The organism is Mycobacterium sp. NGS33 (assembly GCF_059812885.1).
Window position 1 is genome coordinate 56,006 of sequence record NZ_JCALDN010000003.1, and the last position, 112,208, is coordinate 168,213.

At 69.2% G+C, this 112,208-nt stretch carries 115 protein-coding genes, 3 tRNA genes, 1 other RNA gene and 1 pseudogene (2 of these 120 running past the window's edge); 54 read left to right on the plus strand and 66 right to left on the minus strand.

The window, feature by feature from the left end; all coding sequences use genetic code 11:
* Window positions 1–676, plus strand: the 3' portion of a protein-coding gene (locus tag AC5Y5B_RS07665; RefSeq protein WP_112635515.1) for a PAS domain-containing protein. Its footprint begins 362 nt before the window's first position; the window shows 676 of its 1,038 coding nt (coding positions 363–1,038); its start codon lies beyond the left edge, outside the window; the stop codon is at window positions 674–676.
* On the opposite strand, the gene AC5Y5B_RS07670 is transcribed toward AC5Y5B_RS07665, so the two are convergent.
* The 7 genes and pseudogenes from AC5Y5B_RS07670 to ssd all read right to left on the minus strand — a co-directional run bounded on the left by AC5Y5B_RS07670 (window position 673) and on the right by ssd (window position 5,216).
* A complete protein-coding gene (locus AC5Y5B_RS07670; protein ID WP_500004832.1) occupies window positions 673–987 on the minus strand; it encodes an Rv3654c family TadE-like protein in 315 nt (104 codons plus the stop codon). The genes AC5Y5B_RS07665 and AC5Y5B_RS07670 overlap by 4 nt on opposite strands.
* A 25-nt stretch (window positions 988–1,012) precedes the next feature.
* Window positions 1,013–1,333: pseudogene (locus AC5Y5B_RS07675) on the minus strand (TadE family type IV pilus minor pilin); the annotation flags it as partial.
* Window positions 1,330–1,533, minus strand: coding sequence for a DUF4244 domain-containing protein (locus AC5Y5B_RS07680; RefSeq protein ID WP_289176405.1), 204 nt, complete (start codon window positions 1,531–1,533; stop codon window positions 1,330–1,332). The pseudogene AC5Y5B_RS07675 and the gene AC5Y5B_RS07680, both read right to left, overlap by 4 nt.
* 15 nt (window positions 1,534–1,548) lie before the next feature.
* Window positions 1,549–2,142, minus strand: coding sequence for a type II secretion system F family protein (locus AC5Y5B_RS07685; RefSeq protein WP_500004835.1), 594 nt, complete (start codon window positions 2,140–2,142; stop codon window positions 1,549–1,551).
* A gap of 19 nt (window positions 2,143–2,161) precedes the next feature.
* Window positions 2,162–2,959: a type II secretion system F family protein gene (locus AC5Y5B_RS07690; RefSeq protein WP_500004837.1), complete on the minus strand. Its 798-nt coding sequence runs from the start codon at window positions 2,957–2,959 to the stop codon at window positions 2,162–2,164.
* Window positions 2,956–4,119 carry a TadA family conjugal transfer-associated ATPase gene (locus tag AC5Y5B_RS07695; RefSeq protein ID WP_500004840.1) on the minus strand — a complete coding sequence of 388 codons (1,164 nt, stop codon included), beginning with the start codon at window positions 4,117–4,119 and terminating at the stop codon, window positions 2,956–2,958. The genes AC5Y5B_RS07690 and AC5Y5B_RS07695 overlap by 4 nt, the downstream gene beginning before the upstream one ends.
* Window positions 4,116–5,216 carry a septum site-determining protein Ssd gene (gene ssd / locus AC5Y5B_RS07700; protein WP_500004842.1) on the minus strand — a complete coding sequence of 367 codons (1,101 nt, stop codon included), beginning with the start codon at window positions 5,214–5,216 and terminating at the stop codon, window positions 4,116–4,118. The genes AC5Y5B_RS07695 and ssd overlap by 4 nt, the downstream gene beginning before the upstream one ends.
* A 440-nt stretch (window positions 5,217–5,656) precedes the next feature.
* On the opposite strand from ssd, the gene AC5Y5B_RS07705 reads away from it, so the two are divergent.
* The gene (locus AC5Y5B_RS07705) at window positions 5,657–6,514 is read left to right on the plus strand and encodes an HAD-IB family hydrolase (protein WP_500004844.1); all 858 of its coding nucleotides are present in this window, start codon (window positions 5,657–5,659) and stop codon (window positions 6,512–6,514) included.
* A gap of 426 nt (window positions 6,515–6,940) precedes the next feature.
* On the opposite strand, the gene AC5Y5B_RS07710 is transcribed toward AC5Y5B_RS07705, so the two are convergent.
* The 5 genes from AC5Y5B_RS07710 to AC5Y5B_RS07730 are packed head-to-tail and all read right to left on the minus strand — an operon-like array spanning window position 6,941 to window position 12,731.
* The gene (locus AC5Y5B_RS07710) at window positions 6,941–7,699 is read right to left on the minus strand and encodes a Fic family protein (RefSeq protein WP_500004846.1); all 759 of its coding nucleotides are present in this window, start codon (window positions 7,697–7,699) and stop codon (window positions 6,941–6,943) included.
* 26 nt (window positions 7,700–7,725) lie between these two features.
* Complete coding sequence (locus tag AC5Y5B_RS07715; RefSeq protein ID WP_500004848.1) at window positions 7,726–9,321, minus strand: dipeptide ABC transporter ATP-binding protein; 1,596 nt, start codon at window positions 9,319–9,321, stop codon at window positions 7,726–7,728.
* The gene (locus tag AC5Y5B_RS07720) at window positions 9,318–10,181 is read right to left on the minus strand and encodes an ABC transporter permease (RefSeq protein WP_500004850.1); all 864 of its coding nucleotides are present in this window, start codon (window positions 10,179–10,181) and stop codon (window positions 9,318–9,320) included. The genes AC5Y5B_RS07715 and AC5Y5B_RS07720 overlap by 4 nt, the downstream gene beginning before the upstream one ends.
* A complete protein-coding gene (locus AC5Y5B_RS07725) occupies window positions 10,174–11,100 on the minus strand; it encodes an ABC transporter permease (RefSeq protein WP_500004852.1) in 927 nt (308 codons plus the stop codon). The genes AC5Y5B_RS07720 and AC5Y5B_RS07725 overlap by 8 nt, the downstream gene beginning before the upstream one ends.
* A 2-nt stretch (window positions 11,101–11,102) precedes the next feature.
* Window positions 11,103–12,731 carry a peptide ABC transporter substrate-binding protein gene (locus tag AC5Y5B_RS07730; protein WP_205869152.1) on the minus strand — a complete coding sequence of 543 codons (1,629 nt, stop codon included), beginning with the start codon at window positions 12,729–12,731 and terminating at the stop codon, window positions 11,103–11,105.
* Window positions 12,732–12,820: 89 nt separating this feature from the next.
* Here AC5Y5B_RS07730 and AC5Y5B_RS07735 point away from each other — a divergent pair, with 89 nt between their 5' ends.
* Window positions 12,821–13,606: an LppU/SCO3897 family protein gene (locus tag AC5Y5B_RS07735; RefSeq protein ID WP_500004854.1), complete on the plus strand. Its 786-nt coding sequence runs from the start codon at window positions 12,821–12,823 to the stop codon at window positions 13,604–13,606.
* 7 nt (window positions 13,607–13,613) lie between these two features.
* Here AC5Y5B_RS07735 and AC5Y5B_RS07740 read toward each other — a convergent pair whose 3' ends face one another.
* Window positions 13,614–14,156: a DUF4232 domain-containing protein gene (locus tag AC5Y5B_RS07740; RefSeq protein ID WP_500004856.1), complete on the minus strand. Its 543-nt coding sequence runs from the start codon at window positions 14,154–14,156 to the stop codon at window positions 13,614–13,616.
* Window positions 14,157–14,308: 152 nt separating this feature from the next.
* Between AC5Y5B_RS07740 and acs the strand changes: the two genes are divergently transcribed.
* Window positions 14,309–16,261: an acetate--CoA ligase gene (acs, locus tag AC5Y5B_RS07745; RefSeq protein ID WP_500004858.1), complete on the plus strand. Its 1,953-nt coding sequence runs from the start codon at window positions 14,309–14,311 to the stop codon at window positions 16,259–16,261.
* 10 nt (window positions 16,262–16,271) lie between these two features.
* Here the strand turns inward: acs and AC5Y5B_RS07750 are convergent, their stop codons facing one another.
* Window positions 16,272–16,970: a S1 family peptidase gene (locus tag AC5Y5B_RS07750; protein WP_500004860.1), complete on the minus strand. Its 699-nt coding sequence runs from the start codon at window positions 16,968–16,970 to the stop codon at window positions 16,272–16,274.
* Window positions 16,971–17,232: 262 nt separating this feature from the next.
* Here AC5Y5B_RS07750 and AC5Y5B_RS07755 point away from each other — a divergent pair, with 262 nt between their 5' ends.
* Window positions 17,233–17,775, plus strand: a complete 543-nt coding sequence (locus AC5Y5B_RS07755; RefSeq protein ID WP_112634067.1) for a phage holin family protein — start codon at window positions 17,233–17,235, stop codon at window positions 17,773–17,775.
* Entirely contained in the window at window positions 17,776–18,735 is a 960-nt protein-coding gene (locus tag AC5Y5B_RS07760) for an alpha/beta fold hydrolase (protein WP_112634066.1), read from the plus strand.
* A gap of 10 nt (window positions 18,736–18,745) precedes the next feature.
* Here the strand turns inward: AC5Y5B_RS07760 and marP are convergent, their stop codons facing one another.
* Genes marP through nth form a run of 4 tightly spaced genes read right to left on the minus strand, consistent with a single transcriptional unit; the run spans window position 18,746 to window position 22,169 of the window.
* Window positions 18,746–19,939 (minus strand): acid resistance serine protease MarP, encoded by a 1,194-nt coding sequence (gene marP, locus AC5Y5B_RS07765; RefSeq protein ID WP_112634081.1) that lies wholly within the window; start codon window positions 19,937–19,939, stop codon window positions 18,746–18,748.
* 5 nt (window positions 19,940–19,944) lie between these two features.
* The gene (locus AC5Y5B_RS07770; protein ID WP_500004863.1) at window positions 19,945–20,760 is read right to left on the minus strand and encodes an NUDIX hydrolase; all 816 of its coding nucleotides are present in this window, start codon (window positions 20,758–20,760) and stop codon (window positions 19,945–19,947) included.
* Window positions 20,761–20,789: 29 nt separating this feature from the next.
* Window positions 20,790–21,458 carry a TlpA family protein disulfide reductase gene (locus tag AC5Y5B_RS07775; protein ID WP_112634064.1) on the minus strand — a complete coding sequence of 223 codons (669 nt, stop codon included), beginning with the start codon at window positions 21,456–21,458 and terminating at the stop codon, window positions 20,790–20,792.
* Window positions 21,459–21,488: 30 nt separating this feature from the next.
* Window positions 21,489–22,169 (minus strand): endonuclease III, encoded by a 681-nt coding sequence (gene nth, locus AC5Y5B_RS07780; RefSeq protein WP_165821833.1) that lies wholly within the window; start codon window positions 22,167–22,169, stop codon window positions 21,489–21,491.
* 173 nt (window positions 22,170–22,342) lie between these two features.
* On the opposite strand from nth, the gene AC5Y5B_RS07785 reads away from it, so the two are divergent.
* Complete coding sequence (locus AC5Y5B_RS07785; RefSeq protein WP_240631797.1) at window positions 22,343–22,738, plus strand: hypothetical protein; 396 nt, start codon at window positions 22,343–22,345, stop codon at window positions 22,736–22,738.
* Window positions 22,739–22,842: 104 nt separating this feature from the next.
* The gene (gene crp / locus AC5Y5B_RS07790; RefSeq protein WP_036465140.1) at window positions 22,843–23,517 is read left to right on the plus strand and encodes a cAMP-activated global transcriptional regulator CRP; all 675 of its coding nucleotides are present in this window, start codon (window positions 22,843–22,845) and stop codon (window positions 23,515–23,517) included.
* Between the two features lie 283 nt (window positions 23,518–23,800).
* Here the strand turns inward: crp and AC5Y5B_RS07795 are convergent, their stop codons facing one another.
* From AC5Y5B_RS07795 to sp36, 3 genes are read right to left on the minus strand one after another with little or no spacing between them, the layout of a single operon-like run.
* The gene (locus AC5Y5B_RS07795) at window positions 23,801–24,604 is read right to left on the minus strand and encodes an MBL fold metallo-hydrolase (RefSeq protein WP_112634062.1); all 804 of its coding nucleotides are present in this window, start codon (window positions 24,602–24,604) and stop codon (window positions 23,801–23,803) included.
* A gap of 5 nt (window positions 24,605–24,609) precedes the next feature.
* Entirely contained in the window at window positions 24,610–25,065 is a 456-nt protein-coding gene (locus AC5Y5B_RS07800; RefSeq protein WP_112634060.1) for a RidA family protein, read from the minus strand.
* A gap of 11 nt (window positions 25,066–25,076) precedes the next feature.
* Window positions 25,077–25,238, minus strand: a complete 162-nt coding sequence (gene sp36, locus AC5Y5B_RS07805; RefSeq protein ID WP_007772224.1) for a Sp36 family protein — start codon at window positions 25,236–25,238, stop codon at window positions 25,077–25,079.
* A gap of 35 nt (window positions 25,239–25,273) precedes the next feature.
* On the opposite strand from sp36, the gene bagA reads away from it, so the two are divergent.
* Together bagA and bagB are read left to right on the plus strand one after the other, a co-directional pair.
* Window positions 25,274–26,293 (plus strand): ATPase BagA, encoded by a 1,020-nt coding sequence (gene bagA, locus AC5Y5B_RS07810; protein ID WP_112634059.1) that lies wholly within the window; start codon window positions 25,274–25,276, stop codon window positions 26,291–26,293.
* Window positions 26,290–27,447 carry an ATPase BagB gene (gene bagB, locus AC5Y5B_RS07815; protein WP_500004869.1) on the plus strand — a complete coding sequence of 386 codons (1,158 nt, stop codon included), beginning with the start codon at window positions 26,290–26,292 and terminating at the stop codon, window positions 27,445–27,447. The genes bagA and bagB overlap by 4 nt, the downstream gene beginning before the upstream one ends.
* 117 nt (window positions 27,448–27,564) lie before the next feature.
* On the opposite strand, the gene AC5Y5B_RS07820 is transcribed toward bagB, so the two are convergent.
* Window positions 27,565–27,915 (minus strand): WhiB family transcriptional regulator, encoded by a 351-nt coding sequence (locus tag AC5Y5B_RS07820; protein ID WP_065027012.1) that lies wholly within the window; start codon window positions 27,913–27,915, stop codon window positions 27,565–27,567.
* A gap of 354 nt (window positions 27,916–28,269) precedes the next feature.
* Here AC5Y5B_RS07820 and ponA2 point away from each other — a divergent pair, with 354 nt between their 5' ends.
* The 5 genes from ponA2 to AC5Y5B_RS07845 all read left to right on the plus strand — a co-directional run bounded on the left by ponA2 (window position 28,270) and on the right by AC5Y5B_RS07845 (window position 33,982).
* A complete protein-coding gene (gene ponA2, locus AC5Y5B_RS07825; RefSeq protein ID WP_112634056.1) occupies window positions 28,270–30,696 on the plus strand; it encodes a transglycosylase/D,D-transpeptidase PonA2 in 2,427 nt (808 codons plus the stop codon).
* Window positions 30,697–30,759: 63 nt separating this feature from the next.
* The gene (locus AC5Y5B_RS07830; protein WP_240631796.1) at window positions 30,760–31,779 is read left to right on the plus strand and encodes a metallophosphoesterase; all 1,020 of its coding nucleotides are present in this window, start codon (window positions 30,760–30,762) and stop codon (window positions 31,777–31,779) included.
* A complete protein-coding gene (gene cds1, locus AC5Y5B_RS07835) occupies window positions 31,776–32,891 on the plus strand; it encodes an L-cysteine desulfhydrase Cds1 (protein WP_500004872.1) in 1,116 nt (371 codons plus the stop codon). Before AC5Y5B_RS07830 ends, cds1 begins: the two co-directional genes overlap by 4 nt.
* 61 nt (window positions 32,892–32,952) lie before the next feature.
* Window positions 32,953–33,029, plus strand: a tRNA-Pro gene (locus tag AC5Y5B_RS07840).
* A gap of 263 nt (window positions 33,030–33,292) precedes the next feature.
* Complete coding sequence (locus AC5Y5B_RS07845) at window positions 33,293–33,982, plus strand: GAF and ANTAR domain-containing protein (RefSeq protein WP_112634054.1); 690 nt, start codon at window positions 33,293–33,295, stop codon at window positions 33,980–33,982.
* Between the two features lie 45 nt (window positions 33,983–34,027).
* On the opposite strand, the gene AC5Y5B_RS07850 is transcribed toward AC5Y5B_RS07845, so the two are convergent.
* The 3 genes from AC5Y5B_RS07850 to AC5Y5B_RS07860 form a co-directional block, all read right to left on the minus strand.
* Complete coding sequence (locus AC5Y5B_RS07850) at window positions 34,028–34,675, minus strand: restriction endonuclease (RefSeq protein WP_500004875.1); 648 nt, start codon at window positions 34,673–34,675, stop codon at window positions 34,028–34,030.
* Between the two features lie 103 nt (window positions 34,676–34,778).
* Window positions 34,779–35,081 (minus strand): DUF4193 domain-containing protein, encoded by a 303-nt coding sequence (locus tag AC5Y5B_RS07855; RefSeq protein ID WP_112634052.1) that lies wholly within the window; start codon window positions 35,079–35,081, stop codon window positions 34,779–34,781.
* A gap of 143 nt (window positions 35,082–35,224) precedes the next feature.
* Window positions 35,225–35,542, minus strand: coding sequence for a hypothetical protein (locus AC5Y5B_RS07860; protein WP_112634050.1), 318 nt, complete (start codon window positions 35,540–35,542; stop codon window positions 35,225–35,227).
* Window positions 35,543–35,752: 210 nt separating this feature from the next.
* Between AC5Y5B_RS07860 and AC5Y5B_RS07865 the strand changes: the two genes are divergently transcribed.
* Window positions 35,753–36,469: an HAD family hydrolase gene (locus AC5Y5B_RS07865; RefSeq protein WP_500004880.1), complete on the plus strand. Its 717-nt coding sequence runs from the start codon at window positions 35,753–35,755 to the stop codon at window positions 36,467–36,469.
* 14 nt (window positions 36,470–36,483) lie between these two features.
* Here the strand turns inward: AC5Y5B_RS07865 and AC5Y5B_RS07870 are convergent, their stop codons facing one another.
* Window positions 36,484–36,984 carry a DUF6328 family protein gene (locus tag AC5Y5B_RS07870; RefSeq protein WP_500004882.1) on the minus strand — a complete coding sequence of 167 codons (501 nt, stop codon included), beginning with the start codon at window positions 36,982–36,984 and terminating at the stop codon, window positions 36,484–36,486.
* Window positions 36,985–37,106: 122 nt separating this feature from the next.
* On the minus strand, window positions 37,107–37,475 hold the full coding sequence (locus tag AC5Y5B_RS07875; protein ID WP_240631795.1) for an STAS domain-containing protein: 369 nt from the start codon (window positions 37,473–37,475) through the stop codon (window positions 37,107–37,109).
* Window positions 37,476–37,636: 161 nt separating this feature from the next.
* Between AC5Y5B_RS07875 and AC5Y5B_RS07880 the strand changes: the two genes are divergently transcribed.
* From AC5Y5B_RS07880 to AC5Y5B_RS07905, 6 genes are all read left to right on the plus strand, one after another.
* On the plus strand, window positions 37,637–38,539 hold the full coding sequence (locus AC5Y5B_RS07880; protein ID WP_112634044.1) for an STAS domain-containing protein: 903 nt from the start codon (window positions 37,637–37,639) through the stop codon (window positions 38,537–38,539).
* Between the two features lie 22 nt (window positions 38,540–38,561).
* Complete coding sequence (locus AC5Y5B_RS07885; RefSeq protein ID WP_112634042.1) at window positions 38,562–38,951, plus strand: STAS domain-containing protein; 390 nt, start codon at window positions 38,562–38,564, stop codon at window positions 38,949–38,951.
* On the plus strand, window positions 38,941–39,351 hold the full coding sequence (locus tag AC5Y5B_RS07890; RefSeq protein ID WP_112634040.1) for an ATP-binding protein: 411 nt from the start codon (window positions 38,941–38,943) through the stop codon (window positions 39,349–39,351). The genes AC5Y5B_RS07885 and AC5Y5B_RS07890 overlap by 11 nt, the downstream gene beginning before the upstream one ends.
* On the plus strand, window positions 39,344–39,970 hold the full coding sequence (locus AC5Y5B_RS07895; RefSeq protein ID WP_112634038.1) for a SpoIIE family protein phosphatase: 627 nt from the start codon (window positions 39,344–39,346) through the stop codon (window positions 39,968–39,970). Before AC5Y5B_RS07890 ends, AC5Y5B_RS07895 begins: the two co-directional genes overlap by 8 nt.
* Complete coding sequence (locus tag AC5Y5B_RS07900; RefSeq protein ID WP_112634037.1) at window positions 39,967–42,183, plus strand: SpoIIE family protein phosphatase; 2,217 nt, start codon at window positions 39,967–39,969, stop codon at window positions 42,181–42,183. Before AC5Y5B_RS07895 ends, AC5Y5B_RS07900 begins: the two co-directional genes overlap by 4 nt.
* Window positions 42,184–42,271: 88 nt before the next feature.
* Window positions 42,272–43,294 carry an iron-containing redox enzyme family protein gene (locus AC5Y5B_RS07905; RefSeq protein WP_500004889.1) on the plus strand — a complete coding sequence of 341 codons (1,023 nt, stop codon included), beginning with the start codon at window positions 42,272–42,274 and terminating at the stop codon, window positions 43,292–43,294.
* On the opposite strand, the gene AC5Y5B_RS07910 is transcribed toward AC5Y5B_RS07905, so the two are convergent.
* The 9 genes from AC5Y5B_RS07910 to selD all read right to left on the minus strand — a co-directional run bounded on the left by AC5Y5B_RS07910 (window position 43,221) and on the right by selD (window position 53,006).
* On the minus strand, window positions 43,221–43,475 hold the full coding sequence (locus tag AC5Y5B_RS07910; RefSeq protein WP_500004893.1) for a CDGSH iron-sulfur domain-containing protein: 255 nt from the start codon (window positions 43,473–43,475) through the stop codon (window positions 43,221–43,223). The two genes, AC5Y5B_RS07905 and AC5Y5B_RS07910, sit on opposite strands and share 74 nt — an antisense overlap.
* Window positions 43,472–44,161: a HemK2/MTQ2 family protein methyltransferase gene (locus AC5Y5B_RS07915; protein ID WP_112634032.1), complete on the minus strand. Its 690-nt coding sequence runs from the start codon at window positions 44,159–44,161 to the stop codon at window positions 43,472–43,474. The genes AC5Y5B_RS07910 and AC5Y5B_RS07915 overlap by 4 nt, the downstream gene beginning before the upstream one ends.
* A gap of 103 nt (window positions 44,162–44,264) precedes the next feature.
* Window positions 44,265–44,819 carry a type 1 glutamine amidotransferase domain-containing protein gene (locus tag AC5Y5B_RS07920; protein ID WP_500004895.1) on the minus strand — a complete coding sequence of 185 codons (555 nt, stop codon included), beginning with the start codon at window positions 44,817–44,819 and terminating at the stop codon, window positions 44,265–44,267.
* A gap of 51 nt (window positions 44,820–44,870) precedes the next feature.
* On the minus strand, window positions 44,871–45,272 hold the full coding sequence (locus tag AC5Y5B_RS07925) for a malate dehydrogenase (RefSeq protein ID WP_500004897.1): 402 nt from the start codon (window positions 45,270–45,272) through the stop codon (window positions 44,871–44,873).
* A gap of 186 nt (window positions 45,273–45,458) precedes the next feature.
* On the minus strand, window positions 45,459–46,445 hold the full coding sequence (locus tag AC5Y5B_RS07930) for an LLM class F420-dependent oxidoreductase (RefSeq protein ID WP_112634029.1): 987 nt from the start codon (window positions 46,443–46,445) through the stop codon (window positions 45,459–45,461).
* Window positions 46,446–46,516: 71 nt separating this feature from the next.
* Window positions 46,517–47,602 (minus strand): NrfD/PsrC family molybdoenzyme membrane anchor subunit, encoded by a 1,086-nt coding sequence (gene nrfD, locus AC5Y5B_RS07935; protein WP_500004902.1) that lies wholly within the window; start codon window positions 47,600–47,602, stop codon window positions 46,517–46,519.
* A complete protein-coding gene (locus AC5Y5B_RS07940) occupies window positions 47,599–48,582 on the minus strand; it encodes a 4Fe-4S dicluster domain-containing protein (RefSeq protein WP_112634027.1) in 984 nt (327 codons plus the stop codon). Before AC5Y5B_RS07940 ends, nrfD begins: the two co-directional genes overlap by 4 nt.
* The gene (gene fdh / locus AC5Y5B_RS07945; RefSeq protein WP_500004905.1) at window positions 48,557–51,868 is read right to left on the minus strand and encodes a formate dehydrogenase; all 3,312 of its coding nucleotides are present in this window, start codon (window positions 51,866–51,868) and stop codon (window positions 48,557–48,559) included. Before fdh ends, AC5Y5B_RS07940 begins: the two co-directional genes overlap by 26 nt.
* A 136-nt stretch (window positions 51,869–52,004) precedes the next feature.
* The gene (selD, locus tag AC5Y5B_RS07950) at window positions 52,005–53,006 is read right to left on the minus strand and encodes a selenide, water dikinase SelD (protein WP_500004907.1); all 1,002 of its coding nucleotides are present in this window, start codon (window positions 53,004–53,006) and stop codon (window positions 52,005–52,007) included.
* A 45-nt stretch (window positions 53,007–53,051) separates the two neighbouring features.
* Between selD and AC5Y5B_RS07955 the strand changes: the two genes are divergently transcribed.
* The 3 genes from AC5Y5B_RS07955 (at window position 53,052) to AC5Y5B_RS07965 (ending at window position 56,139) form a co-directional block, all read left to right on the plus strand.
* Window positions 53,052–53,146 (plus strand) — tRNA-Sec (locus AC5Y5B_RS07955).
* 18 nt (window positions 53,147–53,164) lie between these two features.
* Entirely contained in the window at window positions 53,165–54,457 is a 1,293-nt protein-coding gene (gene selA / locus AC5Y5B_RS07960) for an L-seryl-tRNA(Sec) selenium transferase (RefSeq protein WP_500004909.1), read from the plus strand.
* Window positions 54,445–56,139, plus strand: coding sequence for a selenocysteine-specific translation elongation factor (locus AC5Y5B_RS07965; RefSeq protein WP_289176396.1), 1,695 nt, complete (start codon window positions 54,445–54,447; stop codon window positions 56,137–56,139). The genes selA and AC5Y5B_RS07965 overlap by 13 nt, the downstream gene beginning before the upstream one ends.
* A 10-nt stretch (window positions 56,140–56,149) precedes the next feature.
* On the opposite strand, the gene AC5Y5B_RS07970 is transcribed toward AC5Y5B_RS07965, so the two are convergent.
* On the minus strand, window positions 56,150–56,614 hold the full coding sequence (locus AC5Y5B_RS07970; RefSeq protein WP_112635821.1) for a GatB/YqeY domain-containing protein: 465 nt from the start codon (window positions 56,612–56,614) through the stop codon (window positions 56,150–56,152).
* Between AC5Y5B_RS07970 and AC5Y5B_RS07975 the strand changes: the two genes are divergently transcribed.
* The 5 genes from AC5Y5B_RS07975 to AC5Y5B_RS07995 are packed head-to-tail and all read left to right on the plus strand — an operon-like array spanning window position 56,613 to window position 62,086.
* The gene (locus AC5Y5B_RS07975) at window positions 56,613–57,974 is read left to right on the plus strand and encodes a DUF7847 domain-containing protein (protein WP_500004911.1); all 1,362 of its coding nucleotides are present in this window, start codon (window positions 56,613–56,615) and stop codon (window positions 57,972–57,974) included. The two genes, AC5Y5B_RS07970 and AC5Y5B_RS07975, sit on opposite strands and share 2 nt — an antisense overlap.
* Window positions 57,975–57,997: 23 nt before the next feature.
* The gene (locus AC5Y5B_RS07980) at window positions 57,998–58,651 is read left to right on the plus strand and encodes a DUF4129 domain-containing protein (protein WP_112635818.1); all 654 of its coding nucleotides are present in this window, start codon (window positions 57,998–58,000) and stop codon (window positions 58,649–58,651) included.
* On the plus strand, window positions 58,651–59,790 hold the full coding sequence (locus AC5Y5B_RS07985; RefSeq protein WP_289176395.1) for a DUF4350 domain-containing protein: 1,140 nt from the start codon (window positions 58,651–58,653) through the stop codon (window positions 59,788–59,790). Before AC5Y5B_RS07980 ends, AC5Y5B_RS07985 begins: the two co-directional genes overlap by 1 nt.
* Entirely contained in the window at window positions 59,787–60,764 is a 978-nt protein-coding gene (locus AC5Y5B_RS07990) for an AAA family ATPase (protein WP_112634410.1), read from the plus strand. The genes AC5Y5B_RS07985 and AC5Y5B_RS07990 overlap by 4 nt, the downstream gene beginning before the upstream one ends.
* Window positions 60,764–62,086 carry a DUF58 domain-containing protein gene (locus tag AC5Y5B_RS07995; RefSeq protein WP_500004915.1) on the plus strand — a complete coding sequence of 441 codons (1,323 nt, stop codon included), beginning with the start codon at window positions 60,764–60,766 and terminating at the stop codon, window positions 62,084–62,086. The genes AC5Y5B_RS07990 and AC5Y5B_RS07995 overlap by 1 nt, the downstream gene beginning before the upstream one ends.
* 4 nt (window positions 62,087–62,090) lie before the next feature.
* Here the strand turns inward: AC5Y5B_RS07995 and AC5Y5B_RS08000 are convergent, their stop codons facing one another.
* On the minus strand, window positions 62,091–63,083 hold the full coding sequence (locus AC5Y5B_RS08000; RefSeq protein WP_500004918.1) for a stage II sporulation protein M: 993 nt from the start codon (window positions 63,081–63,083) through the stop codon (window positions 62,091–62,093).
* A 77-nt stretch (window positions 63,084–63,160) separates the two neighbouring features.
* On the opposite strand from AC5Y5B_RS08000, the gene AC5Y5B_RS08005 reads away from it, so the two are divergent.
* Window positions 63,161–64,075, plus strand: a complete 915-nt coding sequence (locus tag AC5Y5B_RS08005) for an RDD family protein (RefSeq protein ID WP_500004920.1) — start codon at window positions 63,161–63,163, stop codon at window positions 64,073–64,075.
* Here the strand turns inward: AC5Y5B_RS08005 and AC5Y5B_RS08010 are convergent.
* Window positions 64,072–64,455 carry a hypothetical protein gene (locus tag AC5Y5B_RS08010; protein ID WP_112634406.1) on the minus strand — a complete coding sequence of 128 codons (384 nt, stop codon included), beginning with the start codon at window positions 64,453–64,455 and terminating at the stop codon, window positions 64,072–64,074. The genes AC5Y5B_RS08005 and AC5Y5B_RS08010 overlap by 4 nt on opposite strands.
* Window positions 64,456–64,656: 201 nt before the next feature.
* On the opposite strand from AC5Y5B_RS08010, the gene AC5Y5B_RS08015 reads away from it, so the two are divergent.
* On the plus strand, window positions 64,657–65,376 hold the full coding sequence (locus AC5Y5B_RS08015; RefSeq protein WP_500004923.1) for a PadR family transcriptional regulator: 720 nt from the start codon (window positions 64,657–64,659) through the stop codon (window positions 65,374–65,376).
* Window positions 65,377–65,420: 44 nt separating this feature from the next.
* On the opposite strand, the gene glpK is transcribed toward AC5Y5B_RS08015, so the two are convergent.
* The gene (gene glpK / locus AC5Y5B_RS08020) at window positions 65,421–66,947 is read right to left on the minus strand and encodes a glycerol kinase GlpK (protein ID WP_112634404.1); all 1,527 of its coding nucleotides are present in this window, start codon (window positions 66,945–66,947) and stop codon (window positions 65,421–65,423) included.
* Window positions 66,948–67,080: 133 nt separating this feature from the next.
* Between glpK and AC5Y5B_RS08025 the strand changes: the two genes are divergently transcribed.
* Both AC5Y5B_RS08025 and AC5Y5B_RS08030 read left to right on the plus strand, forming a co-directional pair.
* A complete protein-coding gene (locus AC5Y5B_RS08025; protein WP_500004925.1) occupies window positions 67,081–68,553 on the plus strand; it encodes a glutamate-cysteine ligase family protein in 1,473 nt (490 codons plus the stop codon).
* Between the two features lie 10 nt (window positions 68,554–68,563).
* A complete protein-coding gene (locus AC5Y5B_RS08030; RefSeq protein WP_500004927.1) occupies window positions 68,564–69,244 on the plus strand; it encodes a class I SAM-dependent methyltransferase in 681 nt (226 codons plus the stop codon).
* On the opposite strand, the gene egtE is transcribed toward AC5Y5B_RS08030, so the two are convergent.
* The 12 genes from egtE to AC5Y5B_RS08090 all read right to left on the minus strand — a co-directional run bounded on the left by egtE (window position 69,241) and on the right by AC5Y5B_RS08090 (window position 81,935).
* Window positions 69,241–70,401 carry an ergothioneine biosynthesis PLP-dependent enzyme EgtE gene (gene egtE / locus AC5Y5B_RS08035; protein WP_500004929.1) on the minus strand — a complete coding sequence of 387 codons (1,161 nt, stop codon included), beginning with the start codon at window positions 70,399–70,401 and terminating at the stop codon, window positions 69,241–69,243. The two genes, AC5Y5B_RS08030 and egtE, sit on opposite strands and share 4 nt — an antisense overlap.
* A complete protein-coding gene (gene egtD / locus AC5Y5B_RS08040; protein WP_500004931.1) occupies window positions 70,398–71,363 on the minus strand; it encodes an L-histidine N(alpha)-methyltransferase in 966 nt (321 codons plus the stop codon). The genes egtE and egtD overlap by 4 nt, the downstream gene beginning before the upstream one ends.
* Window positions 71,363–72,061 carry an ergothioneine biosynthesis protein EgtC gene (egtC, locus tag AC5Y5B_RS08045; protein WP_500004933.1) on the minus strand — a complete coding sequence of 233 codons (699 nt, stop codon included), beginning with the start codon at window positions 72,059–72,061 and terminating at the stop codon, window positions 71,363–71,365. The genes egtD and egtC overlap by 1 nt, the downstream gene beginning before the upstream one ends.
* Window positions 72,061–73,371 (minus strand): ergothioneine biosynthesis protein EgtB, encoded by a 1,311-nt coding sequence (egtB, locus tag AC5Y5B_RS08050; RefSeq protein WP_500004935.1) that lies wholly within the window; start codon window positions 73,369–73,371, stop codon window positions 72,061–72,063. Before egtB ends, egtC begins: the two co-directional genes overlap by 1 nt.
* Complete coding sequence (egtA, locus tag AC5Y5B_RS08055) at window positions 73,368–74,666, minus strand: ergothioneine biosynthesis glutamate--cysteine ligase EgtA (protein WP_112634397.1); 1,299 nt, start codon at window positions 74,664–74,666, stop codon at window positions 73,368–73,370. Before egtA ends, egtB begins: the two co-directional genes overlap by 4 nt.
* Window positions 74,667–74,847: 181 nt before the next feature.
* On the minus strand, window positions 74,848–75,519 hold the full coding sequence (locus tag AC5Y5B_RS08060) for a sensor domain-containing protein (RefSeq protein WP_430919766.1): 672 nt from the start codon (window positions 75,517–75,519) through the stop codon (window positions 74,848–74,850).
* Window positions 75,520–75,551: 32 nt separating this feature from the next.
* Window positions 75,552–77,000, minus strand: a complete 1,449-nt coding sequence (locus AC5Y5B_RS08065) for a catalase (RefSeq protein ID WP_066868376.1) — start codon at window positions 76,998–77,000, stop codon at window positions 75,552–75,554.
* 241 nt (window positions 77,001–77,241) lie between these two features.
* Entirely contained in the window at window positions 77,242–77,772 is a 531-nt protein-coding gene (locus AC5Y5B_RS08070; RefSeq protein WP_112634394.1) for a hypothetical protein, read from the minus strand.
* A 154-nt stretch (window positions 77,773–77,926) separates the two neighbouring features.
* On the minus strand, window positions 77,927–78,364 hold the full coding sequence (locus AC5Y5B_RS08075) for a hypothetical protein (RefSeq protein WP_500005270.1): 438 nt from the start codon (window positions 78,362–78,364) through the stop codon (window positions 77,927–77,929).
* A 122-nt stretch (window positions 78,365–78,486) separates the two neighbouring features.
* Window positions 78,487–79,629 carry a DUF4185 domain-containing protein gene (locus AC5Y5B_RS08080; protein WP_112634392.1) on the minus strand — a complete coding sequence of 381 codons (1,143 nt, stop codon included), beginning with the start codon at window positions 79,627–79,629 and terminating at the stop codon, window positions 78,487–78,489.
* A complete protein-coding gene (locus tag AC5Y5B_RS08085; RefSeq protein WP_112634391.1) occupies window positions 79,626–80,669 on the minus strand; it encodes an aspartate-semialdehyde dehydrogenase in 1,044 nt (347 codons plus the stop codon). The genes AC5Y5B_RS08080 and AC5Y5B_RS08085 overlap by 4 nt, the downstream gene beginning before the upstream one ends.
* The gene (locus AC5Y5B_RS08090; protein ID WP_112634390.1) at window positions 80,670–81,935 is read right to left on the minus strand and encodes an aspartate kinase; all 1,266 of its coding nucleotides are present in this window, start codon (window positions 81,933–81,935) and stop codon (window positions 80,670–80,672) included.
* Between the two features lie 294 nt (window positions 81,936–82,229).
* Here AC5Y5B_RS08090 and leuA point away from each other — a divergent pair, with 294 nt between their 5' ends.
* Window positions 82,230–84,029, plus strand: coding sequence for a 2-isopropylmalate synthase (leuA, locus tag AC5Y5B_RS08095; RefSeq protein ID WP_112634389.1), 1,800 nt, complete (start codon window positions 82,230–82,232; stop codon window positions 84,027–84,029).
* On the opposite strand, the gene AC5Y5B_RS08100 is transcribed toward leuA, so the two are convergent.
* A complete protein-coding gene (locus AC5Y5B_RS08100) occupies window positions 84,030–85,022 on the minus strand; it encodes a DEDDh family exonuclease (RefSeq protein ID WP_112634388.1) in 993 nt (330 codons plus the stop codon).
* Between the two features lie 190 nt (window positions 85,023–85,212).
* Here AC5Y5B_RS08100 and AC5Y5B_RS08105 point away from each other — a divergent pair, with 190 nt between their 5' ends.
* From AC5Y5B_RS08105 to AC5Y5B_RS08115, 3 genes are read left to right on the plus strand one after another with little or no spacing between them, the layout of a single operon-like run.
* A complete protein-coding gene (locus tag AC5Y5B_RS08105; protein ID WP_500004942.1) occupies window positions 85,213–86,442 on the plus strand; it encodes a Mur ligase family protein in 1,230 nt (409 codons plus the stop codon).
* 4 nt (window positions 86,443–86,446) lie between these two features.
* On the plus strand, window positions 86,447–87,142 hold the full coding sequence (locus AC5Y5B_RS08110; protein ID WP_500005271.1) for a type 1 glutamine amidotransferase: 696 nt from the start codon (window positions 86,447–86,449) through the stop codon (window positions 87,140–87,142).
* Between the two features lie 11 nt (window positions 87,143–87,153).
* On the plus strand, window positions 87,154–87,576 hold the full coding sequence (locus tag AC5Y5B_RS08115; RefSeq protein ID WP_112634386.1) for a hypothetical protein: 423 nt from the start codon (window positions 87,154–87,156) through the stop codon (window positions 87,574–87,576).
* A 7-nt stretch (window positions 87,577–87,583) separates the two neighbouring features.
* Here AC5Y5B_RS08115 and recR read toward each other — a convergent pair whose 3' ends face one another.
* Complete coding sequence (gene recR / locus AC5Y5B_RS08120; protein WP_008263246.1) at window positions 87,584–88,195, minus strand: recombination mediator RecR; 612 nt, start codon at window positions 88,193–88,195, stop codon at window positions 87,584–87,586.
* A 15-nt stretch (window positions 88,196–88,210) separates the two neighbouring features.
* The gene (locus AC5Y5B_RS08125; protein ID WP_112634385.1) at window positions 88,211–88,555 is read right to left on the minus strand and encodes a YbaB/EbfC family nucleoid-associated protein; all 345 of its coding nucleotides are present in this window, start codon (window positions 88,553–88,555) and stop codon (window positions 88,211–88,213) included.
* 98 nt (window positions 88,556–88,653) lie between these two features.
* Between AC5Y5B_RS08125 and AC5Y5B_RS08130 the strand changes: the two genes are divergently transcribed.
* Window positions 88,654–89,415, plus strand: coding sequence for an Rv3717 family N-acetylmuramoyl-L-alanine amidase (locus tag AC5Y5B_RS08130; protein WP_500004945.1), 762 nt, complete (start codon window positions 88,654–88,656; stop codon window positions 89,413–89,415).
* A 1-nt stretch (window position 89,416) separates the two neighbouring features.
* Here the strand turns inward: AC5Y5B_RS08130 and AC5Y5B_RS08135 are convergent, their stop codons facing one another.
* On the minus strand, window positions 89,417–89,854 hold the full coding sequence (locus AC5Y5B_RS08135) for an SRPBCC family protein (RefSeq protein ID WP_112634383.1): 438 nt from the start codon (window positions 89,852–89,854) through the stop codon (window positions 89,417–89,419).
* Between the two features lie 82 nt (window positions 89,855–89,936).
* Here AC5Y5B_RS08135 and AC5Y5B_RS08140 point away from each other — a divergent pair, with 82 nt between their 5' ends.
* Window positions 89,937–91,328, plus strand: a complete 1,392-nt coding sequence (locus tag AC5Y5B_RS08140) for an FAD-binding oxidoreductase (protein WP_500005272.1) — start codon at window positions 89,937–89,939, stop codon at window positions 91,326–91,328.
* Window positions 91,325–92,635 carry a class I SAM-dependent methyltransferase gene (locus AC5Y5B_RS08145; RefSeq protein WP_500004947.1) on the plus strand — a complete coding sequence of 437 codons (1,311 nt, stop codon included), beginning with the start codon at window positions 91,325–91,327 and terminating at the stop codon, window positions 92,633–92,635. Before AC5Y5B_RS08140 ends, AC5Y5B_RS08145 begins: the two co-directional genes overlap by 4 nt.
* Window positions 92,636–92,649: 14 nt before the next feature.
* Here AC5Y5B_RS08145 and AC5Y5B_RS08150 read toward each other — a convergent pair whose 3' ends face one another.
* The 3 genes from AC5Y5B_RS08150 to ffs all read right to left on the minus strand — a co-directional run bounded on the left by AC5Y5B_RS08150 (window position 92,650) and on the right by ffs (window position 96,083).
* A complete protein-coding gene (locus tag AC5Y5B_RS08150; protein WP_500004949.1) occupies window positions 92,650–94,563 on the minus strand; it encodes a DNA polymerase III subunits gamma/tau in 1,914 nt (637 codons plus the stop codon).
* A 52-nt stretch (window positions 94,564–94,615) separates the two neighbouring features.
* Window positions 94,616–95,908 (minus strand): aspartate aminotransferase type Ic, encoded by a 1,293-nt coding sequence (locus AC5Y5B_RS08155; protein ID WP_500004951.1) that lies wholly within the window; start codon window positions 95,906–95,908, stop codon window positions 94,616–94,618.
* Between the two features lie 78 nt (window positions 95,909–95,986).
* An RNA gene (gene ffs / locus AC5Y5B_RS08160) (signal recognition particle sRNA small type) lies at window positions 95,987–96,083 on the minus strand.
* 76 nt (window positions 96,084–96,159) lie between these two features.
* Between ffs and AC5Y5B_RS08165 the strand changes: the two genes are divergently transcribed.
* Window positions 96,160–96,248 (plus strand) — tRNA-Ser (locus AC5Y5B_RS08165).
* Window positions 96,249–96,337: 89 nt separating this feature from the next.
* Entirely contained in the window at window positions 96,338–97,168 is an 831-nt protein-coding gene (lucA, locus tag AC5Y5B_RS08170; RefSeq protein WP_500004953.1) for a lipid uptake coordinator LucA, read from the plus strand.
* Here lucA and AC5Y5B_RS08175 read toward each other — a convergent pair whose 3' ends face one another.
* Both AC5Y5B_RS08175 and AC5Y5B_RS08180 read right to left on the minus strand, forming a co-directional pair.
* Complete coding sequence (locus AC5Y5B_RS08175; RefSeq protein WP_500004955.1) at window positions 97,169–97,909, minus strand: enoyl-CoA hydratase/isomerase family protein; 741 nt, start codon at window positions 97,907–97,909, stop codon at window positions 97,169–97,171.
* A gap of 14 nt (window positions 97,910–97,923) precedes the next feature.
* A complete protein-coding gene (locus AC5Y5B_RS08180; RefSeq protein WP_112633683.1) occupies window positions 97,924–98,304 on the minus strand; it encodes a hypothetical protein in 381 nt (126 codons plus the stop codon).
* A gap of 175 nt (window positions 98,305–98,479) precedes the next feature.
* Here AC5Y5B_RS08180 and AC5Y5B_RS08185 point away from each other — a divergent pair, with 175 nt between their 5' ends.
* From AC5Y5B_RS08185 to AC5Y5B_RS08195, 3 genes are all read left to right on the plus strand, one after another.
* The gene (locus AC5Y5B_RS08185) at window positions 98,480–98,938 is read left to right on the plus strand and encodes a lipoprotein LpqH (protein ID WP_205869137.1); all 459 of its coding nucleotides are present in this window, start codon (window positions 98,480–98,482) and stop codon (window positions 98,936–98,938) included.
* Window positions 98,939–99,037: 99 nt separating this feature from the next.
* On the plus strand, window positions 99,038–100,771 hold the full coding sequence (locus tag AC5Y5B_RS08190) for a hypothetical protein (protein ID WP_112633685.1): 1,734 nt from the start codon (window positions 99,038–99,040) through the stop codon (window positions 100,769–100,771).
* Window positions 100,768–102,153 carry a CHAT domain-containing protein gene (locus AC5Y5B_RS08195; protein ID WP_500004957.1) on the plus strand — a complete coding sequence of 462 codons (1,386 nt, stop codon included), beginning with the start codon at window positions 100,768–100,770 and terminating at the stop codon, window positions 102,151–102,153. Before AC5Y5B_RS08190 ends, AC5Y5B_RS08195 begins: the two co-directional genes overlap by 4 nt.
* Before the next feature lie 3 nt (window positions 102,154–102,156).
* Here the strand turns inward: AC5Y5B_RS08195 and AC5Y5B_RS08200 are convergent, their stop codons facing one another.
* A complete protein-coding gene (locus AC5Y5B_RS08200; protein WP_500004959.1) occupies window positions 102,157–102,495 on the minus strand; it encodes a hypothetical protein in 339 nt (112 codons plus the stop codon).
* Between the two features lie 44 nt (window positions 102,496–102,539).
* Between AC5Y5B_RS08200 and AC5Y5B_RS08205 the strand changes: the two genes are divergently transcribed.
* The 3 genes from AC5Y5B_RS08205 to AC5Y5B_RS08215 are packed head-to-tail and all read left to right on the plus strand — an operon-like array spanning window position 102,540 to window position 106,104.
* Window positions 102,540–103,871, plus strand: a complete 1,332-nt coding sequence (locus AC5Y5B_RS08205; RefSeq protein WP_112633687.1) for a hypothetical protein — start codon at window positions 102,540–102,542, stop codon at window positions 103,869–103,871.
* Window positions 103,868–105,007: a hypothetical protein gene (locus AC5Y5B_RS08210; RefSeq protein ID WP_500004961.1), complete on the plus strand. Its 1,140-nt coding sequence runs from the start codon at window positions 103,868–103,870 to the stop codon at window positions 105,005–105,007. The genes AC5Y5B_RS08205 and AC5Y5B_RS08210 overlap by 4 nt, the downstream gene beginning before the upstream one ends.
* A 38-nt stretch (window positions 105,008–105,045) precedes the next feature.
* Window positions 105,046–106,104: an NAD(P)H-dependent amine dehydrogenase family protein gene (locus tag AC5Y5B_RS08215; RefSeq protein WP_500004964.1), complete on the plus strand. Its 1,059-nt coding sequence runs from the start codon at window positions 105,046–105,048 to the stop codon at window positions 106,102–106,104.
* A gap of 31 nt (window positions 106,105–106,135) precedes the next feature.
* Here AC5Y5B_RS08215 and AC5Y5B_RS08220 read toward each other — a convergent pair whose 3' ends face one another.
* A complete protein-coding gene (locus tag AC5Y5B_RS08220; RefSeq protein ID WP_500005284.1) occupies window positions 106,136–106,294 on the minus strand; it encodes a hypothetical protein in 159 nt (52 codons plus the stop codon).
* Window positions 106,295–106,355: 61 nt separating this feature from the next.
* Between AC5Y5B_RS08220 and AC5Y5B_RS08225 the strand changes: the two genes are divergently transcribed.
* From AC5Y5B_RS08225 to AC5Y5B_RS08235, 3 genes are read left to right on the plus strand one after another with little or no spacing between them, the layout of a single operon-like run.
* Complete coding sequence (locus tag AC5Y5B_RS08225; protein ID WP_500004966.1) at window positions 106,356–106,529, plus strand: CsbD family protein; 174 nt, start codon at window positions 106,356–106,358, stop codon at window positions 106,527–106,529.
* A complete protein-coding gene (locus tag AC5Y5B_RS08230; protein ID WP_112633691.1) occupies window positions 106,529–107,251 on the plus strand; it encodes a cutinase family protein in 723 nt (240 codons plus the stop codon). The genes AC5Y5B_RS08225 and AC5Y5B_RS08230 overlap by 1 nt, the downstream gene beginning before the upstream one ends.
* A gap of 26 nt (window positions 107,252–107,277) precedes the next feature.
* Entirely contained in the window at window positions 107,278–108,264 is a 987-nt protein-coding gene (locus AC5Y5B_RS08235; RefSeq protein ID WP_500004968.1) for an SDR family NAD(P)-dependent oxidoreductase, read from the plus strand.
* Window positions 108,265–108,276: 12 nt separating this feature from the next.
* Here the strand turns inward: AC5Y5B_RS08235 and AC5Y5B_RS08240 are convergent, their stop codons facing one another.
* Entirely contained in the window at window positions 108,277–108,666 is a 390-nt protein-coding gene (locus tag AC5Y5B_RS08240) for a PPOX class F420-dependent oxidoreductase (RefSeq protein WP_500004970.1), read from the minus strand.
* Between the two features lie 147 nt (window positions 108,667–108,813).
* Here AC5Y5B_RS08240 and AC5Y5B_RS08245 point away from each other — a divergent pair, with 147 nt between their 5' ends.
* A complete protein-coding gene (locus AC5Y5B_RS08245; protein ID WP_112633694.1) occupies window positions 108,814–109,398 on the plus strand; it encodes a TetR/AcrR family transcriptional regulator in 585 nt (194 codons plus the stop codon).
* A gap of 9 nt (window positions 109,399–109,407) precedes the next feature.
* Here the strand turns inward: AC5Y5B_RS08245 and AC5Y5B_RS08250 are convergent, their stop codons facing one another.
* Complete coding sequence (locus AC5Y5B_RS08250) at window positions 109,408–110,610, minus strand: cytochrome P450 (protein ID WP_500004972.1); 1,203 nt, start codon at window positions 110,608–110,610, stop codon at window positions 109,408–109,410.
* An 11-nt stretch (window positions 110,611–110,621) separates the two neighbouring features.
* A complete protein-coding gene (locus tag AC5Y5B_RS08255; protein WP_500004974.1) occupies window positions 110,622–111,455 on the minus strand; it encodes a mycofactocin-coupled SDR family oxidoreductase in 834 nt (277 codons plus the stop codon).
* 236 nt (window positions 111,456–111,691) lie between these two features.
* Between AC5Y5B_RS08255 and AC5Y5B_RS08260 the strand changes: the two genes are divergently transcribed.
* Window positions 111,692–112,208: the 5' portion of a rhomboid-like protein gene (locus tag AC5Y5B_RS08260; protein WP_240631766.1), read on the plus strand. It continues 317 nt past the right edge of the window; the window shows 517 of its 834 coding nt (coding positions 1–517); its start codon is at window positions 111,692–111,694; its stop codon lies beyond the right edge, outside the window.

Consider the following 112,208-nt stretch of genomic DNA (forward strand, 5'->3'; position numbering starts at 1 on the left):
CAGCGGCAAGAATCCCGAGGTCGAAGTCACCTTCGGCAGGGCCTTCGCCGAGGACCTGCCGTCGCGGGAACTCAACCCCAACGAAACCAAGGTGCTGGCCATGGCGGTCAAGGCCAAGCCAGGCCAAACACTGTGCAGTACTTGGGATCTCACCGACTGGCGGGGCGAGTCTATCCGGATAGGTTTTGTGGCGCGCACGGTGTTAGAGCCGGGGCCCGATGGCCGCGAGCATTTGGTGGCGCGGGCCATCAACTGGCAATCCGAATTGAAGGGGCCGGAGGTATCGACCGATGATCTGGCGCGACGAATCCTCAGCGGCCTGGCTCAGGCCGGGGTGCACCGCGCACTGATCGACCTCAACACCTGGTCGCTGCTGAAATGGCTCGACGAGCCCTGCACCTTTTACGACTGGCGCGGCAGTGAGACGGGCAAGCCCCGGGTCCACCCCGATGACCGGGACCTGATGTCCACCATGACAAGGGAATTCAGCGGCGGCGCCACCAGCCGGGTGTTGCGGTTGCCCGGCAACGACGGGGAATGGGTGCCGGTGCACGTCACCGTCAACCGGGTGGAACTGGAACCGGATACCTACGCCGGGCTGGTTTCGCTGCGCCTGCCCACCGACGACGAACTGGCCTCCGCGGGATTGTCGCCGACGCCGGACGCCGCGCCCTAGTCGTTCCCGGTCGCGGGTCCCGCCCGCGCGGCAGCCTTGGCCGCGCCGCCGAAGGCAAGCGCCACCCGCGCCGTGACGACGACATCGAGACCGTCGATGACACAACCAATGTCATTGACCCGCATCCGGCGGGCCACCATGGTGGCGTCCGCGCACGCCGTGCCCGCACCGGAGCTCAGCCGGTTCGCGGCGGCCAGGGCGGCGAGGTCGGCCACCGCCTGGGCGCGGTGGCGCGCCACCACCGCCGAGCCCAGGTACGCGGCGGCGCCGGTCACCGTCAGCAGCACCACGATCATCCAGGCCGCGACCACAGTGGCGGAGCCGCGCTCAGCGCGAAGGCTCGGCCGCCGACACCGCCTCGGCCGCAATGTCGATGGTCGGCAACAACTTCGAATGCGCGACCACCGTGGCCACCAGGAACTCCCCGTCGCGGTGCAGGTCGACTCGCGCCCCGGCGGGCGCGAGCCGGCGGGCGGCGGCCGCGGCGGAGCGTTCGTCGCCGCGCGCCGCCAGCCGGGCGGCCTCGCGGGCGGCGTCGACGCAACGCACCTGCATCGAGACCGCGGTGACTCCGGCCAGGCACAGCACCAGCACCACGACGAGCGCGGCGATGCCCAGTGCCGCCTCAACCGTGCTGGTACCGGCATCTCCGGTCAGACCTTGGTGTTGAGCGCACGACCGATGATGTTGGTCAGCGCCGAGACGATGGAATCGCCGGTGACGACGGTGTATAGCACCGCCCCGAACGCGGCCGCCGCGATGGTACCGATGGCGTACTCGACCGTCGACATGCCCGACTCGTCGGCGGCCAGCACGGCGAGGCGCGCGGAGATTACGCGAAACAGGTTGAGTATCAATGGCTTCCTTTCTTTTCACCACAGACCCGATTGCAGAACCTGACCGGCCAGACCGGCTACCACCGGGACGATGCCCAGGCAGACGAACGCCGGCAGGAAGCACAGACCCAACGGTCCGGCGATCAGTACGCCGGCCCGCTCGGCGGCCGCGGTCGCCGCGTGCGCGGCGTCGTGGCGAGACTCCTCGGCCAACTCGGCGACGCCACCGGCCAGCGCCGCGCCCGAGGACGCCGAGCGCCGGGCCAACCGCAGCAGCGCATCGATCTGCGGGTCGACCGCGCCCTGCGGGCCGGGCGGAATAGACCATGCGACAGCGGGATCGGCGCCAAGGGCGAGCAGGTCGGCGGCGCGGCGCAGCACCCTGGCCAGAGTCGGCGGCGCGGACGGCGCGGCGGCGGCCGCGGCGCTCGAGACCGCCATGCCCGCCGCCAGGCACACGGCCAGCACGTCCAGACAGGAAGCGACGGCCAGCGGATCCGGGCCGCGGGGCGTCACGGCGCCGCGGCGCCGCCGGCTGCCGCGCACCGGCATTCCGGCGCGACCGCGCACCAGCGCGGGGCCGGGACCGATCCACAGCGCTGCCGCCAGCAGCACCGCCGCCAGATTCATGCGCCGCCACCCGATCGGTTCACGACGCCACCCGATCGGCGATGCGGTCCGACCACAGCAGGCCGGCACAGGCCAGCGTCGAGCCGATGACCAATAACCACCCGCCCGCGCGTCCGCCCAGCAGGAACCGCAGCGGCTCGGCGCCGATCAGCTGTCCCAGCAACACACCGAGCGCGGGCAGCGCGGCCAGGATCGCCGCGGTCGCGCGGGCGCCGGCCATGCTCGAGGTCACCCGGTCCGAGAACCGTTGCCGCTCAGCGATATCGCGCTGGGCGGCGCGCATCAGGGTGGCGATACCCAACCCGTTGTCGCTGGCCAGCCGCCAGCACAGCGCGAGCCGCTCCCAATGTCCGGGCAGCGCCGAAGAGCGGCCCGCCGCGGCCAGGCCGGCCGCGACGTCGGCACCCAGGCGGGCCCGCGCCGCCACCGAACGCAGCGACACCGCAACCGCACCGGCGATGTCGTCCGCGGCGAGGTCGAACGCGCGCACCGGATGCGAGCCGGCCCGCAATTCACCGACGAGCACCTCGAGCGCGGTGTGCAGCGCGCGGCCCTCGGCGGTCGCGCGCCGGATGCGCCGGCGGCGCCGATAACGCAGCATCGCGGTGGCGCCCACGACCGCGATGCACAGCACGGTGGCCGGCGGCAGCGCGATGGTGGCGGCGCAACCGACAACCGCCGCGGCGCAGCCCGTCCCACGGGGCCCGACCGCCGGGCGCCGGCGGCGTCGCGACGCCGACAGTCGTCGTCGCGGCGAGGGGCGGGCGACGATGAGCGCGAGCGACAGCAGCAGCGCGCCGGCCAGTGGCCCGTTCATGCCAGCATCCGGCTGCGCAGCAGGCGCTGCAGCGGCGGGGCAGCGTCGGTCATGCCCCGGTCCGCATGCCACACGGTGACCACCCGGACTTGGCCTTGATCATGTTGCAGCGCGGCGATCTCACTGAGTCGCCGGCGGCCGGCGCGGTCGCGCTCGACATGCAGCAGCACCTGCACGGCGGCGGCGAGTTGGCTGTGCAGCGCGGCCCGATCCAGGCCGCCGAGCGCGCCCAACGCCTCCAGGCGGGCGGGAACTTCGCCGGGACTGTTGGCGTGCACGGTGCCCGCGCCGCCGTCGTGGCCGGTGTTCAGCGCGGCCAACAGGTCCACCACCTCGGCGCCCCTGACCTCGCCGACCACGATGCGGTCGGGTCGCATCCGCAGTGCCTGCCGGACCAGCTGGCGGACCGGAACCTCGCCGACGCCTTCGATGTTGGCGCAGCGCGCGACCAGCTTCACCAGGTGTGGGTGTCGCGGTGCGAGCTCCGAGGCGTCTTCGACGCAGACGATCCGCTCGGCCGGCGATACCGCGCCGAGCATCGCGGCGAGCAGTGTCGTCTTGCCGGCGCCGGTGCCACCGCTGACCAGGAACGCCAACCGGGCATCGATGATGTCGGTGACGAGCGCGGCCGCCGCCGGCTCGATGGCCCCGGCGGCGATCAGGCCCGCCAGATCTTGGCTCGCCGGCCGCAGGACGCGCAGCGACAGGCAGGTGCCAGCGGCGGCCACCGGCGGCAACACCGCGTGCAGGCGCACCGCGAACCCGCCGGCGCCGATCCCCGTCAGCTCGCCGTCGACCCAGGGCTGCGCGTCGTCCAGGCGCCGTCCGGCGGCCAGCGCCAGCCGCTGCGCCAATCGCCGCACCGCCGCCTCGTCGGGGAACCGAATCTCGCTGCGCCGCAGGCCGGTACCGTCGTCGACCCACACCGCATCCGGGGCGGTGACCAGGACGTCGGTCGTCCCGTCCGCGCAGAGCAGCGGATCGAGGATGCCGGCGCCGGTGAGTTCGGTCTGCAGCACCCGGAGATTGGCCAGCACCTCGGTGTCCCCGAGCATCCCGCCGGACTCGGCCCGGATGGCGGCGGCCACCACCGCCGGGCCGAGCGGGCCGGCCTCGCCGGCCAACCGCTCGCGGACGCGTTCGATCAGCGAACCGCTCACGCCGCCTTGCCCTTCCGCGCGCCGGCCGGTGGCAGCACGCCGAGCACCTGGCCTGCCGCGATCGCGAGCGCCGAGCGGCGCCCCAGCCGCAAGCCGCCGCGGTCGGCCTGTTCGGCGAGTTGTGGCTGGGCTCTGATCGCCGCCAGCAACGGCAGTCCGGTGATGTCGGCGATCTCGGCCGCCCGCAATCCTCCCGGCGACGGGCCCCGCACCACCAGGCCGACATTGGGATTGACGGCTGCCAGCACCGGGGCCAACGACGCGGTCGCCGCGCACGCGCGCACGTCACAGCGACTGACCACGACCACCAGATCGGCCGCGCTCAGCGCCGCTTGGGTTGCGTCGCCGAAGCGGCGGGGAAGGTCGCAGATGACGCTGACCGCCCCGCGCCGGCCGGCGTCGATGACGGCGTGCACCGGCGCGGCCTCCAACTCGTAGCCGCGCCGAGTGCCGGACAGCACGCTGACCCCGCGGTGGCGGGGCAGCGCATCGCGGACGGCCGACCAAGTGAGCCGCCCACCCCGCAACGCGAGGTCCGGCCAACGCAACCCCGGCGTGGTTTCGCTGCCCAGCAACAAGTCGAGACCGCCGCCCCACGGGTCGAGGTCCACCAGCAGCGCGTCGGCGGCGGCCTGGGCCAGGGCGACGGCGAACGAGGAGGCGCCCGCTCCACCGCAGCCCCCGATGACGGCGACCGCGTGACCGCGCGACCCGTCGTCGCGCGAGGATTCGGCGGCCTCGGCGAGCGCGCCGACCAACTCCGCCTCCTGCCCGGGCAGCCGCAACACGCGCGCGGCCCCGACCCCGACGGCGGCCGCCCACGTCGCCGCCTCGGGTTCAGCCACGGTCAGCACGGTCACGTGGTCGCGGCGCGGCAGCGCCCATCGTTCGCAGCGAGCCGCCGCCCGCGCGTCCAGCACCACGGCCGCGGCCGCCGCCCACGTCTTGCGGCTGAGCGGCGACGCGTCGCCGGCGTGCACCACGCGAACGCCGGCGGCCGCGGCCACCCGGTCCAACTCGGCGCGCAGATCGGGTTCGGCCAATGCCGCCAACACTCCCGCCGCACCCGCCGCATCGATCCCCGAGACGCTGGTCATCAGACCACTGTGCGAGGCCGTGACCTTGGCACAACAGTCCCAAATGCGGATTTGTGGATAGAGACGCGAGTGTGCACAAACGCACGGCGGAGCGACGCCGCCAGCGACGACGGGCGCGCTGTCCCGCAACGCACCGAGAGCCGGGCTCGGCGCCGCCACGCGCGGAAAACTAACCCTAGAAAAGGGACGACCCCCGCCAGGGGGGGAGGAGGCGAGGGTCGTCGTGCATCAGCCCCGGGGGGTCGGGCTGATACACCCTCGGCTCAAGGCCGAGTAATGCTTACTATACACATGACTAGCCGGAGTAACGCAAGAGATCATTTTCTGGAAAACCAGCTTGAGCCGCGTAAACGCCGCCCCGCCCGCCTCCCGAACCCCCTGAGCGGCCATTTTCGGTGCGGGATCGCGGCCTTGCCGGACCGCCGACCTATGCTGGGTCCGTGACCGTCTTCGACCCCACCGCGGAGCAGTCGGCCTCGGAACAATCGGCGTCAACCACCGCTTCCCATGCCCGCACGGCGGCGTTCTTCGACCTGGACAAGACGATCATCGCCAAGTCCAGCACCCTGGCCTTCAGCAAACCGTTTTTCAACCAGGGCCTGCTCAACCGGCGCGCCGTGCTCAAGTCCAGCTACGCCCAGTTCATCTATCTGCTCTCTGGTGCTGATCATGACCAGATGGATCGGATGCGCGCCCACATGACCAACATGTGCACCGGCTGGGACGTCGAACAGGTCAAGTCGATCGTCAACGAGACGCTGCACGACATCGTGACTCCGCTGGTGTTCGCCGAGGCCGCCGATCTGATCGCGGCCCACAAATTGTGCGGGCGCGACGTGGTGGTGGTGTCGGCCTCCGGGGAAGAAATCGTCGCCCCCATCGCTCGCGCGCTCGGCGCCACCCACGCGATGGCCACCCGGATGGTCGTCGAGGACGGTCGGTACACCGGCGAGATCGCTTTCTACTGCTACGGCGAAGGGAAGGTGCAGGCGATCCGCGAGCTGGCCGCGCGCGAGGGCTACCCGCTGGAACACTGCTACGCCTATTCCGACTCGATCACCGATCTGCCGATGCTCGAGGCCGTCGGCCATCCCAGCGTGGTCAATCCCGACCGCGGGCTGCGCAGGGAGGCCGTGGAGCGCGGTTGGCCCGTGATCTCGTTCTCCCGGCCGGTGTCGTTGCGCGACCGCATACCCGCGCCCTCCGGCGCCGCGATCGCCACCACGGCCGCGGTCGGCATCAGCGCGCTGGCCGCCGGCGCGGTGACCTATTCGTTGTTGCGCCGCTACGCTTTCTAACGACTCCAGCAAACACGCGCCTCGCGCGACGGGATTTCCTTCGCAATTGGGCCTTGCTGTGCTTGGGGTCTAGTAGTACAAAGGAACCACGGAAGCCCGGTGAGGCCAAGGTCGAGCCGGAAGAGAAGGTTCGTCCTCCCGACCCGGGCGCCCAGCACGGTGCTCGGCACCCACGCGGAGTCATAGCCGCGAAAATGGCAGAAGTGTTGCGGGCCTGCGAAATTGCGAAAATGCGGACGGTATCGACGGCCCTTTGGGTGGGGTTGCAACCATAAGCGTCGCAAGATCGCCGAGGCCAACCCACGCAGCCCCGAGATGCACGCTTGGTAACCGAGCCCCGTGCTAGCGGGCGGCGGACCGAACATTCGGAACGTCGCCCGCTCTACCTTTTTGCGGCCCTTTTGCCGGTGTCGGCAACCGATTCAGCTACTTGTTAGACATCGAGTCGGCGATCGACAAAGCCTCCTGCGCACCGGCTTTCATCGCCCGGCAACACAGCACCAGCCAGGCCCCCACACCGTCGGGCGTGCCGTCGGCGAATCCTTGCGCGGCGTCGCGATACGCGGCCGGCTGACGCATCCAGCTGACCTCGGGCACACCCAGCCCGTGCGGGTCCAGCCCGCTGGCGATGGTCACCAACCGCGACACCGCGCGGGCCACCACACCGTCAGAACTGCCGAACGGCTTCAGCGTCAGCAGTTCGCCGTGGGCGACGGCGGCCAGCACCGGCGCCGGCACCTGGGTCCGCCCGTTCACCAAGTCCGCCAACAATTCCAGTCGCGGCCCCACCCCGGCATCGGCGCGCGGGCGGCCCAGCCGCTCGTCGTCGACCTGCTCGGCCGCGGCCAGCACGTGCAGGCGGGCCAGCGCCTGCAGCGGTGCCCGGCGCCAGATGGCCACAACGGGCCCTTCGCCACCCTCGAGCGCCTGGGCCACCCGCAGCGCCCCCGCGAACACCGGGTCGCTGATCTGCCCGGCGTCGGCGAGGTCCTCCAACCGAACTGGACCGCCGTCCAGGACCGACGACGCGCGGGCCGCCCGCAGCGCCGCCTCGGCGGCGGTCACGGGCCAACCGCGCAGGTTGGCGCGGTGCCGGTGGGCGCGGCCCAGCGCTTCGCGGGCGCGGTCACTGGCCTCGGCGACCCCGGGCAACTCCATCAGGGGGGCCAGCGGATCTGCTGTCACAACCTCACAACCTATCGTCGGCGGATTCACCGCAGGCGTGGGATGGCGTCCAGCAACTGCCGCGTGTATTCGTGCTGGGGGTCGGTGAACAGTTCCTCGGTCGGCGCGTGCTCCACCACGCGGCCGGCCCGCATCACCAGGACGTCGTCGGCGATCTGCCGGATCACCGCCAGGTCATGGCTGATGAACAGATAGGCCAACCCCAGTTCGGCCTGCAGCTCGGCCAGCAGGTCGAGTATCTGCGCCTGCACCAAGACGTCGAGCGCGGACACCGCCTCGTCGCACACCAGCACGTCGGGCCGCAGCGCCAGCGCCCGGGCGATGGCCACTCGTTGGCGTTGGCCGCCCGACAGCTCACGCGGCAACCGGCCGAGCACCGACGACGGCAGCGCCACCTGGTCGACGAGCTCGCGCACCGCCCGTTCGCGTTGCCTGCGGTCACCCACGCGGTGGATGCGCAGCGGCTCCTCGATCGCGCGAAACACCGAGTACATGGGATCCAGGCTGCTGTAAGGATTTTGGAATACCGGTTGTACGCGCCGGCGGAAGGCCAGCTCCCCGTCCCGGGACATGGCGTCGTCGATCCGCGTGCCGTCGAAATCGACGGTGCCCGAGGTGGGTTGGAGCAGGCCCAGCACCATGCGCGCCACCGTCGATTTCCCCGAGCCCGACTCACCGGCGATCGCCAGCGTCGTCGCGCGGCGCAGCCGAAACGACACCGCGTCGACCGCACGGAATTCGCCCCGCCGCCACGGGGCGCCACGGGACTCCCGGTAGACCTTGGTGAGATCGGAGGCGACGAGGATGTCGTCGGTCCGGGCGGGGGCCGGCCGGCTCCGGCGCGTCAGCGACGGCGCCGCGGCGACCAGCCGCCGGGTGTACTCGTGCTCCGGACTACGTAGAATCGATTGTGCCGCACCGGATTCCACCACGACGCCGCGGTGGACGACGACCACGGACTCGGCCCGTTCGGCGGCCAGTGCCAGGTCGTGGGTGATCAACAGCAGCGCGGTGCCCAGTTCGGCGGTGAGCCGTTGCAGATGGTCGAGGACCTGCCGCTGCACCGTGACGTCGAGCGCGGACGTCGGCTCGTCGGCGATCAGCAGCCGCGGCCGGCCCGCCAGCCCGATCGCGATCAGCGCGCGCTGGCACATGCCGCCGGACAGCTGATGGGGGTAGCGGGCCGCTTGCCGGGCCGGATCCGGCATGCCCGCCGCGGCGAGCAGGTCGATGGCCCGCTGCCGGGTCTGCCGATCGTTCGTGTTGGCGCGCAGGGCCTCCCGGATCTGGAACCCGACCTTCCACACCGGGTTGAGGTTGGTCATCGGGTCTTGCGGGATATAGCCGATGTCCCGCCCCCTGATCGAGCGAAGCGCTCGACGGTCGGCGGTCGAGATGTCCGTGCCGTCGAACATGATGTGCCCGCCCGTGATTCGACCCCCGGGAGGAAGCAGCCCGAGGATCGCCGCGGCGGTGGTGGACTTGCCCGATCCCGATTCGCCGACCACCGCGACGGTCTGACCGGCCAGCACGCTCAGGTCCAACCCGCACACGGCGGCGTGCTCACCGAACCTGACTTCCAGGCCCTCGACCGATAGCAGCGGCGACCCCGTGCCGCTCACGCCCGCCACGCCCTCGAGGCCGGATCCAGGGCGTCGCGCAGCGCGTCGCCCATCATCATGAATGCCAGCACGGTCATGGCCAGCGCGCCCGCGGGGTAGAACAGGATGGGTGAGCCCGCCCGCAGCCGGGTCTGGGCGAGGTTGATGTCGCCGCCCCAGGACACCACCGACGGCGGCAATCCGACACCGAGGTAGGACAACGTCGCCTCGGTGACGATGAACAGGCCGAGGGCGATCGTGGCCACCGCGATCACCGGCCCCAGCGCGTTGGGTAGCGCATGCCGCAGCAGGATCTGAAACCTGCTCATTCCCAACGCTTTAGCGGCGAGCACGTAGTCGCTGGCACGCACCGAGAGCACCGCACCCCGTGCGATCCTGGCCACCTGCGGCCAACCGAACAACGCGAGGATGACGATCACCGTCCACACCGTGCGATGGTGCAGGACCTGCATGAGGACGATGGCGGCCAGCAGCAGTGGCAGTCCGAAGAACACGTCGGTCAGGCGGGAGACCACCGCGTCGATCCAGCCGCCGTAGAAGCCGGCCAGCGCACCCAGCGCGCCACCGACGACGAAGACCAACAGCGTCGCGCCCAACCCGACGGTCACCGACGCCCGCGCCCCGTAGACGGTGCGCGCGTAGATGTCGTGGCCCTGCAGGTCGGTGCCGAACCAGTGCGCCGCCGACGGGCTGCGCAGACTTTGGTTCGGATCGGCATAGCTGGGGTCGGCGTGAGTGAACAACGCGGGAAACAGCGCGACCAGAAGAATGAGGACGATCAGCGCGGCGGCAACGACGAACTTCGGACGCCGGTGCAGTTTGCGCCAGGTCTCGCCCCAGAAGCCGGAGTGCTCAGCCATAACGGATCCGAGGGTCCAACGCCGCGTAGAGCAGGTCCACCATCAGGTTGGTGATCAGATAGATGAGCACCAGCACGGTGACGATCGAGACCACCGTGGGGGCCTCCTGGCGGGTGACGGCTTGATAGAGCACGCCGCCGACCCCGTGGATGTTGAAGATGCCCTCGGTCACGATGGCCCCGCCCATGAGCGCTCCCAGGTCCGCACCCAGGAAGGTCACCACCGGGATCAGCGAGTTGCGCAGGATGTGCACGGTCACCACGCGCGGCCGTGACAACCCCTTTGCGGTGGCGGTGCGGACATGGTCGGCGTGCGCGTTGGCGGCCACCGCTGATCGGGTCAACCGTACCACGTAAGCGAATGAGACTGAGCCCAAGACGATTCCGGGTAACAACAGCCGCGCGAAGGTCGCCCGCTCCCCGACCGTCACCGGCGCGACGCCCAGCTTGACCCCGAACAGGAACTGGGCCAGAAAGCCCAGCACGAAGATGGGGACCGCGATGATGACCAGACCGGTGATCAGCACGCCCGCATCGAAAAGCCCGCCCTGGCGCAGTCCGGCGATCACGCCGAATCCGATGCCCAGCACCGCCTCGACGACCAGGGCGATCAGCGAGAGCCGCAGGGTGACCGGAAAGGCATGCGCGAGAACGTCGCTGACCGGTAGCCCGGAATAGGCGCGGCCCAGGTCGCCGTGCAGGACGCCGCCGAGGTAACGCAGGTACTGGACGATGAAAGGATCATCCAAGTGATAGCGCGCCCGCAGCGCCGCTGCCACGGCCGGCGTCAGCGGCCTGTCCCCGGCGATGGCGGCCAGCGGGTCACCGGGCAGCAGGAAGACCATGCCGTAGATCAGCAGGGTGGCGCCCAGGAAGACGGGCACCATGACGGCGATCCGGCGCTCGATGTACCAGCCCATGGTCAGGCCTTGACCAGATTCTCGTAGTCGGGCAGCCCGTTCCAGCTGACCTTGACGGCGCTGACCTGTGGCGACCATCCGAGCACGGCGATGTAGTACCACAGCGGCACGGCGGGCATGTCGTGCAACAGGATTCGCTGCGCGACGTTGACCAGCACGTCAGCCTGCCGCAGGTCGGGCGCCGCCTCGGCCGCGGCCAGTCCGGCGTCGAACTCGCGGCTGGAGTAGCCGACGTCATTGGATCCCGCGCCGGTGGCGTACAACGGGGCGAGGAACTCGATCATCGACGGGTAGTCGCCGATCCAGCCGGCCCGGAACGCAGTGTCGATCGTACGGTTGGTGATTTGGGTGCGGAAGCCGGCAAAGGTGGGCTGCGGGGCGCCGACGGCATCGATGCCCAGCACGTTCTTGATGCTGTTGGCCACCGCGTCCACCCACTCCTGATGTCCGCTGTCGGCGTTGTAGGCGATGGCGTACCGCCCGCTCCACGGCGAAATCGAATTGGCTTGGGCCCAGAGTTGGCGCGCCCGTTCGGGATTGAAGTCCAAAGCGTCGCTGCCGGGGATGTTAGGGTCGAATCCCGGCAACGAGCTGGCGGTGAAGTCGCGGGCCGGGCTGCGGGTGTTGTTGAAGATCTGCTGACAGATCTGCGGGCGGTTGATGGCCGCCGACAACGCCAACCGGCGCAGCCGTCCTTCCTCGCCGCCGAAGTGGGGCAGCCGCAACGGCGTGTCGAGCGATTGGCTGACGGCGACGGGCCCGCTGGCCGAGTTACCGCCCAGGTCGCGCTGGTAGATCGTCAACGCGCTGGACGGAATGGTGTCCAGGACATCGAGGTTGCCGGAGAGCAGGTCGGCGTAGGCGGTGTCCAGGTTGGCGTAGAACTCGAACCTCAGCCCCTTGTTGCGTGGCTTGCGGTTGCCGTGGTAATCGGGGTTGGGCCGCAAGTCAATTCGGACGTTGTGCTCCCATGCTGGCCCGTCGGCACCGTCGGCGAGTGCGTAGGGGCCGTTGCCGATCGGGTGCTGCCCGAAGGCGCTCATGTCCCGAAAGGCCGCCTGCGGCAAGGGGTAGAACGCGCTGTGTCCCAGCCGCAGCGTGAAGTCTATGGTGGGCGCCTTCAGCCGGACGGTGAACTCCCGGTCGTTGATGACCTTCAGGCCGGACATGGTGGTGACCGCCGGGTTCGGGTCACCGGCCGTCCCGGCGACGGCATCGAAGCCGTCGATGGGACTGAAAAAGCTTTGCTGCAGTTGGGCGTTGGTGCTCAACGCCCCGTAGTTCCATGCGTCGACGAACGAGTGGGCTGTGACCGGCGAGCCGTCGGTGAACGTCCAGCCGGACTTGAGGACGATGCGGTAGTTGATGTTGTCGGTGGTCTCGACGGATTGGGCGACCTCCGGCGAGGAGTTGCCGGCGGCGTCGTAGGACATCAGCCCGGCGAAGAGCCGATCGAGGATCCGGCCGCCCAGGCTGTCGTTGGTGCCGGTGGGAATCAGCGGGTTCGGCGGTTCCCCGCCGTTGACCACCACCAGCTCCGGGCTGAGCGCGCCGCCACCGCAACCGGCCAGCGAGGCGACCACGAGCATCGCGGCGACGACCGGGGCCAGCACGGCCGACGGGATCCGCATCGCACGCATGACACCCGACCCTAGGGCCTGAAGCCGCGCGACGGTGAAGTGCCCGGTGCGGCTCGCCAACTTAGAATCCCGTCGTGACTGTGCAGTATCTGGCCTCGCATGAATCGGGGGTGCGAGCGGGCTTCTTGATGTTCTCCCTCGGTTTGCCCGCAATCGGATTGGTCTGCCTGGTCATTGGACTGGTGGAACGCTCCCGCGCCCGCCGACGGGCTCCCGCCTACCCGCCGCCGCAATACCCGCCGGGCTTCCCCGTCCATCCCGGTTATCCCTACCCGCCGCCGGGCTATCCCGCTCCGCCCTATCCGGCTTATCCGGGCTACGCGCCGCGGCCACGGACGCCGAAGTCGGCCACCACCCTCATCACCATCGGCGCCGTGCTGTTGACGTTGGGAGGATTGGGCGTCCTTGGCAGGACGGCGCAAGTCCTGTCCGAGCGCCCCGAGGACGTCGCCCTGGCGGTGGGCGATTGCATTACCGAAAACGATTACGCGGCACACCATTTCGAAAAGCACCTGATCAGCGGCTGCATCGATCCAGCGAACACCTATGAACTCGCATTCAAGGGAGGCGCCTCCGAGAGCTGCCCCGACGGCAAGCGCGAACACTCGATTTACGAGCGCACCAGCAACCACTCGACGCTCCTGTGTTTCATGATCAATCTGCGGCAGGACCAGTGCTACCAGGTGACCCGCGACGGCGAGGCCGTAAGCATGAAACCGGACGACTGCAACCAATCAAGCCCGCTGCACGTGAGAGTCAGTCAGCGCATCGACGGCAGCGCGGACAAGACTCAATGCCCGCCCGACAGCAAGGGCATCGCCTACCCCGTTCCCGCACGGGTCTATTGCCTGGTCAGAGCAGACTGACGCCGCTTCAGACCGCGGTGATCGGATGCACCTGCAATTCGCAGGCGTCGATGGTGGCCGCGACCGTCAGCACCATTTCGGTGTCGGGCGGGTTGACGCGCAGGTCGGTGTAGGTGGGGCAGGCGGCACCACTGCCGTCGACGGCCATTCCCTCGACGACGGCCTGCCCCTGCGCCGAGATCGACAGCAGCACGGTGGGTGGCACGTCCGTGCCGGCGGGCAGCCCACCCAGGTAGCCGCGCAGCGTGGGTTGCGCGTGAATCGCTGGCCCGCCCGCGCCCGAATCCAACCAGGCGTACCCGGTGAGCGTGCACGGTTCGGCGCCCCCAGCGAGGGTGAACACCAACGTCACCGCGCGATGCCCCACCGCGCCTTCCGTCGGCGAGGCGGTCACGGCGATCTGCTCCGACCGGCACGGCGTGGCCTGGTCGCCGCTCTCCAGCGGCACGGCCGATGCGGGCCAACCCGGCACGGCGGCCGCCGCGTAAACCGTTGCGGCCGCGGCAAAGCGGGGGATTAGTCGGCGGAGGCCCCGCCCATGACCCGGCACAGGGGGTGATTATCCGGCATGGGGCGCACTTTGACCGGCGAATTCGCGCACCGCTACCACTCGCACAGCTACGCCTCGCCCGGATAGGCTCGCAGGCGGCAACCAGCGCACGGCCGCCGAACGGCGCAGTCTCGACTACAGGAGAGAACTTAGTGACCGCCACCCATTCCGCAGGCCCGTCCTCCTATCCGCCGCCGGCGCAGTTCGCCGAGCAGGCCAACGCGGGCGAGGAACTGTACCGCGAAGCCGAGCAGGACCGGCTGGCCTTTTGGGCCAAGCAGGCCAACCGGCTGTCGTGGGCGACGCCGTTCACCGAGGTGCTGGACTGGTCGCAGGCGCCCTTCGCCAAGTGGTTCGCCGACGGCCAGCTCAACGTCGCCTACAACTGCGTGGATCGCCACGTCGAGGCCGGCAACGGTGATCGGGTCGCGATCCACTGGGAGGGCGAACCCGTCGGCGATCACCGCAGCCTGACCTACGCCGATCTGCAAACCGAGGTGTGCAAGGCCGCCAACGCGCTCACCGACCTCGGTCTGGTCGCCGGCGACCGGGTCGCGATCTACCTGCCGCTGATCCCCGAAGCGGTGATCGCGATGCTGGCCTGCGCGCGCCTGGGTTTGATGCACAGCGTGGTGTTCGCCGGCTTCACCGCCAAGGCGCTGCAGGCCCGGATCGCCGACGCGTCGGCCAAGCTGCTGATCACGAGCGACGGCCAGTTCCGCCGCGGCAAGCCGGCGCCGCTGAAGGACGCTGCCGACGAGGCCGTCAGCGGCGGCGACAGTCCCGTCGAGCACGTACTTGTGGTGCGGCGCACCGGAATTGACGTGTCCTGGAACGACGACCGCGACCTGTGGTGGCACGACGTCGTCGACTCCGCGTCCGCCGAGCACACCCCGGAGCCCTTCGACGCCGAGCAGCCCTTGTTCCTGCTGTACACCTCCGGAACCACCGGCAAGCCCAAGGGCATCGTGCACACCAGCGGCGGCTACCTGACCCACGCCGCCTACACGCACTACTACGTCTTCGACATCAAGGCCGACACCGACGTGTTCTGGTGCACCGCCGACATCGGCTGGGTCACCGGCCACACCTACGGCGTGTACGGCCCGCTGGCCAACGGAGTCACCGAGGTCCTGTACGAGGGGACGCCCGACTCGCCCAGCCAGCACCGGCATTTCGAGATCATCGAAAAGTACGGTGTCACAATCTATTACACCGCTCCCACGCTGATCCGCACGTTCATGAAGTGGGGACGCGAGATCCCCGACGCGCACGACCTGTCCAGCCTGCGGCTGCTGGGCTCGGTCGGCGAACCGATCAACCCCGAAGCGTGGCGCTGGTATCGCAAGGTGATCGGCGCCGACCGCCTTCCCATCGTCGACACCTGGTGGCAGACCGAGACCGGCGCCACGATGATCTCCCCGCTGCCCGGAGTCGCTGCGGCCAAACCGGGTTCGGCGATGAGGGCGCTGCCGGGCATCTCGGCCAAGATCGTCGACGACCACGGCGAGCAACTGGTCCCCGGCGTCCACCAGGGTGAGCACGTCACCGGCTACCTGGTGCTGGACCAGCCGTGGCCATCGATGCTGCGCGGCATCTGGGGAGACCCCGAGCGGTACGTGGAGACCTACTGGTCCCGGTTCGGCGAGCAGGGCTGGTATTTCGCCGGTGACAGCGCCTATTACGACCGCGACGGCGCCATCTGGGTGGTGGGCCGCATCGACGACGTCATGAACGTCTCGGGGCACCGGCTGTCCACCGCGGAGGTGGAGTCGGCGCTGGTCGGTCACGCCTCGGTGGCCGAGGCGGCGGTGGTCGGGGCGACCGATGCCACCACCGGCCAGGCCATCTGCGCGTTCGTCGTCCTGCGCGCCGATCACCAGGTGCACGACGGGATCGTCGACGAATTGCGCGTCGAGGTGGCCCGGGAGATCTCTCCGATCGCCCGCCCGCGCGAGGTCCACGTGGTGCCCGAGCTACCCAAGACGCGCAGCGGCAAGATCATGCGCAGGCTGTTGCGAGACATCGCCGAGAACCGCGAACTGGGCGACACCTCGACGTTGCTCGACCCCGGGGTGTTCGACGCGATCAGGGCGGCGAAGTAGTCGCCGCGGTTCAGCCGGGCAGCGGGCTGAACCCCGCGCCGGGCCGGTGCTTGGTGTTGATGTCGGCCAGGATCGCGTTGAACGACTGCACCACGGCCGGCGTGTGCAGCGGAATGTATTTGATGACGCAGGTCGGCAGGTTGTCGCTGAACGCCCCGTGGATCATGCCGACCAGCTGATTGTTGACGGTGACCGGCGCGCCTGAGTCGCCCGGCTGGCCGCAGACCTGCATGACGATGGTGCCTGGCGCCTGACCCATGCCCCAGGTGACGCCGCACGAATTGCCGGTCGTGCGGCCCTGTTTGCAGGCGATCTCACCGAAGGCGGGGTCCGGGCCGATGCCACTGATCAGGAAGCCGTTGAAGTTGGCCACCGGCGTCACCTTGGCCGGGTCGAACTTGATCACCGCGTAGTCGAGGTTGTCGTTACCCGCGACCATGGTGCCCAGCACGCCGGCGTTTTCCGCACCCTCGGCGGTGACTTGGGCCCCCGGGCCGCCGCAGTGCGCGGAGGTGAAACCGATCAGCTCGCCGGCGGCGTCGCCGCCGATGGTGGTCAGGGTGCACATGGTGTCGCCGTTGATGACGATGCCCGCCCCACCGCCGATCGGGATCCGGACGTCAGCGGCCGCGGCGCGGGCGTGCGAACCCATCACGGCCACGAGCAGGGCGACCATCGCCACTAAGAAGCATCGGTGCGCCCTCCGCACGGCCCCACTCCCATCGGTCAGCCGGACATCGCGACCGGCTTGGCCGAGTGTAATCGGCCTCGATGTGATGTTCGCTCTGGAAACCGCGTCGGCCGCGCGCGGCGTCCCGACCGCCTTCTGTCCGAACCGAACTGGCCCGGGCGCGCTCCACCCCCGCGCCGCGGCGCCCGGCTGGCCTCGTGTGGCTTCGTCTATCCGGGCGCCACGTGGCAACATAAACCGCGACGACAGCGAGCCGGGCAACGACGAAAGAGGACCGTCTGTGAGCAAAGCCGATGGCAAGAACGGTGTGCCCAGCACCCTGACCACGATTCCGTTGACCGACCCGCATGCCAAATCCGCCGAGCCGTCGATCGGTGACCTGATCAAAGACGCGACGGCCCAGGTGTCCACGCTGGTGCGCGCCGAAGTCGAGCTGGCGCGCGCCGAAATTACCCGGGACGTCAAAAAGGGTTTGACCGGGAGCGTCTTCTTCATCGCCGCGCTGGTGGTGCTGTTCTATTCCACCTTCTTTTTCTTCTTCTTCATCGCCGAGCTGCTCGACACCTGGTTGTGGCGCTGGGCGGCGTACCTGATCGTGTTCGGGGTGATGGTGGTCGTCGGCGCCTTCCTGGCGTTGCTGGGCTTCCTCAAGGTCCGCAGGATCCGGGGACCGCGCCAGACGATCGAATCGGTCAAGGAGACGCGCACGGCGCTCACGCCGGGCCACGACAAGGCCCCGGCCGGCGCCAGGGAGCTGCCCGAGTCGCGCGGCAAGCACGCGAAGCCCGCTAACGGCGCCACCGCCGATCCATCGGGTTGGTAAATGGCGCCGCCGGATCCGTCGGTAACCCGCATCGACGGGCCGTGGCGCCATCTCGATGTGCACGCCAACGGCATCCGCTTCCACGTCGTCGAGGCCTTAGGCGACGCCGACGGCCGGCCGGCGACGTCGCGCCCGCTGGTGATGCTGCTGCACGGGTTCGGGTCGTTCTGGTGGTCGTGGCGCCATCAGCTGCGCGGACTGCGCGGGGCGCGCGTGGTGGCCGTCGACCTGCGCGGCTACGGGGGCAGCGATAAGCCACCCCGCGGCTACGACGGCTGGACCATGGCCGGCGACGCGGCCGGACTCATCCGGGCGCTGGGGCACTCCTCGGCGACGTTGGTCGGCCACGCCGACGGCGGGCTGGGCTGCTGGGCCACCGCCTTGCTGCATCCGCGGCTGGTGACGGCGATCGCGCTGATCAGTTCGCCGCATCCGGCGGCGTTGCGGCGATCGACGTTGACGCGACGCGACCAGGGTTACGCCCTGCTGCCGACCCTGCTGCAATACCAAATACCGTTGTGGCCCGAGCGCCTGTTGACCCGGGACGACGCCGCCGAGATCGAGCGTCTGGTCCGCAGCCGCAGTTGTGGCAAATGGCTTGCCTCCGAAGACTTTTCCGAAACCATCGGCCATCTGCGCACGGCGATCCAGATCCCGGCCGCGGCGCACAGTGCACTGGAATACCAGCGCTGGGCCGCCCGCAGCCAGCTGCGCGACGAAGGCCGGCGCTTCATGAGGTCGATGAGCCAGCAGCTCAGCGTCCCGCTGTTACACCTGCGCGGCGACGCCGATCCCTACGTGCTGGCCGACCCCGTCGACCGAACGCAGCGCTACGCACCGCAGGGACGCTACGTATCCATTTCCGGCGCAGGGCATTTCAGCCACGAAGAGGCGCCCGAGGAAGTCAACAGGCACCTGACGAAGTTTCTCGACCAGGTGCACCTGACCCGGGCCAGGTGAGCGCTGCGGTTCAGCCGACGCAGGACCCGGTGCCCACCAGTTGGGTGTCACCGATCCTGGCCAGCTGACCGGCCACCTCGTCGGCGGTCAGCACGAAGCCGGTGTCGGGATCGTCGACCGCCGCGCCGAACACCACCCCGAGCACGTGGCCGTCGAGATCGATCAACGGCCCACCCGAATTGCCTTGCTCCACACTGGCTCTGATCGTGTAGACGTCACGGGTGACCGGCGCCGGATCGCGGTAGATGTCGGGACCGCTCAGCTTGATCAGCTCGCGGATCCTGGCCGGGGTCGCGGTGAAGTTGCCACCACCCGGATACCCCAGGACGACGACGCTGGCACCAGTTTTCGCGTCGGCCTGGGCAAAAGCCAGTGGCGGCGGGGGCAGGTTGGGCACGGCCAGGATCGCGATGTCGACCGCCGGATCGTAGGACACCACGGTGGCGTCCAGCGGATTGCCGCTGGCGTAGATCTGCACGCTGTTGGAGCCGGCCACCACGTGCGCATTGGTCATCACCCTGTCGGGTGCGATGACAAATCCGCTGCCCTCCAACACTTTCTGGCAGCTGGGCGCCAGGCTGCGCACCTTGACCACGCTGGGCGCGGTGGCCTGCACCACCGGGTTGCCGGCCAGCTCGGGATCGGGCGAGGCGACCGGGATGACGGGGGTGCGGCTGAACGGCTCCAGCACCGCGGGCAGGCCGGAGGTGTTCAGCAGCGCCGAAAGCCGCTTGGGCACCGTCTTGAGCCAGGGCGGCGCAACGTCGTTGACCTGAGCCAACACTCGCGAGCCGCGGACCGCCGCGGCCAGTTCCGGCTGATCCTTGGACTGGGTCAGCGGCGTGGCCAGCAACCACGCCGCGGTCAGCACCACGACCAGCTGGACCGCCACCCCGATGACCGAGTCGACCGTGCGGATGGAACGGCTGCGGATCGCGCTGCGAACGGCCCGCCCCAGCACCACACCGGCGACCTCACCGATGACCACCAGCGCAAGGATCAAGAACAGTGCGGCAAACAATTTGGCGCGCGGCGCCGCGATGTGGCTGACCAGATGGGGCGCCAGCAGTACCCCCGCGATGGCGCCCAGCAACACCCCCACAAACGACAGCAACGAGCCCAACGCGCCCGAGCGCCAGCCCGAGACCGCCGCGATGAACGCGACCGCCAGGACGGCGACATCCAGCCATTGCGACGGGGTCATCGAATTCATCGCAACCCGCCCCCCTCGCCGACCAGCGCCATCGCCGCGTCCAGCTCGCGCTCGTCGCCGATGTCCCAGGGCTGGGCCCAGCCCGCGACGTCGAGCAGCGCAGAGATCACCTGGCCAGTGAATCCCCAGACCAGCATCTCGTTGAGCAGAAACGCCGGGCCGGCCCACCGACGGCCGAGATCACCGCGGTACACCATCAGCCGGTTGGCCGGATTGATGAAGGCGCGCAACGGAACTCGCGCCACGATCGCCGTTTCGGCCTCGTTGACCACGGCCACCGGACCCGGATCCGGCGAGTACGCCAGCACCGGGACGACGTGGAATTGCGACGGCGCGATGAACATCTTCTCCATCGTCGCCAGGGGATAGAGCCTGCTGACGTCGATCCCGGTTTCCTCGCGGGCCTCGCGCAGCGCGGTGTCCACGGGGCCGTCGTCGGTGGGATCGGACGCGCCGCCGGGAAACGCGGCCTGGCCGGCGTGGTGACGCAGGGTCGACGCCCGCACGGTGACCAGCAGGTCGGCGTCGTGGGGAAAACCACCGTCGGGCGCCCCGGATTCCGAGCCGGAGAACAACACCAGCACGGCGGCTTCGCGGCCGCCGCCGCGCAGGGTCGCCACCGCCGACGCGGCCTTGCTGGTGATCATCGCCAGCACGTCTTCCGGCAAGCGGCGCCGGGCCGCATCGGGAACGTCATCGACGTGGTCGACCAGCGGACGCAGCCAGGACGGGCAGGCGTCAGGCCGCAGCGGAACGGCCCCGCGCGCGGGGGCGGGGTCCCCATTCCGCAGGGGCGAACCCCCAGCACTCACGGCCCCTCCAGTCGGTTCAATTTTTCCGCTTATCCCCTGTCATCACCGATCGCGGCCGCGATCTCATCGGCAGTGGTGAATGCTCGTGGCAGCGTCTGGGCAACGCTACCGTCCGCTCGCAGCACCACCGTCGCGGGCATCACATTTACCACGCGGAGTGCGGCCGCGACCCGGCGACGACCGTCCTGCAGCGCCGGCAGGCGCACCCCGAGCTCGGCCAGCCGCAGCAGGGCGGCCGTCTCGTTCTCGTCTTGATGCACCGTCACCACCGTCACGTCCGAACCGGCCCGACGTTGATACTCGGCCATCGCGGGCAGTTCGGCGGCGCACGGCGCGCACCAATACGCCCACAAGTTGAGGACCACGCGCCGCCCGGCCACCGCGCGTGCGACGTCGACAACCGAACCGTCGGCGGCGCACTCCGCCGTCACGCCGCGCAGCAACTCGGGGCCGGGACCGTTTCCGGCGCCGGGGCACGGCGGCAGGTCGGCGCGCTGCCGCGGTCCCGACAACGCCGCCGGCGTATCGGCGTCGCGATGTTCCCGGTCGGCCACGGTCCGGCCGCTCGCGGGGGTGGCGGTCGTGTCGGCGTCATCGCGCAGCTGGGCGACCAGCGCCGCGATCAGCGCCACCACCACCGCCAGGATGGCGATGTGCCAGCGGGCCTTCCGGGTCAAGGTCGGCTTGGGAAGAGGCATGCTGTGCCCGTGCGTCGGTCGCGAACCGGCTTACAGCCCGGCCAGGGCGAGCAGGTGCTCGGTTTCGGGGCCCTTCACCAAGGGGGCGGCCAGCGCCGCTTCGGTTGGTCCCAGGCCGAAGGAGGGGCAGTCCTTGGCGATCAGGCAGACGCCGCACGCCGGTTTGCGTGCGTGGCACACCCGACGACCGTGGAAGATCACCCGGTGGCTCAGCAGGGTCCACTCGCCGCGTTCGATGAGCTCACCCGCGGCGTGCTCGATCTTGACGGGGTCCTTCTCGGTGGTCCATCGCCACCGGTGCACCAGCCGCGCGAAGTGGGTGTCGACGGTGATGCCGGGGATCCCGAAGGCGTTGCCCAGGATGACGTTGGCGGTCTTGCGTCCCACCCCCGGCAGGGTGACCAGTTCGGCCATGGTCGACGGCACCTCACCGTCGAATCGTTCGACCAGGGCCTGCCCCAGACCGATCAGCGAGGAGGCCTTGTTGCGGAAGAAACCGGTCGGGCGGATCAGGTTTTCCAGTTCCGCCCGGTCGGCTTGCGCATAGTCCAGCGCCGAGGGGTACCGCTTGAACAGCGCCGGCGTCGTCAGGTTGACCCGCTTGTCGGTGCTCTGCGCCGATAGGATGGTCGCGACGGTCAGTTCCAGCGGCGTCGTGAAATCCAGCTCGCAGTGTGCGTCCGGAAAGGCTTGTGCCAGAGCGCGATTCATCCGGCGGGCCCGTCGCACCAGGGCGACCCGGGTTTCCTGCGACCACCGTCCGGCATCGGCGGCGCCGGACGGGGCCGGAGCCGATTTCGAACGCCCGGACGACTTTGCCGCTGTCACCTACGACAGAGTACTGATTTCGTGATCTGGCCGAGACCCCGTGTTGATTCAAGGCCATGTTTACTCTTCGTGTGTCGTGGTTGCTGGTGGCCGGGGTTCCGGTGCTGCTGATGCTGGCGGCGCTGGGTCTTGGACGGCTCGAATCGGAGCTCGCCCCCGCCGCCACGGCTGTGGCCGACGTCGACGAATTCCTCGAACTTGCCGGCGCCGTGGACATGCGCACGCTGGCGTCCGAAGGCATGCCGGAGGCGCTGGAATACCTGCATCGGCGCGAGCTTGCGCAGCTGCCCACGGCGGCGACGAACGGGCTGGGCGGCGGGCCGCGTCATGCCGCGCCGTCGTTTGCCGTCGGCTTCGTCGACCGCGACGAGATGACGTTACCCACGCGGATCCACGGTCAATCGCACGTCAATCCGCAGTTTAGGGCACCTCGACACGCCAATCGTGTGTAGCGTTGGCACGTTGGACACAACGGCCTACCTCTAGACTCGTCACGCGAGCAAGGGGTTAGCCTGCCCGTATCACATTAATTTTCTGGGAAAGTTGAAGAGGCAACGTGGACGAGATCCTGGCAAGGGCAGGAATCTTCCAAGGGGTTGAACCCGGCGCAGTCACAGCACTGACCAAGCAGCTGCAACCCGTCGACTTCCCCCGCGGACACACGGTCTTCGCCGAGGGGGAACCCGGCGATCGGCTGTACATCATCGTCTCGGGGAAGGTGAAGATCGGTCGCCGTTCGCCCGATGGACGCGAGAACCTGCTGACGATCATGGGCCCGTCGGACATGTTCGGCGAATTGTCGATCTTCGACCCGGGTCCCCGGACATCCAGCGCCACCACCATCACCGAGGTGCGGGCGGTGTCGATGGACCGCGACGCGCTGCGGGCCTGGATCGCCGACCGCCCCGAGATCGCCGAGCAGCTGCTGCGGGTGCTGGCCCGACGCCTGCGCCGCACCAACAACAACCTGGCCGACCTCATCTTCACCGACGTGCCCGGCCGGGTGGCCAAGCAGCTGCTGCAGCTGGCCCAGCGGTTCGGCACCCAGGAGGGCGGCGCGATGCGGGTCACCCACGACCTGACGCAGGAAGAGATCGCGCAGCTGGTCGGGGCCTCCCGCGAGACGGTGAACAAGGCGCTGGCCGACTTCGCCCACCGCGGCTGGATCCGCCTGGAGGGCAAGAGCGTGCTGATCTCGGACTCCGAGCGATTGGCCCGCCGAGCGAGGTAAGCGCGGGCGTAGCCCGGGCGCAACCGAGCGAGCATCAAAGCCCGCCGAGCGAGGTAAGCGCGGGCGTAGCCCGGGCGCAACCGAGCGAGCATCAAACCCCGAGCGAGGTAAGCGCGGGCGGGAGGCGGCGCTGCGCCGTCATTAGGCACACCGGCCCCACGGGCGCCTTCTCGGCACCATGAGGCGACTTCACAACGTGCTAGCGCCGGTGCTAGCGCTTTTCAGAAGAACTCTGTGCTCCCAGAGCCGAGACCGAGGGGCGGTAGTGTCTCGCTGGGTCGCCCTACGCCGTGGGCTCGGAGCGCAGATAGTTCAGCTGCACCTGCACGGACCACTCGGCGGCATCCCAGAGCTTCTCGTCGACATCGACATAGACGTGTTCGACGATCTGGCGGGCGCCGGCGTCCTCCCCCAGCTCCCGCAATGCCGCACGCACCTGGTCCAATCGCTCCCGCCGGTGCGCGAGATAGCCCTGGGTGACGCTCGCCAGGTCGGTGAGCTCGGGGCCGTGCCCGGGCAGCACCGCCCGTCGTCCCAGGCCGCGCAGGCGCCGCAGCGATTCCAGGTAGTCCGTCAGGCTGCCGTCCTCCTTGTCGAGGACGGCGGTGCCGCGGCCCAGCACGGTATCGGCGGTCAACACGGCATCGTCGAGCAGGAAGGACAGCGAATCGGCGGTGTGGCCGGGGGTCGCCATGACCTTGATTTTCAGCCCGGCGGCGTCGATCACCTCGCCGTCGGTCAGCTCGCCGCCGAGGCCGCGCAGAAAACCGCTGCCCGCCGAGCGCACGGTGGCGCCGGTCAGCTCGACCAGCTTGTCGATGCCGTCGGTGTGATCGCTGTGCCGGTGGCTGATCAGGACCAGGGCGATACGGCCCAGCGCGGCGACCCGCGCGATGTGGTCAGCGTCGTCGGGCCCGGGGTCCACGATGACGAGCTCGTCGCTGCGCGGGCCGCGCAACACCCAGGTGTTGGTGCCCTCGAGCGTCAGCAGACCGGGGTTGTCGGCCAGCAGGACCGATGCGGTCTCGGTGACCGCCCGCAACGTGGCGTAGGCGGGATGGGTGAGCGACTCGGCGGCCTTGGTCACGGACGTCAGCCGACCTCGACGATCAGCTCCACTTCCACCGGCGCGTCCAGTGGCAGCTCGGAGACGCCGACCGCGGAACGCGCGTGCGCGCCCCGCTCGCCGAACACCTCGCCGAGCAGCTCGGAGGCCCCGTTGATGACGCCGGGCTGGCCGTTGAACCCCGGCGCCGACGCGACGAACCCGACGACCTTGACCACCCGGGTCACCGCGTCGATGTCCACCAGCGAGTTGACGGCGGCCAGCGCGTTGAGCGCACAGATCCGCGCCAGCGCCTTGCCCTCGTCGGGGCTGACGCCGGCGCCGACCTTGCCGGTGCCCAACAGCTTTCCGGCCTGCATCGGCAGCTGGCCCGCCGTGTAGATCAGGTTGCCCGTGCGCACCGCCGGTACATAGGCGGCCAGCGGCGCAACCACCTCCGGAAGCTCGAGGCCGAGCTGCCCGAGCCTGGCCGAAGCACTCATCGCACCGACCTCTATTTGGGGCGCTTCAGGTACGCGACGTGCTGCTCGCCGGTCGGCCCTTGCAGCACCGACACCAACTCCCAGCCGTCGGCACCCCACTGGTCGAGGATCTGTTTGGTGGCATGCGTCAGCAGCGGGACCGTGACGTACTCCCATGCGGTCGGTTGGCTCATGCCGCGAGCTTATCGGGTCGGGCTAGCATGCGAAGGTGGCAACCACATCGAGCGGCGGAGCTGCCGTCGGCTGGCCTGCGCGCTTGACGAAGGCCCGTTTACATTTCGTCACCGGCAAAGGCGGCACGGGTAAGTCGACCATCGCGGCCGCGCTGGCTCTGACGCTGGCCGCCGGGGGCCGCAAGGTCTTGCTCGTGGAAGTCGAGGGGCGCCAAGGGATTGCGCAACTCTTCGACGTCCCGCCGCTGCCCTACCAGGAGGTGAAGATCGCGACCGCCGAGCGCGGCGGTCAGGTCAACGCCCTGGCGATCGACATCGAGGCCGCCTTCCTCGAATACCTCGAGATGTTCTACAACCTGGGCATTGCGGGTCGCGCGATGCGCCGCATCGGCGCCATCGAGTTCGCGACCACGATCGCGCCCGGACTGCGCGACGTGCTGCTGACCGGCAAGATCAAAGAGACCGTGATCCGCGTCGACAAGAATCGGCTGCCGGTTTACGACGCGATCGTCGTCGACGCCCCGCCGACCGGACGGATCGCGCGGTTCCTGGACGTCACCAAAGCCGTGTCCGATCTGGCCAAGGGCGGCCCCGTGCATTCGCAGGCCGACGGCGTGGTGAAGCTGCTGCACTCCGAGCAGACGGCCATTCACTTAGTCACCCTGCTGGAGGCGTTGCCGGTCCAGGAGACACTGGAAGCCATCGAAGAACTCGCCGAGATGCAGCTGCCGATCGGCAGCGTGATCGTGAACCGCAACATCCCGTCTTATCTGCAGCCGGCCGATCTGGCGAAGGCCGCCGAGGGGCACGTCGATGCGGACTCGGTGCGGGCCGGATTGGAAAAATCCGGAATCAGCTTGAACGACAAGGACTTCGCGGGCCTGCTCACCGAGACCATCGAACATGCGACGGTCGTCGCTACGCGCGCCGAGATCGCCCAACAGCTCGATGAGTTGAAGGTGGCGCGACTGGAACTACCGGCCATTTCCGACGGGGTCGACCTCGGTAGCCTCTACGAGCTGTCGGAATCACTTGCGCAGCAGGGGGTTCGATGAGCGTCACGCCCAAACAACTTGATATGGCCGCCATCCTGGCCGACACCACCAACCGCGTGGTGGTGTGCTGCGGCGCGGGCGGGGTGGGCAAGACCACCACCGCGGCCGCCATCGCGCTGCGCGCCGCCGAATACGGGCGCAACGTCTGCGTTTTGACGATCGATCCGGCCAAGCGGCTGGCACAGGCTTTGGGGGTCAGCGACCTCGGCAACACGCCGCAACGCGTTCCGCTGGCGGCGGAGGTCCCCGGCGAGCTGCACGCGATGATGCTCGACATGCGCCGCACCTTCGACGAAATGGTGGTGCAGTACTCGGGACCCGGTCGCGCGCAGGCGATTTTGGACAACCAGTTCTATCAGACCGTCGCCAGTTCGCTTGCCGGCACGCAGGAATACATGGCGATGGAGAAGCTGGGACAGCTCCTGGCCGAGGATCGCTGGGACCTGGTGGTGGTCGATACCCCGCCGTCGCGCAACGCCTTGGACTTCCTAGACGCGCCGAAACGACTGGGCAGCTTCATGGACAGCCGGTTGTGGCGGCTGCTGCTGGCGCCGGGGCGTGGCATCGGGCGATTGGTCACCGGCGCAATGGGTTTGGCGATGAAGGCGATGTCGACGATCCTGGGTTCACAGATGCTCGGCGACGCGGCGGCATTCGTGCAGTCTCTGGACGCCACCTTTGGCGGCTTCCGCGAAAAGGCCGATCGCACCTACGCGCTGCTGAAGAGGCGAGGGACGCAGTTCGTGGTGGTGTCGGCCGCCGAGCCCGACGCGCTGCGCGAGGCCGCGTTCTTCGTCGACCGCCTGTCGCAGGAGGGCATGCCGCTCGCCGGGCTGGTGTTGAACCGGACCCATCCGCCGCTGTGTGCGCTGCCGGCCGAGCGGGCGATCGACGGCAGCGAAATGCTGGACCAGGACAGCGATTCCGAATCGGCGGCGCTGGCCTCGGCGGTGTTGAAGATTCATGCCGACCGTGCGCAGATGGCCAAGCGAGAGATCAGACTGCTTTCCCGGTTCACGGGGGCCAACCCGCACGTGCCGGTGATCGGGGTTCCGTCGCTGCCGTTCGACGTTTCGGATTTGGAGGCGCTGCGGGCGCTCGCGGACCAGATCACTTCGGTCGGTGACGATGCGGGCCGGGCAACGCCCCGCTGAGGAACCGGCCGGCTGAAGATCCGGGCCCGCCCGTCGTAACAGAAACGTAATGACGAACGGCGGGGCGGTCGGCCCTACCCGCAGCGATGGACCGCCGGCGGGTCGGGCTCGCGAAGGTCAGCCGACGCTGCGGGTCCGCCGCTTGTCGAAGAAGTCCGCCCAGGAAACCACCTCGGGGTGCTGCTTGAGCAGGGCGCGGCGCTGCCGCTCGGTCATGCCGCCCCAAACCCCGAACTCGACCTTATTGTCCAGCGCGTCTGCTCCACACTCCTGCATCACCGGGCAATGACGGCAGATCACCGCCGCTTTACGCTGGGCCGCTCCCCGGACAAACAGTTCGTCGGGATCGGTGGTCCGGCATAGCGCCCTCGAGACCCATGCGATCCGTTCTTCAGCATCGACGCTGCGGAGTACTCCTTGTGCGGCTGCAATGTTTGTCCTACGCGCCGCCGGCCGTATTGGTGACACGAACTGTTCCCTTTCCCTACCGGCCGCCCGTCACGGCCGCCCTCCTCGGGTGCAGATCCTGACCTAGCGATCTACGCCACACTATGTACATCGGTGTTACCTGAATCTCACCGTGTGTCTAAGTTAGGTGGTCAGGTGCCAATTGCGCAACAGTCCGATAACGCTTTTTTTGGGACGGGCGTCCCGTCTCGTCCCAAACGATAGGCGAAGAAGTGATCTTGCACACTCTGTTGCACCTCTGACCTGTAACGCAACTGCAAATTCGCGGCCGCCGGCCCGCGGCCCCAAGAGGACCCAAATTTTGGAAGAACGTGCAGCGTGGCGGCGTGGCTGGGGGCCGCTACTGTAGTAGCCATGTCAGACCGCCCCCCGGCCGCGCTCACGATCCTTAAGCTCGCGGGGCTCTGTTTGTTGGCCAGCGTCGTCGCCACGGCCCTGCTGTTCCCGTTCGCCGGCGGAATAGGACTGGTGTCCAATCGCGCCTCGGAAGTGGTGGCCAATGGCTCGGCCCAGCTGCTCGAGGGCGAGGTGCCCGCCGTGTCGACGATGGTCGATGCCAAGGGCAACACCATCGCCTGGCTGTATTCGCAGCGCCGGTTCGAGGTGCCCAGCGACAAGATCGCCAACACGATGAAGCTGGCGATCGTCTCCATCGAGGACAAGCGGTTCGCCGACCACAACGGCGTGGACTGGAAAGGCACCCTGACCGGGCTGGCCGGCTACGCCCGCGGCGACGTCGACACCCGCGGCGGCTCGACCATCGAGCAGCAGTACATCAAGAACTACCAACTGCTGGTGACCGCGAAAACCGACGCCGAGAAGCGCGCGGCCGTGGAAACCACTCCGGCCCGCAAGCTGCGCGAGATCCGCATGGCCCTGACGCTGGACAAGACCTTCACCAAGCCCGAGATCCTGACCCGCTATCTGAACCTGGTCTCGTTCGGCAACGGCTCGTTCGGCGTACAGGACGCCGCCCAGACCTACTTCGGCATCAACGCGTCCGACCTGAACTGGCAGCAGGCGGCGCTGCTGGCGGGCATGGTGCAGTCGACCAGCGCCCTCAACCCGTACATCAATCCCGAAGGCGCACTGGCGCGGCGAAACCTGGTGCTGGACACCATGATCCAGAACATCCCGCAGGAGGAGGAAGCGCTGCGCGCGGCCAAGGCCGCGCCGCTGGGGATCCTGCCGCAGCCCAACGAACTGCCCCGCGGCTGCATCGCGGCGGGCGATCGCGCCTTCTTCTGCGACTACGTCCAGGAGTACCTGTCGCGGGCCGGGATCAGCAAGGAACAGGTGGCCCGGGGCGGCTACCTGATCAAGACCACGCTGGACCCGGACGTGCAGATCCCGGTCAAGGCGGCCATCGACAAATTCGCCAGCCCGACCCTGCCGGGGATCTCGAGCGTGATGAGCGTGATCCAGCCCGGCAAGACGTCGCACAAGGTGATGGCCATGGCCAGCAACCGCACCTACGGGCTCGACGTCGACGCCGGTCAGACAATGCGCCCCCAGCCCTTCTCGCTGGTCGGCGACGGCGCGGGATCCGTCTTCAAGATCTTCACCACGGCCGCGGCCCTGGACATGGGCATGGGCATCAACGCCACCCTCGAGGTGCCGGGCCGGTTCCAGGCGAAGGGCATGGGGAGCGGCGGGGCCAAGGGCTGCCCGAAGGACAACTGGTGCGTGGTCAACGCCGGTAACTACCGCGGGTCGATGAACGTCACCGACGCGTTGGCCACCTCGCCCAACACCGCTTTCGCCAAGCTGATCCAGCAGGTCGGCGTGACGCGCACGGTCGACATGGCGATCAAGCTCGGGCTGCGGTCCTACGCCGACCCGGGCACGGCCCGCGACTACAACCCCGACAGCAACGAGAGCCTGGCCGACTTCGTCAAACGGCAGAACATCGGCTCGTTCACGCTGGGCCCCATCGAGGTGAACGCGCTGGAACTGTCCAACGTCGCGGCCACGCTGGCCTCCGGCGGCACTTGGTGCCCGCCCAACCCGATCGACAAGCTGGTCGACCGCAAGGGCAACGAGGTCGCCGTCACCACCGAGACCTGCGACCAGGTGGTGCCCGAGGGCCTGGCGAACACGCTGGCCAACGCAATGAGCAAGGACGCCCTGGGCGGCGGCACGGCCGCCGGGTCGGCCAGCGCGGCGGGCTGGGACCTGCCGGTGTCCGGGAAGACGGGCACCACCGAGGCGCACCGCTCGTCGGGCTTCGTGGGCTTCACCAACCACTACGCGGCGGCCAACTACATCTACGACGACTCCACCAACCCCACCGATCTGTGTTCCGCCCCGCTGCGCCACTGCGGCGAGGGCGACCTGTACGGCGGAAACGAGCCGGCCCGCACGTGGTTCACCGCCATGAAGCCGATCGCCACCAATTTCGGGCCGGTGCAGTTGCCGCCCACCGATCCGCGCTACGTCGACGGGGCACCCGGGTCACGGGTGCCCAGCGTCGCCGGCCTGGATATCGACGCGGCCCGCCAGCGCATCAAGGAGGCGGGCTTCCAGGTCGCCGACCAGAACAATTTCGTCAACAGCAGCGCCAAGCAGGGCGAAGTGGTGGGCACGACGCCGAGCGGCGCGACGATTCCGGGCTCGATCATCACCATCCAGGTCAGCAACGGCATCCCGCCCGCCCCGCCGCCGCCACCGGAAGGCGCGCCGCCGGTCGGTTCGCAGGTCGTCGAGATCCCGGGCCTGCCGCCGATCACCATTCCGCTGCTGGCGCCGCCGCCACCGGCGCCCGGCCAACCGCCGCCATAGGCGGGATTGCGCCGTGACGCAAGAGATACGCTGCCAGTCCGCGACCGGCAGTAGGCTGCCAGCATGGCTGATGCTCAAGTCCCGATTGCCCGGCTCCTCCCCGGGCCGCCTCGCGGCCCGCATCGTCGCCGAGCTGTGCCCGTCCTGATCCGTGCCGGCGCCGCCACCCTTGCTTCGAGCGTCGCCGGCCTCGGTTATGCCGCGGTCATCGAGCGCAACGCGTTCGTCCTGCGCGAGATCACCATGCCCGTGTTGAGCCCGGGCTCGACGCCGCTGCGGGTGCTGCATGTCAGCGACCTCCACATGACGCCCGGCCAGCGCCGCAAACAGGAGTGGCTGCGCGAGCTGGCCGGCTGGGAGCCGGACCTGGTGGTCAACACCGGCGACAACCTGGCCCACCCCAAGGCGGTGCCGTCGGTCATCCAGGCCCTGGGCGACCTGCTGTCGCGGCCGGGTGTCTTCGTGTTCGGCAGCAACGACTACTTCGCGCCCACGTTGAAGAATCCGCTGAACTACGTGACCAACCCGTCCCACCGGGTCCGCGGCGAGCCGCTGCCCTGGCAGGACCTGCGGGCGGCCTTCACCGAGCGCGGCTGGCTCGACCTCACCCACACCCGACGCGAATTCGAAGTGGCCGGCCTGCACGTCGCCGCGGCGGGTGTGGACGACCCCCATCTCGACCGGGACCGCTACGAAACCATCGCCGGCCCGGCCAGCCCGGCGGCGAATCTGCGGTTGGGGCTGACGCATTCGCCCGAGCCCAGGGTGCTGGACCGCTTCGCCGCCGACGGCTATCAGCTGGTGATGGCCGGACATACGCACGGCGGGCAGGTGTGCCTGCCGTTCTACGGCGCGCTGGTGACCAACTGCGGTCTGGACCGCTCGCGCGCCAAGGGTCCGTCGCGCTGGGGCGCGAACATGCAGCTGCATGTGTCCGCCGGGATGGGCACCTCACCGTTCGCGCCGGTGCGATTCTGCTGCCGTCCGGAGGCCACCCTGCTGACGTTGATCGCCGCTCCGATGGGCGACCGCGACGCGGCCAGCGACCTGACCCGCTCGCAGCCCACAGCATCGGTGCGTTGACCGGCCAGACCCGGATCGCGGTCCGCAGCCGCTCACGTTGCTGGACCGACAACGCGATCCGGCTGATCCAGGCCGACGCCCGGCGTAGCGCCGACACCCATCTGCTGCGCTATCCCCTGCCATCGGCGTGGAGCACCGGCGGCCCCGGGGCTCAGGTCGCGCTATACCTCAAAGACGAGACCACGCACATCACCGGCAGCCTCAAGCACCGGTTGGCACGCTCGTTGTTCCTCTACGCGCTGTGCAACGGCTGGATCGACGAGGGCACCACGGTGGTCGAGGCGTCGTCGGGCTCGACGGCGGTGTCGGAGGCCTATTTCGCGGCCCTGCTGGGGCTGCCGTTCGTCGCCGTGATGCCCGCGGCGACGAGCACCTCAAAGGTGGCGCTCATCGAAGTCCAAGGCGGCCGTTGCCATTTCGTGCAGAGCTCCAGCGAGGTCTACGCCGAGGCCCAGCGGGTCGCCGGCGAGACCGGAGGGCATTACCTGGACCAGTTCACCAACGCCGAACGCGCCACCGACTGGCGGGGCAACAACAACATCGCCGAATCGATCTTCGAGCAGATGCGCGAGGAGGAATACCCGGTCCCGGAATGGATCGTGGTCGGTGCGGGCACCGGCGGAACCAGTGCCACCATCGGGCGCTACATCCGCTACCGGCGCCACGCGACCCGGTTGTGCGTCGTCGATCCGGAGAACTCCGCGTTCTTCCCCGCCTTCGCCGAGGACCGCGACGACGTCGTGCTGCCCACCTCGTCGCGCATCGAGGGCATCGGCCGGCCGCGGGTGGAGCCGTCGTTCCTGCCCGGCGTGGTCGACCGGATGGTGGCCGTCCCGGACGCGGCGTCGATCGCGGCCGCGCGGCACGTCAGCGCGGTGCTGGGGCGCCGGGTGGGGCCGTCTACGGGCACCAACCTGTGGGGTGCGTTCGGCCTGCTCGCCGAGATGGTCGCCGAGGGCCGCAGCGGTTCGGTGGTCACGCTGCTCGCCGACAGCGGCGACCGCTACCGCGACACGTATTTCAGCGACGAGTGGGTGACCGCGCAGGGACTGGACCCCGCGGGCCCGGCCGAGGCGCTGGTCGAGTTCGAGCGATCGTGCTCCTGGGCGTGACCCGGCGCACGACGGTTTGGCCAGCCGATGGGCCGGTGCGATAGGCTGTCGGAGCTTCAAGCGGGGTGTGGCGCAGCTTGGTAGCGCGCTTCGTTCGGGACGAAGAGGCCGTGGGTTCAAATCCCGCCACCCCGACCAGTCTGACATCGATCGGTCGTCAGCCGTTCCGGCCGGTCGTCGACCGCCGTGTGGCGGTCGTCAACGGGCGTTCGCCCGGAGCAGGTGTGGTGCGCAATCACCCAAAACCGGGCCGATATACTGCATCTCGCGTAATGCTAAGCAGACAGCATTGACGTTCGTCGCCGTCATAACTCATCAGTGATCGCCTCGCGAGACCGCAGGCTGCAGAAAACGGCGCGGAAATGCCTGTAACCGGTCTCGAAGCATGAGGGCGACATTCAGTGACCAATCTTGACGATCTGACCCTGCTCACCGACGTTCTGCGCGCCATCTATTCCGCGGACGCTTCGGACTTCCCGCAGGTGCTCGACGACCTGACCGGCGCGGCGGCGCGCTGGGTGCCGGGGGCTCAGGAGGCGGGGATCACCGTCACCAGCCGGCAGAACGAGGTCAGCACCCCGTCGGTCACCCACGACAGCGCCCGTCTGCTCGACGAGTTCCAGCAGCGCCACCTGGAGGGGCCGTGCGTGCACGCCGCGTGGACCCGCAAGGTCGTCGTCGTCGACGACCTCGAGACGGACGAACGCTGGCCGAAGTATCAGGCCGACGCGCTCGCCCACACGCCGATTCGCAGTGTCCTGTCGCTGCCCATGTTCGCCGACGAGCTGAGCATGGGCGCCCTGAACTTCTACGCGGATCGCCCCCGGGCGTTCTCCGAAGACTCCCGCCGGATTGCCGCCATCTTCGCCACGCTGGGCGCCCTGGCATGGAGCAACGTCGTGCGCACCCAACAGTTCAAGGAAGCCCTGAGCACCCGCGACATGATCGGACAGGCCAAGGGCATCCTCATCGAGCGCTACGACCTCGACGATCAGACCGCGTTCAACACGCTGATCAAACTGTCGCAGAGCATGAACACCCCGCTGCGCGACATCGCGCGCCGGGTGATCGAGGATGCGACCCGGCGCTGAGGCCACTCAAGCGGCCCGAACACCGTTGTGGCGCAGGGCCTTTCGCTACGCTTCCCACTCCGGCTCCAGCCGCTGCGGCCTGGCGTGGGCAGCGACCCCGGGGGTGCGGCGCGGTCCCCGCACGGAAACGGTCGGGCTTCGCGTCCAGCTCTGCAACTGGGTGCGCCCCACCAGGCGGCAGTGATGCGTGATGGCCAGCCGGCGAGCCGCCTTGGTGAACGTCTGGTTGGTCACCACGACCGTCCGGTTACAGCCATGGTGCAGCGCCCCGGCTACGACCTGCTGGACCGCGGCGACCCCCACCGCCTTCGCCAGCCTTTTGCATTGAACGGCCATGCGGGCGCCGTCCTTCTTGGCGATCAGGTCCACGCCGTAGTCGCCGGTGGTTGCCGTGGGCGTGACGCTGTAGCCCGCGATGCGAAGCTGTGCCGCAACGAATTCCTCGAACTCGGTGCCCGTCATCCGATCGATGGTCCGCAGCCCGGCTTTCGCGCACTTGAGGTCGCGCCGCCGCTGCGCGTCGGCCTGGTGTCGATCCCGCTGCACCGAAAGCCACCACAGGATGGCGACCGCGGCGGCCAGGCCAACCAGGCCGGCCGCGCACCCCGCCGGCAAGCTACCGGTAGCCCGCTGCGTGAAATACCAAGGGAGCGCTAACCCCAGCGGGAGCAGCGACCCGAGCACCTTGTCCATCGTGGGCTGAACCTAGCGGATGCCACCGACAATCCGGCGCAGCTCCGCGATCGCGCCGCAGCGCGCGGCTCACCCCGCCCGGGGAGCTTTCGGCCGGGCGGCGTCAGGCGCAGTCGGCGCACACCGGAAGGCCGGAGCTGGTGGCCCGCATCCGGCTACGGTGCTGCACCAAAAAGCAGTTCGAGCAGGTGAACTCGTCGGCCCGCTGGGGAATCACGGTCACCGACAGCTCTTCCCCGGACAGGTCGGCGCCCGGCAGCTCGAAGAAGTGCACATCGTTGGGGTCCTCGTCCACGACGGTGGTGGCGGCTTCCTGCAGGGTCGGCGCCAATTCGCGCAGCGAGGACTTGTCCTGGGTGTCCGCGTCGGATATACGGCGTGCGTCGTAGTCAGTGGTGGTCGCCATTGGGGTTCCTTCCTGCTCTGGAACGGGTTGACGCACTTTCCTGTACTCCCCCGTGGCGCAGGCAGTACCCCGTTCGGGGGTGTGCTACACCAATGCGACCAAAAAAGATGCCGGCGTCTCCCCGACGGGCAAACCGCGACCGCTCAGCTGCTGGGCGGTGGCGCCGGCTGGTCGGAATGCTCGGAGTGCCAGCGCAGTTCGGCCTCACGGACCTTGCGGTGGGTGCGCAGCAGCCAGACCGCGCTCAGCGCGCCCAATATGACGGCCACGATCAGGGCGACCGCGCCGGTCACCAGATGGCCGGCAGCCACGGCGAACAGGCCTACGGTCAGGGCAATCACCGCGACGGCCGAACCCGCGAGGCCGGGCGCATTGGCACCATTCTGGAGGGATTCGCCGGCGTGCTGACGGGTGGTACGGGCATGGTCCACTGGGGCGTTCTTGCGGTAATCCAACGTCATCCCTCGTCGAAAACTATTGCGTGCCAATGTTATTCACAAGCCGTCCGGCTTTGGCCGGTTCAGCCGGCAGGCGCGGCAAAGCCGCTCCGGCGTAGCGGATCATCACCCCCGGATACCCTTTGGCCCCAGGACCAAACGAGAGTCGGGCCGTGTCAGTCACGCCCGGCCTGGGTATGCCGGGCACATGACTTCACGATCGCACGCGGGCGGGTGCCCGGGAGCCGGTGTAGGGAGCCTGCCCTGACGGCGCACGGCGGCCGCCCCGCCGTCTTGTTCGACGTCGACGGAACCCTGGTCGATTCCAACTATCTGCACGTGTACGCCTGGCAGCGCGCGTTCGACGCCGAGGGCATGGTGGTGGCGTCCTGGAAAATCCATCGCTGCATCGGGATGGACGGTTCCAGGCTGGTGCGCAAACTCTCCGACGACGCCCCGGAAGACGTGCGGGAGCGCCTCAGCGACAAGCACAGCGAGTACTACCGGAAGATCACGCCGCTGCTGCAGCCGTTGCCCGGCGCCCGCGACCTGGTGCGCCGCGTGGCCGAGTTGGGCTTGCAGGTGGTGCTGGCCAGCTCGGCGCCCGAAGACGAACTGGAGATTCTGCGCAAGGTGCTCGATTGCGACGACGTCATCTCCGAGACCACCTCGTCGCGCGACGTCGACACCGCCAAGCCCGAACCCGGCATCGTGCGGGTGGCCCTGGACCGCGCCGGCGTGGATGCCGACCACGCGGTGTTCGTCGGCGACGCCGTGTGGGACGCGCACGCCGCGGCCGGCGCGAGACTACCGTGCATCGGGCTGACGAGCGGTGGCATCTCCCGTGCGGAGCTGCGGGAGGCAGGGGCCGACCCCGTTTTCGCCGATCCACGCGACCTGCTCGAACACCTGGAGTCCACCCGGATCGCGGCGCTGGCGCCCGGGCGCTGATCGGGCGGTTCGCGTCAGTCGCCGTGCGTCCGCAACAGCAGCGGCAGCACCCACCAGAAGACGGTGAACAGCGGCAGCGCACACGCTCCGGCGATCAAGCCGACGGTCCGTCCAGCCACCGCGGCGAAAATGATCGTGGTCAGGCCGATCACCGCCAGACCGAGCAGGGCCAGCCCGGCATAGGCACACCGGTGCGCGGCCGAGACCAGGACTTGGAGCCGATGACGCCGGAACAGCATCCGGTGCATCGCCACCGGGGCGATCAGCAGGACCGTCGCGCACACCGCACACACCACGGTGGCCAGGTAGATTACGCGCATCGGCGGCCCCAACACGTCGAAGCGCTGCTGGAACGGCAGGGTCAGCAGGAAGCCGGTCAGCAGCTGCACCCCGGTCTGGACCACCCGCAGCTCCTGCAGCAGGCTGTTCCAATTCCGGTCCAGCCGTTGAACTTCGGTCTCGCCTCGCTCACGGTGATCCCACCGCTGGTCGGATTGCGGATGATCGACGTCCATAGCCCTGATCATCGCACCTGGAATGCGGGGACGCGCCGCGATCGCGCCAAAGCTGTTGTCAGGCAAGCGATCGGTGCGCCCGGTTGGGCGTGGCGCGGACCGGACGCCGCCGGGGTGGATTGCTAGCCGTTGAGATTGCCGTCCCGCACCCCGGTCAGCGCGTCGTCGAGCGTCGGGTACAGCGGGAAGGTCTTGTCCAGACCGGTCAGGTGGATCGGTCTGCGGGTGGCCGGGCCGCGTGCGACCACGCCGAACCCGGTCTGCTTGCCCAGCTTCTCGTAGGTCGCGGCCAGGATCTTCAGCCCGACCGAGCCGAGGAACTCCACCGCCGAGAGATCGATGACCAGCGCCGTCGGGCTATCCGCGACGACCGCGCTAATGGCTTGTTCGAGGGCGGGCGCCGTGACCAAATCGATTTCGCCGCTGACACTGACCACGGACACCCCGTCGTGGTCCTCAACCAACGTGGTAATCGAATCAGGAGCTGACAATGGCAATCCTTTGTCCTGGGCCGTGGCGTGGATTCAACCCTAGCCTGCCGTTACGAACTGCGAGAAGAATATGCCCTCTACACGTGCCCCGCGACAACCCAGGCTAGTCTCGCAAAAGGAACTGCAGACCGCAGGGCGCGACGTGGCACTCGGGAGGCCAGATGTCAGATTCGCCGTCGGATTTCAACAGTACCGGCACGGTCGCGCAGACTGTCGGCATCTCCAGCGAGGGCCTGTTGCCGCAGCTCGTTCAGCATCTGCGGCAGAATCGGACCGTTCTGCGCGAGGAGTGGGCCCGCCGCATCACCGAGGCCGAGCTGCTCACCGCGATGACCCCGGAGGAACTCTTCTCCGAGGCGACGGCCGTCTACGACAACTACGTCGAGGTGCTCGAGACCGGTAGCGTCGAGGCGCTGCAGGCCTACGCGCGTGACCTGTCGGAACGCATCATCCCGCGAGGGGTGGAGACCGACGAGGTGCTCGGCATCGTCCTGCTGCTGCGCGACGTGCTCGCCCGCTCGCTGTTCGAGAAGTACCAGACCGAGTTCGAGATGCTCAACCGGGTGCTGGACGCCTACGAGCCCGCGGCCAACCGCATCGCCAACACCGTGGGCGTGTCGTTCGTGCAGGAACGCGAGCGCATCATCCGCCAGCAGCAGGAGGCCATCCGCGAACTGTCGACGCCGGTGCTGCAGGTGCGCGAGCAGCTGCTGATCCTGCCGATCATCGGCGTGCTGGACAGCCAGCGCGCCCGCCAGGTTACCGAACAGCTGCTGCGGGCCATCCGCGCCAACCGCGCCAAGGTGGTGGTCATCGACATCACCGGTGTGCCGACCATCGACTCGACGGTGGCCAACCACCTGGTGCAGACGGTCGACGCGTCGGGATTGATGGGCGCCAGCGTGATCATCACCGGCCTGTCCTCGGAGATCGCGCTGACGCTGGTGACCATCGGGCTGGACCTGTCCAAGATGAACGCCGTCGGCGACCTGCAAGGCGGCATCGAGGAAGCCGAACGCCTCCTGGGCTACGAGGTCACCCGCACCGGCGAACAGACCGGATAACCACAATCGACACGAGCATCCCATGCCAGTACCGATCCTGAAACAGGGCTCGATCCTCATCGCGTCGGTACAGGCCGCCCTCACCGACTCCGACGCCGAACGTCTGCGTTACGACCTGATGGAACGGGTCAGCCAGTTCCGCGCCCAGGGCATCATCGTCGACGTCACCGCAATAGATGTGATGGATTCCTTCGCCGCCCGGTCGCTGCGCACGATCGCGCATATGACCCGGCTACGCGGGGCGGACACCGTGATCGTGGGTCTGCAGCCCGAGGTGGCCTTCGCGATGGTCCAGCTGGGGCTTGCGTTCGACGACATGAACACCGCGCTGGACCTCGAGGAGGGCCTGGCACTGCTGAATCGCCAAGGCGGAGTTGGGAAGTCAACGATCGGGCTCGACGGTGGCGGCTGATATCGTCGTCGCCATCGACCACCCCGACGACATCGTCGAAGCCCGCAAAGCCGGCCACCAACTTGCCCTCGATCTGGGATTCTCGCTCACCGACGTCACGATGATCGCCACCGCGATCTCGGAGATCGCGCGGAACATCACCAGCTACGCCGGCCGCGGCGCCGTCCGGGTCGCCATCGCCGATCGCGAGGGCCACAAGGCCCTCGTGGTGCGCGCCGAAGATCAGGGTCCCGGAATCGCCGACATCGAGCGGGCGTTGGAAGACGGCTACACGACCGGACGGGGCCTGGGCTTGGGCCTGCCGGGCGCCCGCCGCCTGATGGACCGGTTGGTCGTCGAGTCCACCCTCGGCCAGGGGACCGTCATCGAAATGTGGAAATGGGTTCCCCCTCGTGCATGAGAACGGGCGATTCGGCCCCATCGAATGGGCAAGGGCGGGTAGGCCTTTGCCCAGCGAGTACACCTGTGGTGACCGTGGCATCGCGGTCGACATCGACGGTGCGGCCGCGCTGTTCGGGGTGGTGGACGGGCTCGGCCACGGGCCGCCCGCCGCGGAAGCCGCGCTGCGCGCCGTCGACGCGGTCACCCGCGCCAGGTCCGAGCGCATCGAGGTCTTGATCCAGCTGTGCCATCGCGTGCTGGCCGGCACCAGAGGGGTCGCAATGACGTTGGCACGGGTGGATTTCGCGGACAGCACGCTTACCTGGGCCGGCGTCGGCAATGTCACCGCCGATGTGGTGGCCAAAGCACCGACCGGTATCCAGGTTCGGTCCAGTGCACGACTCGCCGCCGGTATCGTCGGCTACCGGATACCGGAAATCAGGCCGGCGCAAGTAGTTTCGATTCGCCCGGGTGACCTGATCGTGATGAGCACCGACGGGATCGCCGAAGACTACCTGGACCACATCGACTTTTCGGCCTCGGCCGTCGCCATCGCCGAAGGACTCCTCGGCAAGGACGCGAAGGAGACCGACGATGCGATGGTTTTGGCGGCACGTCATAGGGGAGTAACGATTTGAGCGGCCACAACGACTTCTACGACCAGTACGAGGCCGCGCTACGCACCTATCTGGACTCGCGTGACGAGGTCACCCTGGCGATCGGCAACGAGCTCGGGCGCAGAGCACTACAGGAGCAGATCAGCCTGCTCGACATCGTCGAGCACCACGTGCGGCTGATCTTCGAAATCTCCGACGACGTGCGCGTCGATGCGCCGATCGCGCTGGAATTCCTGCTGCAGCTGCTGGTCCCGCTTGACGTCGCGACGCGCGGCTTCATCGACGGCAACAGACGCTACGCCGAGCAGCGGGCCCGCGCCGAGGGGCTGGCCGACCGCGACAAATTCCGTACCGCGCTGGTGAATTCCCTGCAGGAAGGCTTCTTCGTCGCCGATCACAAGGGCTCGGTGGTCGAGATCAACAGCGCCTTCATCGAGATTCTCGGATTCCCCAACGAAGGCCTGCCGTACAAGTGGCCGCACCCCTGGCTGGTCGACACGAAGACGGCCGCCGAACAGATGACCCGGGTGCTGAGCCACGGTAGGGCCGACTACGAAACACCGATTCGCCATGCCGACGGCCATCTGGCGTGGGTGAAGGTGAGCATCAACGCGGTGAAGGAAACCGGCAGCGATCGAGACGCCTACGTGGGAACGATCCGTGACGTCACCGCCGAGCGTGCGTTCGCGGCCCGGGAAAGCGCGGTGCTGCGCCTGGCGACCGCGGTGGCGGTGGCCAAGAGCGTGGACGAACTGCTGTCGATCACCCTCGACGAGTGCAGCACGGCGATCGACGTGCAGCGGGTGATCGCGGTCTCGTGGCCCAACGGTGAAGGCGACCCGACCGTCCAAGTGGCGGGCCAGCCCTCGGCCTCGTCCTGGCGCACGCTGGATCCGTGGTTGCGCAACACCTTTCAAGACGCACGTCACCAACTGCCGCTGACGGCGAAAACGATTGAGGCGCCCGAGAATCCGGGTAAGGCGCTGGGACTGGTCGCGGTGCTCTCCGGCACCGGGGACCTGGCGCTGTGGCTGGAGCTGCGGACACCCCGGTGGGTCAGCGGGGAGGATCGGCTACTGGTCACCGTGCTGATCAGCCACCTGAGTCTGGCGATGCAGCATGTGCGCCAGTTCGAGAGCGCGCGTGAGACGTCGCTGACCTTGCAGCGCGCCATGCTGCCACCGGTCCAGCCGCCGCCGGGCTTCGCCGTTCGCTACGAACCCGCGGTCCCGCCCTTGGAGATCGGCGGCGACTGGTATGACGTGCTCCCGATCGGCGAGCACCACATCGGCATCGTCGTCGGCGACTGCGTGGGCCGCGGCCTGCCCGCCGCCGCGATCATGGGGCAGCTGCGCAGCTCTGCGCGGGCGTTGCTGATCAACGGCGCCGAACCCGCGGTGCTGCTCGATCAACTCGATTCGGCGGCATCGCTCATCCCGAATGCGTACTGCACCACGGTGTTCCTTGCGATTCTGGACACCGAGACCGGGGTGCTGCAGTACAGCAACGCCGGCCACATGCCGGCCGTCCTGGTCGGGCCGGAGCCCGGCGCGGTCACGCTGTTGACCGAGGGCGCGTCGGTGCCGCTCGCGGTGCGCCGGACCGAGCCGCGCCCGCAAACCATCCAGGTGCTGCCGCCCGGCTCGACGCTCATGCTGTTCACCGACGGGCTTGTCGAACGCAAGCACGAATCGATTGACGACGGAATCGCCCGCGCCGCAGACGTTCTGGCGCAGACTATGACGTCACCGCTGGACACCGTCGCCGATGAGGTGCTTCGTAAGCTGGCTCCCGCGGCGGGGTACGACGACGACGTCGCGATGGTGATCTACCGACATCTGCACAACCCGCTGCGGATCGAAACCGTCGCGACCGCAGACCAATTGGTCCGCATCCGGCATCGGCTGGCCGACTGGCTGCACGCCGGAGGCGTCACCGAAGAGCTGGCTGCGGACATCGTGCTGGTGGTCAACGAGGCGTGCACCAACTGCGTCGAACACGCTTACCGTGGCTTCGCCGCCGGAACGATGTTGCTCGAAGTCACCCTCACCGGCGACGAAGTGCGCACCCGGATCACCGATTACGGATCGTGGAAGACGCCGGCCGCCAATCCGGGTACCGGTGGCCGCGGCTTGCCGCTGATGCGGGTGCTCAGCGATTCCATGGAGCTGGACACCACCGCCGCCGGCACCACCGCCGACATCACCTTCCGGCTGCCGTCAGCGGCCGTCTGAGGCGGGTCAGGAACCCTATGGCGGCCCCGCCGCACCGTTTGCCCACCCCGCGTAGCGGGTAGCCATCGGCGTGACCCACGCATCGACCATGACCGAACCCGTCCTGCCTGCAGCGCACGGGCCGTTGTCAACAGCCGTGCGTTGCGCGCTGGCCGGCCCACCCCCTGGCGATCACCTGGCGCGCATCGGCGCGTCCGCGCGCGATTCCGATCCCTATGGGCTGGATCTGCAGCTGGCGTTGTCCATGTGCTACGAGTTGCACTACCGGGGCCTCAACGGTGTGGATCCCGCCTGGGAATGGAACCCCGCGTTGCTGGGGCTGCGCGCCGAACTGGAACGCGTGTTTTTGGCCGGTGTGCGCCGCGACGTCGGACACATCGACCCCGACCAGACGGCGGCGGCCGAGATGGAAGCGCTGACGGTCGAACCCGTGGACGGCACCGGCCCGTCTTACTACCTGCGCGACACCGGGACGTGGCAGCAGATGTGCGAATACTTCGTGCACCGCTCGCTGTATCACCTCAAGGAGGGCGATCCGCACGCGTGGGCCATTCCGCGTCTGCGTGGAGTCGCCAAAGCGGCGTTCGTGGCAGTCGAATTCGACGAGTACGGCGCCGGACAGGGCGCGCGGCTGCACCAGCAGTTGTTCGCCGATCTGCTGTCGGCGGCGGGACTGGATCCGACGTATTGGGGCTACATCGACGCGGTGCCCGCCGAATCCCTGGCGGTGGTCAACCTGATGTCGCTGTTCGGGCTGCACCGCGCGATGCGCGGCGCCGCGATCGGGCACTTCGCCTCGACGGAGATCACCTCACCGCCGGGGTCACAGCGCATGGTGAAGGCGTTGCGCCGCCTGCAGGCGCCGGCGGCCTGCGTCGAGTTCTACAGCGAGCACGTCGAGGCCGACGCGGTGCACGAGCATGTCGTCCGCATCGATGTGGTGGGCGATCTCGTCGCCCAGGAGCCGCACCTCGAGCGCGACGTCATCTTTGGGATCCGGGCGCACGCCGCGGTGGAAGACCGTCTGGCGGAACGGATTATGACGTCGTGGCGGCAGAATCAGACGTCGCTGCGGAGGCCGCTGGAGCAGCCGAGCGTTCCGGCGTTTTGAGGCGACGGCACCGGCGATGGCTGGTGTCGCACAGCGGGTAGCGGTCGCTGCGCCGACAGGTACAGATCGCCACCATGAACCGGTCGGACTCGACGACCTCGCCATTGGGCATCTCGATGCGCACCGGGCCCGAGACCAGCACGGGCCCGTTGGGCACCACCTGTACCCGGGTAGCGGTCATCGCTTCTCCGCGCGGATGACGATCAGCTCTTCTTCGCGCCGGCCGCGCGGGATCAGGCCGATGTCCTCGAGCCATTCGGCCCGCGACGACATCACCGGACCGAACGGTATCCATTTGGACGCAATCACTTTCGCGTCCATCCCGGCCCACTTCAGGGCGTCCAGCGACTGCTGCACGCCGGACAGCGCCGAATGGACCAGCAGCAGCGATCCACCGTCGCGCAACAACTTTGGCGCGGTCTCGCACAGCGGATCGAGGATCATCCGGCCATCCGCGCCCGCATTCCAGGCCCAGGACGGTCCCGCGGCCGGGCAGATCTCGTCCGCCTCGGCGCCGGGCGGAGTGGGCACATAGGGCGGGTTGGACACCACGACGTCGAACGGCGCGTCATCCACCGCCGCGCTCCAGGAGCCCTCGCGAACGTCGACCTGCACGCCCGCCACCGCCGCGTTTTCCCTGGCACAACGCACCGCCTGCGGGCAGATGTCGAAGGCGGTGGCGCTGGCGCATCCCATTGCCGCAGCCGCGATCGCGACGAACCCGCTGCCGGTGCACAGATCGAGCACACGACGTCCCGGGATCAGGCCGGAGTCGTGCATCACATCCACCAGCAAACGGGAGTCCTCCTGCGGCTGGTACACGTTGGGCACCGGTGAAACAGCGGGCTCGGGATACGTGGTTGTCACTGTTGGCCTTTCAAGATCCCTACGAGGATTGCCGCTGATCACGGCTTGGCGGGATAATGCCCGCAAACCGGCGGATTCAAACGGACCGGCCGAAAAGTCGCGGTCAGCCGGTGGTCGTTTGCGCGAATTGCTTGAGGATCGTCGCGCAGAAGGCCGGAAGATCCGAGGGGGAGCGGCTGGTAATCAGGTTGCCGTCCACCACGACCTCTTCGTCGACGACGTGGGCGCCCGCATTGCGCAGATCGGTGCGGATGCTGGCGTACGAGGTCAGCGTCCGGCCCACTGCCACACCGGCTTCCACCAGCGTCCAGGGGCCATGACAGATGGCCGCCACCGGCTTGCCCGATTCGGCGAAATCACGGACGAAGGACACCGCGGTACTGTCCATGCGCAGTTTGTCCGGGTTCACCGTGCCGCCCGGCAGCACCAGGCCGTCGAAGTCGTCCACGGAGGCCTCGGATACTTTGCGGTCGACGGCAAACGTTCCCGCCGGTTCCAGATCGTGGTTACGCGCCTGGATTTCGCCGTCCTTCAGGGACAGCAACTCGACCTGGGCGCCGGCTTCCTGCAGCGCCGCACGCGGCTGTTCGAGCTCCACTTTTTCCACTCCGTCGGCCGCCAAAATCGCAATTTTCTTGCCTTGCAACTCATTTGACATCGTCGATCTCCTTTCTTGCGATCACCGATTTCTTCCCGCTCACCGCGCTCGTCACGCTGGAGCGCCTCGCCGATCCCCGTTGCCGGTCGTGCGTAATGCCGTGTAGAGGTCCAGTCCGCCGATACCGCAGAGCAGTGCCGCCGAAATGGCGCCCCGACGCCGCCGCCCCGGGCCGCGAGCCGCCACGCCCGCAATCAGCAGGGACAGGTCAAGGACGTCTCCGGCCACCCTGGTCCACACCAACGTGGCGGGTCCGCCCAGCAGCGCGGCGCCATGCCCGCATTCGCGAACCCCGAGCGCGCGGATCACCCGCCGCGACCGGCCGGTGTCATCCACGCCCGCAGGTGCGGCGACTTTCCCCGGGGCGACCAGTTCACCGATGCCCAGCCCGAAACTGGCGCCGCTGAGGGCCTTGACGAGCGTGTTCGTCGTGCCGTCGGTCCGATCGCTCACCTTCCACTCCCCCTAGCTTTGCCGCCGCGCCGACATCCGCGCCACGGCGGTGTTACAGCGATTTGCGGGGCCAACACCGCCCGAACGCGGTGCTCACTCCCGCCGCACCGCCGTCCCGACGGGCGTTGGCCGGCTGCCGCACGACTGCGACGCGGGTACCCGAGCGGAAAGCGGTCAAACCTGCGGTCAGTTCGCTGCGTCGCGCAGCGCCGCGAGCAACGGCTCGGCGGCTTCGGCGAGGAACCGCTCCTGGGCGTCGCCGCCGATCTGCACGAGCGCGATATCGGTGAACCCGGCCTCCCAGTACGGCCGCACACCCTCGACGATGGCATCGAGGTCGGGACCGCAGGGAATGGTCTCGGCGACGTCTTCGGGCCGCACGTACTGGGTCGCACCCGCAAAGCCGGCCGGCGTCGGCAGATCGGCGTTGACCTTCCAGCCGCCGGCAAACCAGCGGAACTGGTCGTGCGCTCGCTTCACCGCCGTGTCGCGGTCGGGATCCCAGGACACCGGAATCTGGCCGACCACGCGCCCGCCGCCGGCCAGGTTGGCGGCCTGGCGGGCGCCGTGCCAGGCGTCGACCAGCTCCTTCTTGGGCTCCGTGGCGATCAGGTGGTCGGCCAACTTGGCGAACTTGTCGACGGCCTTGGTGCCGCCGATCGCGACCCCGATGCCGACTGGGACGTCGGGCACGTCCCAGAGCCGGGCCGAATCGACCTGGAAGTAGTCGCCGGTGAAGTCCACCAGTTGACCGCCGAACAGCTCGCGGATGATCTTGATGGCCTCGCGCAGCATGTCCTGCCGCCGCGTGACGGTGGGCCAGCCCTTGCCGACGACGTGTTCGTTGAGGTTTTCACCGCTGCCCAGACCCAGGGTGAACCGTCCGTCGGACAGGATCTGCACCGTGGCCGCCTGCTGGGCGACGACGGCGGGGTGATAGCGCATGGTCGGGCACGTCACATAGGTGTAGAGGTCGACCCGCTCGGTGGCCTGTGCCACTGCACCCAGCACCGCCCAGGCGTTCGGCGCATGCCCCTGCGTGGTCAGCCACGGCGAGAAATGATCACTACACACCTGGAAGTCGAAGCCACGCTCTTCCGCCGAAACCGCATACCGGACAAGGTCTTTGGGTCCACTCTGCTCGGTCATCAAAGTGTAGCCAAAATTCGTCATGCGTGACGGAGTACCCGACTACGCAGGGCGCAAACGACGCCGTCGTGCCACCCCGCGCCGCGTCCGCATCCTCAGTCCGCGGTGGTGATCGCGTCCCCGGTCACGCCGGCGGCCCTGCGCGCGGCGAGCCGGCGCTTCTGCGGCTCGATGGTGTAGCGGGGGTCGGCGGCCGATTCCCTGCCCGCCTCGAAGAATCCGAACCTCAGCATGGCCGATGCCGCCAGCAGCGCCAGGCCGGACACGGCGGCGACGCCCCGGTGCCGGCCGCCCAGCAGCGCGCCCAAACCGCCTGCGGCGGCGAGCAATTCGCTCCCCTGTAGCAACCGGCCCGGCGTGCCGTGGTGCAGCGGCTCCCTGGTCACCGGGTCCATCCGGAACTCGGTGAATCTGGCGGAGATCAGATCGCTGACCGCGCCGATGACGGCCAGCTTGCGCGCGGGCCCGGCCTCGGCCACCGGCGTGGTGATCATCGCCAACCCCGACGCGGCCAAGCTCGCCGAGCTGACGAACACGAACGGCAGGTCTCGATATGCCGCGTTCCACGTCGGGGTCGCCGTGTCGGTGAGCAGCACCGCGGTGTAGACCGCCAGCGGCGCCGAGAACACGGCGGCCTCCAATCCGGCCGGCCCCTCCACAGCGCGCAGCACGGGCCGCAACGGGCCCAACGGGATTCGCTCGCCGGTCATCCGGTCGACCTCGGCGGCCGCGGCCACCCCGATGCCCGCCGAGAACAAGCTCAGAATCCACGAGCCGATGCTCATCGGCGAGGTCAACTTGACCGTCCGCAGCATGTTGACGAAGCGCTCGGGGCGGCCGAGATCTTTCACCAGGGCGACGGCGCCCAGGGCCACTGCGGTCAGGGCGGACAGCCTTGTGTTGCGGCGCAACGTGTTTCGACCGGTGAGCTGGGCACCGGCCGCCAGCAGACCCGACCCACCGGCGACGCCCCCCAGGAACAGGTACGCCGCCACTTCGTGTCCCCACGGCGCGGGCTTGACCACCGGCCGCCCGTAGTACGAGGTGAACTCGGCGTCGGGAACCATCGGCATCTCGCGTGAGCCGTCCGCGGCGCCGCGGCGCCCGGCGCGCCTGCCTTTGCGGCGCTTGCCGCCCTTGGGCTCGGGCGGACGGAAGCTGTCGAATTCCGAGGTGCTCATCGACTCCTCCAGAATGCCAGCGCGGCCGCGCCGACCATGCCGGCCGCGGCCAGGCCGGCTCGCTTGACCATGGTCGGCAGGTCGGCCGTGCACACCCGCGGGTCGGGCGGCAGCCCGTAGACCTCCGGCTCGTCGAGCAGCAGGAATACCGACCCGGTGCCGCCGACGCCGTCGTTCTCGTTGGCGCCGTAAAGCCTTGCCTCGGTGCGTCCCTCGGCGTGCAGCTGGGCGACGCGCTCGCGCGCCTGGGCCACCAGCTCGTCGTGATCGCCGAACTTGATCGACGTTGTCGGGCAGGTCTGGGCGCACGCCGGTATCTGGTCCTCGACCAGCCGGTCGTAGCAGAGCGTGCACTTCTGGGCGACCCCGGTGACGTACTCCTCCTTCGGCCGACCCGGACGTTCCGCCGGCGTCGCGTAGGTGCCGTCGCTGCGCCGTTCGACCACGCCGAAGGGGCAGCCCGCCACGCACGTGCCACAGCCGTTGCAGACGTCGTGCTGCACCACCACCGTGCCGAACTCGGTGCGGAACAGCGCTCCCGTCGGGCAGACGTCCAGGCAGCCGGCGTGGGTGCAATGCTTGCACACGTCCGACGACATCAACCAGCGGAACTCCGGGGTGTGCGGGGGCTGCGAAACCAGTTCGGCCTCAGCGGTTTTCGCGGCGCCAGGCAGGGCGGGCATGCCGAGATTGATCAGCGCACGGCCGGATTCGCGGGCCTCTTCGATGCGGTCGCGGCCCTGCTCGATGAAGGCGACGTGCCGCCACGTGCTGGCGCCCAGCGCGCCGGTGTTGTCGTACGACGACCCGAGCAGCTCCAGGTCGCCGTCGCGCGGGTTGCGGTTCCACTCCTTGCACGCGACCTCGCAGGCCTTGCAGCCGATGCAGATCGAGGTATCGGTGAAAAAACCCTTGCGCGGCTTGGCATCCGGCCACCCGGCGGCCGCGGCCGGGTCAGTCGGTCCGGTCAGCTGGCCCATCGGCTCCCCCTTCCCAGACGGAATCGCTCACCCGTTCATTACCGGTCTCGGTGGTGACGCCCGAGCGTGACTGGTAGTCGGCGATCAGCCGCAACAGCTCCTCGCCCTGCGGGCGGCGGCCCGGACGGATGTCACACGCCCCCGCCTTGGATTCCTGGATCTGCACGTTGGGGTCCAGCGTCACACCGAGCAGGTCGTTGGCCGCGTCCCCGCTGACCACCGCGTCGCTGCCGACCCCCCAGTGGTAGGGCAGGCCGATCTGGTGCACGGTGTGGCCGTTGATGAGGAGCGGGCTGACCCGTTGGGTGACCAGCACGCGGGCCTCGATCGCGGCCCGCGGCGAGATGATGGTGGCCCACCCGTAGGGCTCCAGGCCGCGTTCGGCCGCCAGTTCCGGGGACACCTCGCAGAACATCTCCGGTTGCAGCTCGGACAGGTAGGGCAGCCACCGGCTCATGCCGCCCGCGGTGTGATGCTCGGTGAGCCGGTAGGTGGTGAAGACGTACGGGTAAACGTCAGCGCCCGGGTCGCCGGCGCTGGGTGCGCTCAGATTGTCCTTGCGCGGGAACACGATTCGCGCCGGGCTGCGCTGCTGGGGGTACAGCGCGTTGGCCACCGGTGACTCCTGCGGCTCGTAATGAGTGGGCAGCGGCCCATCGACCACACCCTTCGGCGCGAACAGCCAGCCCTTGCCGTCGGCCTGCATGATGAACGGGTCGTCGCCGGCCAGCGCGTCCGGTCCACCGAGATCGGGGTCGGGGCGGCTGCCGGGGGCCCGGTCGACCACGAAGTCGGGCACGTCGTAGCCGACCCAGCGGCCCTGCCCCTCGTCCCACCAGACGTAACGTTTGCGCTCGCTCCACGGCCTGCCGGCCGGGTCGGCCGACGCGCGGTTGTAGAGCACCCGCCGGTCGGCGGGCCACGCCCAGCCCCATTCCGATTGGCTCGGCGACGCACCGCCGTGCGGCACCCGGCGCGCGGCCTGGTTGGTGGCGTTCGCGTACACCCCGGTGTAGATCCAGCACCCGGCGGCGGTCGACCCGTCGGCGCGCAGCTCGGTGTAGGACGTCAGCGGTCCGGCGCCGTCGACGCGGTATCCGTTGACCTCGGCCAGCACCGCCTCCCCGTCGGGTTCGCCGTGCTCGTCGGTCGGGTAGTCCCACGTCAGGTCCAGCAGCGGCCGGTCGCGCTCGTCGGTCGATCCGGCCAGCCGTTGCCGGATCCGCTTGCCGAGCTCGTAGAAGAACTGCAGTTCGCTCTGGCACTGGCCCGGCGGCTCGACGGCCTTGTGCCGCCACTGCACCAGCCGCTGCGTCTGGGTGAACGATCCAGCCTTCTCCACGTGCGTGGCGGCGGGCAGGAAGAACACCTCGGTCTCGATCTCCGAGGTCTTCAGCTCGCCCGAGGCGATCTCGGGTCCGTCCTTCCACCAGGTGGCCGATTCGATCAGGTTGAGATCGCGGACCACCAGCCACTTGAGATGCGACATGCCCATGCGCTGCATGCGGCCGTGGGCCGAACCGATAGCGGGGTTCTGCCCGAGCAGGAAGTAGCCCTCGACCTCGTCGTCGAGCATCCCCATCACGGTCTGATAGGTGCCGTGCGGGCCGGACAACCGCGGCAGATAGTCATACGCCCAGTCGTTGTCGGCGGTCGCCGCGTCCCCCCACCACGCCTTGAGCAGGCTGACGGTGTAGGCGTCGGCGTTGGCCCAGAATCCCTTCTGCTTCTTGGATCCGACCGCGTCGAGGTAGTCGGCGAGGGTGTCGTGCATGCCCGCCTTGGGCATCGGCAGGTAGCCGGGCAGCAGGTTGAACAGCGTGGGGATGTCGGTGGAGCCCTGGATGGTGGCGTGACCGCGCAGCGCCATGATGCCGCTGCCCGGGCGGCCGACGTTGCCCATCAGCAGCTGCAAAATCGTTGCGGTGCGGATGAATTGGGCGCCCAGGGTGTGCTGGGTCCAGCCGACGGCGTAGGCGAAGCAGGTGGTGCGCTCGCGCCCGGAGTTCTCCACGATGGACCAGGCCAGGTAGTCGAAATCTTCGCGGCCGATACCGCAGACGTCCTTGACCATCTCCGGGGTGTAGCGGGCGTAGTGGCGCTTGAGGATCTGGAACACCGTCCGCGGGTGCTGCAGGGTTTCGTCGCGCTGCACCCGGGCGTGCGCCAGCGGTGGGCCGCCGCTGCCGTGCTCGTCACCCGCCGCGCTCTGCGATGCGGTGGCGCCGTGCGGGTGGCCGGTGGCGGGCGAGTCGAGATCGCTGTCATCCCGCTCTTCGTAGGCCCAGCTCGAGGTGTCGTACTGACCGGTCTCAGGATCGAAGCCGGAGAACAGGCCACCGAGATCCTCGGCGTCCCTGAAGCTTTCGTTGATCAGGGTGGCGGCGTTGGTGTACGCGACGACGTACTCCTTGAACCACAGGTCGTTGGACAGGACGTGGTTGATCAGCGCGCCGAGCAGCACCACGTCCGAACCGGCGCGGATCGGGATGTGCCGGTCGGCGACCGCCGAGGTGCGGGTGAAGCGCGGGTCGACGTGGATCAGCCGGGCGCCGCGCGCCCTGGCCTCTTCCACCCACTGGAAGCCCACCGGGTGACACTCGGCCATGTTGGAGCCCTGGATGACGATGCAGTCGGCATTGGCCATGTCTTGCAGTGATTGGGTGGCGCCGCCGCGCCCGAAGGAGGCTCCCAGACCGGGAACCGTGGCGCTGTGTCAAATACGAGCTTGGTTCTCGATCTGAATGGCGCCCGCGGCGGTGAAGAGCTTCTTGATGAGGTAGTTCTCTTCGTTGTCCAGGGTGGCGCCGCCGAGCGCGGCGATACCCATAGTGCGGCGCAGCAGGTTGCCCTTCTTGTCGATGTCCTGCCAACTGTTGCGGCGTGATTCCACGAAGCGGTCGGCGATCATGTCGATCGCGGTGTCCAGCTCCAGCGGTTGCCACCCGGTGGCCCGGGGCGGCCGGTAAAGCACCTGCAGCTGACGTCCCGGCGAATTCACCAGCTGCTCGCTGGCAGAACCCTTGGGGCACAACCGGCCTCGCGAGATCGGCGAGTCGGGATCGCCCTCGATCTGCACGACGCGCTCGTCCTTCACGTACACCCGCTGCCCGCAGCCGACGGCGCAGTACGGGCACACGCTTTGCACGACACGGTCGGCCGTGGTGGTGCGCGGGGCCAGCGCGCGGGTGTGTTTGGAGGTCACCGCCGAGCCGCGGCCGAGTTTGTCCGTCGACCGCAACTGGCGCAGGACGGGCCATTCCAGGAACACTTTGCGCAGGGCCATGTTGTCACCCTAGTGGCGATCGCAAGCGCGGCGAAGCCGAGCGCGGCGGGTCGCCACGTTGTCACCTAGTGGCGATCGCAAGCGCGGCGAAGCCGAGCGCGGCGGGTCGCCATGCGACCTAGTGCCGTGGGTCCGATCAGCGCACCACGATGGTGTGCTCGCCGCGCGGTATCAATTCGCCGATGACGGGCGCTCCCGGAATCTCCCCGGCGATCAGCAGCCCACCGGAGGTCTGCGCGTCGGCGAGCAACAGGGCGTCGTCCTGCGCGACGGCGGACAGGTCGACGTGCGGCGCCACCCAGTCGAGGTTTCGCCGGGTGCCGCCGGACAAGTAGCCGGCGGCCAGCGCCGCACGCGCGCCGTCCAGGTAGGGCACCGCCGCCGAATCGATCACGGCCGTCACGCCGCTGGCCCGCGCCAGCTTGTGCAGATGCCCAAGCAACCCGAAACCGGTGACGTCGGTGGCACATTCGACCCCGGCCGCCAGCGCCGCGGCGGCCGCGTCGGCGTTGAGCGTGGTCATCACGGCGACCGCCTCTTCGAAGCGCTCCCCGGTGGCCTTGTGCCGGTTGTTCAGTACGCCGACACCGAGCGGCTTGGTCAGCGACAGCGGCGTGCCGGGCTTGCCGGAATCGTTGCGCAGCAAGCGCTTTGGGTCGGCGATCCCGGTGACCGCCAGCCCGTACTTGGGTTCGGGGTCGTCGACGCTGTGCCCGCCGGCCAGGTGGCAGCCGGCCACTGCGCACACATCCAGCCCGCCGCGCAGCGTCTCGGTGGCCAGCTCGAACGGCAGCACCTCGCGCGGCCAACCCAGCAGGTTCACCGCGACGACCGGACGCCCGCCCATCGCGTAGACATCGGACAGCGCGTTGGTGGCGGCGATGCGGCCCCAGTCGTAGGCGTCGTCCACCACCGGGGTGAAGAAGTCGGTGGTCGCGATCAGCGCCGTGCCGTCCTGAATGCGCACCACGGCCGCGTCGTCGCCGTGATCCAGGCCCACCAGCAGCTCCCCGACCGGGTCGCGCGGCGGGTGCCAGCCCAGACCGCGGACGACGTCTTCGAGCTCACCGGGCGGGATCTTGCAGGCGCAGCCGCCGCCGTGGGCGTATTGAGTCAATCGGTACGTCACGGCGTCCATGGTGCCCGCGCGCCGAAGGCTGCGACAATTGGCGCCATGGCTCAAGGAGGCGTGTCCGGTCTGGTGACCGGCGCGGTCTTCAAAACCGTCGAACGGCAGTCGCTGTCGTTGGCGGGTTCAATTCCCGTCCGCCTCCGCCATGTTCTTCCGGATCCGCGATGACCGATCCGCGCCGGCGGGTGCCCGGCACCGACACGCTGCTCGCGGATCCGCGGCTGGCCGCGGCGCAGCGGGTCCTGGGCCGCGCGCTGGTGAAGTCGGTGATCACCGCGGCGCAGCGACGGGCGCGTGCGGGAGAGATCTCACCCGAGCAGGTCGCCGAACACGCGATCGCCGCGCTTCCCGCCACCGCCTCGAGCCTGCGGCCGGTGATCAACGCCACCGGCGTGGTGGTGCACACCAATCTGGGCCGCGCCCCGCTGTCGCGGGCGGCGCTGGACGCGGTGGTCGCCGCGGGCGGGGCCACCGACGTCGAGTTCGACCTGGCGACGGGCCGGCGCGCGCGCCGGGGCCGGGGTGCGCTGGCCGCGTTAGCCGGCGCGGTCCCCACCGCCGGCGGCGTGCACGTCGTCAACAACAACGCCGCCGCGCTGCTGCTGACCGCCATGACGCTGGCCCCAGGCAAGGAGATCGTGCTCAGCCGCGGCGAACTGGTGGAAATCGGCGACGGCTTCCGCATCCCCGAACTGCTCGAATCCACCGGGTCGCGGCTGCGCGAGGTCGGCACCACCAACCGCACCAGCCTGCGCGACTACGCCGACGCGCTGGGGCCGCAGACCGGTTTCGTGCTCAAGGTGCATCCGTCCAACTTCCACGTCACCGGGTTCACCTCGGCCGTGGACGTCGCGACGCTGGCACCCGAACTGCGCACGCTCGACGTCCCCCTGGTGGTCGACATCGGCTCGGGCCTGCTGTCGCCGCACCCGGTGCTGCCCGACGAGCCGGACGCGACGTCCATGCTGGCCGACGGCGCCGACCTGGTGACCGCGAGCGGGGACAAGCTGCTCGGCGGGCCGCAGGCGGGGTTGCTCTTCGGCCGTTCCGAGCTGATCGTGCGGATCCGGCGCCACCCGGCCGCGCGCGCCCTGCGGGTCGACAAGCTGACGCTGGCCGCGCTGGAAGCGACGCTGCTCGGGCCTCCTCCGCCGGTGGCCCAGGCGCTGGTCGCCGACGTCGGGCGGCTTCGCGCCCGGGCCGAGGCGCTGGCCGCCGGGCTGCCCGGTGCGGTGGCGGTGGACTGCGTCGCGGCCGTCGGCGGCGGCGGGGCGCCCGGGGTCGAACTGCCCAGCGCCGCGGTCAGCCTGCCCGAGTCCTACGCCGCCGCGCTGCGGCTGGCCACCCCGCCCGTGGTGGGCCGCCTCGAGGGCGGTCGGTGCCTGCTCGACCTGTGCACCGTGGCGCCCGAGGAGGACGAGTTGCTGGCCGCGGCGGTACGGGCGTGTTCGTCCTAGCCACCGCCGGACACGTTGACCACGGCAAATCGACTCTGCTGCAACGGATTACCGGCATGTGGCCGGATCGGTTGGCCGAAGAGCAGCGCCGCGGCCTGACCATCGATCTGGGCTTCGCCTGGACCGAGATCGGCGGCCGTCAGCTGGCGTTCGTCGACGTGCCGGGCCACGAGCGGTTCGTGGCCAACATGCTGGCGGGCGTGGGCGCCGTCCCGGCGGTGATGTTCGTCGTCGCCGCCACCGAGGGGTGGATGCCGCAGTCGGAGGAACATCTGGCGGCGCTCGATGCGCTCGGGGTCCGCCACGGCCTGCTGGTGATCAGCAAGGCCGACCTCGCCGATCCGGGCCCGGCCGTCGCCCAGGCGTCCGAAAGGCTCGCCGCCACCTCACTTGCCGGTGCCCCCGTTGCGATCGGCACCGACCTCGACCGGGTGCGCGCCGAACTGGTGGCGCTCACCGACCGGCTGCCCGCCCCCGACCCCGACGCCGACGTGCGCCTCTGGGTCGACCGCAGCTTCACCGTCCGGGGTGCGGGCACCGTCGTCACCGGCACGCTGGCCGCCGGCATGGTGCGAGTGGGCGACGAACTCGAACACGCCGGGCGTCGCGTCACCGTCCGCGGGTTGCAGTCGTTGGGCCGCAACCATTCCGAGGTGGGCGCGGTGGCGCGGGTCGCGCTCAATCTGCGGGGCGTCGACCGGCACGACATCGGTCGCGGGGACACCGTGCGCACCCCGGGCGCCTGGCTGGACACCGCGGAAATCGACGTGGCCCTGCGATCGGCGGACACGCTGGGCCGCCAACTCATGCTGCACATCGGGTCGGCGGCGGTGCCGGTACAGGTGCGCCGACTGGGTCCTGACGCGGCGCGGCTGCGGCTGGCCGGGCCGCTGCCGTTGCGGGTGAAGGACATCGGGTTGCTCCGCGACCCGGGGCAGCACCGGATCGCGGCGGGCATCGAGGTGCTCGACGTGCGCCCGCCCGGGCTGCGGCGGCGCGGCGCGGCGCGAGTTCGGGCCGCCGAGCTGGCCAGCGGCCAGGTACGCGCTCCCGACGTCGCGCGCGCGGCCGACCTGCGCGCCATGGGTCTGCCGCCGCGCGGGCAGCGGGTGGGCGACTGGGTGGTGGACCCGCAGTGGTGGGCGGCGCGGCGCGAGGACGCCACCGCGGCGGTGCGGCGCTGGGTCGGCGATCACGACATCGCGGCGGGCATGCCGCTCGAGACGTTGCGACAGCAGGTCGGGTTGCCCGCCGCCGAACTGCTGCCGAAATTGCTGGACGGCACCGGCCTGGAGGTGGCCGACGGGCGGGTCCGCCCGCCCGGGTCGGGCCTGCCGGCCCGCGTCGACAAGGCCGTGCGCGCGGTCGAGGAGTGGCTGGCCGCCGAGCCGTTCCGGGCGCCCGAGGCCGACGAGCTCGCCGAGCTGAACCTGGGCCCGCGCGAGCTGGCCGCGGCGGTGCGGGCCGGGCGGCTGACCCGGATCGCCGACGGGGTGGTGCTGGGGCCCGACGCGCTGGACCGCGCCGCCGCCGTGTTGGCCGGGCTGCCGCAACCGTTCACCGTCAGCGAGGCGCGCCGCGCGCTGGGCACCACCCGGCGGGTGGCGGTGCCGCTACTGGAACAGCTCGATGCCCGGCGCGCGACGCGCCGCGGCGACGATGGCACCCGGGTGGTTATCTGAGCAGGGGCGGCTACAGCCGCTCTTTGACGGCGGCCGAGAGGCGCGCGCCGTCGGCCTTGCCGGCGGCGATCGCGGTGGCGGCCTTCATCACCATGCCCATCTGCTTCATCCCGGGCCGCTCACCGATTTCCTCGGCGACCTGCGCGATCGCGGTGTCGGCAACGTCGGCCACCTCGGCCTCGGTGAGCGGGGTGGGCAGGTACTCGTCGATGATCCGGCCCTCGGCGTGCTCGTTGGCGGCCAGCTCGCCGCGCCCGTTCTGGGTATAGATCTCCGCGGATTCGCTCCGCTTGCGGGATTCCTTGGCTAAGACCTTGATGACCTCCTCGTCGGTGAGGTCCTTGGCCTGCTTACCGGAGACTTCCTCGGTCTGAATCGCAGCTAACAGCATGCGCAGGGTGGCCGTTCGCAGTTTGTCCTGGGCCTTCATCGCCGCGGTCAGATCCGCCCGGATCCGGGATTTGAGTTCCGCCATGCATGAGACGCTACGCGCCGGGCGGGGGGTCAACGTTGTGAAATGCCCCGGCCGCCGACAGGATGGAGCCCATGACGAACGACGCGCCCGGCTGCAAAGGCCGCGGGGTTCGGTGAGCGCGCCGCCGCCTGGTAATCCGGTTGGTCCGCCACCGGCCTACGGCCCACAACCTCAATACGGTCCACCGCCATACGGCCCACCACCGGGCTACGGTCCCCCACCGGCATATGGTCCGCCGCCGGCGTACGGCCCACCACCCGGCTACGGTCCCTTACCGGGCTACGGCCCCCCACCGGGCTACGGCCCCCCGCCCGGCTACGGGCCGCCCTCGGGTTATGGCGCCGCACCGGGCTACGGATCGCCGCCACCGTTCGGCACGCCGCACGGCTACGGCGCCGTCAAACCCGGGATCATCCCGCTGCGGCCGCTCACCCTCGGGGACATCTTCAACGGCGCGGTGGGCTACGTCCGGGCGAACCCGAAGGCGACGTTGGGTCTGACCGCCATCGTCGTGGTGATCATGCAGATCATCACCAAGGTCGCGTTCTTCGGGCCGCTCGCCGCCGCCGACAGGTTCGGCACCGACCGGCCCGGTGAACTGAGCTCGGGGGTCGTGGGCGCCTGGACGGCGTCGGTGGGCGGCGGCATCCTGGTCAGCTGGCTGGGCGGCATGCTGCTGTCCGGCATGCTCACCGTCATCGTCGGTCGGGCGGTGTTCGGCTCACCGATCACCATCGCCGAGACCTGGGCCAAGATCCGCGGGCGCCTGCTCGCCCTGCTCGGCCTGGCCCTGCTGGAAGCCGTCGTGGTGGCGGCCCTTGCCGGGCTGGTCGCGGTGATCATCGGGGTGTTGGCGGCGATCGGCAACGCCGCGGTGGCCGTGGTGCTGGGCATCCCGCTGGTGCTGGCCGTGCTCGCCGTGCTGGCGTACCTCTACACGGTGGTGCTGTTCGCCCCGGTGCTGATCGTGCTGGAGCGGCTGCCCGTCATGGACGCAATCACCCGGTCCTTCAAGCTGATTCGCAACGGCTTCTGGCGGGTGCTGGGCATCCGGCTGCTCACGTTCCTGGTGGCATCCGTGGTCGCCAACGCCGTCGCGGTGCCCTTCAGCATCGTCGGCCAGTTCTTTCAGGCCACCTCGTCCGGCACGGCGTTTCTGGTCAGCACCGCGATCCTGTCAGTGGGGGCCGCGATCGGCGAGATCATCACCGCACCCTTCAACGCGGGCGTCATCGTGCTGCTGTACACCGACCGCCGGATGCGCGCCGAGGCATTCGACCTGGTCCTGCAGAGCGGCGCCGCGCAGGGACCCTACGCGGCCGCGTCCACCGACAACCTCTGGCTGACCCGGCCCCTGTAAGGGCCGAAAAGGACCGCCTGAGAATGCCTTCCATCGACATCGACCGCGATGCCGCACACCGCGCCGCGCAAGACGAGCTCAACAAACCCATCTATTCGAAGGGCTCCGCGCGCGAACACTTCGTCGACTGGCTCAACGACCTGATCTACCGGCTGCTGCAGAAGACCTCCACGATCCCGGGTGGATGGCTCACCGCGACAGTGCTTTTCATCTTATTAGCCATCGCGGTGATCGTCGGCGTCTACGTGCTGCGGCGCACCATGCGCACCCGCCGCGGCGGTGACTACTCGCTGTTCGAAGCCGCCCAATTGACCGCCGCCCAGCATCGCGCGACGGCCGAGAACTATGCGGCGCAGGGCGATTGGGCCGCGGCGATCCGCCACCGGTTGCGCGCCGTCGCCCGCCAGCTCGAAGAGACCCGGGTGCTGACACCCGCCCCCGGCCGCACCGCCAACGAGCTGGCCCGCGACGCCGCCACCGCGCTGCCCCACCTGGCCGGCGAATTGACACAAGCGGCAACGGCTTTCAACGACGTCACGTACGGCGAACAACCCGGCACCCAGGCCGCTTACCAGATGATCGCCGAGCTGGACGACCACCTGCGGTCCCGCTGGCAGGGCGGACCGCAGGAACCCGGGCGGGCGGAAGCACCCGAGTCGTGGGCGGGGGTGCGGTGATGGCGACGACCGCCGGCGCCCGTCCCGACGCCACGCCGCGGCGGTGGCGCTCCTGGCGGTGGGTGCTCGTCACGCTGCTGGTGCTCGCCGTCATCGCCGGCGTCGATGCGTACCTGACCGCCCCGCGGCCCGGCGCACGCATGGACCCGGCGGCCACCGGACCCGACGGAGCCCACGCACTGGTGGAGTTGCTGCGCAACGCTGGAGTCGACGTCGTCGTCGCCAACAACATCGCCGACGTCGAGCAGACCGCGCGCCCCGATGCGCTGATCCTGGTGGCCCAGAGCCAATACCTCACCGACACGCTGCTGGACCGGCTGGCCAGCGTGCGTTCGGACCTGCTGCTGGTGGAACCGACGACACGCACCCGCGAGGCGCTGCTGCCGGACGTCCGGATCTCCGGTGCCAACGGTTTCGACCTCGACCCGAATTGCACGCTGCGCGAAGCGGTTCGCGCGGGCCCGGTGCGGTTCGGGCCCAGCAACACCTACGAGCCCAAAGACGGCCGCGGGATGACCCGCTGCTACGACGGCGCGCTGATCCGCTTCCGCGAAGACGGACGCACCGTCACCGCGGTCGGCAACACCGACTTCATGACCAACGGCGGCCTGCTACAAGCGGGCAACGCCGCCCTGGCGATGAACCTCGCCGGTGACCGGCCCCGGCTCATCTGGTACGCGCCACACCAGGTCGAGGGTGAATCCTCGGCCAGGACATCGCTTTTCGAGCTGATTCCGCCCAACGTCATCTGGATCGTCGGACAACTGGCGCTGGTGGTCCTGCTGGTCGCGGTGTGGAAGGGCCGCCGGCCCGGGCCGCTGGTGGCCGAGGAACTGCCCGTGGTGGTCCGCGCGTCGGAGACCGTCGAGGGCCGCGGCCGGCTGTACCGGTCCCGCCGGGCACGCGATCGCGCCGCCACCGCGCTGCGCAGCGCCGCGGTGGCGCGGCTGCTGCCGCGGCTCGGTCTGGGCGCCGGCGCTTCGCCCGCGGCCGTGGTGACCACCGCGGCCCAACGCATCGGATCGGATCCGGCGTTCGTCTCCTACCATCTGTTCGGTCCGCCCCCGACGACCGACAACGACCTGTTACAACTTGCCCGTGCGCTCGACGACATCGAAAGGCAGGTCGCACGCCCGTGACACAACCCTCTACCGCCCAATCCCCCACCGCTGAATCGGCACGCGAGGCGCTGCTGGCGTTGCGCGGCGAGCTCGCCAAGGCCGTCGTCGGGCAGGAGGGCGTGGTCAGTGGCCTGGTGATCGCGCTGCTGTGCCGCGGCCACGTGCTGCTGGAAGGCGTTCCGGGGGTGGCGAAGACGCTGCTGGTCCGGGCGCTGTCCGCGGCGCTGCAGCTGGAATTCAAGCGGGTGCAGTTCACGCCCGACCTGATGCCCGGCGACGTGACCGGTTCCCTGGTGTACGACGCGCGCACCGCCGCGTTCGTGTTCCGGCCCGGCCCGGTGTTCACCAACCTGCTCCTGGCCGACGAGATCAACCGGACGCCACCCAAGACCCAGGCCGCGCTGCTCGAGTCGATGGAAGAGCGGCAGGTCAGCGTCGATGGCCAACCGCAGCCGCTGCCCGACCCTTTCATCGTGGCCGCGACGCAGAACCCGGTCGAGTACGAGGGCACCTACCAGCTGCCGGAGGCCCAGCTGGACCGCTTTTTGCTCAAACTGAACGTGACGCTGCCGCCGCGAGACGCCGAGATCGCCATCCTGCACCGGCACGCGCACGGCTTCGATCCGCGCGACCTGTCGGCGATCAACCCGGTGGCCGGACCCGCCGACCTGGCGGCCGGCCGCGACGCCGTCCAGCGGGTGCTGGTCGGCGACGAGGTGCTCGGTTACATCGTCGACATCGTCGGGGCCACCCGCTCCTCGCCCGCGCTGCAACTGGGCGTGTCCCCCCGCGGGGCGACCGCCCTGCTGGCGACGGCGCGCTCCTGGTCCTGGCTGTCGGGCCGCAACTACGTCACTCCCGACGACGTGAAGGCCATGGCCCGTCCGACGCTGCGGCACCGGGTGATGCTGCGGCCCGAGGCCGAACTCGAAGGGGCCACGCCCGACGGTGTGCTCGACGGGATTCTGGCGTCGGTTCCGGTGCCCCGCTAGTGGTCCTGACCGGACGCACCGGGCTGGTCGCACTGATCTGCGTCCTGCCCATCGCGCTGTCCCCTTGGCCGGCAACGACTTTCGCCGCCTTGTGGATCGCGCTGACGATCGTCGTGATCGTCGACATCGTGTTGGCTGCCAGCCCCGCCAAGCTGCGCTACGTCCGTTCCCCGGATCGCTCCGCGCGGCTCGGGCAGCAGCTGGAGTGCGGGCTGTTGATCCACAACGACGGCCCACGCCGGTTCCGCGGCCAGATCCGCGACGCCTGGCCGCCCAGCGCCCAGGCGCGCCCGCGCATCCAGCCACTCGACATTCCGGCCGGGCAGGACCACCACGTCGCGACCCGGCTGCAGCCGGTCCGCCGTGGCGATCAGCGCGCGACCGTGGTGACCGCCCGATCGATCGGCCCGCTGGGCCTCGCGGGACGGCAACGTTCGCGGCCGGTGCCGGGCCAGCTGCGGGTGCTGCCCCCGTTCCTGGCGCGCAAGCACCTGCCGTCGCGGCTCGCCAAGCTGCGCGAGATCGACGGCCTGCTGCCCACGCTGGTGCGCGGGCAGGGAACCGAATTCGATTCGCTGCGAGAGTATGTCGTCGGTGACGACGTACGCTCGATCGACTGGCGCGCCACCGCCCGCCGCGCCGACGTCGTCGTGCGCACCTGGCGGCCCGAACGCGACCGGCGGGTGGTGATCGTGCTCGACACCGGCCGTACCGCCGCGGGGCGGGTCGGTGTTGATCCGACCGCGTCCGACCCGGCGGGCTGGCCGCGGCTGGATTGGTCGATGGACGCCGCGCTGCTCTTGGCGGCCCTGGCCTCGCGGGCCGGGGACCATGTCGACTTCCTCGCCCACGATCGGGTGAGCCGGGCCGGTGTATTCGGCGCCTCGCGCACCGAACTGCTCGCCCAGCTGGTCGACGCGATGGCGCCCCTGCAACCGGCTCTTGTCGAATCCGATTGGCGGGCAATGGCTTCCGCCATAGCCTTGCGCGCGCGCCGGCGTTCCCTGGTGGTGCTGCTGACCGACCTCAACGCACCCGCCCTCGAGGAGGGCCTGCTACCCGTGGTGCCGCAGCTGTCAGCCAAGCATCGTCTGCTGCTGGCCGCGGTCTCCGACCCGCGCGTCGAGCACATGGCCGCCGGGCGTTCGGATGCGGCGGCGGTCTACGACGCGGCGGCCGCCGAACGATCCCGCAACGACCGCGGCGCGATCGCCACGCGGCTGCGCCGCGGCGGGGTGGAAGTCGTCGACGCGCCGCCCGCCGAACTGGCACCGGCGCTGGCCGATCACTATCTGGCGATGAAGGCGACCGGGCGGCTCTGACGGGTCAACCGGTGGGCACGACGTCGGGCGCGTCCTCCATATCGCCGCTTTCCCCGGCCCGCACCCCGCGGCGGCCGAAGTAGACGATGTAGGACAGGAAGGCCACCTCGGCGAGGACGCCGATGCCGACCCGCACGAACGTCGGCAACGGCGACGGTGTCACCAGCGCCTCGATCAACCCGGAAACCAGCAGCACCGCAACCAAACCCACGGCCACCGAGACGACGGCGCGCCCCTGCTCGGCGAGCACCTGCCCCCGGGGCCGGTCGCCGGGGGCGATCACCGACCACCCCAGCCGCATTCCCGTTGCCCCCGAGAGGAAGACGGCCGTCAGCTCGAGCAGCCCGTGCGGGGCAAGCAGGCCCAGCAGCAGCCCACCCTTGCCGGCCGGAAACATCAGTCCCGCAATGACGCCCAGATTGGCGGCGTTCTCGAACAGCACGAAGGGGATCGGCAGTCCCAACACCACGGACAGCGCGATGCACTGGGCCGAAACCCAGGAATTGTTCACCCAGATCTGCAACGCGAACGCGGCGGCGGGGTGTTCGCTGTAATAGGACTCGACATCGTGGTTGACCAATTGCTGGATATCGGTGGGGGTTCCGAGGGCGGACTGGACGTCGGGGCTGCCGGCGACCCATAGCGCGACGATCACGACCACGGCGAAGAACGCCGCCGCCGTGGCCAGCCACCACCGCCAGGTGCGGTACGCCACGACCGGGAAGGACACCGTCCAGAACCGGGTGAACGCGCTGCTCAGTGGCGCGTGGGCGCCCGTCACCGCCGAACGGGCCCGCGCCACCAGGCTGGAGAGCCGACCGATCAGCACGGAATCCGAGGAGGCCGAGCGCAGCATCGACAGGTGCGTCGAGACCCGCTGATACAGCTCGACGAGTTCGTCGATTTCCGCACCGGACAACGACCGGCGCCTCCCGATCAATCGGTCGAGGCGGTCCCAAGTAGGGCGATGGGCCAGCACGAACGCGTCGACATCCACCCTGGGCAGCCTAATCGCACCGCCGGCATGGCAAAGGGCGGCCGGGCGCGCGGGCCCAGCCTGTACCGTTCGAAGTTATGTCGGAGGTGGTGACCGGAGACGCTGTGGTGCTCGATGTGCAGATCGCCCAGCTGCCGGTGCGGACGTTGAGCGCACTGATCGACATCACGGTGATGGTCATCGGTTACCTGCTCGGCCTGATGTTGTGGGCCGCCACCCTGACTCAATTCGATACCGCACTGAGCAACGCGATCCTGCTGACTTTTACGGTGCTGGTAATTGTGGGCTATCCCTTGGTCCTCGAAACGGCGACGCGGGGACGCTCGGTGGGCAAGATCGCGATGGGTCTGCGGGTGGTGTCCGACGACGGGGGCCCGGAACGCTTCCGCCAGGCCCTGTTTCGCGCCCTGGCGGCCCTGGTGGAAATCTGGATGCTGTTCGGGAGCCCGGCCGTGATCTGCAGCATCCTGTCCCCCAAGGCCAAACGGATCGGCGATATCTTCGCGGGCACGGTGGTGGTCAACGAACGCGGGCCCCGCCTCGGCCCCCCGCCCATGATGCCGCCGTCACTGGCGTGGTGGGCGTCGTCGCTGCAGCTGTCGGGGCTACCCGTCGGTCAGGTCGAGGTTGCGCGCCAATTCCTTTCCCGGGCAACACAGCTCGATCGTCAGCTGCGCCTGCAGATGGCGTACCGGATCGCCGGTGACGTGGTGGCCCGCATCGCGCCGCCGCCCCCGCCCGGCGCCCCGCCGGAACTCGTGCTCGCCGCGGTCCTTGCCGAGCGGCACCGCCGCGAGCTGGCCCGGCTGCGGCCGGCCATGCCCCCACCGGGACAGATGGGGCCCTGGCCACCGGCGGGCCCCCCGTACCACGGCCCCCGGGGCTGGGCTACCCCGCCGCCGCAACAAGTCGCCGGATGGCCCGACCCGCGCGCGAATCGCCCCGCCCCGGGAGATTCGGGGGCGCCGGGTGGTTTCTCACTGCCGCACTAGCCGGCCACACTCGCCGCCATCAGGGCGACGTCGGCGATCAGCAATGCCCATCCGCACAGCGGAACCGCGATGCCCCAGCGGCGTTTGGCGGTGAAGATCGAGACGATGATGGTGAGGACGGCGACCGCTGGTGCGCCGTAGAACGCCACGCCGAAATTGATCCCGCCGTGGCCCAGGTTCGGACAGCTGCGGTCGCTGCAGCCATCGGTGCTCATGACAGCGCCGAGCGCGAAGAGCATCACCAGCGCGGCGCCGGGCACCGTCGCCAGAGCCAAACCCCAATTGACCCACGGCCGGGCGTTCCGGCGCGGCGGGCCGTCGGGTCGGCCGCCCGCGGCCGGGCCCGCGCTGCCCACCGTGAGGTTGTTGTTGGCGTCCATCCCGATAGCTGGTACCCGCGTCTGCCGCATGCAAACCGCATCGCGCCGCAGTCGCATCCGGGTATTTGGCCGATCTGCCCAGCTCAGCGCGCAAACGGGCGCGAGTTTCAACATATCCGGTTGCATCGCCGATAGTTTTCGATATATCGTGATGCTTCGAAGCGCGCAATCCTGCGCGACCCACACACGTAAGGACACACAATGAGCAACCCCTTCACTCCCCCCGACGGTCCCTTCGCCGGCCGGCCCGGCTTCGGATTCGGCTTTGGCTCCGGCCCGGTCGACCGGCGCGCCCTGCACGAAGCGCGGCGCCAGGCCCGCCGGGACTTCCGCGAGCACCTGCGCGACCACGCCGGCGGCCACGACGGCCCGCTCGGCTTCGGTCCGGGCTTCGGCCCGGGTTTCGGTCCCGGTTTCGGTCCGGGCTTCGGCTTCGGCGGCCCGGGCGGCCGGCGCGGCGCATGGCGCCGTGGCGGTCCCGGTCGCGGCAAGCGCGGTGACGTGCGCGCCGCCATCCTGACGCTGCTGACCGAACGGCCGATGCACGGCTACGAAATGATTCAGCTGATCGCCGAGCGCAGCAACGGACTGTGGAAGCCGAGCCCCGGTTCGGTGTATCCGACGCTGCAGCTGCTCGACGACGAAGGCCTGATCACCGCCAGCGAAAGCGAAGGCAGCAAGAAGCTTTTCGAGCTGACCGAACCGGGCCGCGCGGCGGCCGAAAAGATCGAGACCCCGCCGTGGGACGAGATCACCGAAGGCGCCGACCCGGGCCACATGAATCTGCGGGCGGCCGTAGGCCAGTTGTTCGGCGCGGTCGGGCAGTCCGCCCACACCGCATCCGCCGAGCAGCAGCAGCGCATCGTCGAGATCCTCAACAATGCGCGGCGGGAGATCTACGGCATCCTCGGCGAAGACTGAGCGCCGCTGAGCGGGCCCTGGATCGGGTCATCTCACGTGACCCACTACGTCACGTCGACCCAATCCAGGGTCCGCTGCACCGCCTTGCGCCAGCCCGCATAACCCGCGGCGCGCTGCTCGTCGTTCCACGCCGGCTCCCACCGCCTGCCCTCTTGCCAGTTGGCCCGCAGGTCGGCCGGGTCGGCCCAGAACCCCACCGCCAAACCGGCGGCGTAGGCGGCGCCGAGCGCGGTGGTCTCGGCGACCACCGGCCGTACCACGTCCACCCCCAGCACGTCGGCCTGAATCTGCATGCACAGATCGTTGCCGGTGATCCCGCCGTCGACCTTTAAAACCTCAAGGTGCACACCGGAATCCGCGGCCATGGCATCGACCACGTCGCGACTCTGGTAGCAGATCGCCTCCAGGGTGGCGCGCGCCAGGTGTGCGTTGGTGTTGAACCGCGACAGCCCGACGATCGCGCCGCGCGCGTCGGATCGCCAGTACGGCGCGAACAACCCGGAAAAGGCGGGCACGAAATAGACGCCGCCGTTGTCGTCGACCTGGCGTGCCAGCGATTCGCTTTGGGCGGCACCGCTGATGATGCCCAGCTGATCGCGCAGCCACTGGACGGCCGCCCCGGTGACCGCGATCGAACCCTCAAGCGCGTACACGGGTTTGGCGTCGCCGAACTGATAGCAGACCGTGGTCAGCAGCCCGTTGTCGGACCGCACGATCGTCTCACCGGTGTTGAGCAGCAGGAAATTCCCCGTGCCGTAGGTGTTTTTGGCTTCGCCTTCGGACAGGCACACCTGGCCCACCATCGCCGCGTGCTGATCGCCGAGCATCCCGGCGATCGGCACCTCACCGCCGGCCGGCCCGGTCTCGATCGTCACGCCGTAGGGCTGCGGCGACGACGACGGCCCGATCGTGGGCAACATCGCCCGCGGCACGGAGCAGAACGACAGCAGCTCGTCGTCCCAGTCCAGGGTCTCCAGGTTCATCAGCATGGTCCGGCTGGCGTTGGTCACGTCGGTGGCGTGCACGCCGCCGCGCGGACCGCCGGTCAGGTTCCACAACACCCAGGTGTCGGCGGTCCCGAACAGCGCGTCGCCGCTTTCGGCGGCCTCGCGCACCCCGTCGACGTTGTCCAGAATCCATTGCAGCTTGGCGCCGGAGAAGTAGGTGGCCGGGGGCAGGCCGGCCTTGCGGCGGATGACGTCGCCGCGACCGTCGCGTTCGAGCGCCGACGCGATCCGGTCGGTGCGGGTGTCCTGCCAGACGATCGCGTTGTAATAGGGCCGCCCGGTCTTGCGGTTCCACACCAGCGTCGTCTCGCGTTGATTCGTGATACCCAATGCCGCAATGTTTTTCGTACTCAGGTTGGCCCGGTTCAACACCGACGTCAGCACCGATGAGGTGCGCTCCCAGATCTCCACCGGGTCGTGCTCAACCCAGCCGGCGCGGGGCAGAATCTGTTCGTGCTCGAGTTGATGGCGAGCCACCTCGGCACCCTCGTGATCGAAGATCATGCAGCGAGTGCTGGTGGTCCCCTGGTCGATGGCGGCGACGAATTCGGCGAACTCGGCCAACTGCTCTCCTCCACCCGTGCCCGGAACACTGTTGCGTCGACGTCCATCATGGTCTACCCGCCGGGCGAACGAGACCGCAACCGCGACTCGTGGGAGCTTGCGTTACGGGCGGTAACCCTGTTGCATCTGCGGTGTGGGCGAAGAGGTCAAGCGCACCACGTACGACAGCGCACAACGACGGGAATACCGGCGCAAGGTGCAGCTGTGCGTGGATGTCTTCGAGACGATGCTCGCCCGGTCATGTTTCGAATCCGAGCAGCCACTGACGGGCATGGAGATCGAGTGCAACCTCGTCGACGCCGATTACCAGCCGGCCATGTCGAATCGCAATGTGCTCGACGCCATCGGTGATCCCGCCTATCAGACCGAATTGGGCGCCTACAACATCGAATTCAACGTCCCGCCGCACGCGCTGCCCGGGCACTCCGGGCTCGATCTCGAGGCGGAGGTGCGGGCCAGCCTCAACGACGCCCAGTCCAAGGCCGGCGCCGCGGGCGGGGCCCACATCGTGATGATCGGCATCCTGCCCACGCTGATGCCCGAACACCTCGACCACGACTGGATGAGCGAATCGAAGCGATACGCCGCGCTGAACGAATCGATCTTCACCGCCCGCGGTGAAGACATTCCCATCGACATTTCCGGCCCGGAACCGCTGAGCTGGCAGACGGCCACGATCGCTCCCGAATCAGCCTGTACCAGCATGCAATTGCATCTGCAGCTGGCGCCGGAGGCGTTCGCTGCCAACTGGAATGCGGCGCAGATCGTCGCCGGTCCGCAGCTGGCGCTGGGCGCCAACTCACCGTTCTTCTTCGGGCACCTGCTGTGGGCGGAAACCCGCATCGAGCTGTTCACCCAGTCCACCGACACCAGGCCCGAGGAGCTGAAAACCCAAGGTGTGCGCCCGCGAGTGTGGTTCGGCGAACAGTGGATCGGCTCGGTCCTGGACCTCTACCAAGAGAACATCCGCTACTTCCCGTCCCTGCTGCCCGAGGTATCCGACGAGGATCCGGTGGCCGAACTGGCCGCCGGGCGCATGCCGCAGCTAGCCGAACTGCGCTTACACAACGGCACCGTTTACCGGTGGAACCGCCCGGTGTACGACGTGGTCGACGGCCGCCCGCATCTGCGGCTGGAGAATCGGGTGTTGCCGGCCGGGCCGACCGTCGTCGACATGCTGGCGAACTCGGCCTTCTTCTACGGGGTGCTGCGCGGCCTGTCCGAAGCGGACGACCCGTTGTGGCACCACATGGATTTCGGTGTGGCAGAAGCCAATTTCCTGGCGTCGGCGCGCTACGGCATCGACGCGCGGCTGCACTGGCCCGGCGCGGGCGAGGTGAGCGCCCGTGACCTGGTGCTCGACAATCTGCTGCCGATCGCGGAGCAGGGACTACAGCGCTGGGGCGTCGACGCCGAGGTGCGCGACCGGTTCCTCGGCGTGATCGAGGGCCGGGCGCGAGCGGGGCGCAACGGTGCCAGCTGGCAGGTGTCCACCGTGCGGGCGCTGCAGGACGGCGGCATGAGCAGGCCCGCGGCGCTGGCCGAGATGCTGCGCCGGTACTGCGAACACATGCACGCCAACGAACCGGTGCACACCTGGGAGTAGTTTCAAACCCATGTCGTCTGATCACGTGATGGACTGGGACAGCGCCTACCGCGAGCAGGCCCACTTCGAGGGTCCGCCGCCGTGGAACATCGGTGAGCCGCAACCCGAACTGGCGGCGCTGGTCGCGGCCGGCAAATTCCGCAGCGACGTGCTCGATGCCGGCTGCGGGGTCGCCGAGCTGTCACTGGCGCTGGCCGCACAGGGATACACGGTGGTCGGTGTCGACCTCACGCCCACCGCCGTCGCGGCGGCCACCAAGGCCGCCCAGGAGCGCGGCCTGACCACGGCCAGCTTCGTGCAGGCCGACATCACGTCGTTCTCCGGCTACGCCGGACGGTTCTCCACGGTGGTGGACAGCACGCTGTTCCACTCACTTCCGGTGGAGGGCCGCGACGGCTATCTGAGGTCGGTACACCGGGCAGCCGCCCCGGGGGCGAGCCTGTTCGTCCTGGTGTTCGCCAAGGGCGCCTTCCCGGCCGAGTTGGAAACGAAGCCCAACGAGGTCGACGAGGACGAACTGCGCGCCGCAGTGAGCAAGTACTGGGAGATCGACGAGATCCGCCCGGCCTTCATCCTGTCCAACGTCGTCAAAATCCCCAACGCGCCCTTCGAATTTCCGCAGCACGACCGCGACGAGAAGGGCAGGCTCAAGATGCCGGCCTACCTGCTGACCGCGCACAAAGCCGGCTAGCCGGTCGCCGCGGTGGCGGCGATGAGCGCCTCGGCGAACGTCTCCAGGTCGGCGGCCGTGGTGTCCAGGTGCGGTGAGATCCGCAACACCGGTTCGGTCAGCTCCAGCGGCGCCCGCTGCACCCCGGCGAAGGTGGTCAAAATCCGTCGCTCGGCCAGCAGCCAGGCCCGCACCGCCTGCGGGTCGGCGCCCTCGTTCGGCGCCAAAGTGGTGATGGCACTGGGCTCTTCGACCTCTTCGACCACCGTCCACCCGCCGACATCGGACAGAAGCGTGCGGCTCAGGGCGCCCAGCTCGGCCAGCCGCGCGCACACCGCCCGCGGCCCGTACGCCAGGTGCTCGCCCAGCGCCAGCGAAAACCCCACGCGCGCGGCGATATTCGCCTCGCCGAATTCCAATTGTTCGGCCACCGTCGGTGCGCCGTCCTTGCTCGCCCACTGCGGCGCGGCCAGCCTGGGGTGCAGGCGTTCCATCAGCTCGCGGCGCACCCCGAGGATCCCCACCCCGCGCGGACCGGCGAGCCACTTGCGCGACGAGGAGTAGGTCGCGTCGGCGCCCACCGCGCAGTCCACCTGGCCCAGGGCCTGAGCCGCGTCGACGACGAGGGGCAGCCCCAATTCCCGGCACAGTTGGGCGACCATCGAAACCGGTTGCACCACACCGCGATGGCTGGCCACCGCGGTCAGATGCACCAGGTCCGGCGGGTCGCTGTCCAGGGCCAGCGCCGCGTCGTCGAGCGCGACCCGGCCGTCTTCCAGCGTCGGCAACAGCTGCCGGTCGAATCCGTGGGCGGACATCAGGGCGAGGTTCGGCCCGTATTCGCCGGGCAGGCACGCCACCCTTTTTCGGTCCGTCGTTCGCGCCGGCCAGCTGCCCAGCAGCAGATCGAGGGCGTTGAGCGAGCCGGTGGTGAAAACCACTTCGGCATCGGGCATTCCGGCCAGCGCGGCGAATGCGGCGCGCCCGGCATCGAGCACCGGTGTGGCGGCCTCCGCCGCGACATAGCCGCCGACTTCGGATTCGTTGCGGGCATGCTGTGCGGTGGCCTCGATCACCGCCAGGCTCTGCCGAGAACAGGCCGCGTTGTCGAGGTGCAGCCCGGCCATCGGCGGGCGGGCCGACCGCCACCGGTCGGCCAGCGCGTCGCTGCCGGTCACTTCACGGCCAGCGACAACCCGAAGTCGCCCGCCTCGTCGGTCCACCATCGGGTGCGGCGCAACCCCGCGGCGGCCAGTTCGTCAGTCACCTTGTCGGAGTGGAACTTACACGACACCTCGGTGAGCATCTCCTCGCCGGCCTCGAAGTCGACGGTCAGGTCGAGCGCGTCGATCCGCACCCGCTGGCGACGATCGGAGCGCAGCCACATCTCGATGCGTTCCTCGGTCGCGTTCCACCGGGCCACATGCCGGTAGGCGTCGACGTCGAAATCCGCGTCGAGTTCCCGATTGACCACGGCGAGCACATTGCGGTTGAACGCCGCCGTCACGCCGGCGGCGTCGTCGTAGGCCCGCACGAGCCGCTCGGTGTCCTTGACCAGGTCCGTGCCCAGCAGCAGGCTGTCGCCGGCGCGCATCTGCGCGGACAGCGCGGCAAGGAACTCCGCGCGCGGGCCGGGCGTGAGATTGCCGATCGTCGACCCCAGGAACACGAACAGCCGCCGCCCACCATCGGGGATCTTCGACAGGTGCTCTTCGAAATCGCCGCAGACCGCCTTGATTTCGATCCCGGCGTATTCCTGCGCAATGGCAGCGGCGGCCGTCGACAGGATGCTGGCGTCGACGTCGAATGGGACGAACCTGCGCAGCGAACCACGCTCGCGCAGGGCGTCGAGCAACAGCCGGGTCTTCTCCGACGTCCCGCTGCCCAGTTCCACCAGCGTGTCGGCCTCGCTGGCCGAGGCCACTTCGGCCGCCCGCGCGCGCAGGATCTCGGCCTCGGCGCGGGTGGGGTAATACTCGGGCAATCGGGTGATCTGGTCGAACAGCTCGCTGCCCACCGAGTCGTAGAACCATTTGGGCGGCAACGACTTCGGTGTCTTCCGTAGGCCATCGAGCACATCGCGGCGCAGCGCGTGGTACGCCGAGTCGGCGGCCAGGTGGTTGGACAGCGACAGCGTCATCAAGATCCTCTCGACTGATCCAGCGGCGTCATCTGGACACCGTCGGCGGTGACTTCGACAAGGTGGCGGTCCGGCACGTCCTCCCAGTCGGAGTCGTTGTCATAGGGTTCGCTGGCCAGCACCACACCGTCGGCGCGGCGCAGGATGGACAGCGTGTCACCCCAGGCCGTCGCTACCATGCGAGAGCCGTTGGCGGCCAGGATGTTCAGCCGGGCGGTCGGGTCGGCCTGCGCAATCTCGACGACGGTCTGCCCGAGCGCGTGCAGGCCGCGCTCGAAGATCATCGCCGCCAATATGGCGCTGTCACAGACCGATTCGGCCCGCGACGTCGTCGGCAGCAGGGACCGGTCGACGATTCCGTTGTGCGACAACAGCCACCGCCCGTCGGTGAACGGCGCGCACGCGCTGGCCTCGATCGGCATGCCGACCGTCGCCGAGCGCACGGCGGCCACGACGCAGTGGCTGTGCAGGGCGGGCGCGATGGAATCGAAGGACACATCGCCCCACAGCGGCGCCTGGCTGCGCCAACGGCGCGCCACGTCACCGTCGAAAAACCCGACGCCCCAACCGTCGGCGTTGAGCAGGCAGTGCTTTTGCCGGCGCGGCGCATAGGACTGCACACGCAGCCCGAACGGCGGGTCGAGCACCAACGAGGAAACGGTGACGTCGGCCCCCAGCCAGCCCAGGTGCCGGCACATCAGGCGGGGCCCCCGGCGTCGGGGACGTCCCACGCCAACCGGACACCGGAGAAGATCTGGCGCCGGTACGGGTGATCCCAGTTGCGAAAGCTCGGCCGCATGATGCCCGGCTCGACCGCCCACGAGCCGCCGCGCAGCACCCGGTAGTCGGCGTCGAAGAACGGCTGCGAATAGCGTTCGTAGAGCATCGGGACGAACCCCGGCCACGGCCGCAGCGGCGAGCTGGTCCACTCCCAGACGTCGCCGAGGAGCTGCTCGGCCCCGTACGCGGAGCCGCCGGCGGGATACGCGCCCACCGGCGCGGGCCGCAACGCCGCGCCGCCCAGGTTCGCCAGCGTCTCGTCCGGTGTGCGCTCGCCCCAGGGGTAGCGGCGCCGGGTGCTGGTGGACGGATCCCAGGTGCAGGCCTTCTCCCATTCCATCTCCGTGGGCAGCCGGGCACCGGCCCAGGCTGCGTAGGCCTCGGCCTCGAAATAGCTGACGTGCTGGACGGGTTCATCGGCGGGGATGTCTTCGACATGGCCGAACCGGGTGCGGGTGGCGCCGTCGGAATTCCAGAACTGCGGGGCGGTCAGGCCCGCCCCCTGGCGGTGCTGCCAGCCGCGCTCGGACCACCAGCGCGGCTGGTCGTAACCGCCGTCGTCGACGAACTGGCGCCATTCGCCGTTGGTGACCGGGACCCGGCCGATCCGGAACGTGGGCACGTCGACGACGTGGGCGGGGCGCTCGTTGTCCAGCGCGTACGGTTCGCTTGCGGCGTCCACGCCGAGGACGAACTCACCGCCGGGCACCAGCACCGATGCGCCGGCCAGCCCCGGGCGACCCGCCGGCAGCGTCGACGCCTCCCGCAGCAGCGGTGCGCCGGTGCGCAAGTTCAACGCCTGCAGCATGGTCTCGTCGTGCTGGTTTTCGTGGCTGACCACCATCGCGTAGACGAAGGCCGCCTCGTCACCGGCGGGGTCGTCGGGCAGCACATCCAGCGCGTCGAGCACGGCCGAGCGCACGGTGCGGCAGTAGGCCCGCGCTTTGTCCGGCGACAGCAGCGGCAGATCGACCCGGCTGGCGCGCGAATGCACGAAGGCGTCGTAGAGCCCCTCGACGGCGGGCGGCAGCATCCCCGGTCGCGCGGGGTCACCACCCCGCAGCAGCCACAGCTCTTCTTGCTGGCCGATGTGCGCCAGATCCCACACCAGCGGGCTCATCAGCGGGTCGTACTGCCGGCAGAGTTCGGCGTCGTCGAACTCGACCAGGCGCAACGTCCGCTGCCGCGTCCGCGCCAAGTCGTCGGCGATGGCCTGTCGTGACGTCACAGCTCCCCTTGCGCCAGGCGCCCGACCGTAGGGGTCAGGCCGTGCTCGATCACCTGGTCGGCGAAATCGTCGCCCGGACAGCGGCCCTGCTCGACCAGGCGGACCAATCGCTGCATCGACTCGACGAGCTCCGTCGGCGCTTTCGCGGCGGCGAGGGCCACGCAGGCGTTGGCCGCCCGGTACAGCCGTCGATCCCGCAGGCCCACCCGGGCCGCGGTGTCCCAGGCGGTCGCCACCGGCTCGACGGCCTCGGCGGCGATGTCGGCGGCGACCGGGTCGTCGAGCAGGGCCACCAGGGTGAACGCCACGGCGGGCCACAACGCGTCCGGCACGCTGTCCAGGTAGCGGATCTCCAGCCACTGCCTGGGCCGCACGGGCGGGAACAGCGTGGTGAGGTGGTAGTCCAGGTCGGCCAGGGTGGGGCGGCGGCCCCCGAGCAGCACCCGGCCGTCGACCCAGTCGGCAAAGGGCACCCAATGCGTGACGGCCTCGGCGTCGGGGGTGTGCACCAGCATCACCGGGGCCTTGAGGGCATAGCGCGCCCAGTCGGTGCCCGGGTCGTCGCCGCTGGCCCCCAGGATGGGCCCGCAGCGCGCCGAATCCATCCGGCCCCACACCCGCTGGCGGCTGGACACCCAGCCGGTGAAGTCGCCCGCCAGCATCGGCGAGTTGGCCGTGATCGCGATCATGGTGGGCCCCAACGCGTGCGCCAGGCGCACCCGCGCCGCCCAGCCATCCCGCGGCCCGGCATCCACATTGACCTGGATGGAGGCGGTGGACGTCATCATCGCCGCGCCCGCCTCCCCGGAGTGGCTGGTCGCGAAGAACTGTTCCATGGCGCGGTACCGGGCGCCGGGATTGATGCGCTTGGGCGGCCGCAGCGGGTCCGCGCCGAGGAAGACCAAGCCCAGCCCGGCTTCGGCGAACGCCGGCTGCAGCACGGCCTGGTCCCGGCGCATGGCCTCGATGGCGGGTGCCACGCCGTCGGCCGGCGGCCCGGACAGTTCGACGGCGCCGCCCGGTTCCACTGTTATCCTGCTGCCGCCCGGCATCGCGGGCATCGCGGCGAGCACGTCGGCGATTTCGTCCCAGCTCGGCCTGCGGTGCGCGTCGGCCGGGTCGTGGCAGTGGGCCTCCAATTCCAGACCCACCCGGCCCAGCGGGGCGTCCACCAGACACCCTTCGGCGATGTATTGCGCGACGGTCGCCGAGTCGGCCGGCTCCGGGGCCGAGTCGGCACCGGCCACCCGCGCCTCCGATTGCGCAGCCGCGGCAGTGATCGGCGCGAACGTCATATCACGATCCCTTCGGGCACCCCGCAAGCCTGAACGTGCGCCTGCGGACCGCTTTCCTGCGCAGCTAATCGAACGATAATCGGCACTACTTCGTCTAGTGCTTCATCTATCAGACGCCCCCGACATATTCCCTTCCGCGCACTTCTCGGTGCTCGGGGATGACGGTCACCCAATCGCTCGATTATTGACCCAGCGCGTTCTGCATCGCCCCAGCTAGCACGTTGACCGCGGGTCCGGCATTGCCGGATTGGCACACTTTCGCCTGCAGCAACACGTTTTCGCGCAGCCTGGTTTGATCGAAGCACCGGCGATCGGTGCCCGCCTCCTGCTTGGTCCAGTTCTCGTCGGCCGGGCCGGCCGGCCCGCCGTCGAACGACCACACCTGCGTGCTGCCGTTGTCCAAGTGGATCGCGGTCGTCTGCCCCGAACAACCCACGGTTCGATCCACCACGCGATGGAACGCGCGGCCCGCGGCGTCATTGGTGGCGAACACCCCGACGGCCTGCTTGACCAGATGGGTCTGGTCGGTGGCCGACGTCTGGGTGACGGCCCCGTTGAACGACGCCAGGTCGGGATCGTTGTACACCTCCGGCAAGCCGATGTCGGCCCAGTTGTTGCACTCGGGAAGGTCCACCCAGTCGCCTTGCCCGGGCTGGGTGAACACCGACTCCCACCCCATGGGTCCGCCGACGATGTTGCCGACCGACCCCTTGCCCAGGACGGCGTAATTCACGACGCCGGGCTCCGACGGGTGCGCGGCCGCGACCGGAACTGCGATGGTGCCCGCCAAGGCCAAGCCGACGACGACCGCGGCCCCGCGCATCTGGGCAACGTGCGTAACCCGCGTGGTCATGCAGCGATCATGCCAGGCGCACCGACGAGCGGTCAGCCCCCGTTGCCGCGCACGCCTTCCTCGACCTTCTTGCCGAGGTCGGGATCGACATTGCGCCAGTACTCGAACACCCGCGACAGCACCGGCTCCTTCACGCCTTGGGAAACGTGACCAATGATGTTGTGCGCCAGGCGTTCCCGGGCCGCGTCGTCGAGAACCTCGCGGACCATGGTGCCGGCCTGTCCCCAGTCGTCGTCCTCGGCGTGCAGCGTGTACGCCGAGCGGACCATGTCGCCGTCGGCATGCCAGCGCACCTCGGCGGCGCGGGCCGGGTCGGCGTGCGGACCACCGTAGGAGTTGGGCGCATAGACGGGGTCGGAGACGTTGTTGATGCGCATGGCGCCGTCTTTGGAGTAGCTGTTCACCTCGACCCTGGGGGTGTTCACCGGGATCTGCCGGTAGTTGGTCCCCAGTCGGGCGCGATGCGCGTCCGAGTACGAAAAGCCCCGCGCCTGCAGCATTTTGTCCGGGCTCAACCCCGTGCCCGGCACGGTGTTGTTCGGCTCGAAGGCCGCTTGCTCGATCTCGGCGTGGTAGTCGGTGACGTTGCGGTTCAGCGTCATCTTGCCGACGTCGATCAACGGGTAGTCGCCGTGCGGCCACACCTTGGTCAGATCGAACGGGTTGAACCGATAGTCCTTGGCTTCCTCGTACGGCATGATCTGCATCTTCAGCGTCCAGCTGGGGTAGTCCCCGCGCTCGATCGACTCGAACAGGTCCCGCTGGTGGTAATCGCCGTCCTCACCGGCCAACCGGTCGGCGTCCTCCTGGGTCAGGAACTCGATGCCCTGATCGGTGATGAAGTGGTACTTCACCCAGAAGATCTCGCCGGCGGCGTTGATCCAGCTGTAGGTGTGGCTGCTGTAGCCGTTCATGTTCCGCCAGGTCTTGGGGATCCCCCGGTCGCCCATCAGCCAGGTCACCTGGTGCGCCGATTCCGGGGACAGGCTCCAAAAGTCCCACTGCATGTTGTGGTCGCGCACATTGCTTGCCTGCAAGCGTTTCTGGGACCGGATGAAGTGCTGGAACTTCAACGGGTCGCGCATGAAGAACACCGGCGTGTTGTTGCCGACGAGGTCGAAGTTGCCCTCGGTGGTGTAGAACTTCAGCGCGAAGCCACGCGGGTCCCGCCAGGTGTCTGGGCTGCCCCGCTCGCCGGCGACCGTCGAAAACCGGGCCAGCATGTCCGTTTTGGTGCCGGGTTGGAACACCGCGGCCCTGGTGTACTTGCTGACGTCGTTGGTCACCTCGAAATGACCAAACGCACCACCGCCTTTGGCGTGTGGCTGGCGCTCCGGGATGCGCTCCCGGTTGAACATCGCCATCTGCTCGATCAGGTAATGGTCCTGCAGCAGAATCGGCCCGTCCGGGCCGATCGTCAGCGACTGATCGTCGCTCGGCGCAGCGATACCGGCGTCGTTGGTCGTGAAACGCTCCGTCATTACCCTCTCCTCGTCACCCGGCCGCCGGCCGCAGGGCGTCAGATCGCACACAGCAACGAATTCGCCTAGTCATCAAGCACTTTCAGCGTGGCTGTGTGTGGCCCGGGCCGTCCGGCCTGCACTCGAGTATTCCCCTTATCTTGATTTGGTCAAGAAATAGCGGGCAACACCGTCGGTCGCCCACTACGGGTCAGTACCCATTCGGGGCCGGACTTAAGGCCGTGACTTGGAGCGGGTGCCGTCAGGGGCGCGGTGCGGGCGCACCGGGGGGCGGGCTGACGGCCGGCGGTTGACCGGGGCCGCTGACGCCGGGGCCGGCAACCGGTCCGCCCGGACCGCCCGGACCGCCGGGAGGCATCGGAACGATCAAGCCGGGACCCCCGGGCCCGTATCCCCACGGCCCGTTGTCGGGTCCGCCCGGCCCGCCTGGTCCGCCGTACCACGGCCCGTAGCCGCCGTACTGCCCTGGCCCGTTGCCCGGCCCGGAACCACCGGGGCCCCAGGGCCCGTTGCCCGGTCCGGGGCCGCCGGGGTGGAACATGCCGTGGTGGTGGTGCTGGCAGTGGTAGTGGTGCTTCCAGATGAAGGCACCGACGAAGAACAGCGACGTGAGGATGAACACGATGCCGGCGACGATCACCACCCAGGCGGCCGCCGTGTAGAGCCGCGGCGGCTGCACCCGGTGCGGGGGTGGCGGCGGTGGCGCAGTGACGGGTGCGGCTGCCGACGGCTCGGCTTTCGGCTCAACTCGTTCTTCGGGTGTCTCGCTCATGCCTTGCCATATTGCCCCGCGCACCCCGTCCCTAACAGGCCCCGGCGAGAAAAATGTGGCGAATCGAGATGCGCCGGTTAGGCGCCGGTTACAGCAAAAGACAGGTGGCCCGGCGCTCGAGTGGAGCGCCGGGCCACTGGTTGGCAAAGGTTTTTCAGTTGGTCAGCACGATGACGCTCGGGGTCTGTCCCAGCGCGGCCGCCGAGTGCAGGACCGACGGCGGGAGCTGGCCCGGGGCCATGCCGCTGGGACGCACGCCCGACGGAGCCGGCGCAGTGCTGGTAGCACCCGGACCGTTCTGGCCACCTTGGCCACCCTGGCCACCCTGGCCGCCCGGTGCGCCCGGTCCACCGAAGTTGCCGGGGCCGCCGGGGCCGCGGTGGTGCACCATCGCGTGGTGGTGCTTGTGGTGGTGGTGCCCGTGATGGCCGCCGCGGTGGCCGAGGATGAAGCCGGTGAAGAAGATGACCGCGACGATGAACACGATGCCGGCGACGATGGCGACCCACGCGGCGAGTTGGAAGACCCGCGGGGCCCGGTAGGCCGCCGCCGCTTCCGCGGCGACCGGTGCAGTGGCGGTGGAGTGCCGCACGGTGGGGGATTCAGATGTTTCACTCATGAGACAAATGATGAAGCCGTTAACAGTAGTGGCGGCTATGCGCTACTTATGTAGCAGCTGTGAACTAAAGCCCCCGGTCAGCGGGCGAAAACCCGCTATTCGGGTCGCAGCGGATTGACCGCGAACTGGATCACCCGGTATGGCGCGGCCACCCGGGCGCGGGTGTCCCACTGGCTGACGAAGATCCGCAGCTCGTCGAGCGTCGAGCCGGGTGAGATGTAGCCGCCGTACGGTTGCGCGAGGCGGTTGTCGTAGGGCGGCGGCAGGCTTTCCGCCGGGTCCGGCCACTCATCGTGTTGCACCACCGTGGTGACCGGCGCGTCGCCCAGGCCGGTGGGGTCGTCCGCGACCCGGACCTCCATGTTGCCGGTGACGGCGTTGAAATAGGACAGCACCGCCTTGCCGTCGATCTGCCGGATGGACATCTCGCCCACCGCGTCGGGCCACATTGGCGTCGGCGATTTGCCCCAGCCGCCCTGCGGACCGGCCGCCCACCCCTGCCAGCGGGACCGGTCGGTGAACGTTTGCGGCGTGGCCCGGTAGAGCACGACCGGGTCCCGGCGGGTGAAACTGTCGGCGACGATGTACACCCACCCGGTCGGTGAATCCGTGGTGGGGATCGGGTCGTAGTAGCCGCTGATCTGCGTCTGCGCACCACCCTGATACGACGCGGGCCGCTTGGACCCGGGGATCGTCTGCCAGCCCGCGCGGGCCGGCTCGGCCGCCACCAGCCGCGAGCTCTGCGGTTCGAGGTTTTTCGTCGTCGTCACCATCAGGTAGTTGCGCCGGTTGATCTGCACCACCCCGGCGGGCAGCTGCGAGGCCCCCGGCGGCGCGGGGTCGGCCAGCAGCGGGTTGCTGATGCCGGTGACCCCGGTGTAGCGCACGCCGCCGGGGTCGTCGACGGAGGACGTGTCGACGCGCAACGCGACCGGTGCGTACCACCCACCAAAGCCGACGCCCTGCCCGGCGAAGCTGTCGCCGCACACTTGGAGCAGTTCGGCGGGGAACTCGACGAACTCACACAGGTCGGTCGCGCCGATGCCGTAATCCCCGGTGGGCGTGCCGGTTCCGGCCGTGGGGCCGATCCGCAGCACCTGGCCGGGCGCCAGCGGCTGCAGCACCGGTTCGGGTGCCGGAGCGGGTGGATCGGCATGCGCTATCCAAAAGCATTGCGGCACAAGCAAAGATGCCACAAGTAGCGAGAACCGCGTCGCGGAACTCACCCGCGGATTCACAACTCGGCGGCGAGTAACTCGGCGATCTGGATGGTGTTCAGCGCCGCCCCCTTGCGCAGGTTGTCACCGGAGATGAACAGCGCCAGGCCGCGGCCGTCGGGCACCCCGGGGTCGCGCCGGATCCGGCCGACCAGCGATTCGTCGACACCGGCGGCCGCCAACGGAGTCGGCACGTCGACCACCTTGACGCCGGGCGCACCGTCGAGCATTTCGCGCGCCCGCTCCGGCGACAGCGGTCGTTCGAACTCGGCGTTGATCGACAGCGAGTGCCCGGTGAACACCGGTACCCGCACGCAGGTGCCGCTGACCGCCAGCTCCGGGATGCCGAGGATCTTGCGGCTCTCGTGGCGCAGCTTCTGGTCCTCGTCGGTCTCGCCGGAGCCGTCGTCGACCAGGGAGCCGGCCAACGGGATCACGTTGAAGGCGATCGGCGCGACGTAGGTCTCGGGCGCCGGGAACGCCACGGCGTTGCCGTCGTGCACCAGCTGCTCGGCGCCGTCGATGACGGCGCGCGCCTGGCCGGCCAGCTCCTCGACCCCGGCGATCCCGCTGCCGGACACCGCCTGATAGCTCGACACCACCAGCCGTTGCAGCCCGGCCTCCTCGTGCAGCACCTTGAGCACCGGCATGGCCGCCATCGTCGTGCAGTTCGGGTTGGCGATGATGCCCTTGGCCAACGAGCGCGCGTCCCGGACGTCCCGCGCAAAGTTCACCTCGGACACCACCAGCGGCACGTCCGGGTCCTTGCGCCACGCCGACGAGTTGTCGATCACCGTCACCCCGGCCGCGGCGAACCGCGGCGCCTGCACCAGCGACATCGTCTTACCGGCGGAGAACAGCGCGATGTCCAGGCCGCTCGGGTCCGCCGTCGCGGCGTCCTCGACCTCGATCTCCTGGCCGCGGAATTCCAGCTTGCGGCCCTGCGAGCGCGCCGACGCGAAGAACCGCACCGACGTCGCGGGGAAGTCCCGCTCGTCGAGCAACCGGCGCATCACCTGGCCGACCTGGCCGGTGGCGCCCACAACTCCGATGGCAACCATTTATCTACCCGTCCCCGCATACACCGTGGCCGACTCCTCGCCGCCGAGCCCGAACGCCTCGTGCAACGCCACGACGGCCTTGTCTAGTTCGGTGTCGCGGCACAGCACCGAGATCCGGATCTCCGAGGTGGAGATGAGCTCGATGTTGACGCCGACCTCGGCCAGCGCCTCACAGAAGGTGGCGGTGACGCCCGGGTGGCTGCGCATGCCCGCCCCGATCAGCGACACCTTCCCGATGTGGTCGTCGTAAAGCAGCTGGCTGAACCCGATCTCGTCCTTGAGCGCATCGAGTTTGGCCACGGCGGTGGGCCCGCTGTCCCGCGAGCAGGTGAAGGTGATGTCGGTCTTGCCGTCCTCGACCTTGGAGACGTTCTGCAACACCATGTCGATGTTGACGTCCGCGTCGGCGAGCGCCCGGAAGACGCGAGCGGCGTATCCGGGGATGTCGGGAATGCCGACAACGGTCACCTTGGCCTCGCTACGGTCGTGCGCGACTCCGGTCAGGATGGGGTCTTCCATGGCTATGTCCTTGATCGATCCGACGACGATGGTGCCCGGGTTTTCCGAATACGAGGATCGGACGTGCACCGGAATGTTGTAGCGGCGCGCGTATTCGACGCAGCGCAGCATCAAAACCTTGGCGCCGCAAGCCGCCATCTCGAGCATCTCTTCGAAGGTGACCGTGTCCAGCTTGCGGGCGTTGTGCACGATCCTCGGGTCGGCGCTGAAGATGCCGTCGACGTCGGTGTAGATCTCGCACACGTCGGCGCGCAGCGCCGCGGCCAGCGCCACCGCGGTGGTGTCCGAACCGCCGCGGCCCAGGGTGGTCACGTCCCGGGTGTCCTGGCTGACGCCCTGGAAGCCGGCCACCAGCACGATGCGCCCCTCGTCGAGCGCGGCCTGCAGCCGTCCCGGCGTGACGTCGATGATCTTCGCGTTGCCGTGCGTGCCGGTGGTGATCACGCCGGCCTGCGAACCGGTGAACGAGCGCGCCTGCGCACCCAGCGATTCGATCGCCATCGCGACCAGGGCATTCGAGATGCGCTCGCCGGCGGTCAGCAGCATGTCGAGTTCGCGCGGCGGCGGCGCCGGACACACCTGTTGGGCCAGATCCATCAGGTCGTCAGTGGTGTCGCCCATCGCGGAGACGACGACCACCACGTCGTTGCCCTGCTTCTTGGTCGCGACGATGCGCTCGGCCACGCGGCGGATCCGATCGGCGTTCGCCACTGAGGATCCGCCGTACTTCTGCACGACGAGCGCCACGGTTTTCCCGCCTCTCCGGCCCTGGGCATTTGAAAATTTCGGGTATAAGTCCACAACAGAATACGTGCCACCGCATGGTGATTTACGTCGCGATACCGAGCGCCCCGGCCTGCGCTTTCGCCGCGGTCTCGGCGCAATTTTCACCCGAGCGCCAATCGCGGTAAAGTTGCCGACGTGCAGCGGGTGCTCCTCCTCGGACGCCGCGACGGGGTCTGATCCAGACCGGCTTCCCGTCGCGGGTGTTCGCGATGCGCCGGTCTGAAGTTCCCCTTCTGATACCCCGGAGCAATCACCGTGACTTCCAATCCCGACGCATTCAGCTCGGCACGCACCATCGTCCAGCCCGCGGGCCCACCCGCACCCGGGCAACCCGCCTGGAACCCGCAGCGCGGGTCGTCGATGCCGATCAACCGGTACCGGCCCTTCGCCGACGAGGTCGAGTCCATCCGGCTGCCCGACCGCACCTGGCCGGACCGGGTCACCAGCAGCGCGCCGCTGTGGTGCGCGGTGGACCTGCGTGACGGCAACCAGGCGCTGATCGACCCGATGAGCCCGGCGCGCAAGCGCCGCATGTTCGATCTGCTGGTTCGCATGGGCTACAAGGAAATCGAAGTGGGATTCCCGTCGGCCAGCCAGACCGACTTCGACTTCGTCCGCGAGATCATCACCGAGGGCGCCATCCCCGACGACGTCACCATCCAGGTGCTCACCCAGTGCCGCCCGGAACTGATCGAGCGCACCTTCGAAGCGTGCGACGGCGCGCCGCAGGCCATCGTGCACTTCTACAACTCGACGTCAATCCTGCAGCGCCGCGTCGTGTTTCGCGCCGACCGCGCCGCGGTGCAGGCCATCGCGACCGAAGGCGCCCGCAAGTGCGTCGAGGAGGCCGCCAAGCATCCCGGCACGCGGTGGCGGTTCGAGTACTCGCCGGAGTCCTACACCGGCACCGAGCTGGAATACGCCAAACAGGTGTGCGACGCCGTCGGCGAGATCATCGCGCCGACCCCGGACAATCCGATCATCTTCAACCTGCCCGCGACCGTGGAAATGGCCACCCCCAACGTCTACGCCGATTCGATCGAGTGGATGAGCCGCAACCTGGCCAACCGGGAGTCGGTCATCCTGAGCCTGCACCCGCACAACGACCGCGGAACCGCCGTCGCCGCAGCAGAATTGGGCTACCAGGCCGGCGCCGACCGCATCGAGGGCTGCCTGTTCGGCAACGGCGAGCGCACCGGGAACGTGTGCCTGGTGACGCTGGGGCTGAACCTGTTCTCCCGCGGCGTGGACCCGCAGATCGACTTCTCCAACATCGACGAGATCCGCCGGACCGTCGAGTACTGCAACCAGCTGCCCGTGCACGAACGGCACCCCTACGGCGGTGACCTGGTCTACACCGCGTTCTCCGGCAGCCACCAGGACGCCATCAACAAGGGGCTGGATCAGATGAAGGTCGACGCGGATGCCGCGGACACCGATGTCGAGGACATGCTCTGGCAGGTGCCCTATCTGCCGATCGACCCCAAGGACGTCGGACGCACCTACGAGGCGGTGATCAGGGTCAACTCGCAGTCGGGCAAGGGCGGGGTGGCCTACATCATGAAGGCCGACCACGGCCTGGCCCTGCCGCGGCGGCTGCAGATCGAGTTCTCCCAGGTGGTGCAGAAGATCAGCGAAGGGGAAGGCGGCGAGGTCAGCCCGAAGGAGATGTGGGACGCCTTCTCCGAGGAGTATCTGGCGCCCGTCCTGCCGCTCGAGCGGATCAAGCAGCGCGTCGACGCGTCGGAGGACGACAGCGGCGTCACCCGCATCACCGCGGTCGTCAAGATCAACGGGGTGGAGACCGAGATCAGCGGGCAGGGCAACGGCCCGCTCGCCGCGTTCGTTCACGCGCTGGGCGATGTCGGCTTCGACGTGGCCGTCCTGGACTACTCCGAGCACGCCATGAGTTCGGGTGACGACGCGCAGGCCGCCGCGTACGTGGAGGCATCGGTCGACGGGAAGACGGTGTGGGGCGTCGGCATCGCGCCGTCGATCACCTCGGCGTCGCTACGCGCGGTCGTGTCCGCGGTCAACCGCGCCGCCCGCGGCTGATCAGAACAGCGCGAGCTGCTGGTCCAGGGCGCGGACGTCGGTGAATTCGTCCATGCTGGCGCCGCCGATCACGGCGCCGAGGCAGGCCATGAACTGCGCGTCGGAGAGCACCGGCACCCCCAACTGCCGGGCGAGGTAGCCCTTGCCCTGCTCGGGGGTGGGGTCGTTGCAGACCACCAGCGAGGTCTCGCGGTCGACGGCGTCGCTGTAGGCCAGCCCGGCATGCAGGATCCGTTCCACGAGTTCCTCGTGGGTGCGGCCGACCTCGGCGGCCAGCGCCACCCGCATGCCCTGCACCAGCGGTCGGCCGCCGACGTAGGGGCCCGGGTTCAGGTACGGGCAGGGCATCCGGGACGCCAGCACCTTCAGCGGGCGCAGCTCATCATGGGTGACGCGGCCGTTCGGCCAGCGGCGCCGGGTCACCGGATGGATCGGCAACCAGATGTCGCCCGCACGGGCGAGCTTGAGCGCCGAGGACAGCACGCCCGTCAGCACCAACGCGTCGTCGAAGGCGTCATGCGGCCGCTCCTGCGTGACCCCCCAGTGCGCCGCTAGCGTCTCGAGCCGCAGGTTGTCGATCCCGAGGTCCAATCGCCGGGCCAGCTCGACCGTGCACATGACGCTGTCGACGGGCAGCTCGGTCTCGGCCAGTTCGGCTTCGGCGGTCAGGAACGCATAGTCGAACGCCACGTTGTGGGCCACCAGGGTGCGCCCACGCAACACCTCGGCGACGTCGCCGACGATGTCGGCGAATTGCGGCTGGTCTTCCAGCATGGCGGCGGTCAGGCCGTGCACGTGGGTGGGGCCCGGGTCCACCCCGGGGTTAAGCAGGCTCACCACCGATTGCTCGACGTTCCCGTCGGCGTCCAGGCCTAGCGCCGCCACGCTGATGATCCGCGCCTGGCCCGGCCGGAAGCCCGAGGTCTCGACGTCGACGACGGCCCAGCCCGCGTCCGGCTCGCTGGCCGGCCGACCCCAGGACACCCCGCTCATGCACTGAGGATGGCACGGTCGACCGACATCACCTGGTCGTTGCGCGCCGTGTCGGCTCGAAAATCGATGAGGGCGACCCGCCGCGCTCGGCGCCAAGCGCCGCGCTTGCGATCACCCTTGGACTCGACGAGGGCGACCCGCCGCGCCCGGCGCCAAGCGCCGCGCTTGCGATCGCCCTTAAACTTCCCGGGTGGTTACCACCCGTGCCCGTCTGGCCCTCGCCGCAGGAGCGAGCGCGCGCTGGGCGTCGCGGGTGACCGGACGCGGGGCCGGGGCGATGATCGGCGGCCTGATCGCGATGACGCTGGACCGCTCGGTGCTCGGGCAACTCGGCGCGGGACGGCGCACCGTCATCGTCACCGGCACCAACGGCAAGTCCACCACCACCCGGATGACGTCGGCCGCGCTGGCGACGCTGGGCGCGGTGGCCACCAACGCCGAGGGCGCCAACATGGACGCCGGGCTGGTCGCGGCGCTGGCCGCCGACCGGGATGCGCCGCTGGCGGCCCTGGAAGTTGACGAAATGCACGTCCCGCACGTGTCCGACGCCGTCGACCCCAGCGTCGTGGTGCTGCTCAACCTGTCGCGCGACCAGCTGGACCGGGTCGGCGAGATCAACGTCATCGAGCGCACCCTGCGCGCGGGCCTGGCCCGGCATCCCGGGGCGGTCGTCGTGGCCAATTGCGACGACGTGCTGATGACGTCGGCCGCCTACGACTGCCCGAACGTCGTGTGGGTGGCCGCGGGTGGGTCGTGGTCGAACGACTCGGTCAGCTGCCCGCGCAGCGGCGAGGTCATCGTCCGCGACCGGGGCCACTGGTACTCCACGGGCGCGGACTTCAAACGGCCCAGCCCGCAGTGGTGGTTCGACGACGACACCCTCTACGGGCCCGACGGCCTGTCGCTGCCGATGCGGTTGGCGCTGCCGGGCGCGGTCAACCGGGGCAACGCCGCCCAGGCCGTCGCGGCCGCGGTCGCGTTGGGCGCGGATCCGGCGTCGGCGGTGGCGGCCGTCTCGGCGGTCGACGAGGTGGCGGGGCGGTATCGGACCGTGCGCGTCGGCGCGCACGAGGTGCGCATCCTGCTGGCCAAAAACCCCGCCGGCTGGCAGGAGGCGCTGTCGATGGTGGACAAGGACGCGGCCGGGGTGGTCATCTCGGTCAACGGCCAGGTGCCCGACGGGGAAGACCTGTCCTGGCTGTGGGACGTGCGGTTCGAGCACTTCGAGGAGACGGACGTGGTGGCGGCCGGTGAGCGCGGCACCGACCTGGCGGTTCGGCTGGGCTATGCGGGCGTCGAGCACACCTTGGTGCACGACACCGTGGCCGCGATCGCGTCGTGCCCGCCCGGTCGGGTGGAGGTCGTCGCCAACTACACCGCCTTCCTCCAGCTGCAACGAGCGTTGGCGCGCCATGGCTGACTCGGTGGTGCGGATCGGCCTGGTGCTGCCCGACGTGATGGGCACCTACGGCGACGGCGGCAACGCGCTGGTGCTGCGGCAGCGGCTCCGGCTGCGCGGCCTCGCCGCCGAGATCGTCGAGATCACGCTGGCCGACCCGGTGCCCGAGTCGCTGGACCTCTACACGCTGGGCGGCGCGGAGGACTACGCGCAGCGCCTGGCCACCCGGCACCTGATCAAATACCCCGGCCTGCAGCGCGCCGCGGAGCGGGGCGCTCCGGTGCTGGCCATCTGCGCGGCCGTTCAGGTGCTCGGGCACTGGTATGAAACGTCGGCCGGGGAACGCGTCGACGGCGTGGGCATGCTGGACGCGACGACGTCGCCGCAACAGGCGCGCACCATCGGCGAGCTGGCGACCAATCCGCTGCTGGCGGGCCTGACCGAGCGCCTCACCGGTTTCGAGAACCACCGCGGCGGCACCGTCCTGGGACCGGCGGCCTCTCCGCTGGGCGCCGTGGTCAAGGGCGCGGGCAACAGGTCCGGCGACGGCTTCGACGGCGCGGTGCAGGGCAGCGTGATCGCGACCTACATGCACGGGCCATGCCTGGCCCGCAACCCGCAACTGGCCGACCTGCTGCTCGGCACGGTGGTCGGTGAGCTGCCGCCGCTGCCCATGCCGGAGGTGGACTTGCTGCGCCGCGAACGGTTAGCGGCGCGCTAGGAAGAAACGAGATGACGAAGATCAGCCACAGACTCGCCGCCGGTGCCGCGTTGACCGCCGCGTTCCTCGCGTCGCCGCCGCCGGCGCGCGCCAACCCCGAGGTCCCCATGGGCCGATACACCGTGCTCTACACCGACAGCGACAATGCGACCGCGTGGGTGTTCGTCCCATGCGGGTCCGACTGCACGCTGGCGACCTCGCAGGGCGGCGGGACGTTCGTCATCAGTTGGGAGTTCCACCTCGCGGACGGGCGGTGGAGCCACAGCGGCCCCGCCCAGGCGCCGTGCGCGAACGGCGCTTCGGTCCCCGCGACCGTCGACTACAGCTTCGACGCGGTGTCGCTTGCCGGCGAGGGCCGGACGACGCTAGCGGACGGGTGCGGCGGGGCGCCGGGCACGACCGTCACCAGAGCGTTCCAACTGACTAAGGGCTGAACAGACCTCAGACCATGGCCCGGCGCCCGGCTAGGGCGCGACCGAGCGTCAACTCGTCGGCGAACTCCAGGTCCCCGCCCATCGGCAGCCCCGACGCGATCCGGGTCACCGTCAGGCCCGGGATGTCGCGCAGCATGCGCACCAGGTAAGTGGCGGTCGCCTCGCCCTCCGTGTTCGGGTCGGTGGCGATGATCACCTCGGTGATGTCGACGTCGTCGACCCGCTCACCGATCCGGCTCAACAGCTCGCGGATCCGCAGCTGATCGGGCCCCACCCCGGACAACGGATCGAGCGCACCGCCCAGCACGTGGTAGCGGCCGCGGAATTCGCGGGTGCGCTCGACGGCCTGGACGTCCTTGGGTTCCTCGACGACGCACACCTGCGAGCCGTCCCGGCGGGGATCCGCGCAGATCCGGCATCGCTCGTTGTCGGAGACGTTGCCGCACACGGCACAGAACCGCACGCCGTCGCGGACCTTCGCCAGCACCGCGGTCAGCCGGTCGATGTCCGGCGGTTCGACCGACAACAGGTGAAAGGCGATGCGTTGCGCGCTTTTGGGCCCGATGCCCGGCAGCTTGCCGAGCTCGTCGATCAAATCCTGGACGGGTCCTTCGAACATGACGGTGGCGAGAGCCTAAAGCCCCTGCGCCGGCGCGGGCGGTTGCCCCGGCGGGGGGCCGAAGCCGCCGGCCAGCGACCCCAATCGCTCCTGGGCCATCCGGGTGACCTGCTTGGACGCGTCCCCCATGGCGCCGACGATCAAGTCCTGCAGGGTCTCGATGTCTGACGGGTCGACGACGGACGGGTCGATCTTCACCGCGATCACCTCGCCGCTGCCCTTGACGACGACCTCGACCAAACCCCCGCCGGCCTGACCATGCACCTCGGCGTTCGCCAGTTGTTGCTGGGCCTCCATGAGCTTTTGCTGCATCTGCTGCGCCTGGGCGAGCAGCGCCGACATGTCGCCTCCGGGTTGCATGACAATCCCCTCGCATCTTGGTCTCGAGTTGGTTTCGCTCGTGAGTCTCCGGCGATTCGAAACCCCCAGCGTAGACCGCGCGGCGTTAGCTTTGCGCCGTGGACCTACGACTGAGCAGACGTGTCGGGATCAAAGTGGCGGTCGGCGCGCTCGTCGCCGCTTCGACGGCGATCATGCCGACCGCGACGGCGGTCCCGTCCAACATCGCCGGCATGGTGGTTTTCATCGATCCGGGCCATAACGGCTCGAACGACGGCTCCATCAACCGTCAGGTGCCCACCGGCCGCGGCGGCACCAAGGATTGCCAGACCAGCGGAACGGCCACCAACAGCGGCTACATGGAGCACACCTTCACCTGGGACACCGCGCTGCGCGTGCGCGCCGAGCTGAGCGCCCTGGGAGTGCGGACCGCGCTGTCCCGCGCCAACGACAGCGGCCTGGGGCCGTGCGTCGACGAACGCGCGAACGCGGCCAACGCGCTGCATCCCAACGCGGTGCTGTCCATCCACGCCGACGGCGGTCCGCCGTCCGGCCGGGGATTCCACGTCAACTACTCGGCGCCGCCGCTCAACCAGGTGCAGGCGGGCCCGTCGGTGCAGTACGCGCGGATCATGCGCGACCAGATGCAGGGCGCGGGGATCCCGCCGGCCAACTACATCGGCCAGAACGGTCTCTACGGCCGCTCGGATCTGACCGGCCTGAACCTGGCGCAGTACCCGTCGATCCTGGTCGAGTGCGGCAACATGAAGAATCCCGCCGACTCGGCGCTGATGGAATCCGCCGAGGGCCGGCAGAAGTACGCTGACGCGCTGGTCCGCGGAGTCGCGGGGTTCCTGGCCTCGCAGGGCCAGGCCCGCTAGCTCAGCTCTCCAGCTCTTTTTTCAGGTTGGCCAGCACCTCGCCCTGAATCCTCTTCAGCCCCAACGGCGCAAAGGTCTTTTCGAAGAAGCCCTTCACACCGCCCGCGCCCGTCCAGGTGGTCTTCACGGTGACGCTGGAGCCGGGCCCGGCGGGGGCCACCGTCCAGTTGATGATCATGGACGAGTTCGCGTCCTTCTCGATGACGGTGTGCCCGGCCACGTCGACGTTGACCTGCACGTCGCGCACGCGTGACTTGGTGGCCTGCAGCTTCCACTTGGCGACCGTGCCCGCGCCCTGACCGCCCTGCAGCACCTGGTAGTCGCTGTACTGCGGGGACAGGATCTTCGGGCGGACATTCTGGTAGTCCGCGACGGCGGCAAGGGTTGCCGCGGGCTCCGCGTTGACCAAGATGGTGCTCTCTGCGCTCACCTGTCCCAAGGCGACCCCTCCTCATGATGATTTCCCCGGTGCCGCCCGCTCGCGACGGGTGCACGGGCTGTTGTCGAAGACTAGGGTATATCTGGTGCCTGTCCTTGGATCTGCACTCTCGGCCCACAAGTCCGGCGTAGACCGGATGCTGGCAAGTTATCGATCCATCCCGGCAACCTCGGTCGTCCGGCTGGCCAAGCCGACGTCAAATCTGTTCCGCGCCCGGACCAAACGCGATGCGCCCGGCCTGGACACGTCCGGGCTGACCGGCGTTTTGAGCGTGGACCCTGAAACCCGCACCGCCGACGTCGCCGGCATGTGCACGTACGCGGACCTGGTCGCCGCCACACTGCCGTACGGCCTTTCACCGCTGGTCGTCCCCCAGCTCAAGACCATCACCCTCGGTGGCGCGGTGAGCGGACTGGGTATCGAGTCGTCGTCGTTTCGCAACGGCCTGCCGCACGAATCGGTGCTGGAGATGGACATCCTCACCGGCGCTGGCGATTTGCTCACCACGTCGCGCACCCAGCATCCCGACCTCTTCCGCGCCTTCCCGAATTCCTATGGGACGCTTGGCTATTCGACGCGTCTTCGGATCGAGCTGGAATCCGTCGCGCCGTTCGTGGCGCTGCGGCACGTCCGGTTCCGCTCGCTGCCCGATCTGGTCGCGGCGATGGAACGCATCATCGACACCGGCGGGCAGGGCGGGACGCCGGTGGACTACCTCGACGGGGTGGTGTTCAGCGCCGACGAAAGCTACCTGTGCGTGGGCCGACGAACCACCACCCCCGGCCCGGTCAGCGACTACACCGGCCGCAACATCTACTACCAGTCCATCCGGCACGACTCGGCGGGCGTCGAGGCCACCAAGGATGACCGGCTGACCATGAACGATTACTTCTGGCGCTGGGACACCGACTGGTTCTGGTGCTCGCGCGCCTTCGGCGTGCAGGACCCGCGGCTGCGGCGCTGGTGGCCGCGCCGCTACCGGCGCAGCAGTTTCTACTCGAAGCTCATCGCGATGGATCGGCGGTTCGGCATCGCCGACCGGATCGAGAAGCGCCACGGCCGGCCACCGCGCGAACGGGTGGTGCAAGACGTCGAGGTGCCGGTCGAACGGACCTGCGACTTCCTGGAATGGTTCCTCGATAGCGTTCCCATCACGCCAATCTGGTTGTGCCCGTTGCGTCTACGCGACCACGAGGGCTGGCCGCTGTACCCGATGCGGCCGGATCACACCTACGTCAACGTCGGCTTCTGGTCGTCGGTCCCGGCCGGCCCCACCGAGGGCGCCACCAACCGGATGATCGAAGCCAAGGTGGGCGAGCTCGACGGGCACAAGTCGCTGTACTCGGACTCGTACTACTCCCGCGAGGACTTCGACGAGTTGTACGGCGGCGAGGCCTACAACACCGTCAAGAAAACCTATGACCCCGATTCTCGTTTACTCGACCTCTACGCAAAGGCGGTACAACGGCGATGACGACGACCAAAGAACCGCACCGCTCGTCGACGGGCAAACTCAGCATGGCCGAGATCCTGGAGGTCTTCGCCGCGACCGGGCGACATCCGCTGAAGTTCACCGCCTATGACGGCAGCACCGCCGGCAGCGAAGACGCCGAACTGGGCCTGGACCTTCGCACCCCGCGCGGCGCCACCTACCTGGCCACCGCGCCGGGCGAGCTCGGCCTGGCCCGTGCCTACGTGGCGGGTGACCTGCAGGCCTACGGCGTGCACCCGGGTGATCCGTACCAGTTGCTCAAGACGCTGACCGATCGGGTCGAATTCAAGCGGCCACCGGCGCGGGTGCTGGCCAATGTCGTCCGATCGATGGGCTTCGAGCGGTTGCTGCCGGTGTCACCACCACCCCAGGAGACCCGACCGCGGTGGCGCCGGGTCACCGAAGGGCTGATGCACAGTAAGACCCGCGACGCGGAGGCCATCCACCACCACTACGACGTCTCCAACACCTTCTACGAACTGGTGCTGGGTCCGTCGATGACGTATACGTGCGCGGTGTATCCCGACGCTCAGGCGACGCTGGAGGACGCGCAGCAGAACAAGTACCGGCTGATTTTCGAGAAGTTGCGGCTGCGGCCGGGCGACCGGCTGCTCGACGTCGGGTGCGGCTGGGGCGGCATGGTGCGGTACGCCGCGCGCCACGGCGTGCGGGCCATCGGCGCCACCCTGTCGGCCGAGCAGGCGAAGTGGGCGCAGCGGGCGATCGCCGACGAAGGCCTCACCGAGCTGGCCGAGGTCCGGCACACCGACTACCGCGACGTCGGTGAGACGCAGTTCGACGCCGTCTCCTCGATCGGGCTGACCGAGCACATCGGCGTCAAGAACTACCCCGCCTACTTCGGCTTCCTCAAGTCGAAGCTGCGCACCGGCGGGCTGCTGCTCAACCACTGCATCACCCGCCACGACAACACCTCGACCTCGTTCGCCGGGGGGTTCACCGATCGCTACGTCTTCCCGGACGGCGAGCTGACCGGCTCGGGCCGCATCACCAGCGACATCCAGGACGCGGGCCTGGAGGTGCTGCACGCGGAGAACTTCCGCCATCACTACGCGATGACGCTGCGCGACTGGTGCCACAACCTGGTCGAACACTGGGACGTGGCCGTCGCCGAGGTCGGCTTGCCGACCGCCAAGGTGTGGGGCCTGTACATGGCGGCGTCACGGGTTGCGTTCGAGCAGAACAACCTTCAGCTGCATCACGTTCTGGCGGCCAACGTCGACCCGCGCGGCGACGACGACCTGCCGCTGCGGCCGTGGTGGACGCCGTGACCCTGCCGCCCCGTCTAGCCGTTGTCGATGCGACGGGCGCCCAGCTCATTCTGTAGCAGTTCCAGCGCGACCTCTTCGGGGTCTCGGCGCGGCGCCGACGGCTCGTCGCGGACCGCTTCGGCGAGCATGTGTTCCTCTTCGTCGCGCCGCGCGGAGTCCGCGTCGGGTGCCGGCTCCTCCGCGCTCGGGACGGCGGGCGCGCTCCCCCCGGCGGCGGGCGGGACCGTCGGCGCCGATGCCGGTGCGCCGGCCTCACACCGCACGCGCCAGTTCACGCCGAGCGCGTCCTTGAGCGCCTCGGCGATCACGTCGGCGTTGCGCTGTTCGCAGAGCCGCTTGGCCAGCGGCGCCGATTCATGGCTCAGCACCAGCGTGTTGCCCTCGATGGCCCGCACGGTCGCACCGGCCAGCATCACCTCGGTGGTGCGGCTGCGCTGACGCACCTTTTCACGCACCGTCGGCCACATGCTGCGCACCGCGGCGGTGTTGAGTTCCCCTGGCGCGGAGGCTGATTCGGGCGACGGCGGCGGAGCCGCGGCGGGCTCGGGCTCGGGCGCGGGCGACGGGGTGGTCTCGGGCGCGGGCGGCGGGGCGGGCGCCGGGGCCGGCTCGGGGGCCGGAGCCGGTTGGGCCTCGGGCTTGGGTTCGGGTTTCGGGTCGGGCTTGGCGGTGGCCGCCGCGGACCGCCGGGTGAACCGGGCGGGTGGCTCGGGTTCGGCCCCCGCCGCAGCGCCGCGCGGCGCCGCTCCGGCGGCATCGGAGGCGGGAATCGACATGTCCAGCCGGGTCTCGATGCGCTCGACGCGTTGCAGCAGCGCGGATTCGGTGTCGCTGGCCGAGGGCAGCAGCAGTCGCGCGCACACGACCTCGAGCAGCAGACGCGGCGCGGTGGCACCGCGCATCTCCCCCAGCCCGGCCTGCACCACCTCGGCGTAGCGGGTCAGGGTCGCGGGCCCGATCCGGGTGGCCTGCTCACGCATCCGCTCCAGCACGTCCTCGGGGGCGTCCACCACGCCGCGGCTCGCCGCGTCCGGGACGGCCTGCAGCAGGATCAGGTCACGAAACCGCTCGAGCAGATCGGTGGCGAATCGCCGGGGGTCGTGCCCGGCGTCGATCACCGACTCCACCGCGCCGAACAGCGCCGCGGCGTCGGCGGCGGCCAGCGCGTCCACGGCGTCGTCGATCAGGGCCATGTCGGTGGCGCCGAGCAGCCCCAGCGCCCGCTGATAGGTCACGTGCGCGCCTTCGGCGCCGGCCACCAGTTGATCGAGCACCGACAGGGTGTCGCGCGGCGAGCCTCCGCCGGCGCGGATCACCAGCGGATAGACGGCGTCGTCGACGGCGACGCCCTCCTGCTCGCAGATCCGGCCGATCAACGCGCGCATGGTCTTGGGCGGCAACAGCCGGAACGGGTAGTGGTGGGTGCGCGACCGGATGGTCGGCAGCACCTTCTCCGGTTCGGTGGTGGCGAAGATGAAGATCAGGTGCTCGGGCGGCTCCTCGACGATCTTGAGCAGCGCGTTGAACCCCGCCGTCGTCACCATGTGCGCCTCGTCGACGATGAACACGCGGTATCGCGACTGGGCCGGCGCGTAGAACGCGCGGTCGCGCAGCTCGCGGGTGTCGTCCACGCCGCCGTGGCTGGCGGCGTCGAGTTCGACCACGTCGATGCTGCCGGGCGCGTTGGGCGCCAGCGCCTGGCACGAATCGCAGACGCCGCAGGGGGTGGCCGTCGGCCCCTGGGCGCAGTTCAGCGAGCGGGCCAGGATGCGCGCCGAGGAGGTCTTGCCGCAGCCGCGCGGTCCGGAGAACAGGTACGCGTGGTTGATCCGGCCGGCTTCCAGCGCGACCGACAGCGGTTCGGTGACGTGCTCCTGCCCCACCACTTCGGCGAAGGTTGCCGGTCGGTACTTGCGGTAGAGGGCCACGGTCAGCAGGCTACCGGCGTCCGCCGACGGCGACGCGGGCCGGCAGGGTCGTCTAGTTCACACTCGAGGTCGACGACGCCAGCAGCGACTCCGACGCCGCCAGCAAGGCGCAGGTGGCCAGGCCGTCGACGGCCTCGCGCAGGTCCGGCAGCGACGGGAAGGTCGGCGCGATCCGAATGTTGGTGTCCTTGGGATCTTTCCGGTACGGGAACGACGCGCCCGCCTCGGTGACCGCGATGCCGGCGTCCTTGGCCAGCGCGACGGTCCGCTTGGCCGTGCCGGGCAGCACGTCGAGGCTGATGAAGTAGCCGCCCTTGGGGTCGGTCCACGAGGCGATCTTGGAATCGCTGAGCCGCTGATCCAGGATCTCGGCGGCCAGGGCGAACTTCGGCGCCAGGATCTGCTGGTGCCGCAGCATGTGCAGCCGCACGCCGTCGGCATCGCGGAAGAAGCGCAGGTGCCGCAGCTGGTTGATCTTGTCGGGTCCGATCGACTTCTTCGACGCGTATTGCAGGTACCACGCGATGTTGCCCAGCGAGCCGCCCAAGAAGCTCACGCCGGCGCCGGCGAAGGTGATCTTGGAGGTGGACGCGAACACGTACGGCCGATGGGGGTTGCCGGCCGCGGCCGCCAGCCCGAGCACGTCGACCTGCCGGATGAAGTCGTGCGTCAGGGTGTGCACCGCGTAGGCGTTGTCCCAGAACAGCCGGAAGTCAGGGGCCGCCGTCCGCATCTGGACCAACCGCAGGACGGTGTCCCAGGAGTAGGTGACCCCGGTCGGGTTGCCGAACACCGGCACCGTCCACATTCCCTTGATGGCCGGGTCGGCCGCGACCAACTCTTCGATCAGGTCGACGTCGGGCCCGTCGGAGAGCACCGGGACGGGGATCATCTCGATGCCCATCGTCTCGGTGATGTTGAAGTGCCGGTCGTAGCCGGGGACCGGGCACAGGAATTTGACGCTCGGTTCGTCCTTCCAGGGCCGCTGCGAGTCCACGCCGCCGTACAGCATCGAGAAGGCGACGAGGTCGTGCATCAGTTCCAGGCTGGAGTTGTTGCCCGCGATCAGGTTCTGCACCGGGATGCCGAGCAGCTCGCCGAAGATGGCCCGCAGCTCGGGCAGGCCGTGCAGGCCGCCGTAGTTGCGGGTGTCGGTGCCCTCGTTGTCGCGGTAGTCGTCGCCGGGCAGGCTCAGCATCTGGTTGGACAGATCCAGCTGGGCGGCGGCCGGCTTCCCGCGGGTCAGGTCCAGGGAAAGCTTCTTGGCCTGCAGATCCGCGTAATCCTGCTGGTGGCGAGCGTGCGCAGCCGCGAGCTCGGCAGGGGTGAGGGACTCCAGCGACACCGTGAACCCTTTCGCTGTCGGCATTGGGGGCGGCCGCAAGCGCGGCGTGGCCGGGCGCAGCGGGTCGGCACCCATTTGACCTAGGGGACCCCGCGCACCCGACAGAGCCCATTGACCCTTGCTGCCTTCCGGCCCTGGGGGAGTTCACAGGATAGACGCCGCGCGGGGTCCAGCGATGAGTCTAATACCTGCCCCGGAGTCGACGACGAGCAACTGGCAGCGGCCATCGGGGCCTCGGTTACCATGGCCACGGAGGATTCGCCTAGTGGCCTATGGCGCTCGCCTGGAACGCGGGTTGGGTTAACAGCCCTCGCGGGTTCAAATCCCGCATCCTCCGCCAGTGGTCCGCCGAGCGGACCTGTACGAATTGATAGGGATTCGGGTCGGCCGCCTTTAGGCTGGCGTGGATTCACCAGCATGAGGAGGGGTATGGGGCGCAAGATCGCCGTGCCATGGCACCTGCTGTTCTCCCTCGTTGCCAGCGCCCTCTACTTCTTCTTTGTGTTGCCCCGTTGGCCGGAGCTGATGGGGGACACCTCACGCACGCTGGGGATGGCGCTGCGCATCGTGACGGGCGCCCTCATTGCGCTCGCGGCGCTGCCGGTGGTGTTCACCCTGCTGCGCACCCGCAAGCCCGAGCTGGGGACGCCGCAGCTGGCCTTGTCCCTGCGGATCTGGTCGATCGTGGCCCACGTGCTGGCCGGCGTGCTGATCATCGGGACGGCGATCAGCGAGATCTGGCTGAGCCTGGACGCCGCCGGGCGGTGGTTGTTCGGCATCTACGGGGCCGCCGCCGCGATCGCGTTGCTCGGCATTTTCGCTTTCTACCTCTCCTTCGTCGCCGAGCTGCCCCCGCCGCCGCCCAAACCGATCAAGGCGAAGGAGCCCAAGAAGCGCCGCGTGCGCGGCAAGAAGGGCGACGAGGCCGAAGCCGACGAGACCGACGAGGCCGACGAGGCGGAGACCGCCGCCGCGGAAGTCGAAGAGACCGAGGACGCCGAACAGGCTGAGCCGGCAGCCGAACCCGCCGAAGTCACCGCCGCCACCGGCGACCCCGCCGAGGCCACCGAGTCTGGGGTGACGCCGGAGCCGGCGACCGAGGCAAAACCCGACGAGGCTGCCGTCGAGGACGCCGACGAGTCCGACGAGTCGGGGGCCAAGTTGCGCAACCGGCGCCCGACCGGCAAGGGATCGCACCGGATGCGGCGCAGGCGCACGCGGGCCGGCGTTGCCCTCGACGAAACCGTCGACGAGGACTAATCAGCGGCGCCGCAGCCGCTCCGCGTAGGCGGCGATGCGTCGCAGCGTGTCGTCCGTGCCCCACATCCGGCGAACCTCGTCATCGACCCCGCGGGCCTCGCGGATCCGCGCCATCGTCGGAGCATGCAACTGAGTCTTGGTCTGCCGGTAGGCGTCGGGCGGGACGCTGCCCAGGTCCGACGCCTCCTCCACGGCCGCCTCGAGGAGCTCCTCGGCGACGACGCGGTGGGCCAGTCCGCGGGCCACGGCCTCCGCGCCCCGATAGCTGCGGCCGCCCAGCAGCACCTCATCGGCGTGCATCCCGCAGGCGTAGCGCATGACCTCCAGCGCGGCGACCGGGAACGGCACCCCGACCCGCACCTCGGCCGCGCCGATCTGCGCGTCGGGGCCGATCAGGCGGCGGTCGCAGGCACACGCGAGGACGCAGCCGCCCGCGATGGCGGCGCCGTTGATCGCGGCGACGGTGGGTCCCGGATAGCTGAACACCGCCTCGAAGGCCGCCGACAGCGCGGGAACCAGCCGATCGGTGTAGCCGGTGCCGCCCTGCACCACGCGGTTGAGGTCGACGCCGGCGGAAAAGGCCCGGCCGGCACCGGTGATAACCAGCGCGCCGGCGTCCGAACTCGCCAGCTCGCGCACCGCCGTAGCCAGGCCTTCGAGCAGCTCGACATCCTGCGCGTTGACCGGCCCGGAGGACAGGGTCAGCACCTTGACGGTTCCCGCGGAGTTGATGTCGATCATGATGCTTCCTCCGTTCAGCGGCCGACGGCCACGAGGACCACGGGAATGTCGGTGTTCTCGTCGGTGTGATAACTCGCGCAGACGCGGTGATAGCCGTCGGCGATCTGGACCGGAACCCCGGTGACGAAGTCACCGCGCACCAGCAGGATCGGTGACAGCGGCAGGCCCTTCTCGACCTTGGTCAGGTCGGCGGCGACGTGCGGATTGTCCACCGGCAGCAGGCCCAGCTGCGCGGCACGCAGAATGTCCTTGGCCTTCCGGTGTGTCACGGTCCCGGACTTGAGCTTTTTGATCGCCTTCTTCACCGTCTGCGCGCCGGCAAGCATGCTGAGGTAGTCCGCCGCCGCCGGAAAGTCATGGGCCTCAGGCTTTTCCAGCCATTTCACGCTGAGCATCGCGGTATTCCCTTCGCCGACTCCGACATCGACGCAGCCTACCGCTGGGCCGGGCGAAATTTGGGATCGGTAGCGACCGCAGCGGTCTGTACTGGCGCCAGGACGACGCCATCGGGGCGGCGCACGAAGGAAGGAACCACAAGTGAAACGTCTTCTCGCAGCTGCGATTGGGACCCTGGGCTGCGCCGCGGCTTCAGTGGCCCTGGTGGGGTGCTCGAGCGGCGGCCACCCGGCCGCATCGGGGTCGAGCACGACGCCCAGCGCCTCCACGGGCACCAACGCCCAGGTCAAGGTGGGCGGTACCGACCTCGCGGGCGTGAACCCGGCGTCGGTGACCTGTGTGCGCACCGGCGGCAAGATCAACATCGGTAGCGGCTCCACGGGCGGTGCCCAGCAGGCGCTGGCCGTCGTGCTCACCGACGAAGCCAGCCCGAAGGTCCAGTCGCTGGCCCTGGTGGTCGACGGCAACGCGCTGGCGGTCAGCGACAACATGGGCGCCAAGGTGGGTTCGGCCAACGTCGCGGTCGATGGCAAGACCTACACCATCACCGGTCAGGCGCAGGGTGCCGACATGAAGAACCCGATGGCGGGAATGATCACCAAGGACTTCACCATCAAGGTGTCCTGCGGCTGATCGGTTTGCGGCCCTCGAGCGGCGGACGTGCCTCACTCACGCGTCCGCCGCTCGCGGTTTTGGCGATCCAGGTACCACCCTCGGACTTATGATGCAGCCGTGTCGATCCCGGACGAATTGGACGAGGCGCGCCGTTTGGCGTTCGCCGCCGACGAGGCCGGTGCCCGCGATCTGCTGCTGTCACTGATTCCGCGGATCGAACGCGACGACCGGGACGACGACCTCATGCTGGAAGCCCTTGGGCAGCTTGGCGAGATCTACCTGGCGCGCGGGGCGTACGACGGGGTCCGCGAATCCATCCGGCGCATCGAAGACTGTTTGGCCATCTACGCCGGCATCGCCGCGGGCACGATGCCGCACGAAGCCGAGCGGGTGCGGCTTTCCGGCACCGGGATCGCGCGGATGATGGGCCAATACTCGCGGCGGGCGCAGTTCCTGCGGACCGGGTTGGCCGCCGCTCTGGGCGACCACGAAGCCGCGGCTGCGGAGCTGGAAACGTTGTGCGACAACGGCTCCGGGGACGAGGACCCCGCTCTCGCCGACGAGCACAGAACTCTGTGCGCCACCGCGCAGATCCTGTGCGCCACCGCGTTGTGTGACGACGACCTGCATGTGCGGTCGGTGGCGCTGTGGGAAAAGGTTCTGGACAACATCGGTCATGCCGGCGGCGGCGAGCGCGCCGACTATCTGTGGATCACCGGCGCCACCGGGTACGGCAGGTTCTGCGTGGAAACCGGGCGGTTGAGCGAGGCCGAGCCGTGGTTGCGGCGCGCCGAGGCGCGGGCAGCCGCCAAGGGTTGGGAATTGGCAAGAGCCAGAGCACAATTGGAGCGGGTGGCGGGCCGCTGGGCGGCCAACGACCACGCCGGTGCCGAAGAACTGGTCGGTCAGGCCTATCCGGTCATCGCCCGCCATGACCGGGCCCACGACGTGGCCCGGTGCTGGCTGTACATGGGACTCACCCGGCTGGGATCTGGCGCCCTGGAGGCCGCCGACGAATGCTGGGAGCACGCCGAACGGCATTGGCGCGAACTTGGAAAGCCGCTGCCGCTGCATCGAATCCTGCTGCAGCGCAGCTGGATCGCCATCTTCTGGAGCCGCTTTTCCGACGCCGTCGAGCTGATCGCGCAAGCCCGCGAATTGCTGGACTCCTCGCCACGCAGCAGCTGGCTGCAGTACGCCCAGCTGGACAATCATCTCGGAACGGTCTGGCGCGCCGACGCTCTGGCGGACCTGGGTTTCGACAGCTCGGGCGATCCCGACGAGACGCTGCAGGAAACCGAGGCGCGCCAGGCCGAGGGGCTCGGCATCCTGCGCGGCGAGGTCGGCACGCCGGCCTACTGGCGCGCAATGACCAAACTCGAACAGGCCGCCGAGCTCAAGGTGCCGGCCGCCCTGGCGGTCGACTCGGTGCGGTACTCGATCGCCGACGCCGACGCGCGGGCACGGTGGGCCACCGGCATTTCGGCGCCCATCCTGGCCGGTGCGTTCGCGGTGGCCTGGGAGTGGGAGAACACCGCCCTGATCAGTGAGCTCGTTGAATACCACAGTGCGCGCGGCACTTTCGAAGGGTTGCAGCGACCGCGGATCGGCGAATGGGCCTCGACGGCCGTCGCGGCCGTTCCCGTCGAAGCCGACGCGGAACCCGTGGCGCTGGCCGCCGCGGGCCCGTCGACACCGGGCCGCGCGTCGTTGACGAAGCTGGGTCCGCTGCCGCCGCTGCAGATGCAACCCGGGGCGGCGCCGATCCTGAGTCACTATCGGGAGCTGGCTGTGCAGCGCTACGGGCGCGAGGTCACCGCGGCCGAGCCCGCCTGGTCGACGTGGCCATGACCGGGCCCGACCGGCTGACCCTGGTGCTGCGATACGCCGACCTCGGAATCGCGACCTACGCCAGCCTGCAAATCGTCGGCCAGCCGTCCAGAACCGTCACCTGGGTGGTCGAAGAACCCCTGCTGCTCGCCGCGCTGGCCGAACTCACCGCCGCCCTGCCCGAGCCGCACGGCGCCGAAACCCGGCGCGACGCGATCGAGCGCGCGCTGACCACGGGACCCTTCGCCACGCCGGACACCGAGCTCACGGTCGCCTACATTCTCGGTGTGCTGCTCATCGGTACGGCGGGCTGGCAACTGCTGGCCGAATGCGTGGCCTCGCCGCGGGCGGTGCTGTTCGTTTCGCCCAGCGCACGGCTGGCCCGCGTGCCGTGGGGGCTGCTGGCCATCCCGAAATCGGGTCCGAGCAAAGAAGAACTGGTGCGTGCGCGCCAGGAAGCGATCACCGCCAGCGGTCGCACCGCGGCCCAAATCCCTTGGCGGCTAGCCGATATAGCGGAACTGACCGATGGCCATCGGCTGATGGAACTGGTCGACGTGCTCATGGCGGTGCCGCCCAACATCGTGCACTCGCCGCGCGCGCCGGCCGAATGGCACGCCCGGCGAGACGGCGCACCGCTGCTGATTCTGGATCCTCGCGTGCCGGGGCAGCGACCGGACTCCGCGCTGGGATCGGTGCTGGGCAGGCCCGCGCCGCACACGCCGGTGGCGCAGCACTTCGCCGGCGTCATGCGGCGCCGGCCTGTCCTGCCGCGCGCCGACACCGTCGTCGACCTGTTCCGCCGCCAGGATGCCGGGCGGGCCTGGCTCGCCGACCTGCTGCGCCAAAACCCGTGCCGGCTGCTGTATGTGGGCCATGCGAGTTCGGCCGACACCCAGCACGACCACGGAACCCGCGCGGACCGGGCTGCCCTGCATCTGGCCGATACGGCGGACGTCCCCGGGGATGCCAACTTGATCGGCGATCATCGCCCGCTGACCGCCTCGGACCTGATGGCCCTGCGATTGCCGATGCCGCCGCGCGTGGCGCTGCTGGCCTGCGGATCCGGTGGTGATTATCAGTTCGACGAAGCGACCGGGTTGGTGGCGGCGATGATCCTGAACGGCGCGCAGCTGGTGACCGCCACGCTGTGGTCGCTGCCGACGACCGCCGCGCACCGGCAATTCGCGCGGTTGACCGGCACGGCCGACGCGGAGCCTGCCGACCCGATGGCCGAACTCGTGGCGGCCGTGGACGACGCCCACGACGCCGCGCAGGAGGCCGGGTGCGCGGTGAACCGGTGGCAGCGCGAACAGATGCGGCGCTGGCGCGACGGTGAGGTCAGCGCCAGCCCGCTGCATTGGGCCGCCCTGGCCACGTTCGCCGTCGACGGCGCGCGGTAACGCTCACAGCGAGGCCACCCACGCCGCGTGGACGGCCAGCACGTCGTTGGGCAGCGAAAGCTCTTCGCGGGCGGTCGGATCGAAGGCCACCAACACGACCAGGCCCGGCCGCAGCATCGACAGGTCCGGGCCCCCGTCGCACCGGGCCAGCTTGCCGATGAACGTCTCCCCCGACACGGCCACCACCTCGATGAAGACCTGGCGCTTGACCTTGCGGACCGTGCCAACGCCCACGGTGCGGTTCCCGGCGTCCCGGCGGCGACGCGACCGGAGCCATTCGACCAGCAGCAACAGCTTGTTCATGCGATCAGGGTCCGGCCGCAGCCCGGCTACCGAACCCAACTTTTTGGCTGCCGCAAACTTTGCGATGGCCCTATTCTGTGCAGATGAGCGCCGACCCGCAGGTTGCGACCGCCGTGGGAGGTGAGGCGGTGGCCCATCCACGGCGGTCGGTGATCGAGGCGGCGTGGCGGGCCATCGGCCCCGGCGTGGAGGTGCTCAGCGGTGACGACGGTGCCCCACTGAGCCGGACCGTCAAACGCATCCTCGACCCGTTGGTGCTGCGACTGCGATCCAACCCCGCCTATTCGGCCCCGGTGGTCACGGCGGAGACGGCCGCGGCGATGCACGACCTCATCGTCGGCGGCGGCCCCGAATTGCGTTCGGCCGCAGCATGGTTCGATGCTCTCAAGCTGGAGCGCCGCAGGCAGCGGATCCGCACCGGCAACGCCCAGGAGCTGTATTTTCCGGTCTGTTTCGAACTCGCCGTCACGAAAGGCCCTCCGACGCCGCAGGATTACCAGACCGCGGCGGCGGTGCTCGGCGAGATCCATCGCGATCGCGATCGCACCGCGATCGAGGTCCTGCACCGATACGTGGCCGATGCCCATGTCGTTGCCGCGCTCGCCGAGCAGTTGGAGCACAGTTGGCGCGATGTGCGACCGGACGAGGCCGCCGTCATCGATCCGTTCCGGGCCGAGCTCGGCACGGTGTTGGGCGCGGCCGGCGGCCACGGCGCCGCGGCGACCCGCCGGCGCGTGTGGTCGGCGATGATCACCGACCCGACCCCGTACAACCTGGGCGCGCTGGCCCGCACCGAGACGGACCGACTGCCCTGGTCGATCGTCGATCTTGGCCTGAGTTCCGTTGCGCCACAACAGCCGCCGTCGATTTCACAGAGCGCCGATGGTGAGCGTCCGCTGGATCGCAGTGTGGTGGACCGGGTGCGGGCGACCCTGCGGCGCGCCCTGGATCGCGACGCGTTACCCGAAATCCCGGTGCTGTGCGCGGAAGAGGTCGACCGGGCCTGCGCGCCGTGGGGGCTACTGGCCGAGGACAAACAAGCCACGCTGGTGGCGGGCATCGAGGTCGCGATCCAGCTCGCTCCGCTGGACCCGTCCGCCTCGTGCCGTTACGACCTCGCCGCGCAGATCCAGGCGCGGCTGCGCAAGGAGGCGTACGTGATGCACGCCCGCCGGTATCTGGCCGAGAACGGCCCGATTCATCCCCGCCAGCGTCAGGTGGTCGACGACCTCGCGGCCTTCGCGCAGCCCTACCTGAGCCGGCTGTGGGCGCGGCTGCACGGGCGGGACGTCTGGCAGGAGCGTTGTGACGACGTCGACGACGTGCGCGCGCTATTGGACGGGGTGGCCCGGTCGGTGAGCCTGGATCACCGGCAGCGCATCAAAGCGATGCTGGAATTGCAGGTGGCCGGGTGAGACTGGTTGCCGATTCCGGGCTTTGGAGCACCGAGCCCGTAAACCCCACGGCCGCAACGCCACTGATCGCCCTGCTGGAGGTCAGCGGAGCGGTGCTGTCGTGGACGGTGGACGACCCCGACGACGCGGCGCCGCACATCACGTTCACCGACGTGTCGCGCGCGGACTGGTTGTGGCGGGTGCTCGGTGAAGCCGGTCATGTCGCGCTGGTGTCGGCCGTGGACGGGGTGCCCGGTCACCCGCGCGGCATCGAGCTCGCGGGCGTCGACCTGGTGCCGGGCTCGCTCGCCCCGCTGCGCAGGCTCGCCATCGGCCATTGGCTGCGCCGGTGGTGGCCCGCCAGCAGGCAGGACGGCCTCGCCGGCCTGGACCGCGCGCTGCTCGATGTCGAGGTTGCGGCGCTGACCGCCGGCGCGCAGAGCTTCTTTTCCGACGACACGCTGGATTCGGACGTGACGCAGCTGCTTGCGCCGCACGCCGACGCGCTGATGAGCCGGGCCCACAGCGATGATTCCCGGGTGGTGGACCTGGTCCGGGCGAGCGCCGGACTCGCCGAGGAAATCGGCGTGGGCGGCGACCGGTGGTTCGAACTCATTGCCGCGCTTGACGATCCGCGCCTGATTGTGACGATGCCGACCGATCGTCGCGATGACTACGCGTTAGCCGCCGGCGCGGGCGCGGGTCCGTTCGGGGCGGCCGCGATAGCCCGCGGCGTCGCCTCCGTCGCCTGGAGCGGGGTTCCCCCGGCGATCTTCGATGCCGGCGAAAACACCGTGGACTGGAGCGTCGACGCCCGCGGTTCGGCGGTCGTCGCCGTCGTACAGGCGGCCGTCATCGGGCCGGACCCGGCGACCGGCATCGCGGTGCGCCTGCGTTCGGCGGCCATCGAGGGCCTCGGCACCCTGGACGCCGGCGGCCGCGCAACCCTTCCGTTGCAAGACGGCCGCGGGCAGCCCCTGACGGAGTCGGTGGCCTGGGACCACGACTGGTCGGCGACGTCGGTCCTGGCGGGTGCCGAATCGACGGAATCCCCCGAAATCCGGGAGCGGGTGCGGCGCTGGGCTCGGTCGCGGCTGGACTCGCCGCCGCGAGACGCCTTCCTCGCCGAAATATTGGCAGCGGAATCTGCCTATTAGGCCTACTAAGAACCCCGGCCATTCCCTATGCTGAGCGAGTGCCAAACACCTATCGCGTCGTTCAGTGGAACACCGGAAACGTCGGCAAGAGCTCACTGAAGTCGATCGTCAGCAACTCCACCCTGGAATTGGTGGGCTGCTACGCCTGGTCGCCGGAGAAGGCGGGCCGCGACGCCGGCGAACTCGTCGGGATCGAGCCGCTCGGCGTCAAGGCGACCAACGACATCGACGAGCTGCTGGCGCTGAAGCCGGACTGCGTGGTCTACAACCCGATGTGGATCAACGTCGACGAACTCGTCCGCATCCTGTCCGCCGGCGTCAACGTGGTGACCACGGCCTCGTTCATCACCGGCCACAACCTCGGCGAGGGTCGGGACCGGATCCTGGAGGCCTGCGAGAAGGGCGGCTCCACGATCTTCGGGTCAGGCGTCAGCCCGGGCTTCGCCGAACTCTTGGCCATCGTGTCGGCGATGGTCTGCAACCGGATCGACAAGGTCACCGTCAACGAGGCCGCCGACACCACCTTCTATGACTCGCCGGAGACCGAGAAGCCCGTCGGCTTCGGCCAACCGATCGACAACCCCGACCTGCCGGCGATGGCGGCGAAGGGCACGGCCATTTTCGGCGAGGCCGTCCGGTTGGTGGGTGACGCGCTGGGTGTCGAGCTCGACGAGGTGCGCTGCGTCGCCGAGTTCGCCCAGACCACCGAGGATCTCGTCATGGCGTCCTGGACCATCCCGGCCGGACACGTCGCCGGTACCTACATCAGCTGGCAGGGCATCGTCGGCGGCCAGACACTCATCGACCTCAACGTCCGGTGGAAAAAGGGACAGACGCTCGATCCCGACTGGCAGATCGAACAGGACGGCTGGGTCATCCAGATCGACGGGCAGCCGACGGTCACCACCAAGGTCGGCTTCCTACCGCCGCCGTACTTCGAGGCCACGACGCTCGAGGAATTCATGGACCTCGGCCACATCATGACGGCGGTGCCGGCCATCAACGGCATCGCCGCGGTCGTCGCCGCGGCGCCGGGAATCGCCACCTACGCCGACCTTCCGCTGACACTCCCGCGCGGCAACGCGTATGTCGGCTGATCCGGGTCAGCCCTGCCCCGACATCGCCGTCTCAGCCCAAATGCTCCGGGGGCTCGGGTTTGATAACGGGGGGCCGATCCGCGGGTGAGTCACCCAAATAGCGCCTCAGGCGCAACAGCTGATTGATCACCATGCCGATGCCGAGCAGCATCAGCCCCGCCACTACTGCCACCACGATCGCGGTGCTCACCAGTCCATGATGCCAGCACCGCGGGTTTTGATAGCTGCCATTGCGGGGTAGCCACAGCGGCATGAGCAACGAAGACAAGCTGCAGAACAAGATCGAGGACCTGGGCGGCCGGGCCAAGGAGGCCATCGGCAAGGCGACCGGTGACCACGACACCAAAAACGAGGGCAGGGCGGACCAGGCGAAGTCCAGCCTGAAGGACGCCGGCGAAAAGGTGAAGGACGCCTTCAAGAAGTAATGAGCATCCGTGCGGTGTCGGCCGTCATGTTCGGGCGCCGGCTGTCCATCTGTGCGCTTTCCGCTGTCGCGGTGTGCGATTCGCTGCTCGCGAGCGTGCCGGTTCCGTCCGCGGCGGCCGAGCCGTGTCCGGACGTCGAGGTCGTCTTCGCTCGGGGATCCGGCGAGGCGCCCGGCGTCGGCGGCATCGGCCAGCCCTTCGTCGACGCGTTGCGTTCACGGCTGGGCGGTCGGTCGCTGGCCGTGTATCCGGTGAATTACCCTGCCAGCACGGACTTTTCGAGCCCGGACTTTCCATTGACGGTCATCGACGGCATCCGCGACGCCAGTTCGCATATCGAGTCGATGGCGGCGAGCTGTCCCAACACCAAAGAGGTGCTCGGTGGCTACTCGCAGGGCGCCGCCGTCGCGGGGTACACCACCTCGGCCGCCGTGCCCCCGGGCGTGCCGGCGTCCGCGGTGCCCCCACCGATGCCGCCCGACGTCGCCAAGCACGTGGCCGCGGTGACGCTGTTCGGAACGCCCTCGGGTCAGTTCCTGCAGAAGTACAACGCACCGCCGCTGACCATCGGGCCGTTGTATCAGCCCAAGACCCTCGAGTTGTGCGCGCAGGGTGACCCGATCTGCGGCAAGGGCGACGGCAGTGACTTCGCCGCGCACACGTCGTATCCGATCAACGGCATGACCAACCAGGCGGCCAACTTCGCCTCGAGCCACCTCTGAATTTCCGCGTCTTGCAGAATGAGGCCATGCGGGTTCTGATCACGGGCGGTACCGGATTTGTCGGCGGGGGGACCGCCAAGGCCATCTCCGATGCGGGGCACTCCGTCAGGTTTCTGGTCCGAAACCCCGACAAGCTGCAGACCACCGTGGCCAAGTTGGGCGTGGACGTCACGGATTTCGCCGTCGCCGACATCACCGACCGCCTCGCCGTGCGGGAGGCGTTGCAGGGTTGCGATGCCGTCGTGCACAGCGCCGCACTCGTGGCCACCGATCCGCGCCAGACGGCCGAGATGCTCGCCACCAACATGCAAGGCGCACAGAACGTCCTCGGCCAGTCGGTCGAGCTGGGCCTGGATCCCATCGTCCACGTGTCCAGCTTCACCGCGCTGTTCCATCCCGACCTGGAGACCTTGACGGCGGACCTGCCGGTGGTGGGCGGCGCGGACGGATACGGAACGTCCAAGGCGCAGGTCGAGATCTACGCCCGGGGCCTGCAGGATGCGGGTGCGCCGGTCAACATCACCTATCCGGGCATGGTGCTCGGTCCCCCGGCCGGCGATCAGTTCGGTGAGGCCGGCGAGGGTGTGCGGTCCGCCCTGCAGATGCACGCGATCCCGGGGCGCAGCGCGGCGTGGCTGATCGTCGACGTCCGCGACCTCGCCGCGCTGCACGCGGCCCTGCTCGAGCCCGGGCTCGGACCGCGCCGCTACACCGCGGGCGGTCATCGGGTGCCCGCGGCCGAGCTGGCCAACCTGCTCGGCGAGGTCGCCGGGACGCCGATGGTCGCCGTCCCCATCCCGGACACAGCGCTGCGCGTCGCCGGCGCGGTGCTGGATCGGGCGAACCGCTTTCTTCCCTTCGAGACGCCATTCACCTGGGCGGGAATGCAGTACTACACGCAGATGCCGGCCTCCGACGATTCCCCGAGCGAGCGCGAGCTCGGTATCACCTATCGGGATCCGCAGGAGACCGTGGCGGATACCTTCGAGGCGATTCGCACCGAAGGCGCCTAGCCGCGCCGTGTCTCAGGCGGCGGGCTTGATCTCGAGTCCGACGTGCACCTTGTCGATGCCGCCGCGGACGATCGAGTGCGCATAGAACCACGGGGCGTGGTACCAGTAGCGCCTGAGGACGGCGTTGTAGACCCGCCTCGTCTCGGATTTCGGTAGCACCCGGGCTTTCGCCTCGACCTCCTCGCTCTTGGGCTTGCCCAGCGCCGCGCTCTTGGCGATCGTCACCCTGGGAGTGTTGGTGATGCGCTTGGTTTTCCAGGACCCGTCGTCGGTGATCACCAACAGCGTGTCGTCCCCGTCGGGCACGCCCCAGATCGGTGTCGGTTTCGGACGCCCGTCCTTGGTGAAGGTCGTCAACAGCAGGTACTTGGATTGAATGACGTCCGTGAAGCTGGGGGCCACGAGCTTTCCTTTTCTGTGGATCAGGGTGTTTGGACCTCAATTGCCCCATCATGCGACTTCCTAATCGTGGGCCGGCCGACCTGAGCTAAGCTCTTGGGCGATTGCCCAAACCGTGGCGTTTGTATCCGTTGCCGAAAGAGCCAGCACATGACAGCTTCGCGACGGCCGAAGACGCGGGACTCCACCACTCGCGACATGCTGATCGACGCAACAATCCAGATCATGGTCGAGGAAGGATACGCGGCGGCGACCTCGCGGAGGGTGGCCAGCGCAGCCGGTGTCAAACCGGCGCTGGTCCACTATTACTTTCCCACCATGGATGAGCTGTATCTAGACGTGTTCCGGCGCGGGGCGGCCGCCTATCAGGAGCGCCAAAAGCAGGCGTTGACCTCCGACCGACCGCTACATGCCTTCTGGGACACGCTGATCGAACCAAAGGACACGCGCCTGCTGCTGGAGTTCATGGGACTTGCCAATCATCGCAAGGAGATCAGGGCGGAGCTCGCGGCTTGGTTTCAGCGGTGGCGCGATACGCAGATCACGGCGCTGACCTTCATCGTCCGCGAACATGATGTGGACACAAACGAATTTCCGCCCGCCGGGCTCGCGGTCATCATCGCCGCGATCGGCCGCATGCTCATCCTGGAACAAGCGCTCGGCGCCACAGGGGGCCATGAAGAAGCCGTCGCGCTGGTCAACCGGCTCATCGAGCGATTCGAGATGCCCACCTAGCGCGGGCCTTCAGGGCAACACGACCCGTAGTCGCTCCCAGCCGCGGACGGTCGACGTCGACGCCAATCGCGCTGTGTCGTAATCGATGTCCCATTCGGGCCACCGATTCAGGATCTCGTCCAGCGCCACGCGACCCTCCAGGCGGGCCAGGTTGGCACCCAGGCAGTAGTGCACGCCCTTGCCGAAGGTGATGTGCGAGATGTTGTCGCGGCGGATGTTGTAGGTGTCGGGATCGGTGTAGCGGCGGTGATCGCGATTGGCTGCCCCGAACAGCAACAGCATGGCGCTGCCGGCCGGGACCGTCGTGCCGTAGCACTCGAAATCTCTTGCCAGCCAGCGGGCGACGTGCGGACCGGTGGGTTCGAATCGCAGTGTCTCGTCGACGGTGCGGGTCAACAGTGACCGGTCGCGGTAGACCTCGCGGCGCTGATCGGGGTGCTCGGCGAGCACCTTGGCCAGCCAGCCGATCAGCCGGCCGGTGGTCTCGTTCCCGGCGCCGGCGACCACCTGGGTGTAATGCAGCACTTCCTTGCGGGTCAGCTTGCGGTGCACCCCGTTCTCGTCGTCGAATTCGACGTTGAGCAGCGTCGTCATCAGATCGTCCGAGGGGTTCTTGGATCGCCATTCGACGTAGTCGGCATAGATCCGGCCGTCGGCGATGGAGTCGGCGTCGGCGACCTTCAGTGGCGCGCCGGGCTTGGTGCGCAGGTTGGCGTCGTTGGCGTCACGCACCGAGATCTGTTCGGACTCCGGGATTCCCAATAACATACCGATCACGCGCATCGGCATCATGGATGCCAGCTCGGCGATGATGTCGAAGCCCCCCGAGCCGACGAGCGGGTCCAGACACCGCACGCAGTATTGCCGGATCTGGTCCTCGAGCGCGGCCATCCGGCGCGGGGTGAACACCCGCGACATCAGGCCGCGCAGCCTCGAGTGTTCGGGCGGGTCCTGGAACATCATGACGCCCCCGGGCATGTCGAATTTCGACTGGACGAGCTCGAGGATGTCGCTTCGCCTGTTGGAGAAGGTCTCCCAGTTGGCCAGGCCCCGCTCGACGTCGGAATGCCTTGACAGCGCCCAGAAGTCGTAGCGCTCGTTGTAGTAGATAGGCGCTTCTTCGCGCAGCCGCGCGTAGATCGGGTAGGGGTTGGCATTGATCTCGACGTCGTAGGGGTCGTAGTAGACGTCGGTGTCCTTGGTGACGGTCATCGATCCGTTCCTTACTTCAGGCAGCTGCCGGCGTCCACTGGGAGCGCGACGCCGGTGATGTAGCGGGCCTCGTCGGAGGCCAGGAACAGCACGGCATTGCTGATGTCTTGGGCGGTGACCCACGGGATCGGCAGCGTGTGGAAGGTCTGGCAGATCGGCGCGAGGTCTTCGGGTCCCGGGTTCTGCAGGTCGGGGCGGAAGGCATCAAAGGTGCCCTCGTTGATCAGCAGCGGCGTGTTCACATGGGTGGGTAGCACGGCGTTGACCCGGACCATCTTGTGCCCGAGTTCAACCGCGAATGCCCGCATCAGGCCGATCACCCCGTGCTTGGCCGAGGTGTAGTGGCCGGTGTGCAGGTAGGCCTTCCTGCCCGCGACCGACGAGGTCAAGATGATCGAACCGCCGCGGTCGCCGTCCAGCAGGTGCGGGACACCGGCCTTGACCGTCTTCCACACGCCGCTGAGGTTGACGTCGATCATTTCCTGCCACAGCGCCTCGTCGGTCTTGTGCAGCTTGCCGGTCATCGTGCCGATGCCCGCGTTGGCGACGATGACGTCGAGGCGCCCCAGCTGTTCGACGCCGGTGTCGACCGCCGCCTTCAACGCGTCGTATTCGCGGACGTCGACCTCGGCGGTCACCACGCGTGCTCCGGCGTCCTTGACCATGCCCGCGGTGATGTCGAGGTCTTCCGGTGTAGCGGCGGGTGCCGGTGACCCTTCGAAGCCCCGGCAGATGTCGACCGCGATGATGTCGGCACCCTCCTGGGCGAGCCGGACGGCGTGACTCCTGCCCTGCCCCCGTGCCGCACCGGTCACGAAGGCAACCTTGCCGTCCATCCGACCCATGGCATCCTCCACCCGTCGATTTTGGGCGATCGCCCAAAAGTGTGGCGCAGGCCATGTCTAGCAGCATCCCGACGAGTCCGTCAAGGCGATCGAGTCCGCCGACGGGGCCGTTGCCGCGATCGCCGCTCTTTAAGGTGGCGTCACGGGGCCCGCCCATCCGTGAAGATTTGCGACGCGCGTGTGAAGGCTTCGTTAAGAACGAGGCGCGCCGCCCGCCGAACCGGCACGGTCGAACCATGACGCTCGCCGCTACCCGCCGCGACGGCGCCCCGCGTTGGACGGAGGCGCCGCTGCGCGCTGTGCCCGCGGCGGCGTCGGTTCGAGTCACGGCCAGCTATGCGATCGTCCTGCTCACCATCTATGTCACCCTCGCCGCGGCGGGCCCGCACGCGCACGAGGTCGCCGTGAGCCGAATGAGCACCAACGTCCACAACCTGGGGCGCGGTCACCTGGGCACCTTGATCGGCAGCGCTTTCGTGAACGACGGCGGCGATCTGTTCTTTTGGCTGCCCGGGCTGGTCTGCCTCCTGGCCTTGGGTGAGCTCATGTGGTGCGGCAGGGGATTGCTTGTCACCTTCGCCGTCGGGCACATCGGCGCCACGCTGATCGTCGCTGTCGGATTGGTCGCCGCCATCGAAACCGGCATGCTGCCGGTTTCGGTCGCCCGCGCCAGTGATGTGGGAATCAGCTACGGCGCGGTGTGCGTGCTCGGCGCGTTCACGGCCGCGATCCCGGCGCGTTGGCGCGGCGTCT

Bases quoted from the DNA above. Each gene is read 5' to 3' on its own strand.
- AC5Y5B_RS08245 (WP_112633694.1), top strand. From the start codon at position 108,814: ATGACAGCTTCGCGACGGCCGAAGACGCGGGACTCCACCACTCGCGAC.
- AC5Y5B_RS07920 (WP_500004895.1), bottom strand. From the start codon at position 44,819: ATGTCAAATGAGTTGCAAGGCAAGAAAATTGCGATTTTGGCGGCCGAC.
- AC5Y5B_RS07690 (WP_500004837.1), bottom strand. From the start codon at position 2,959: ATGAACGGGCCACTGGCCGGCGCGCTGCTGCTGTCGCTCGCGCTCATC.
- AC5Y5B_RS07880 (WP_112634044.1), top strand. From the start codon at position 37,637: ATGTCAGATTCGCCGTCGGATTTCAACAGTACCGGCACGGTCGCGCAG.
- AC5Y5B_RS08175 (WP_500004955.1), bottom strand. From the start codon at position 97,909: ATGATCGACATCAACTCCGCGGGAACCGTCAAGGTGCTGACCCTGTCC.
- egtA (WP_112634397.1), bottom strand. From the start codon at position 74,666: ATGACGTTCGCGCCGATCACTGCCGCGGCTGCGCAATCGGAGGCGCGG.
- recR (WP_008263246.1), bottom strand. From the start codon at position 88,195: ATGTTCGAAGGACCCGTCCAGGATTTGATCGACGAGCTCGGCAAGCTG.
- AC5Y5B_RS07850 (WP_500004875.1), bottom strand. From the start codon at position 34,675: ATGGACAAGGTGCTCGGGTCGCTGCTCCCGCTGGGGTTAGCGCTCCCT.
- AC5Y5B_RS07975 (WP_500004911.1), top strand. From the start codon at position 56,613: ATGCATGAGACGCTACGCGCCGGGCGGGGGGTCAACGTTGTGAAATGC.
- AC5Y5B_RS08060 (WP_430919766.1), bottom strand. From the start codon at position 75,519: ATGACCACGCGGGTTACGCACGTTGCCCAGATGCGCGGGGCCGCGGTC.
- lucA (WP_500004953.1), top strand. From the start codon at position 96,338: ATGGGGCGCAAGATCGCCGTGCCATGGCACCTGCTGTTCTCCCTCGTT.
- selA (WP_500004909.1), top strand. From the start codon at position 53,165: ATGACCGATCCGCGCCGGCGGGTGCCCGGCACCGACACGCTGCTCGCG.
- selD (WP_500004907.1), bottom strand. From the start codon at position 53,006: ATGGACGCCGTGACGTACCGATTGACTCAATACGCCCACGGCGGCGGC.
- AC5Y5B_RS08235 (WP_500004968.1), top strand. From the start codon at position 107,278: ATGCGGGTTCTGATCACGGGCGGTACCGGATTTGTCGGCGGGGGGACC.
- AC5Y5B_RS08195 (WP_500004957.1), top strand. From the start codon at position 100,768: ATGACCGGGCCCGACCGGCTGACCCTGGTGCTGCGATACGCCGACCTC.
- AC5Y5B_RS07775 (WP_112634064.1), bottom strand. From the start codon at position 21,458: ATGCCTCTTCCCAAGCCGACCTTGACCCGGAAGGCCCGCTGGCACATC.
- AC5Y5B_RS08070 (WP_112634394.1), bottom strand. From the start codon at position 77,772: ATGAGCGAGACACCCGAAGAACGAGTTGAGCCGAAAGCCGAGCCGTCG.
- AC5Y5B_RS08005 (WP_500004920.1), top strand. From the start codon at position 63,161: ATGTCGGAGGTGGTGACCGGAGACGCTGTGGTGCTCGATGTGCAGATC.
- sp36 (WP_007772224.1), bottom strand. From the start codon at position 25,238: ATGAGCCAACCGACCGCATGGGAGTACGTCACGGTCCCGCTGCTGACG.
- AC5Y5B_RS08250 (WP_500004972.1), bottom strand. From the start codon at position 110,610: ATGACCGTCACCAAGGACACCGACGTCTACTACGACCCCTACGACGTC.
- AC5Y5B_RS08115 (WP_112634386.1), top strand. From the start codon at position 87,154: ATGACGAAGATCAGCCACAGACTCGCCGCCGGTGCCGCGTTGACCGCC.
- AC5Y5B_RS07860 (WP_112634050.1), bottom strand. From the start codon at position 35,542: ATGACGTTGGATTACCGCAAGAACGCCCCAGTGGACCATGCCCGTACC.
- egtD (WP_500004931.1), bottom strand. From the start codon at position 71,363: ATGACGCTGTCGCTGTCCAACCACCTGGCCGCCGACTCGGCGTACCAC.
- AC5Y5B_RS08030 (WP_500004927.1), top strand. From the start codon at position 68,564: ATGTCGTCTGATCACGTGATGGACTGGGACAGCGCCTACCGCGAGCAG.
- egtC (WP_500004933.1), bottom strand. From the start codon at position 72,061: ATGTGCCGGCACCTGGGCTGGCTGGGGGCCGACGTCACCGTTTCCTCG.
- AC5Y5B_RS08065 (WP_066868376.1), bottom strand. From the start codon at position 77,000: ATGACGGAGCGTTTCACGACCAACGACGCCGGTATCGCTGCGCCGAGC.
- AC5Y5B_RS07760 (WP_112634066.1), top strand. From the start codon at position 17,776: ATGGCGCCGCCGGATCCGTCGGTAACCCGCATCGACGGGCCGTGGCGC.
- AC5Y5B_RS07940 (WP_112634027.1), bottom strand. From the start codon at position 48,582: ATGGGCCAGCTGACCGGACCGACTGACCCGGCCGCGGCCGCCGGGTGG.
- AC5Y5B_RS07725 (WP_500004852.1), bottom strand. From the start codon at position 11,100: ATGGGCTGGTACATCGAGCGCCGGATCGCCGTCATGGTGCCCGTCTTC.
- AC5Y5B_RS08205 (WP_112633687.1), top strand. From the start codon at position 102,540: ATGAGCGCCGACCCGCAGGTTGCGACCGCCGTGGGAGGTGAGGCGGTG.
- AC5Y5B_RS07870 (WP_500004882.1), bottom strand. From the start codon at position 36,984: ATGGACGTCGATCATCCGCAATCCGACCAGCGGTGGGATCACCGTGAG.
- marP (WP_112634081.1), bottom strand. From the start codon at position 19,939: ATGACCCCGTCGCAATGGCTGGATGTCGCCGTCCTGGCGGTCGCGTTC.
- ssd (WP_500004842.1), bottom strand. From the start codon at position 5,216: ATGACCAGCGTCTCGGGGATCGATGCGGCGGGTGCGGCGGGAGTGTTG.
- AC5Y5B_RS07885 (WP_112634042.1), top strand. From the start codon at position 38,562: ATGCCAGTACCGATCCTGAAACAGGGCTCGATCCTCATCGCGTCGGTA.
- nth (WP_165821833.1), bottom strand. From the start codon at position 22,169: ATGAATCGCGCTCTGGCACAAGCCTTTCCGGACGCACACTGCGAGCTG.
- AC5Y5B_RS07685 (WP_500004835.1), bottom strand. From the start codon at position 2,142: ATGAATCTGGCGGCGGTGCTGCTGGCGGCAGCGCTGTGGATCGGTCCC.
- AC5Y5B_RS07720 (WP_500004850.1), bottom strand. From the start codon at position 10,181: ATGGCTGAGCACTCCGGCTTCTGGGGCGAGACCTGGCGCAAACTGCAC.
- AC5Y5B_RS07830 (WP_240631796.1), top strand. From the start codon at position 30,760: ATGGCTGATGCTCAAGTCCCGATTGCCCGGCTCCTCCCCGGGCCGCCT.
- AC5Y5B_RS07970 (WP_112635821.1), bottom strand. From the start codon at position 56,614: ATGGCGGAACTCAAATCCCGGATCCGGGCGGATCTGACCGCGGCGATG.
- nrfD (WP_500004902.1), bottom strand. From the start codon at position 47,602: ATGAGCACCTCGGAATTCGACAGCTTCCGTCCGCCCGAGCCCAAGGGC.
- AC5Y5B_RS07800 (WP_112634060.1), bottom strand. From the start codon at position 25,065: ATGAGTGCTTCGGCCAGGCTCGGGCAGCTCGGCCTCGAGCTTCCGGAG.
- AC5Y5B_RS08125 (WP_112634385.1), bottom strand. From the start codon at position 88,555: ATGCAACCCGGAGGCGACATGTCGGCGCTGCTCGCCCAGGCGCAGCAG.
- AC5Y5B_RS07980 (WP_112635818.1), top strand. From the start codon at position 57,998: ATGCCTTCCATCGACATCGACCGCGATGCCGCACACCGCGCCGCGCAA.
- ponA2 (WP_112634056.1), top strand. From the start codon at position 28,270: ATGTCAGACCGCCCCCCGGCCGCGCTCACGATCCTTAAGCTCGCGGGG.
- AC5Y5B_RS08255 (WP_500004974.1), bottom strand. From the start codon at position 111,455: ATGGGTCGGATGGACGGCAAGGTTGCCTTCGTGACCGGTGCGGCACGG.
- AC5Y5B_RS07910 (WP_500004893.1), bottom strand. From the start codon at position 43,475: ATGACCGCTACCCGGGTACAGGTGGTGCCCAACGGGCCCGTGCTGGTC.
- AC5Y5B_RS08225 (WP_500004966.1), top strand. From the start codon at position 106,356: ATGAGCAACGAAGACAAGCTGCAGAACAAGATCGAGGACCTGGGCGGC.
- AC5Y5B_RS08145 (WP_500004947.1), top strand. From the start codon at position 91,325: ATGACGACGACCAAAGAACCGCACCGCTCGTCGACGGGCAAACTCAGC.
- AC5Y5B_RS07930 (WP_112634029.1), bottom strand. From the start codon at position 46,445: ATGACGAATTTTGGCTACACTTTGATGACCGAGCAGAGTGGACCCAAA.
- AC5Y5B_RS07905 (WP_500004889.1), top strand. From the start codon at position 42,272: ATGACCGAACCCGTCCTGCCTGCAGCGCACGGGCCGTTGTCAACAGCC.
- AC5Y5B_RS08230 (WP_112633691.1), top strand. From the start codon at position 106,529: ATGAGCATCCGTGCGGTGTCGGCCGTCATGTTCGGGCGCCGGCTGTCC.
- AC5Y5B_RS08010 (WP_112634406.1), bottom strand. From the start codon at position 64,455: ATGGACGCCAACAACAACCTCACGGTGGGCAGCGCGGGCCCGGCCGCG.
- AC5Y5B_RS07985 (WP_289176395.1), top strand. From the start codon at position 58,651: ATGGCGACGACCGCCGGCGCCCGTCCCGACGCCACGCCGCGGCGGTGG.
- AC5Y5B_RS08180 (WP_112633683.1), bottom strand. From the start codon at position 98,304: ATGCTCAGCGTGAAATGGCTGGAAAAGCCTGAGGCCCATGACTTTCCG.
- bagB (WP_500004869.1), top strand. From the start codon at position 26,290: ATGAGCGTCACGCCCAAACAACTTGATATGGCCGCCATCCTGGCCGAC.
- AC5Y5B_RS07785 (WP_240631797.1), top strand. From the start codon at position 22,343: ATGTTTACTCTTCGTGTGTCGTGGTTGCTGGTGGCCGGGGTTCCGGTG.
- AC5Y5B_RS08100 (WP_112634388.1), bottom strand. From the start codon at position 85,022: ATGAGCGGGGTGTCCTGGGGTCGGCCGGCCAGCGAGCCGGACGCGGGC.
- AC5Y5B_RS08015 (WP_500004923.1), top strand. From the start codon at position 64,657: ATGAGCAACCCCTTCACTCCCCCCGACGGTCCCTTCGCCGGCCGGCCC.
- AC5Y5B_RS07730 (WP_205869152.1), bottom strand. From the start codon at position 12,731: ATGCGGATCCCGTCGGCCGTGCTGGCCCCGGTCGTCGCCGCGATGCTC.
- AC5Y5B_RS08085 (WP_112634391.1), bottom strand. From the start codon at position 80,669: ATGGTTGCCATCGGAGTTGTGGGCGCCACCGGCCAGGTCGGCCAGGTG.
- AC5Y5B_RS07855 (WP_112634052.1), bottom strand. From the start codon at position 35,081: ATGGCGACCACCACTGACTACGACGCACGCCGTATATCCGACGCGGAC.